Below are 113,543 nucleotides of genomic sequence, written 5' to 3'. Positions count from 1 at the left end.
GGACGCGCCTCCGAAGCCGGTCGCAAGGGCGGTCAGAACAGTCAGGGTGGCCAAAGCGGCCAGGGCGAGCGCAGTTGACCCGAGCCTGACCTCAGTGAGCGGAAGCAGGATGCTTCCGCTTGGTCCGTTACAACCCCCCCCTCAATCCATTCCGCTTTGTTCTTCCTGCGATCCTACATAGCTCGCATCGGTTTGAGTCGTCCGCCACATATGCTGGAAGACGAACGCGTTGGTGATCAACACGAGAAAGCCTGCTGCCACGATGCAGGCGCCCAGGAAGCGGGTCTGATCGCTATCCTTGAGATGCATGAAGACCGGCAGTCCCTTGAACAGGAGAAGGACCGACCACACCGTGGTGATGAAAGCCCCGCCGACGATCAACACGCGATAGGGAAAGGCGCCAGCGAGTCCCCCAATCATCAGTGGTAACGAGACGAAGGTGACGAAGGCCATTGCCCTTGCCAGGGTTGGGCGCCCTGCGGTACGGAAAAGAATCCAACGCACGACCTGCGCCATGACCCCGACACCGAAGACAAATCCGACGTAAACCAGTATGCCGAGCATGATGGCGCTGCTTCGCGTGAGCAACCGGTTGTCTTCGCTGCCAAACATCTCCCATCCGACATGGGCGGTGCCGATATAAATACATATCGCCGGGATCAGCGCGAATACAAGCAATACCGGGAGGAAGCTCCATGGGTGCTGATCAGACTGATCCCGCAGCTGACGCCAGCCGGTCGCGGGGGAGAACAATACGCCGGGCACGTTTTGAATCATTTCAAGCTCCTGGGTCCGTGACGATGTGAATAGGCTCGTCTTATCTCTCTTGACTGGCCCGACGGATGGGAAGTTCATGGAGATGGCCCGACGCGTTGTCGCACGGTAGAGCCTCGATGATCGACGGCTGTGCCCTCGTGATACACTGTGGGCTCATCCCCCTCTATGGTTCGATCAATGTCTCAGATTCCCGAGCGTGTACTCGTACAGGCCCATCTGGCGGCAAAGCAGCCGCCGGTGTTGAGCGAAGCGGAGCAGGCCGATTATCGCGCCCGCATCGCTGCAGCTCTGAAGGAGCGTGACGCCGTACTGGTCGCTCATTACTACACCGACCCCATGATCCAGGCGCTTGCCGAGGAGACCGGCGGTTGCGTGTCGGACTCGCTGGAAATGGCCCGCTTCGGCAAGGAGCATCCTGCATCGACGTTGATCGTCGCGGGGGTGCGCTTCATGGGCGAGACGGCGAAAATCCTCAGTCCCGAGAAGCGGATTCTGATGCCGACGCAGGAAGCAACCTGTTCGCTGGACATCGGTTGTCCTATCGACGAGTTCGCTGCCTTCTGCGATCAACACCCCGACCGCACCGTGGTCGTCTATGCCAATACCTCCGCTGCGGTAAAGGCGCGGGCCGACTGGGTAGTTACGTCGAGCTGCGCGCTGGGCATCGTCGAACATCTGATGGACAAGGGCGAGAAGATCATCTGGGCGCCGGATCAGCATCTGGGCCATTACATCCAGACGCAGACCGGCGCGGACATGCTGCTTTGGGAAGGCTCGTGCATCGTTCACGAGGAGTTCAAGGCCAAGTCGCTCCTGGACCTCAAGGAAATTTATCCGGACGCTGCGGTTCTGGTCCATCCGGAGTCCCCGGCTTCGGTCGTCGAGCTGGCCGACGTAGTAGGCTCCACCAGCCAGCTGATTCGCGCGACCCAGACCTTGCCCAACCCGACTTTCATCGTTGCAACCGACCGCGGCATCTTCTACAAGATGCAGCAGGGCGCGCCGGACCGGCGCTTGATAGAGGCGCCGACGGCCGGAAATGGGGCTACGTGCCGTAGCTGTGCACATTGTCCGTGGATGGCGATGAATACGCTGCCGCGCGTACTGCAGGCGCTGGAGCAGGGTACCGACGAGATCATCGTCCCGGAGCACCTGATCCCGCGAGCGGTCATGCCACTGGAGCGGATGCTGTCCTTCACCCGCAACGCCAACCTGCCGGTTGCGGGTAACGCCTGACGGTCGCCTGCACTACATCTCTTCGAGCAGTTTTCGCAGGCGTGCCAGTTGCTCCTGGCGCGCCTCGATTCGCGAGCTTTCTACGAAGTTGCCTTCGGCACGCCTGGCCGCCAGCTCGAGCTGTTGCGCGGCCTGGTCAAGGTCTCCGGCGAGCATGAAATACTCCGCGCGAGCGGTGTGTACGCCAAGGATATCGCCGGCCAGGCCCCTGATTTCAGCGACCATGTACCAGATGTCGGGGTCGTAAGGCCGCTGACTCGCCAGCTTGTCGTACACCGTGCGGGACTCTTCGTAACGACGGGCGCGTAACAGGGTGTCGGCCTTCGCTTCGAGCAGTGGGTAGTTGGCCGGGTTGACCGCAAGTAACTGATCGATTCGATCCAGCGCGACGTCGTAGCGACCGCGCGCTATGTCGAGTTCGACCCTGGCCAGATTCACCGCTACATCCTCGCTGCGTTCTGCCAGCAGTGGCTTGAGCGCTTTTTCAGCCTCGTCCAGCTGTCCCCCGCGAGTGAGGGCCAGTACCAGGCCGTAACGTGCAGCGGCATGATCGTTGGAGTGCTCGTCGAGTAGTGCCTGGAAGCGACGCGCAGCGAGACCCGGGCTCTGCTCGTAATGCAACTGAACACGGGCTCGTATCATCTGGTATGCCACGCTGTCACGCTTGCCGTCGCCGTTCAGCTGAGCGGCGCGGTTCTTCGAATCGGCGATCCGTGTCTGGCTCACCGGGTGGGTCAGCAGAAATTCTGGTGGGTTCTGGCTGAACTGACTCAGTCTTGAAAGCCGCTCGAACATGGCCGGCATGGCCTGCGGATCGTAGCCGGCCTGGGTCAGGGTCAGCAGGCCGAGGCGGTCGGCTTCCAGCTCGTTCTGCCGGGAAAAGCGGCGCTGCTCCTGAATGGCCGCAGCCTGGGTCGAGGCCATGGCTGCAAAGCCTGCATCGCCCCCGCCGGCCGCGGCAATGATCACACTGGCCAGCATCGCGGTCATCACCGGAATGCGCATGCGTTGCTGCGCCTCGAGGTTTCGGGCGAAATGGCGTTGAGACAGGTGCGCGAGTTCGTGGGCCATGACCGAGGCAAATTCGGCCTCGCTCTGCGCGTGCAGAAACAGGCCACCATTGACGCCGACCACTCCGCCCGGGGCGGCGAACGCATTGAGCTGGGGACTGTCGATGGCTACGAAGGTCAGGCGCTTGTCTGAAAGCTGACTGGTTTCGGCAAGGCCCAGCACGCTTTGCTCGACGAAGTCCTTGAGGATCGGATCGTCGAGCGTCTTCACCGCGCCGCGCAGCATCGACAGCCAGGCGCGGCCGAGCTGGTACTCCTGCTCGCGCGACATGAAAGACGAGCTGGTGTCGCCGAGCGAGGGGAGGTTGGGCTCGGCACTGAAGGTATGTGGCGGCAGAACGATCAATGCCGGCACCAGCAGCAGCTTCAGAGTGGCTGCCAGCACAGCTTTCTTGCCTAGCATGGTGTGAGGACCTGTGCGATATGATTATCCGCCCTTAAGCGGCAGCGTTATACTGATGCACCTTTCAGGAGTCTGCAAATGGTACTTGAAACAGAAAATGCGCAGGTCGACGACTACCTCGATGCGCGCGGGCTGACCTGTCCCATGCCGCTACTCAAGACCAAGCTTGCTCTCAACGCCATGCAGTCCGGACAGGTGTTGAAGGTCAGTGCGACCGATGCCGGTTCGCAACGCGACTTTCAACGTTTTGCGGAGCTTTCCGGGCACGTACTGCTTCGATCGGAACACGCCTCGGGCGAATATCACTACTGGTTGCGTAAAAGCTAAATGCTGCGAATTTTTCAGAACTGGATTCATCGCTATTTTTCCGATGAAGAAGCCGTCGTCCTGGCGGTGCTGCTCCTCCTCGGTTTCGCCATCGTCATCAGCTTCGGCGACCGTATTGCGCCCCTGTTGACGGGGCTGGTCCTCGCCTACCTGCTGCAGGGGCTGGTAACCCGGCTGCGTGATATTCGAGTCCCCCACGGTCTGTCGGTGTGGATAGTCTTCCTGCTGTTTCTCGGTGCCCTGGGTACCTTGATCGGAGTGGTCATTCCGCTGGTCTGGAAGCAGATGTTTACACTGTTCAACGAGCTGCCGCGGATGTTCGTGGAATGGCGGTCGTTGCTCATGCATCTTCCGGAGCGGTACCCGACATTCGTGTCCGAAGATCAGGTTGAGCGGCTGATCCAGACCGCCAGCGGCGAGGTGGGCCAGCTGGGGCAGTGGTTGCTGTCCCAGAGTCTGGCCAGCGTGCCCATGCTGCTCACGATTCTGGTGTACCTGGTACTGGTGCCGATTCTGGTGTTCTTCTTTCTCATGGACAACCAGCAGATCAGCGACTGGTTGAAGGGTCGTCTGCCTCGCGAACGCAGGTTGATGACACGCATCGCCACCGAGATGAACCAGCAGATCGCCAATTATATTCGTGGCAAGGTGGTCGAGATCGTCATCGTTGGGGTAGTCAGCTACATTTGTTTCGTCGTGCTGAAGGTCAATTACGCGGCCCTGCTCGCAGTCATCGTCGGGATATCCGTGCTGGTTCCGTATATTGGCGCGACGGTGGCGACCATTCCGGTGGCGTTGATCGGCCTCTTCCAGTGGGGCCTGGGCAACGAGTTCATGGTGCTGATGGTTGTCTACGCGGTCATTCAGGCTCTGGATGGCAACGTGCTGGTACCGATCCTATTTTCTGAAGCGGTCAACCTGCACCCTGTTGCGATCATCGCAGCGGTGCTGATCTTTGGCGGGTTGTGGGGGTTCTGGGGCGTATTCTTCGCCATCCCGTTGGCCACGCTGTTCAAGGCGGTGCTGTACGCATGGCCGCGCGGGGTGGAAGCCGAGCTGGAGTTGCCGCAGGAAGTCGAGCAGAACTGAGGTTCTGCTCGAGAGTCAGGGGAGGGCGCGTAGGGCCTCCAGAACCTGTTCGACGTGCCCAGGCACCTTCACCTTGCGCCATTCGTGGCGTAGGACGCCCTGGGCATCGATGATGAACGTGCTGCGCTCGATGCCCTCGTATTGCTTGCCGTACATCTGCTTCATGCGGATGACGTCAAACAGGCGGCAGAGGCTTTCGTCAGTGTCGCTGATCAGGTCGAACGGAAACGACTGTTTCTGCCTGAAGTTCTCGTGCGTCCGAAGGCTGTCCTTGGATACCCCGTACACCACTGCGCCGGCTTTTTCGAACTCCGGGTAGAGATCCCGGAAGGCCTGGCCTTCAGTCGTGCAGCCTGGCGTATTGTCCTTTGGATAGAAATACAACACGACCTTGCGCCCGGCCAGCTCCGCAAGGGTCAGGGTGGTGCCGCTGGTGGCCTGCACGGTGAAGTTCGGGACGGGTTTGTTCAGCTCGGCTGTCATCATCTTTCCTTGTCAGTGGAGAGGGCGCCACGGCTCGATGACGGCGTCAAGGTTGAGCTCGTCGCAGAAATCGAGGAACTGTTCACGCAGCCAGCTCAGCTGCATCTTGCCGGGTATGGCAATGGTCAGCGTCAGGTTGAGCATCGGCGTGCCAGTATGCTGCGCCTGATAGGTAAAGCTGAACATCTCCTCGATCTCGATACCCAGTTGCTGAAAGAACAGGCACAGCTCGGCGATCAGTTCCGGACGCTGCGCGGCGGTCACGAATACATTGTAGGGCAGTGCCTCGGGGCGTTCTTCCAGGCTGTGGCTGCGACTCATCGAGAGCGTGAAATGCTCGCGGCGGGCCAGCGCCGGCAGGAGACTTTCCAGCCGCGCCAGTGCATCCCAGTTGCCGCCGATCTGCAGCACGACGGCGGTGCTGGTGCCGTGCCGGCTCATCCGACTGCTGACAATCAGGCAGCGCTGCTCCATGCACAGGCGGGTAAGATGCGTCGCCAGGGCGGTGGTTTCCTGACCCATGGCGGTGATTACCAGGAACTGTTCCTTCTGGCCGGCAGGTTGCGACATGGTCATCCTCGGAAATGGCGTTCGAGAACCCGGCGGAGCAATCGCCTGGCCGGGCTGAAGGCGGCTATTGTCCCTCTTCCCGGCCCAGCGGTTCAACCTCCGCTTGAACGCCCGCATTTTACCGGCTTTGCCGGGTCCACTCCTTGTGCTGCCCGCAGCGCGAAAGTACCATTGCCGATTAACGTTTCAAGTGGAGCAGTTGCATGATTTCAGGCAGCCTGGTGGCGCTGGTTACACCCATGGACTCCCGAGGCGGCCTGGACTGGGTGGCGCTCGAGCGCCTGATCGACTTCCACCTTGAGCAGGGTACGGACGGTATCGTTGCCGTGGGCACGACCGGCGAGTCCGCCACGCTGGACATGAACGAACATAAAGAAGCGATCCGCCGCGTAGTCGAGCAGGTCGCCGGGCGCATTCCGGTCATCGCCGGAACCGGTGCCAACTCGACTCGCGAGGCAGTGGAGCTCACCGAGGCAGCACGCAGTGTGGGCGCTGACGCTTGCCTGCTGGTCACCCCGTACTACAACAAGCCCACCCAGGAAGGCCTGTACCAGCATCATCGCTACATTGCCGAAGCCGTCGCGATTCCCCAGATCCTGTACAACGTACCCGGTCGCACGGCTTGCGACATGCTGCCCGAGACGGTCGACCGCCTCGCCGGCATCCCGAACATCGTAGGTATCAAGGAAGCCACCGGCGATCTGCAACGGGCGCGTGAGCTCATTGAGCGCGTGGCCGACCGCATCGATGTCTATTCCGGTGACGACGCCACAGCGGCCGAGCTGATTCTGCTGGGCGGCAAGGGCAATATCTCGGTTACCGCCAACGTTGCACCCCGACGCATGCATGAGCTGTGTGCCGCCGCGCTGGCGGGCGATGCCGATACCGCGCGACGATTGAACGAGGACCTGATGATCCTGCACAAGATGCTGTTCATCGAATCCAACCCGATCCCCGTCAAATGGGCGCTGCACGAAATGGGGCTGATCGGCGAGGGCCTGCGTCTGCCGCTCACCCAGTTGAGCGCCCGCTGTCACGAGCAGGTTCGCGATGCGCTGCGCCAGTGCGCCCTGCTATGAATGATCTACGCCATGTATCTCGCAAGGAAAACAAGATGAAGGCAGTGTTGGGTCCGCTGGCAGTCTGTGTCGCGACGGTCAGTCTCGGTGGCTGCGGTTACATTTTCGGTGATGACGGGTATTTCCGCGACCGTGGTTCCGACTATCAGCTGGCTGAGGTCGAGCCGCGCATGAAGGTGCCCGAGGGTGTCGAGAGCAAGCAGGTGGGTGATCTGCTGCCAGTGCCTGGGGAGCTGAAGGCCCAGTCCGGCAAGTTTTCCACGCCGCGCCCGCAGCCCATGCAGGCTGGCATTGGCGGTGAGGATTTCTCGGTTCAGCAGGATGGCTCGCGCCGGTGGCTGCAGGCGCAGCGCGCGCCCGCCGAGTCCTGGGCTCTGGTCAAACAGTTTCTCGCCGATTATCAGGTAAGTGCCGCCAGGGAAATGCAGGATCCGGGCGAGATCCAGACTGAATGGCTGGCGTTCGACAAGCAGAGCGACAACCCATTGGTTCGCCGTCTGCTCCCCGCCGTCAGTGAAGGTCGCCGTACCGATGGACAGGAGCAGCGCCTGCGCATCCGCATCGAGCCGGGCGTGCGCTCCGATACCAGTGAAGTACACGTGTTGCAAATGTCGCGCAGCGAAGGCAGCGACCAGTCTGACTGGCCGGAGCGGTCACAGGATTCGAAGGTCGAAAGCGCTGTGTTGGCGGAACTCGAGACCTACCTGAATCAGAGCAGCGAGGAAGATGTTGCATCCCTTGCCGCCACGCGGATCCCTGTGGCGCAGCGCAGCGAACTGGTGCGCGACGGCGCTGGTAACCCCGTATTGCGCATGAATGTCGATTTCAATCGGGCGTGGGCGGCTGTGGGCGGCGCGCTGGAGCGCTCGGAAGTGGTAGTGAGCGATATCAACCGCAGTAGCGGTGTGTACTACGTGGACCTGTCGCAAACTGCGAGCGAGCGTGAGCGCCCCGGCTTCTTCTCCAGACTGTTCAACCGCGATCAACCGGAGGATGAGCAGGCCGAACCTCGTCTCCAGGTTCGACTGACCGAAGTGGGTGGCGAGATTCAGGTGTCCGTCGATCAGGGTATCGAAACAGCGGCTGATGCCGAGGTTGCACGTGACTTGTTGACGCGCGTTCGCGACAACCTGAACTAGGAGGTCGGTCGAGGCGGTGCGGTATTGTTCCCTGGGCAGTGGTAGTCGCGGCAATGCCACGCTGGTTGAATCGGGCCGTACCCGGCTGCTGATCGATTGTGGCTTCAGCTTGCGCACTACCGAGCAGCGCCTCGCCGCTGTTGGCCTGAGCGCCCGGCAGTTGACGGCGATACTGGTTACCCACGAGCACTCCGATCACGTGCAGGGCGTCGAGAAGCTCGTCCGGCGCTACGGACTGCCGGTGTACATGACACCGGGTACCTATCACGGGATGCGTGGCGCTGATATCGCTTTCCAGCCCATCGAGCTGGACCGCGCCTTCCAGCTTGGTGAAGTGGAAGTGACGCCCGTTGCGGTGCCTCACGACGCCCGGGAACCCTGCCAGTTCATCTTCGACAACGGGAAGTGTCGGCTGGGTGTCCTGACCGACACCGGCAGCATCACCCCATGGATCGTCCAGCGCTACGGCGGGCTGGATGCACTTTTTCTGGAAGCGAATTACGACCCGCACATGCTGGCAAACGGGCCTTATCCCCCGCGCCTGCAGGCGAGGGTCGGTGGGTCGCTGGGTCACCTGAGCAATCAGCAGGCCGCCGCGCTGCTCGCCGCGATTGACCGCAGCAGGCTTCGCCACGTGACTATTGCTCATATAAGCGAGAAGAACAACCGGCCTGACCTTGCGCTAGGCGAGCTCGCCGGAACGCTTGAGGGTTGGGATGGCCAGCTGCTGCTGGCCGTGCAGGATCGGGGCTTGCCCTGGCAGGATATCAGCGCATCACCTTCTTACCATTTCGCGGACATCGGGAGCCGATGATGGAAAAACGCACAGAACTTTACCGAGGCAAGGCCAAGTCGGTTTACACCACCGACGACCCGGAGCGCCTGATCCTGCTGTTTCGCAATGACACCTCGGCTTTCGACGGCAAGAAGATCGAACAGCTCGAACGCAAGGGGATGGTCAACAACCGTTTCAATGCGTTCATCATGCAGAAGCTGGAAGAGGCCGGAGTGCCGACGCAGTTCGACGCTCTGCTGTCTGATACCGAGTGTCTGGTCAAGAAGCTGGACATGATTCCGGTCGAATGCGTGGTGCGCAACCATGCAGCAGGTAGTCTGGTTCGTCGGCTGGGTATCGAGGAAGGCCAGACACTGAATCCGCCTACGTTCGAGCTGTTTCTCAAGGATGACGCCAAGGGCGATCCGTTCATCAATGACTCGCACGTGGTCACCTTTGGCTGGGCGACAGCCGAGCAGCTTGCCCGCATGCGGGAGCTGACCCTCAAGGTCAACGGCATCCTCGGTGAGCTGTTCGACCAGGCCGGTCTGATGCTGGTGGACTTCAAGCTGGAGTTCGGGGTGTTCAAGGGTGAGATCGTGCTGGGCGACGAGTTCAGCCCGGACGGGTGCCGTCTGTGGGACAAGGAAACGCGCAAAAAAATGGACAAGGACCGCTTCCGCCAGGGCCTCGGTGGGGTCATCGAAGCCTACGAAGAAGTGGCCCAGCGTCTCGGTGTCGAACTGCCCTGATCAGCAGCACAGCGCGACCCCGAAACTCTTTCGTCGCCATCCGCTTGCTGCTATGATGCGCGCCGACTTGGAGAGATGCCGGAGTGGTCGAACGGGACGGATTCGAAATCCGTTGAACAGGCAACTGTTCCCAGGGTTCGAATCCCTGTCTCTCCGCCAATAAATGAAAAGGCCCAGCGAATGCTGGGCTTTTTCGTTTATCAGGGGTGACCGGGGTGAGGACCCTGGCGGTTCGACCGGAGCCAGCAATGCTGGCGAAGGAACGCTGGAGCGCAGCGACGGCGGCCCCGAAGGGGTGAGGCGCCTCCGGCGCCGAATAATCCCTGTCTCTCCGCCAATAAATGAAAAGGCCCAGCGAATGCTGGGCTTTTTCGTTTGTCAGGGGTGACCGGGGTGAGGACCCTGGCGGTTCGACCGGAGCCAGCAATGCTGGCGAAGGAACGCTGGAGCGCAGCGACGGCGGCCCCGAAGGGGTGAGGCGCCTCCGGCGCCGAATAATCCCTGTCTCTCCGCCAATAAATGAAAAGGCCCAGCGAATGCTGGGCTTTTTCGTTTATCAGGGGTGACCGGGGTGAGGACCCTGGCGGTTCGACCGGAGCCAGCAGCGCTGGCGGCGGAACGTCGGAGCATCGCAACGAGGTGCTCGATCATCCGGACTGGACGGGCGACGACACGGTTCTGCAGGCCTGCTGGGCCTCCCTGATGGCAACGGCCATCGCCCGGCGCAGGTTGTACTCGACCTGCTCCAGGCAGAGTCGGCTGGCGCCTGATTCAATCAGAACTTCAAGCCGCTCGGCTTCGACTATCGGCACCTCGGTTCAAGCGCCGACCGCTCTGTTTCGCGCTCATCAAAACTTCACATAGCTGTTTTCTTTCTGTCATCGACGGTTCCCAAGATGTGCTGGTCCTTAAAAAACACCAGAGGAAAGTCCGGATGTCCGTTGATAACAGCAAAGACCTGATGATGATCGACAATGGGGAAGGCGATGAGCCGTTGACCCAGCGCGCGCTGAACCCGATTTTTGCCAGCGTGCTCGAAGCTCGCCTGGCTCGCCGCCAAGTTTTGAAGGGCAGCATGGGCGCTGCCATGCTCGGTTTTCTGGGCGTAGGCCTGGCTGGTTGCAACAGCGACTCGGACAATGACGATCCGGTCGCCGAGCAGCCGGGCAGCGAACAGCCAGGCACTGAGCAACCTCCGGCTGAGCTGCTGGGCTTCAGCGCCGTAGCGGTCAGCTTCGCCGACGAGATCGTTGTTCCCGAAGGCTACAGCCATCAGGTGATCATTCCCTGGGGCACTCCCATCTCTGGCAGCATGCCGGCGTTCAGCCTGGCGAGCACAGGAGACGATCAGGCCGATCAGGTAGGTAATCACCACGATGGCATGTGGTTCTACCCGATCGACGGCAGCTCCACCGATGGTCTGCTGGTGCTCAACCACGAGTACATCGAACCGCGCTTCATGCATCTGTCGGCTGCTGGTCAGTCGCTCGGAAGCGGTGGTGTTCCGGCGTTCGATCCCCTGATTGGACGCCCGGTCGATGAAGTGCTCAAGGAAATCAATGCCCACGGTGTGACGGTGGTGCGTATTGCCAAGGCGCAGGACAACACCTGGGAGGTCGTGCAGAGCGACTTCAACCGTCGTATCACCGGACTGACTCGCATGGAGCTGACTGGCCCGGTGCGCGGCAGCGAATTCGTCCGCACCCTTTACAGCCCTGCTGGCAATGCCACGCGCGGCACGCTGAACAACTGTGGCAGTGGCCCGACTCCGTGGGGCACCTACATGGCTGCCGAAGAGAACTGGGCAGGCTACTTCCGCAATGGCGCTACCGCCGAGAACCCGGCCCCGCGTGAGCATGCCCGATACGGCGTACCCAGCGCGAACGGTCGCTACGGTTGGGAGCTGGCCGAAGGTGGCGAAGATCGTTTCGTTCGCTTTGATGCCAGTGAGAAGGGCGAGACAGCGCTGGATGATTACCGCAACGAGCCCAACTGCTTCGGATGGATGGTCGAAATCGACCCGTTCGATCCGCAGAGCACGCCGAAGAAGCGTACTGCCCTGGGCCGTTTCGGTCACGAAGGTGTGGTGTTCGCTCCGGCCGTCGAAGGCCAGCCGGTAGTCTGCTACTCGGGCGACGATTCGCGCTTCGAGTACATCTACAAGTTCGTCACCGCTGCCAATTACAACGCTGCCACGGCGGACGGTTCGCTTCTGGATGAAGGAACCCTCTACGTCGCCAAGTTCAACGAAGACGGTACCGGCAGCTGGCTGCCTCTGGTGTATGGCGAAAACGGTCTGCATGAAGAGAACGGTTTCACCAGTCAGGCAGACGTTCTGGTCAACACGCGTCTGGCCGCAGATTTCCTCGGGGCCACTCCCATGGACCGTCCTGAGTGGGGCGCGGTCGATCCGGCCAATGGTGATGTGTATTTCACCCTAACCAACAACTCGCGCCGTACCGAAGAGCAGGTCAACGCAGCCAATCCGCGCTCGGCGAACAGCCATGGTCACATCATTCGCTGGGCCGAAGAAGGCGGTAACCATGCGGCGATGTCCTTCGAGTGGGACATCTTCCTCAAAGGCGGCGACAGCGGCGAGAGCGGTGTGGAAAACAACATCGGCTTCGACCCGAACGGCAACCGCCTGACCGCCGACAACGTGCTGAGCTCCCCGGACGGCCTTTGGATCGACCCGGACAGCCGCGTATGGATTCAGATGGACAGTGGTGCTACCGACCCCTTTGGCCACTGCGCCATGCTCGTGGCGGACCCGAATACCGGAACGGTCAAGCGCTTCCTGACCGGGCCGGTTTCCAACGAAATTACGGGTATCACCATGACGCCTGACCAGCGCACGCTGTTCATCAACGTCCAGCACCCTGGCTCAGGTACGTCGGGCAGCGAGTTTGCCGCGGGCGACTACGCCAGTCGCTGGCCGGACCAGGACGCCACTCTGCCGCCGCGCTCGGCGACGGTGGTCATCTGGAAAAATGATGGTGGCGTAGTAGGTAGCTGAACCGACAGGCCTCTCCCCGGGGAGGCCATTTCCAATGCCGCCACGCTCAAGAGAACGTGGCGGCTTTTTCGCGAGGGTTTGATTATGGGTATTGGCGGAGTAAGCATAGGCTCGCTGTTGATCGTTCTGGTCATCGTGATGCTGCTGTTTGGCACCAAGCGTCTGCGCACCGTGGGCAGCGATCTTGGCGGAGCGCTTAGTGGCTTTCGCAAGGCGGTCAAGGATAGCGAAGAGGCGCGCCACGAACTGACGCTGGACGTGACTGCTACAGAAGCGGGTCGCCGTGCGAACGAGCACACTCACTCCTGAGCAGGCGTCGACGATGTTCGATAACGGGTTGGGCGAATGGGTACTGGTAGTCCTGGTCATGCTGTTCGTGCTGGGGCCACAGAAGGTGCTTGTCGCGATGAGCTTCATCGGCGCTTTGGTCGGGCGCGCTCGCAATATGTTTGCCAGCGTCAGGGCCGAGGTCGAGAAGGATCTGCCGATCGAAGAAGTGCGTGAATTGAGTGAAAAGATCGTGCAGCTACGGCCGAGCAATGTGAAACGGCGTCTTGCCGACGCCGTTTCAGGCAATCAGAAGGAGACCGGTTGATCGGGTCTCCTTCCGGTCTCGGTTACTCCGGAGTGCTGCAGGCGGGCATGAGCGCCCGTACAGTGGTCTGTGGGAAGCCATTCTGGGTGTATTCACAGCCGAAGTCAGCGTCAGACATGGCGACCGGATCAAGCAGGTCGTCGCCGTCCGGCTTCACGCCGTCCTGCTCCCACTGGATCATGGCATCGAACGTGCTGGTCCACTCTGCGATCGAGAAATCGCAGTGGCCGGGTGCACGTACGGCACGCTGAACGAGGTTGTCGCCAAAGCCGTTGCTTTCCATTCGTTCACGGTAAATCTGCTGCATCCTGATTGGCACGAACAGGTCGCCCAGGGTGTGTGCGGTTACCACGGGAATGTCGGCATATAGCTCGCCGTTGACTTTGGGAATCCACCGGAGTCCATCTTCACGTAAACCGTTGGCGCCGGGAACCGCCTGCGCCTGGACAATCGTCGCGTTGAATGCTTGTTCCGCAGCTGATAGAGGCTGACCTCTGACAGTCTGGAATCGGTAAGTGATGTTGGTCGTATCGACGACGCTGTCCTTCAGAATTCCGGTGATCGTGCCATCAGAGCCAGCGAAGCCCTGCAACAGATCCTGGAAGCTGCCGAACGACAATGGGTAGATCGGACGTGGACCGCCGCTGAGATTCTGCAGAATGGCAAAAAACTGGAAACCCAGAGGACTGGTCAATCCATTTGCGTTCTTGTTGCCTGCATAGTTGGTCCAGAGCGCTTCCCGAGCTGCGGCCAGCTTGGCGTCGGAGTCCTGGACAGGGAAAGAGTCGGCGCCCACTCCGGCTACTTCGAAGAGCGAGAGACTGTATGCCGTGAAGTAATCGAACAGCTCGGTATCGCCCATCACGCCACACATCGGGTTGGCCCCGGCGTACGGCACGAAGTTGTTGGCAGTCTGCTCGGTCTCGGCTTCGATCGCTGCACCGGCAACGTGCCCGCCCATCGAGGCGCCGGCGATGTAGTACTTGCTCGGCTGAGCCAGCGTACGGCCGTTGCGCGCGGCAATATCATTGAATGCGAGAGCGAGGGCGTTGGTGTCTTCGACGCCGGCGCGCACATCGTAATAGTTGGTGCTGTAGGTCGAGGCCGCCCAGGCGTAGCCATTGTCCAGCAGGTACTGCCGCATTGGCGGGCTGTCAGCCGTCAACTCCGGGCCTTCGCCGCGGAAGCCGTGTGCCCACATGACGAGTTGGCCGTTCCAGTTTTCCGGCACCTCGACGCGATAGCCGGCTCCATTCAGGACGCCGGTCCAGCGGCTGGTATTGGCGTAGGCGGGAACGTCGGCCGACAGTGCGGTAAACGCAAGCTGCTCTTCATCTACCACGAAATAGCCAGTATCGATGCGCTTCTGCTGCTCTGTGCGTGTGTCGACGTCGTTGCTGCTGTCACCGCCCAGGCAGCCCGACAGCGCCACGGCGCTGATGGTCAGACCGAGCAGGGCGCTCTTCTTCAATGCATTCATTGTTGTTCTCCGTGCGAAACCGTTGTTGTTGTTGGCATACCCGCGGGGCAGGCTTCGCTGCGCTAGAGTAAAGACTCAACGGTGAGACATTTCAAGACATGGTATGGCTTTTCGCTGGTATTTCGTTCCGGTCAATGAACGGGCATAGTTCGCATCGATTGCTGTAACGGTCGCTTCGCCCATATGGGTGATGTCGAGCGATGGCCAGCGCCCGTAGCCTCCATCGACATGTCTGGATAAAGGTGTAACCCGTTCAGGGGGTTGTCGGGGTATGGCAAAATCGTGACAATCACGTTCCGTTGCGGCCTGTTTCAGGCGTATAACAATAATTTTGCAAAGAAAGGTCAGTAGCCTTTGTCGCCTGACTCCGGCCTCGCTTGTACGGGCTGGATTGCCCTGGAGAGCGCATGCCTTTGGTTGCCCGTTTACCGCTTGATCCCATGTTGCGCGTCGTTACGCTAATCCTCATCGGCATTGCTGCTGTGCTGCTGGGTCGCCTTGTCTGGGCGGTCCTTGAACCTTCGAGCGTCCTGCCACCGAGCGACATGACGGCCTATTCCACGCCGCAGGAGACAGTGTCGGGCGAAACAGGCGGCTTTCGGGAGCTGTCAGCGCTGTCCGTGCTGGGCAAGGCGAAAAGCGCCGGCACTGCTGTAGTCGATGCCCCGGATACCAATCTGCGCTGGGAACTCAAGGGCGTCTTCACCAATCCTGATCCTTCGCGCAGTGGCGCGATCCTGGCGCCCCAGGGCCAAACCGAGAAACTATACCGTGTTGGCGCTTCGCTTCCGGGAAATGTTCGACTTGAGCGGGTCATGCAGGACAGGGTCATCCTGGCGCGCGACGGCAAGCTCGAAACGCTGCGTCTCAAGCGGGCTCAGGCCGAGGGCGGCGGCGGCCGTCAGCGCCCCACAGCGAGTCTGCCGCAGGCCGACCCGAGCGCCAGTCTTGCCGCGGACGGCGGTGTGGCACGTATCGACCGGGATGCCTGGCTCGAGGATCCATCCCGTTTCATGGAGGTCATCACCGCCAGCCCTGTTTTGCAGGATGGGCAGATGTACGGGCTGGAAGTGAACCCGTCACGCAATGCCCGTGAGTTCGAGGCCGCCGGTCTGCAACCCGGTGACGTGATCATCGCCGTCGAAGGCACCCCGGTCTCCGAGATCAATGATTACCGCGATATTCTGCAGGAACTGGGCGACGCCAGTTCCGTGGCCGTTTCGCTCGAGCGAAACGGCGAACCGATGAACATAACTATAACGATGGACTAGGACACGATGCCGATCTTGTTTGCTAAAAGCCGCCTCACCTTGTCTGTGGCATTGAGTCTGAGCCTGCTGAGCGGTTCGGTCATGGCTCAGTCGAGCAGTGGGCAGGGTAGCGGAACCCAGCCGCTTGTCGTTCCGGCCGGAGACCCCAACGAAGAACTGGTGCTCAATCTGCGTCAGGCAGATATCAACGGGCTGATCGAAATCGTCAGTGAAGAGACCGGCGTCAACTTCATCGTCGACCCGCGGGTCAGGGGCGAGGTGAATGTCGTGTCCGGGCAGCCGATCCGGCGGGGCGAATTGTATGACCTGTTTCTGGCGGTTCTGAAATCCTACGGCTTTGCCGCGGTGACCGGCAGCGGTGGAGTGGTGCGCATCGTCCCGGAGGTCCAGGCCAAGGAGAACGAGGTGCCCACCCTGAGCTCCGAGAGCCGCGGTGACGAGATGATCACGCATGTGATTCCGGTGCGGCATATCAGTGCCGGTCAGCTGGTGCGTATCCTGCGTCCGCTCGTGCCTAAGGGCGGCCATCTGGCTGCGGCTGCCGAATCCAACTCTCTGGTCATCGCCGATACCGCGTCGAATGTGCGGCGTATTCAAGGTCTGATCGAACGTATCGATCAGGAGTCGATGGATGGTGTTGAAATCGTGCCCCTTGAGCATGCCTCGGCGCTGGAAGTCGTGCGCATCGCCCAGGGGCTCGAAAGCGGCTCGGAAACGGAAGACTTCACCAAGCGTGCACGGATATTCGCCGACGAGCGGACCAACAGCGTGATCCTGCGAGGCGATCCTGAAAGCCGCTCCACGCTGCGCAACATGATCCAGCGCATGGATGTCCCGGGTCAGGGGGGTGACACCCAGGTTCATTACCTGCGCTACGCCAAGGCCGAGCAAGTGGCCGAGGTGCTGCGCGGTATCTCCGAAGGAAGAAACCGGCAGGGTGAGACGGCCTCCACCAGTGACCCGAACTCGGGTATGTCGAGCACCGGTACCGGTGTATCCCAGTCGCAGGTTCGCATCCAGCATCATGAGAGCACCAACTCGGTAGTGGTTCACGGACCAGCAGAGCTCTCGAGGGAGATGGCGTCGATCATCCGCCAGCTCGACATCCGCCGCGCCCAGGTCCTGGTCGAAGCGGTGATCGCCGAAGTCTCGTACGATCGGGCCAAGGAGCTCGGTGTTCAGTGGGGTGTCGGCAACGAGAACGGTGGCGTCGGCATCATCAACTTCAATCGCAACGGTCGCGGCCTGGTGGGCCTGGCCGGGGCCGTACGCGGCTATCTCGATGGCGACATCACTACCCCGCCGTCATTTCCCGATGGTGGCAGCTTCGGTGGTATCGGCAGTATCGGCAGCACGCAGATAGCGTTGCTGGTCAATGCGCTGCAGGGTGACAGCTCAAGCAACATTCTCTCCACACCAAGCCTGCTGACACTCGATAATGAAGAAGCCGAGATCGTCGTCGGTCAGAACGTACCTTTCATTGTCGGTCGCTCGGTGGAGAATTCCGGTCAGGCCTTCGACACCATCCAGCGGGAAGACGTGGGTATCAAGCTGCGCATCCGCCCGCAGATCAACGAAGGCAACGCAGTGCGTCTGGAAATCTCACAGGAGGTTTCACAGATCGCACCGGGTGCCAGCGGCGCAGCAGACATCATTACCAACAAGCGCAGCCTGAATACGCATGTCATGGTAGATGACAATGAGCTCATCGTGCTGGGCGGTCTGATCGATGATCAGATGGTCGAGACGCGTGACAAGGTTCCGGGGCTCGGCGATGTGCCGTTTCTCGGCCGCCTGTTCCGCTACGACACTGCAGATCTGCAAAAGCGCAACCTTATGGTATTCCTGCGCCCGGTGATCGTGCGCGATACCGCGGTGTCGGAGAGCCTTACGCATTCCAAATACTCTTACATTCGCGATCAGCAGGTCCGCGAGCAGCAGCGCGACGGTCGCCTGCTGCCGAGCAATACCATGCCGGTCCTGCCTGACTGGAATTATCTGCTGTCACTGCCGGCACCGTTTGAAAACGCCATCCAGGGCATGGCCCCGGCAGAAACCACGATTCCCACGCCGCCGACAGTCAACTGAGGTTAACGGATGAGCGACAGCGATATCAGCGCCATCATTCCCGAGGCCGGTCCGCAGGCGGATACGGGGTATCGTTTTGCCCGTCGCTTCGGACTGTTGCCGGGCAACCTGCATGGGGACGAGCTCGACGTGTATGTACGCGCCGACTGCGATCCGCAGGCGCTCCTCGAGCTGCGTCGGTTGGCGGGTCACCCTCTGCGTCCGCTGGTGCTCGACGATGACGCTTTCGCTGCCCGGCTCCGCGACCGCTACGAACGCTCGGCCAACGATGCGATGCAGTTCGTCGAAGGGCTGGGTGACGATGCGGATCTCATGTCGGTGGCCCAGTCGCTGGCAGAGCCCGAGGACCTGCTCGAATCGCAGGACGAAGCGCCGATCATTCGTCTGATCAACGCTCTGCTGTCCGAGGCGGTCAAGGAAAACGCCTCTGATATTCACATCGAGCCGTTCGAGAATCGCCTGTCGATCCGCCTGCGCGTCGATGGCGTGCTGCGGGAAATCCTCGAGCCGCCGCGGGCTCTGGCGCCAGTCATCGTCTCGCGAATCAAGGTCATGGCCAAGCTGGATATCGCCGAAAAGCGGCTGCCCCAGGACGGGCGTATCGGCCTGCGACTGGTTGGTCGTGCAGTGGACGTGCGCGTCTCGACCCTGCCGTCCGGTCACGGCGAGCGGGTTGTGCTGCGTCTGTTGGACAAGCAGGCCGGCCGTCTCGAGTTGCGTCAGCTCGGCATGTGTCAGGAACATTACGACGCGATGGAAAGGGTGATCAGCCGGCCGCACGGGATCGTGCTGGTGACCGGGCCGACAGGCTCCGGCAAGACCACCACGCTGTATTCAGCCCTGATGCGGCTGAACGACCGTAGCCGAAACATTCTCACCGTCGAGGATCCGATCGAGTACTACCTCGACGGCATCGGCCAGACGCAGATCAACTCGCGTGTCGACATGACGTTCGCCAGAGGGCTGAGAGCGATCCTGCGTCAGGACCCGGACGTCGTCATGGTCGGTGAGATCCGGGATGTGGAAACCGTTCAGATTGCCATCCAGGCGAGTCTCACCGGCCACCTGGTGTTTTCCACATTGCACACCAATACGGCCGTTGGAGCGATCACCCGTCTACGGGATATGGGCATCGAGCCTTTCCTGTTGTCGTCCACGCTCAATGGTGTGCTCGCGCAGCGGCTGGTGCGTACGCTGTGTTCATACTGCCGCCAGCCGCATACCGCAACAGCCAGCGAATGCCGGCTCATGGGGATCGACCCGCAACAGGCGCCGACTCTTTATAGCGCCGGAACCTGTGAGCAGTGCAACGGCACAGGCTATCGCGGCCGTACCGGCATCTACGAGCTGATCGAGATTGATGAAACGCTGCGCGGGCTGATTCATGACGGTGCCAGTGAGCAGGCGATGGTGCGTCATGCCCGGCTGGCTCAGCTGGGCATCAGGCAGGATGGACTGCGCCGTGTGCTCAACGGCGACACGACCCTTGAAGAAGTCCTCCGCGTTACCCGGGAGGACTGATCATGCCGGCATTCGAGTATGTCGCGCTGGACCAGGCGGGACGCACCAAAAAAGGTGTCGAAGAAGGTGACTCGTCCCGTCAGGTAAGATCGCGCCTGCGCGAGCAGGGATTGATGCCGATGGCGGTCAACCAGATTGCCGAGCGGCAGTCTGCGCTGCGTATGCCCGTCATGCAAAAGCGCATCAAGCCGCTCGAGCTGGCCCTGGCAACGCGTCAGATGGCGACGCTGGCCCGCGCCGGCATGCCGATCGAAGAAGTTCTCGGTACTGTGGCTCGCCAGAGTGAATCGCAGAAAGTCCGCTCCACGCTGTCGGCGGTGCGCACCCGCGTCATGGAAGGCTTGCCGCTGGCCCATGCGCTGGGCGAGTTCCCTTCGGTATTCCCGGCTATCTACCGCACTACCATCGCTGCAGGCGAGCAAGCTGGCCGGCTCGACATCGTGCTCGAGCGTCTGGCAGATAATGTCGAAGCGCAGAATGCGATGCGCCAGAAGATCATGCTGGCAATGTTCTATCCCGCTATCCTGACCGCCGTGGCGATACTCGTGACCGTCGCACTGTTGACCTACGTGGTACCGGAGGTGGTACAGGTGTTTGCCGGCATGAACCAGGAGCTGCCCTGGTTGACGCGGGCGCTCATCGCTACCAGCGACACGCTGCGTAACTGGGGGTTGCTGATGCTGATTGCGCTGATCGCGCTGGTGGCGATTACCAAACAGTTGCTCAAACGTCCCGGGCCGCGGCAGGCATGGGACGACTGGTTGCTGCGCCTGCCGCTGATCGGGCGTCTGATTCGCGGTCTGAACACGGCTCGTTTCGCCCGAACGCTGAACATCCTGGCGGGAAGCGGCGTCCCCTTGCTGGACGCGCTGAACATGAGTGCCAGCGTGGTCTCGAACGTGCCGATGCGAGAGGCGGTGAGTGACGCCGCCAAGCGTGTGCGCGAGGGCGCAGGGGTCGGGCACTCCCTTGAGCGCAGCGGCTACTTCCCGCCCATGACCCTGAGTCTGATAAAGAGCGGGGAAAGTAGCGGAACGCTGGACAAGATGCTCGAGCGTGCGGCCGAAACGCAGGAGCGCGAACTCGAGGCGCGCATCGCCATCGTCATGGGCGTTTTCGAGCCTCTACTCATCCTGGCAATGGGCGGTGTGGTACTCGTCATCGTGCTGGCCATCCTTCTGCCGATTTTTGAACTCAATCAACTGGTTAACTGAATATGACAAAGACATTCAATCGCTCGGCCGCGCTACAGCGCGGTTTCACCCTGATCGAAGTGATGGTCGTCGTGGTCATCCTCGGGATTCTCGCAGCTGTTGTCGTGCCTCGCGTAATGGACCGGCCGGATCAGGCGCGGACCACCAAGGCACAGAACGACATCAGGGCCCTCGAGAGTGCGCTCAACCTGTACCGCCTGGACAATTTCAACTATCCCTCGACCGAGCAGGGTCTGGGCGCACTGGTAACGCGTCCGACGGGCACTGACGCGCCGCGCAACTGGCGTACCGGGGGTTACATCGACCGGTTGCAGCAGGACCCGTGGGGTAACGACTACCAGTATCTGCGACCCGGTCGCGAAGGCCGTGAGTTCGACCTGTACAGCCTGGGAGCGGATGGCCGTCCTGGCGGCGAGGGCTCCAATGCCGATATCGGTAACTGGAACGTCGACCGCGCCGAGGAACGCTGAAATTGACCATGGCGCAGCGTCGCCTACCCCACAGCTTCAAAGGGTTTACCCTTATGGAGTTGCTGGTCGTGCTGGTGCTGGTTGGCGTCGTGGCAAGTCTGGCAACGCTCGCTGTGGGAGATGGCGCCGAGCGTCAGGTACGCAGCGAGGCAGATCGGTTGGCAAACGTGCTTCGTTTGGCGCGCGACGAAACAATGATCACCGGTGAAGCGGAGCGGGCACTGGGGCTGCGCCGGGATGGGTACAGCTTTCTTGAACTGGTTCTGCTGGATGACGCGACGCGTGAATGGCGCACCGTGAGTGATGCACAGCTTGGCCCCCATCCCATTGATCAGCAGCTGGTGGAGCTGGATCTGGTGGTTGAGAACAAGCGTCTGGCGCTGCCGCAGACCAGTGGCTGGGAGCCGCACATCCGCCTGAGCAACACAGGGGAAATGACGCCTGCCTTCATCACGCTGCGCAAGCCCGGCAGCAACATAGAACGGCAGATCGAAATCGGCGCCGATGGCCGCATCGAGGTGGTGGATGCGCAGCCCGAGGAGTGAAGGCGGTTTCACCCTGCTTGAGGTCCTTGTCGCACTGGCCGTGCTTGGTGTGGCGCTGGCCGCGCTGGTCAAGACCGGATCGGAACATGCCCGCAATACCAGCTATCTGCATGAGCGGACGTTGGCGCACTGGGCGGGGCAGAACGTACTCGCGGAATACGAAGCCGGCATGCGGGCCGTGGGCGAAGGGGACCATTCCGGCGAAGTGATCATGGGGCCCTATCGCTACGGTTTTCAGGCGAGCGTCACGGATTTCTCGGCCACTGCGCCGTTTCCGCTGCCGCCGGTCAAGCGAATCGATGTCCGGGTATGGATGGCCGAGCGCGGCGAAGAAGAGCAACGCGCGAACGTCAGCGGGTACGTGTTGCCATGATCAGACGAATGAAACCTATGCGAGGCTTCACGCTGCTGGAGATGCTGGTAGCCATGGCGGTCTTTGCGATCATGAGCATGGTGGCTTATCAAGGTCTCAGGGCGGTACTGGATGCCGACCAGATCACCCGAGAACAGGCCCAGCGGCTGGCTGATTTGCAGGTAACGCTGAGCGTGCTCGAAAGGGACCTTGCTCAGGTAATCGATGTGGGGGTGCGCGACGAGTTCGGCGACCGGCTGCCACCGTTGCGGTTGCGCGCCGGCGGTGAAACCGATCTGCTTGAGTTGGTGCGCGCCGGCGCGGGCGGCGACCAGCGGATCCGGCGGACAGCCTGGCGCATAACCGAGCGCGGCCTAGAGCGCGAGATGTGGCCGGGCGTGGATATCGTCGATGCCGAGGCGATGCGGGTGCGACCGTTTGCCGAGCTGGTCGGTCCCGAGCAGATTCTCGGACTGGATAGTGGCTTTTTCTTCATCGTTCGCACGGAAGAAGGATTGGAGCGTGTCGAATCATGGCCTCCACCGGATGCGAATGAAGAAGATGCTTCGTTGCCGCTGGCTGTCGAGCTGGTACTCGATCTGCCTGGCGTCGGTCCGGTTCGCAGACTCATGTCGGTGGGGCTGTGATGCCGCACCGCCAGAGGGGTATCGCGCTGGTCACGGCGCTGCTGGTCGTCGCGTTGGCGACGGTTGCCGCGGTGGGGATGGCCCTCCGGGGGCAGGCCGACATCCGCCGTACCAGTGCCGTCTTCGAGCGCGATATGTCCAGACATATTGCAGCGGGCGCTGAGGCTATGGTCTTGCAGGTCCTGGAGCAGGCCGGGGGGCCGGATGACCTCCCCTGGGAAACGTGTCTGTCACCGGTGCTGCCCTTCGAGGTGGATGGCATTCGCCTGCAGGCAACGCTGGACAACATGCAGTGCCGGTACAACGTGAACGCCCTGGCCGGAGCAGACGAGGTCGAGCAGGGGTATTTCGCCAGTCTGGTGGACCGCGTCTCCCAGGAGTCCGGCGTCAGCATGCCTTCAGGCGCTCAGCTGGCCCTGGCAGTCACCGACTGGATGAACCCGGAAACGGATGATCCGGTGTATCGGCTCGCCGATCCGCCGAGGGTCTCCGGTAATCGGGCGATGATCGTGGCTTCGGAGCTGGCGGGGATCAGCGGCATGAGTGGCGAGGCCTGGCAGGCCCTGTCGCCTTTTGTGACAGCCTACCCCGGCAATGCAAGTGCCATAGACCTTGAGCGAAGCAATGACATCATCAAGGAGGTATTCGTGGAGCGCCCGGCGCCACAACAGGCGCCTTGGTATGTCCGGCTGCAGATCGTGGCCGAATTCGGCGAACGACGCTACTACCAGTGCACTTTGCTAGATGCACCGAACGGAAAAGTGGTGCTTAGAGAACAAACGGCCTGCGAGCCCTGACAACGGATCTGGAATATGTTGATAGTACTTTTGCCGGAATCGACCAACGTTACCGCCCCCAGCGCCGCGCCGTGGCACTGGTGGCGGCTGGACAAGGACGGCAGCATTCTCGACAGCGGCGCGCATGCACTGCCGGAGTTGCGGTCACGCTTTCCGGCTGAGCGTATCCGGGGTCTGGTGCCATCGTCTGCGGTCACGCTGTATCGTTTGCCGATGCCGGTGAAACGTCAGTCGGCGATCCGCGCAGCGCTGCCATTCGCGCTGGAAGACAGTCTGGGCCAGGAGCTTGACGAGCTGCATTTCGTCGCGGGTTCGCGCCGGGCCGATGGCAAGGTCGCCGCCGCGGTCGTCGAGCACGAAAGCATGCGCATGTGGCTGGGCTGGTTCGACGATGCTGGTTGGCGAGTCGAAGCCTTCATTCCCGTCGCGGCGCTCTACGCCGAGCAACTGCCGGACGCGGGCCTGCGTGCGCAGGCATCACCGTGGCCCAGCAGTGAGGAGCAGATCATCGTCACCTCGGCTGATCGCGAACCGGCCATCGTGGAACGCAGCCTGGCGGGCTTCTGGTTGCAGCGCTCGCTTGCCGAGCGGGATGCCGAAGACCGCCAGGTTGAACTGCTGGGACTGTCGCTGGACCGTTTGGGCATGCAGGACGCCGACACGATTACCGAATCGGCTCAGCGACCGGTCCCGCTAGCGACGCTGCTCGCGCGGTGCGCGAAGCCGCTACCACCGATGAACCTGCTGGTACAGCCCTATTCCGGCGGAGCCGGGGCACCTCCGTGGCGCAAGCTGCGCGGAGTGGCCATTGCTGCCGGGCTGTTGCTGGCCGTGCTGGCTGCCCAGCTGGTTTCCGAGTGGCTGATACTGAGTAATGAACGTGATCGGCTTCGCGCGGACATTGACGCTCTCTTCGATCAGACGCTTCCCAATTCGAGACGTGTGGATCCGGTCGAGCAGTTTCGTCAGGCACTCGATGGGTCTGCCGGGCAGGGTGCCGGGAGCAGTATGGGACCGCTGTTGTATGAGGCGCTCGCCTTGACCAGTTCCGGCGAGCGGGGCCGGGTCACACAGTTCAGGGCTACCCCCGCCGAGGTGGAAATTGAATTGCAGTTGCGCTCATTCGCCGATCTGGAAGCGATACGAGAGAGCCTGGCAGAAAAGCCGGGGTTGCGGGAAAACCTGCAGGGGGCGGACTCCGGCGCAGAGGGTGTAACGGCGCGACTCAAGATCGAGAGAGGTGAATCATGAAGACCTGGTGGGCGGGCCTTGCACCCCGTGAGCGCGCCATCCTTGGCGGCGGGCTGGCGGTGCTCCTGGTATTGATCCTGTGGCTATGGGTGTGGGAGCCGATCGCCAAAGGACGCGCCGATCTGAGAAGCGAGGTTGCTGCACTGCAGGCCGACCTCGGCTGGATGGAGCAGGTTTCGGATCAGGTGCGCCGGCGGGCAGCCCAGAGTAGCCAAGCCGCCGGCGCTTCGGCAGCCGGCGGATCGGTGCTGACTCTGGTTGAAGTGGCCGCCAACGCCTCGGGAATCAAGTCCGATATCGAACGTGTCCAGCCGGAAGGACAGGGGGCCCGGCTGTGGTTCGATGAGGTCGGTTTCGACCGGATGATCGCCTGGCTAGGACAACTGGAACAGCGTCACGGTCTGAAGGTGAGCCAGTTGGCGGTGGACGCTCGGGGCGAGGCGGGTATGGTGTCGGCTCGCGTTCTCGTGGAGCCTCGGTGATGGCCTTCAGGATCAGCAATCGGGTAATCGGTGTAACGGCCGCGCTGTTGTTCGTCGGCTCCCTGATCTGGCATATCCCGGCCAGCATGGCATGGGCGCTGGTCGCGCCGCGGCTGCCCGCCAAGGTCGATCTCAGCGGCCTGACCGGCACGGTCTGGTCTGGACAGGTGCGCAACATGCGCGTGGGCGGCATCGAGCAGGGTGCCTTGCTCTGGTCGTGGCAGCCCCGACAGGCCTTCGTCGGGCGGTTGGGCCTGGACATATCCTGGCTGCCCCGCAATGGACGCATCGATGCTGATCTCAAGGCGGGCATCGGCTCGCTCCGCCTGGAACGGATTACTGGCAGGCTGGATGCCGCGACCATGGCGGCACTTAACAAGGCCCCCTTTGTATTGGGGGGGACCTGGTTGTTCGATGTCCCGGTGTTGCAGCTGAACGATTTCGAACGTGTCGAAGCGGCCGAAGGTCGGGTGGTCTGGCAGGATGCCGCCGGCGGTCTGCCGCAGCCGTTTCCGCTGGGGCATCTGGCGGCGGATCTCGACGCCGAGGATGGTTGGCTGATGTTACGCTTGTCGGACGAGGGCAGCGGCCCGTTGGGGCTCGGCGGCACGGCCCGGTGGCGGCCCGCCCAGCCGATGCATATCGATGCCAGGCTGCGGGCGAGGGCTGATGCGCAACCAGCACTCGCGCAGGGCCTGGGTCTGCTTGGGAGGCCTGATCAGGAAGGGTGGGTGCGATGGCGCGCCCGCCTTCAGTAAAACAATGGGCGACTCAACGGAGGTAAGGCGGTGAAGCGCACAGGATTACTGCTGACGGTACTTGTCGGTTTGAGCGGTTGCGCGGCGACGGGGCAGAACGACGCCCAGCGCTCCGCAGATCTGGCTGATGTACGCGCCAAACTCGGCCTTGGCGGCTGTGACGCCAGGCTGGTGCAGCAAACACTCTCCCTGAAACAGCCTGAGCTGGAGCAGGAGGCGGCGTATGTCTGTCTGCAGCAGGGAGAACTTGATCTGGTGGATCAGCTGCTGTCTGGCTATGAGCAGCGTTACGCCGCGCCTCCTCACCGTGATTACGCGGCATATCTTGCCGCGCTTTCCGAGTTCATGCGCTTCGAAGCCGCTGCACAGGATGCCCAGCAGCGCCTGCAGACCGGACGTACAGCGCACGCGGCATTGGTTGGCTTCGTCAGGGAGTATCCGGATTCTCAGTACCGCAGCGAGGTTGCGCCCCGTCTTCAGCGAATTCTCGAAGGCATGGCCAGAGCAGAGTTCGAACTCGCCCAGCTGGAGGCCGGCACGGGGGATGCAGCAACAGCTGCGGCTCGGATGCGCTATGTCACGCGCCACTACGCACGGACCGAAGCGGCCAAGGATGCGCGGGCCTGGCTGGAGTCATCCCCCAACTGAGAGCGCGACTCCGAGGTCAGCCCGAGAAACATTTTTTGGCGCTTGGGCTTGACATTGTACACAGGACGTCGTCCCGCGCCGGCATGAGAAATTTCGACCTCAGGGACTCTGCTTAACGAGCCTGTCTTCGCTAACTAATTGATTTAAAAGACTTTAAATCTGGTTAAAAATTGATCAAGTTAAGGTAGCGCCCCGTCTATCAAGCATTGGCGAGGAAATTTCAGCGGCTATCCACATACTTGTCCACAGATTCTGTGGATAGCCGATCGGGTTACACGCCCTGTGGAATGTCCTCTCCACCCAATGCAGAGGTCAGGGCGGGAAGCAATTCGGAAAGCGTCCGAGCCATGATGATGAAACTGGCATCCATCTGACTGGCCATATCATCTCCCGCCTGATCGTCCGCTTCGTCGCGGAGCAATTCCTCGAACCGCAGGCGTTTTACGGTGATCTTGTCGTCCAGCGTAAGACTGACCTTTTCCTGCCATGCAAGAGCGAGCTGACTCACCTGCTTGCCTACCGTGAGGTGCTGCTGGATCTCGTCGCTGCCGAGATCCTGACGTTTGCAGCGGATCACCCCGCCGTCCTCATGGGTGTCACGCAGCTCACATTCGTCGCCGATCACCAGGCCTTCGGGGGCGGAACCCTGTTTCACCCAGTCAGTCATGCAGGCGGCAGGAGCCATCTTTACATTAAGAGGTCTGACCGGAAGGCTGCCGGTGCTCTCCCGAAGCATGTTGAGCAGATCTTCGGCGCGCTTGTTGCTCGACGAGTCGACGGCGATCCAGCCTTCCTTCGGTGCAATGCACGCCAGCGTGGTCTGCATGCGTGTGAATGCTCGTGGCAGCAGCGACATGACGATCTCGTCTTTCAGCGTGTCGCGCTCTTTCTTGTACACCTTGCGGGCATCACGGGCTTCTATTTCTTCGACTTTTTCTGCCAGAGCATCCTTGATGACGCTGCCCGGAAGAATTCTCTCTTCCTTGCGCAACGCTACCAACCAATATCCGTCCGCTACCTGCAGGAGATTTTCCGAGTGGCGGCCAAACGGCGTCGTCCAACCCATGGTGTGGGTTTCCTGGCTAGCGCAGGGTCGAGCAGGGCGCTGCTCCAGCGCAGCGAGCAATGCGGCCTCGTCGAAGGGCACGTTCTGGCTGAAGCGATAGAAAAGCAGATTGCGAAACCACATGAGTACCATCCTATGTTGCGAAATCAATATCCCGCCGGCCAGCGGAGTAAGCACGCGCCCGGGGGAGGGTTTGGCATATTGCCTGAGAGCGTCCCTGCCGACCAGTGCATGGAAGCGCAAATAACGTATTGAAAAAGAGTCGGATTTTTTTCAAAAAAGGTATTGCCACGCCGTTCAAAGCTGCCTAGAATGCGCCCCACTTCGAGAGCAAATGGGTGATTAGCTCAGCTGGGAGAGCATCTGCCTTACAAGCAGAGGGTCGGCGGTTCGATCCCGTCATCACCCACCACTCGAGGTAATGCGCAGCGGTAGTTCAGTCGGTTAGAATACCGGCCTGTCACGCCGGGGGTCGCGGGTTCGAGTCCCGTCCGCTGCGCCATTTTTCCCTCCTGTGACACATTCCACACGCATACTCGCCCCGGTTGGCATTCTTTGGCCTATCCGGTAGCGCTCACGCATCCTGCCCTGTTAAGCTTCGGTCTTTATTTTCTGCCCTTGTGGCGTGTTCGATCGAGGTAAGCATGAAGCGAAATCTGCTGGCAGCCAGCGTTGCACTTAGCGCATTGACTCTCGTCGGTTGCGGTGAAAAAGAACCAGAACTTGAAACCTCCATCCAGCAAGCATCCTACGGCATCGGTCTGAACATGGGCGAAAGCCTCTTGCAGGACGGCCTCGATGACATCGACCCGCAAGCCCTTGCGCTGGGTATGCAGGACTCGCTCGAGAAGAAGGAGCCGCGCATTGGTGAGGAAGAACTTCGCCAGGCGTTCACCGAACTGCAAACGCGTGCCGAAGAGCGCGCGGCAGGTCTCGTCAACGAAACCCGCGAAGCCAACGAAAAATATCTGACCGAAAACGCCGAGCGTGAAGGCGTTACTGTCACCGATTCGGGCCTGCAGTACGAGGTAATCGAGTCGGGTGCCGACGGCGCGGCGAAACCGGATGCCGATGATGTCGTGACCGTGCACTACGAAGGCAAGCTGGTGGATGGCACTGTTTTCGACAGCTCCCTGAGCCGTGGTGAGCCGGTTGATCTTCCTGTGAGTGGGGTCATCCCCGGCTGGGTTGAAGCGCTTCAGTTGATGCAGGTGGGTGACAAGTGGAAGGTTACGATCCCTAGCGACCTTGCCTATGGTGAGCGCAGCCCGAGCCCGGTGATCCCGCCGAACTCCGTGCTGGTGTTCGACATGGAGCTATTGGGCATCGAAGGCGGCGACGCGGAAGGCGAAGCGGAAGCAGAGGGCGAATCCCCTGCGGACGAGTAACACTCTGCAGCCAGTCGCGCACCAGTATTAAAGACAGGGTGTTACCGTTATGCACAGCAGACGGTAACACTCAACACATTTCCCCGGTATTTCGTCCCATTTGTCTGATAAACCCAAGTCGCTGATTTTAAAGGTTTTTGTTTTTGAGCAAAAAATGCTCGATTCACCTTTGCACCAGCTTCCATAAGGCTTGGCCCCCGTTTCCCAGAAGTTGTGAACAGACTTATCCACAGAACCTGTGGGTAACCCTATTCCATCGCAACGGCGCTCTCTACGGGGTGCTCTGCGACCCGACATTCGAAGATGCTGAAACCCGAAGATCGCTTTGCCTGCTGCTTGGCGTACGAGGCGAGCTCTGCGACAGCGGCTGGTCCGATCCCGGGAATGGCTTCGCCGGAGAGATGGACGACGCCAATCGACAGTGCCAGCAGGTCATGCCGGCGCCAGTCGCCATGCCGATCAGGCGCCAGGAAGAATCCGGCGCTCGAATGTTCCTCACGGTAGATACCTTTGCAGAAAAGCGCGAATTGGTCGCCAGCCGCTGTCAGTCGCGCTCGCCAGTTCTGGCTCTGCAAGACCAGCATGAAATCGTCTCCGCCGATATGGCCCACGAAGTCACAGCGGGGATCGCATGCTTCTCGCAATATTTGCGCCAGCCCGAGCAGGACTTCATCCCCCTTGCCGTATCCATAAAGATCGTTGAAGGGTTTGAATGAATCGAGGTCGACATAGCAGAGTGTGGCCGCTTGCCGGTTGGCCAGGGTCTTGCCAATACAGTCCTGAATCGGGACATTCCCGGGCAAGAGTGTTAGCGGGTTGGCATGGCGCGCCTGGCGGACTTTCAGCTCGGTGATTTGTCGCAGCACGTCAATCACACGCCCCAGTCCTATATAGTGATCGCGGTCGACGAGTATGAAGTCCTCTTCCAGCCGCTGCCGCGCTCGACTCGTAAGCAGACGGCTGACTCGCTGCAGGCTCTGTTTGACGTCGATCGCCAGATAGTCCCGATCCATGAGCTTTTCAATCGGCTTGCGTGCATACAGCTCGTGGGCGAAAGGCTTCAGCATGGTCTGGCTCAGCTGGTACCCGTGAACTGTGCCGACCGGGCGTCCTGCCTCATCAACCACCGCCAGACTATTCAGGCTAGGCTGCTGCTGGAAGCGCGCCAGCACCTGCGCCACGGTTTCACGCCGGGTGATGGGCGGGATATCCAGTAGCAACCCGTGGAGGGTCTGTTCCTGCCCGGTCCGCGGATCCCTCTGCGCGAGGCGCTCAATGATGTCGCGATCACATTTGGCTGGCTTGGCTTCGGGCCGGCCCAGCCAGTACCCCTGTACCCAGTCCACGCCCATGTCCTCGAGCACACCCAGCTCCTCAGCACACTCTATCCCCTCGGCAATCACATGCGCCTGGGACGCCTTGGCCATGTTGAGAATGCTGCCGACGAACTCACGCTTGACGCTGTCACGATGGATGCCATCAATGAAGTGGCGATCAATCTTGACGAATTCCGGGTGCAGCTGTGACCAGAGACGCAAGCTGGAATAGCCGGCACCCAGGTCGTCCAGCGCGATCGAAAATCCCATGGTCCGATAATGCTGCAGAGCAGTCTGAAGCAGCTCGAAATTATCGATGGGTGATTGCTCGGTCAGTTCGATCACCACGCGGGACGCGGACAGACCCGTTTCCTCCAGCGCCTTCAGCGTCAGCCCGCGCGTGTGCTGATGTTCGAGCAGTGTCTCAGGTGAGACGTTGAGAAACAGCCTGCCGGGAAGGCCCAGCTCAACGAAGCGGCGTATCGCGCGCTTGCGGCACAAAGCTTCGAGCTCGGAGAGCATGCCCCAATGTCTCGCTGCAGCGAACAGCGTAAGGGGAGAGTGCAGCGAGCTATTGGATGGTCCTCGGCTGAGGGCTTCGTACCCGACTATACGCCGCTCGACAGTCGAGGCGATCGGTTGAAACAGAACGGAGGTAGCCTCATCGGCAAGAATTTGCTCTAGGGCGTAGCGCTGCTCGAGGACAGTCATGAATGTACCGGGAACAAGAAGGAATCTGCCCGGTGTGCGTCGCAGCCCGGCTCGCACTCACAGGCATCGTGTCGAGCGAGTGTGAGCCGGTATTATTGCGATCTGATGACTATTTGGTTCAGCTGGCGTTGGCAACCTGTTCTTTCAGCTGCAGCAGATCGATCAGGATATGACCTGTCTCCGCCAGGAACGGATCGTCTTCCTTGTCTTTCTCGTCCACTGGCTCGGCCAGCGGGTTGTTGCCTGCCTCCAGAAACGGGTCTTCCTTCTCGAGCGATTCCAGCGGCTCCTCGCCCTTGGCCTTGCGACGCGTATTTTCTAGAGTCAGGAGCCTCGATTCGAGATCCTTCTGGTCCTCGCGGCGTAGCGTTTCATTGAGCGGCAACACCTTGCGCTCCTTCATGGCCTTGTCCAGCTCGATTCGAGCCAGCGTGTATGTGAAGTCCGGATCGTCCGAGGCACGGCGGCTATGTCGCGCCGTCAGTGGCTCGATCAGCGATTCGAGCTGCGATTCCATCCGGTATGGAACCGGCTTGATGGTATCCCAGGGGAGCGCGCGGGGCAGGCTGCTCTCACCGATATCCGTGGTCTCAAGCAGCGAGGGAAAACCGATGTCCGGCACCACACCGCGGTGCTGGGTGCTCTGGCCGGATACGCGATAGAACTTGGCCAGTGTCAGTTTCAGTTCGCCATGGTTGAGCGGTTGTATCGACTGAACCGTGCCTTTGCCGAACGTTGGCTCGCCAACGATGAGCGCGCGACCGTAATCCTGCATGGCGCCGGCAAAAATCTCGGAAGCCGACGCAGACAGCCGGTTTACCATTACCGCCAGCGGGCCTGTGTACGCCACCCCTGAGTCGGGGTCATCAAGGACCTGGACCTGACCCTGCGCATCGCGCACGAGCACCGTGGGTCCCTGTTCAATGAACAGCCCTGTCAGTTCAGTGGCTTCCTGCAATGAACCACCGCCGTTGTTGCGCAGATCCAGGACGATGGCGTCAACGTTCTCTTCCTGCAGCTCGGAGAGCAGCTTGCGTACATCACGGGTAGTGCTGCGGTAATCCGGATCGCCGCGGCGATAGGCTTTGAAGTCAATATAGAAACCGGGAACCTCGATGACGCCGATGCGGTAATCGCGACCCTGTTCACTGAAATCCAGCACTTCCGATTTGGCTGCCTGATCCTCGAGTTTCACCGACTCGCGTACCAGCTCCACCACGCGGCTGGTCATGTCGGTTTTCGGGTTCGCTGCAGGGATGACTTCCAGTCGCACGCTGGAGCCCTTGGGGCCGCGAATCAGCTTGACTACCTCGTCGAGACGCCAGCCGACCACATCGATCATTTCGCCTTCGTTCTGTGCGACGCCCACGATACGGTCGGCCGGGGCCAGTTGCTGGCTTTTCGCAGCAGGGCCAGCGGGTACCAGGCGGACGATCTTGGTAAATTCATCGTCGCTTTGCAGCACCGCGCCGATCCCTTCAAGGGACAGGCTCATGTTGATGTCGAAGTTTTCCGCACTTTCCGGCGACATGTACTGGGTATGCGGGTCGTAGACCTGAGCCAATGCGTTGATATAGTTCTGGAACACATCTTCGCTGCGGGTCTGTGCCAGACGCGCCTGCTGGTTCTTGTAACGCTTCTCCAACAGTTCGCCGATCGCCTGCTCCTCGCGTCCGGCCAGTTTCAGGCGAAGAATCTCGTCCTGCAGCTGCTGACGCCACAGTTGCTTGAGCGCCTCCTCGTCAGCGACCCATTCGGCTTCCTCGCGATCGATTTCAATGGTCTGCTTGGTATCGAAGTCCAGCGTGTCGATGCCCTGATTCAGGATGCTCAGGATGTAGATCATGCGCTGGTTGACGCGGTCGATCTGCTGCCGATGCATCTGGAAACCGAAGTTCAGGTCGCCTGCGAGCAGCATGTCGTCGAGATTGTGCCGATTCTTCTCGAACTCTGCGATGTCGCGGGCGGTAAACAGGCTGCGCTGCGGATCGAGCTGGCGCAGGTAGGTATCGAACACCTCACTGGAGAGCTCGTCGTCAAGACTCATCTTGTTGTAGTGATGACGGCGCAGGAGCTCGACTGTATTGAGGCTGGCGATGGTCTGTTCACGGGTAGGCTTCAGGCTCTCCACATCGAGAACCGGCAGCTTGTCTGCAGCGACGGAAATGCTGCTGCCCAGAGCGAGCAGAGCCGTCAGGCAAGTCTTGCGCAGGGAGTGGGAGGCTTTCATCAAAGGTATCGTTTCCGGCGAGAGTGGAGGTATTCTGTTAGTTCAACGGAAGGGAGAGCGGGTTCCCTTGCCAAATACATCATGAAAATCACTATGGAGGCACCGTGAGAGGATTGCAAGCCGAGGGCGGGGCGTTGGTCTGGCGCGATCAACCCGCAGAACAGCTGAAGGCCGGGCAGGTCCGGCTTCGGGTCATGGCAGCCGGGCTCAACCGTGCCGATTTGTTACAAAAGGCCGGGATGTATCCACCGCCGCCAGGCGTCACTCAGGTCATCGGCCTGGAATGCGCTGGCGAGGTAGTGGAGGTGTCCGAAGGCGTACGGTGGAAAGTCGGAGACCGAGTCTGCGCCTTGCTGGCGGGCGGCGGGATGGCAGAGGAAGCCGTAGTGGATGGACGTCACCTTCTGCCGGTTCCTGAGGGCATGAACTGGGCTGAGGCCGCGGCGATTCCGGAAGTGTTCAGTACCGCCTGGTTGAACATTTTTGAACTCGGCGCAGCCAAGCCTGGGGAGAAGGTGCTCATCCATGCGGGAGCCAGCGGTGTCGGCACGGCCGCCATTCAGCTGTGCAAGGCGTTCGGCAATCCATGCTGGGTGACGCTGGGTAGCGAAGAAAAGCTTGCCGCCTGCCGGGAACTCGGTGCCGAGGGCGGCGCCTTGCGCCAGAACGGGATTCGCAGCCTGCAGAGCGAAGGTCCGTTTTCGGTCGTGCTTGACCCGGTTGGCGCGCCTTATGCGGCGGACCATCTGGATCTGATGGGAATGGATTCGCGCTGGGTGTTGATCGGCCTGATGGGGGGGCGCGAAGCCACGCTGGATCTGGCCAAGGTTCTCGCCAAGCGCATCCAGCTGACCGGTTCGACGTTGCGTGCACGCAGTGCGGATTTCAAGGCCGAGCTGCTCGCGCGAATGGAAGAGCGGGTGTGGCCCCTGTTTGCCGACGGCAGCCTCAAGCCGCTTGTTGCCAGGACCTACAGCTTCGAACAGGCCGAGGAGGCTTTCGCTGAACTGGCAGGTGATCAGGTTGTCGGCAAGGTCATCATCCAGCGGTGAACCATAACGCGGCGGCCCGGGGCCGCCGCGTCTGTTCAGATCAGAGTCGCGCGGTCACAAAAATGCGTCAGCACCCGGATGAGATAGTCCGGATCCCTGCTGCCTGCCAGCTCCCGAATGGAATGCATGGCAAACGTCGGCGCCCCGATATCGACCGTGCGCACACCCAGTCGGCTGGAGGTGATCGGGCCGATCGTGCTGCCGCAACCCATGTCACTTCTTACCACGAAGCTCTGCACTGGCACGCCGGCCTGTTCGCACAGATCGCGGAACAGTGCCGCCGTTTCGCTGGTGGTAGCGTAGCGCTGATTACTGTTGATCTTTATCACCGGCCCCGCATTCAGCCGCGGGCCATGATTGGCGTCGTGACGGTCAGCGAAATTGGGGTGTACTGCATGGGCATTATCGGCTGATACGAGAATGGAGTGCTGAACGGTTCGACCGCGCGTAGTGCGATCCGGCACGATCCGGTGCAGCACATCTTCCAGGAAGGGGCCGTCGGCGCCGCATAGCGATGTCGAGCCGACTTCTTCATGATCGGTACACACCAGCAGGCAGGCTTCGCGCTGATTGCTAGCAAGTAATGCGGTGAGGCCAGCGAAACAGGACAGCAGGTTGTCCAGCCGCGCTGCAGCGAAAAAGTCTCCATCCAGCCCGATGGTCGCCGGAGGCTGGGTGTCGTAGAAGCTCAGTTCGTAATCCAGCACCTGGGCGGGCTGGCAGTCCGGGTGCTGTTGCGTCAGCTCACTGAGCAATAACGCGCGCAGATCGCGGCTTGGATCCAGTGCCATGGCCAGCACGGGGGGCAGATGAGTCTGCGGGTTGATGCACAGATTGTCGTTCACGCCCCGGTTCAGGTGTATCGCCAGGCTGGGAATCACCGCAATCGGGCGCTTGAAGTCGACCAGCTCGCTGTGCAATGCGCCTTCGGCTGTGCGAAAGGTTACCCTGCCGGCAAGCGACAGGTCGCGGTCGAACCAGGGCGCAAGCAACGCGCCACCGTAGACTTCCACTCCCAGCTGCCACAGGCCCTGCTGATTGATTTCAGGTTGCGGTTTCACCCGCAGACACGGGCTGTCCGTGTGCGCGCCAATCATGCGTATACCGCGCTCCAGCGCGCCCGCATCGCCCATTGTGAACGCTATCAGCGATGAGTTGTTCCGGCTGACGAAGTAACGCCCCCCTGTCTCTAGAGCCCACTCTTCCCGCTCGTCGAGCTGCTCGAAGCCGGCCAGCGCGAGGCGTGCTGCCAGGCTGGCGGTGGCGTGGAAGGGCGTTGGCGAAGACTGTATGAAGTCTGCCAGGTCCTGATTGGTTGCGGTATGTGTCATGCGATTCCTCGAATGGTGACAGCTCAGAACGGAGCAGGGCTGTCGAACGTCAGTCTCTCACCGCTCAACGGGTGCCTGATTCCCAGCCGGGCAGCGTGCAGGGCCAGCCTGGGGCAAGCCTCCAGGGCCGCGCCCTCGGCGTACAGCCGATCTCCCAGTAACGGATGGCCGGTCGAGAGCATATGCACGCGCAGCTGATGGGAACGCCCGGTGATCGGGGTGAGCTCGACACGACTATGGCGCTCGTACCGTTCGGTCACCCGCCAGAAGGTCTGTGCGGCTTTGCCCAGTTCATGGTCGACGATGTGCCGCGGCTTGTTGGGCGGATCATAGCGCAGCGGCAGATCAATGTGACCGGCATCCTCGGCGGGGTGCCCCCAGCACAGGGCGACATAGGTCTTTTCCGTCTCACGGTCATGAAACTGGCGGGACAGCTCGCGGTGCGCGCCGGGGTCGCGGGCAATCACCAGCAGGCCTGAGGTCTCCCAGTCGAGCCGGTGCACGATCCGCGCTTCAGGATAGCCGTTCTCCTGAAGCCGGGTGATCAGACAGTCCTTGTTGTCCTCGGCGCGGCCGGGCACGGAGAGCAACAGGGTGGGCTTGTCGACGATCAGGAAGGTGGGGTCGTGGTGGACGATCCCGATATGAGTCAGCGGCATGGGGTAAGGGTCCGTATGCCGCCCGCGGCGGGCGGCATCGTCTGTACTCTCAGGTACGTTCCGGTAGGGTGATGTTCAGCTCCAGCACCGAACAGTCGTCCTGATTGTCGAGCGCGACATGGACCTGGTCACGGTCGATCTTCACGTATTTGCTGATCACATCGATGATCTCCTGCTGCAACTGCGGCAGGTAGTCGGGTTGCGAACGTTGACCACGCTCGTGCGCGACGATTATCTGCAGACGTTCCTTGGCTATCGACGCAGGAGACGTGGTTTTTTTCCGGTCACGAAAATAGTCGAAGAAGCTCATCAGCGGCCTCCGAACAGGCGTTGCAGCAGACCCTTTTTCTGAGCTTCGAGGAAGCGGTGGGGCTTCTCCTCTCCGAGCAGACGATCGACTGCGTCGCTGTATGCCTGACCGGCGTCGCTCTTGTCGTCCATGATGACCGGGATTCCCTGGTTCGATGCCTTGAGCACGGCCTGCGACTCGGGAATGACGCCCAGCAGCGGAATGGACAGGATGTCTTCCACGTCGCTGACAGACAGCATTTCACCGTTCTCTACGCGCTCGGGGTTGTAACGGGTCAGCAGCAGGTGCTCGTTGATCTTCTCACCGGACTCGGCGCGGCGGGACTTGCTCGCCAGCAAGCCGAGCATGCGATCGGAGTCACGTACGGAGGACACTTCCGGATTGGTGACGACCACAGCCTCGTCGGCAAAATACATCGCCAGGTGCGCACCCTTCTCGATCCCCGCCGGAGAGTCGCAGACGATGTAGTCAAAGGTTTCCTTCAACTCGTTGAGCACGCGCTCCACGCCGTCCTGGGTCAGTGCATCCTTGTCGCGGGTCTGCGAGGCGGGAAGGATGAACAGGTTGTCGGACCGCTTGTCCTTGATCAACGTCTGATTCAGGTTCGAATCGCCATTGATGAGGTTGACGAAGTCGTAAACGACCCGACGCTCGCAACCCATGATCAGATCCAGGTTACGCAGGCCGACGTCAAAGTCGACGATCACGGTTTTGAACCCGCGCAGCGCGAGTCCGGTGCCGATGGCGGCGCTGGTGGTGGTCTTGCCCACGCCGCCCTTGCCTGATGTGACGACTATGACTTTTGCCAAGATGATCTTCCTGTCGGAGTTGTTATTGATGTAAGGACGCGCCGGATTGCAGCGTCGAGCGCGTCACTGCGAACGGGTAGGGAAGGGCCTGGAAAACGGCCATAGGCCACGAACAGCGGGCACCCCCGAATGGCTGCACAGTATCAGTCAAAGGGGCACTATCTTCAAGGTGTCGCCGTCCAGCCCGATCTGTACGGCTGTCTTCCATTGCTGGCGTCGCAGATCCTCGGCGACCTTGTAATGCCCCGCGATCGATACCAGCTCGGCTTCCAGCGACTGGCAGAAAATCCGCGCCTCGGTGTTGCCGCGGACACCCGCCAGGGCGCGTCCCCGCAACGGACCGTAGACATGGATATTGCCGTCTGCGAGAAGTTCCGAACCGGCGCTGACCGGCGCGAGCACGACCAGGTCGCCGCCGCGGGCGTAGACCTGCTGACCGGAGCGAACCGGCTGGGTGATGATGCGACCCGGCAGGCTTTCCGTCGCCGACTGCTGCGGCTCGGCTTCGCGCCTGGCTGCCGGCCTGGGCTCGGGCTCGATCTCCACTGCCTTCTCGCGTCCACGACCTGGAGGCATCAGCACCAGGCCGGATTCCTGAGCCAGCGGGCGGAAGTGTTCCGCACCGCGCAAGGCGACCGGTTGCAGACCGCTTTCGCGACAAATACGCAGGAGATGCGCCAGGGTAGGACCGTCAAGCTGACCGCCGAGCTTGTCGAGACTGATCACTACTGGCGTATCCTGAAAGAAATTCGGTGCCTGTTCGACCTTTTCCGCGAGCTGCCGGGCGAAGCGCTCCGGTTCCTGGCGTACCAGTTCTATAAGCGTCATGGTCAGCATGCCGCCCTTGAGATGGAATACGGGCTCGTTATCGAGCAGGTCAAGATTCGAATCAGCTGTCATGTCACATCCACGGAACACGGTTTGTGGGCACACTTATATAGATTGACCACGCTGATCGCAAGCCGCGTCCGGCTTGGGTAGAATGCGTTTTTTGCCTCGATGGACGGTCGGATGAGTCACCCCGGTTTCAGCGCTGCCATGCTTCACCCGCGGAATTGGCCGATGTGGGCCGGGCTGGGTCTACTCTGGTTGTGCATTCAGTTGCCGTACCCGACGATTCTCGCGGTCGGGCGCCTGCTTGGTCGAGCGATGTACCACGTCATGCCCGAGCGCAGGCACATTGCCGAGACCAATCTGCAGTTGTGTTTTCCGCAATGGTCGAACGAGCGCCGCGCCCAGGTGCTGCGGGAAAATTTTGAGTCCAATGGCATCGCGCTGTTCGAGATGGCCATGGCCTGGTGGTGGCCGCCCAAGCGGTTGGCACGCCTGGCTCATATCGAAGGGCTCGAACATCTGCAGCAGGCTTCTGCCGCCCGGCGCGGAGCGGTGCTGATGTCGATGCATTTCACCACGCTGGAAATCGGCGCAGCCTTGCTGGGTCAGAAGGCGACCATTGACGGAATGTACCGCGAGCACGGCAATGCCGCGTTCGACTTTGTGCAGCGTCGCGGCCGCGAGCGGCACAACGCCGACGCCATTGCTGTGGAAAGAGAGGACGTGCGCAGCATGCTCAAGTCCATGCGATCGGGGCGTGCCATCTGGTATGCGCCCGATCAGGACTACGGCCGCAAGGCCAGCGTGTTCGTGCCGCTGTTCGGGGTGCAGGCCGCCACGGTGACAGCTACCAGTACCTTCGCGCGACTGGGCAAGGCCCTGGTTATTCCCTTCACCCAGACGCGTCTACCGAACGCGCAGGGTTATCAGCTGACCATCCATGCACCGCTGGAGAACTTTCCGTCCGGTGATGAAACGGCTGATGCACTGCGAATCAACCAGTGGGTCGAGCAAGCGATACTGCAGCAGCCGGAACAGTACATGTGGGTCCACCGCCGCTTCAAGACGCGCCCGGAAGGCGAGGCGCGTCCCTATCCGAAGCGGCGGCGCAGGAAGCGCAAGCCGCGCTGAGTCGGATCAGCCCACCACCAGGACCCGCAGGGCGTCGAGGCGTACCTTTGCCTGGCGCAGGGCTTCGCCGCCGCTGTGCTTCTGCGCCTGCAGCGCGGTGATTTCGTCCTCGCGAACCGACGGGTTCACTTCGCGCAGCGCCTTCAGGCGCTCGATCTCCTCATCCAGTTCGGCATGAAAACGCGCGGTCGCGGCGTCCACCAATTCGCGATGCTGAACGTCCGCCAGCGCTTCGGCACGGTCGATAAGCTGCTCCACCGTGTCGCGCTGGCTCTTGGCGATCTTGCTGGCGAGGTGCTTGGGCACCCCCTCGAGCTGGGCCTGCAGCGTGTCGAAACTCACCTTGGCCCCCAGGTCGTTGCCGCTGACATCCAGCAGGCAGCGGATCGGCGTAGGCGGCAGGTACCGTTGCATCTGCAGCACGCGTGGCGCTATGGCTTCACTGACGAAGAGGCATTCGAGCAGTAGCGTACCTGGCTTGAGGGCCTTGTTCTTGAGCAGCGCGACTGAACTGTTGCCCATGCTGCCAGACAGCACCAGGTCCATCCCACCTTGGAGCATGGGGTGCTCCCAGGTAAGAAACTGCATGTCTTCGCGGCTCAGTGCGGTTTGCCGGTCGTAGGTGATGGTAACGCCTTCATCGTCGCCCAGCGGGAATCCGGCGTCGAGCATCCGCTCGCCCGGGCGGAGGATGAGGGCGTTGTCGGAGTGATCCTCGCTGTCGATGCCGAACACGTCGAACAACTTCTCCATATATATGGCCAGTTGCGGATCGTGATCCTGTCGCTCGATGGCCTCGATCATTTCCTGCGCATCGCCGGTCCCACGGGAGTGCAGCTCGAGCAGTCGGTCACGACCGTTGTGCAGGTCCTCTTCCAATGCCTGGCGACGCTGGTCAGCCTGCTCCAGCAGGTCTGCCCAGCCAGCTTCCTGCGGATGGTCGAGCTGGTCGAGAAGGGCGCTGCCAAATTCGTGCTGCAATGTATTGCCGGTTGGCGATGTCGTCAGAAACGCGTTCAGTGCTTCGTGGTACCACTGGAAAAGACGCTCCTGTGCGGTCCCCTCAAGGTATGGTACATGCAGCTGGATGGTCTCGCGCTGGCCTATCCGATCCAGACGCCCGATGCGTTGCTCAAGCAGGTCCGGGTGGGTGGGCAGATCGAACATCACCAGATGATGAGCGAACTGGAAATTGCGACCCTCGCTGCCGATTTCGGAGCAGATCATCACCTGCGCGCCAAACTCTTCGTCCGCAAAGAAGGCGGCGGCGCGATCGCGCTCCACTATGCTCATGCCTTCGTGGAATACGGTAGCTGGTATGCCGGTGCGCACGCGCAGGGCATCTTCCAGATCCAGCGCGGTTTCGGCATGGGCGCAGATCACCAGGATCTTGCTGCGCTTGAGCATCTTCAGCGTGTCGATCAACCAGTCGACGCGCGGATCTTCCTGCCACCAGGCGGTTTCCACCGGCTCGAACTCGTCCTGCAGACCAACCTCGGGGTACAAGGCTGTCCGGCCTTCGACGTCGGCATATATCTCGGGGCAGGGCAGTGGATGGGCGTGGAGCTGCCTTTGCGGAAATCCGGCAATGGCCGCCCGGGTGTTGCGATACAGCACGCGTCCGGTGCCGTGACGGTCCAATAGTTGGCGAATCAGGCTATCTCGCGCCTGCTCTGCATCGATGCCGCCGTCGACGAATCGGTCGAGCTGGGCCGCGGCCTGAGACCCCAGAAACTCGAGGATGACGCCGCGTTGCTCGCTACTCAACCGGTCGGCATCAAGCAGGCTCTGTACCGCATCGGCTACCGGCTGGTAGCGACTGGATTCCCGGCGGAAGGTATCGAGATCGTGGAAGCGGTCCGGGTCGAGCAGGCGCAGGCGGGCGAAATGGCTCGCTTGTCCCAACTGTTCCGGGGTGGCGGTCAGCAGCAGGACTGCAGGGATGCTCGCCGCAAGTTGCTCGACCAGAGCGTATTCGGCGCTCGGAGCGTCTTCGTGCCAGACCAGATGATGGGCTTCGTCCACCACCAGCATGTCCCACTGGCTTTCCAGAAGGTAGCGCCTGGTGGCATCGTCGGCGAGCAACAGGTCTAGCGAGACCAGTGCCAGCTGTTCCTCCTCGAACGGGTTCGACTCGGCGTCGTCGCAGCGCTCCGGGTTGAACAGGGCAAAGCGCAGATTGAAGCGGCGACGCATTTCGACCAGCCACTGATGCTGCAGATTCTCGGGCACCAGAATCAGCACGCGCTTGACGCGCCCTGTCTGCAGCTGGCGGTGTATGACAAGACCCGCCTCGATCGTCTTACCCAATCCGACTTCGTCGGCGAGCAGCACCCGCGGATTTATTCGGTCAGCCACGCTACGGGCGATGTGCAACTGATGGGCTATAGGTTGAGTCCTGACCCCGGCAAGGCCGAGCAACGGTGAACGCTGGATGCGTCCGTAGTGGCGCAGACTTTCATAGCGCAACCCGAACCAGCCCTGCGGATCGATCTGGCTCGCAAACAACCGGTCGCTGGCCAACCGGAACTGAATGAAGTTGTCCAGCATGGTTTCGGCGAAGCTGTCGGGTGTGCCGTCTTCGCGATGCCCGTGGTAAACCAGCAGCCCGCCCTGCTCGGTGACATCATTGACCGTCAGCGACCAACCCTCATGGTGGGCGATATTGTCACCCGGCGTGAAGCGCACGCGAGTCAGTGGGGCGCTGCGGACGGCGTAGTGTCGGGTCTCGCCACTTGCCGGAAACAGGATTACGACCAGGCGGTCATCCTGCGAGAGCACCGTACCCAGACCCAGTTCTGATTCGCTGTCGCTCACCCAGCGTTGCCCCGGGGTAAATACGGTCATGCTCTGCTCCCATGTTCGAAAAGGCCGGTATGGTAAACCGATCGATCAGTGCCGGCCACCGCCACCTTCCGGCCGGAAAACCAGTCTCATCGCGTATTTGTCGACACTTCGTGAAGCAATTCACAGATAGCGGGATAAAAAACGCGGATTTACAGTCGATACAGTCTAGACGATTGACTGAATTCTGAGCTGCCCGAGAGCGGGCTAGCGAGGCCAACCATGCTGATACCGGGGCTACCGCCCGTTGGTGCACAAAACGACACGATCAAACGGTCGCGCGAAGTGCAGCCGACCGTGCGCAGTGAAGTAGTACACGAGGCAGCTGCCGAGCCCGTGGAAAGGCGCCGTCGAGACCGTGGACGCTTTCCTGACCGACGCCGGCGGCGACGCGCCAGTCGCTTGCTGGTAGGGCCTGATACTCCAGTTGAGACGATTACCGATATGCCGGCCAAGGGGCTGCTGGTTGACATCGAGGTTTAAGCCGGTGATAGGCTTGTAGCGTGAGCCTGGAGAGCGCCTCGATGTCTGATCAGACCCAACCCCCCGCAATTATTGATCTTCAGCATGAGCGCCGGACGCGTCAGCACGAGCTGAATGAAGCGCGCCTCGCCAGGGTGCGCTCGGCGTTCGAGAAGGCCCTGCCGCTTTCCAGTTCCAAACCCGCAAAAAAGCACCGCAGCAAAAAGAAAAAGCCCAAACGCTGATTCACGGCATTATTGATCCTGATCAATAACCCGCCCGGCTGGTGAAGATACTCTTGAATCGTGGACGAATTCAGGAGGTCCCCCGACATGTTCATCGACGAAACAGTTATCGCAGGCGTTCTCACCGTAGGGTTGATGATCGCATTCCTCGGCGGTGTAGCGCTGTTCATCTGGCGCGACAGCCGCAAGCCCGCACGGGCTGCCAAGCGCCCCTGACCCGCCGAGTACTTTCCCGCTTTTCAACGTGCATGGCTCGCAAGGCCTTTAGCGATCTCCCGAAAGGAAGATCGCTTTTTTTTTGCCCGACGGGCGGGGTAGCAGATTGGCGTCCAGCCATATACTGTATATCCAGACAGTATATGTTTCGGAGAACTGATGTCCATCGCCGGCCCCATTCGCGGTCGCGGCACGTCGCAGAATGTGCCCAATCGTTTCGCCCCGACCCTGTCCCTTGCCGAAGCCGACGGCTGGTTTCAGGAAGCGCCTGAATCACGCGTCGTCACCGAGATAAGGGAGGAGCGCGCCAAAACCATCATCGCCCGCAATACGTCCCCCGATATCGGTTTCGATCGCTCCATCAATCCCTATCGAGGATGTGAACATGGCTGTATCTATTGCTATGCGAGACCTAGTCACGCCTATTGGGACATGTCCCCGGGGCTGGACTTCGAGACGCGGCTGATTGCCAAGACCAATGCGGTGATGCTACTGGAGCAGGAGTTGCAAAAGCCGGGCTATCAGTGCGCGCCGATCCACATGGGAGGCAATACCGACATCTATCAGCCCATCGAGCGGGAGCGACGGATTACCCGGGGGTGTCTCGAGGTGCTGCTGCGTTATCGTCACCCGGTTACGCTAGTGACCAAGAGCGCTATGGTACTGCGCGATCTGGATCTGCTCTCGGAATTGGCGCGGCGCCAATTGGTCAGGGTAATGGTGAGCGTCACGACGCTGGATAACGAACTCAAGCGTACCCTCGAACCGCGCACAGCCAGCCCGGCCGCTCGACTGAAGGTGATACGTACGCTGAGCGAGCATGGGGTTCCGGTGGGTGTAATGTGTGCGCCAATGATTCCAATGGTCAACGATGCGGAGCTGGAGTCGATACTTGAAGCGGCTACCCAGGCTGGAGCGACCAGCGCCTCCTACATTCTTTTGCGTCTGCCAAACGAAGTCGCCCCGCTCTTCGAAGACTGGCTGCATACCCATATGCCACAACGCGCAGCGCATGTGCTCAGTCTGGTGCGTCAGTGCCGAGGCGGGGAGCTGTACGATTCGACATTCGGTAAGCGGTTTCGTGGAGAAGGCCCGTTTGCTGCGTTGCTCGCGCGCCGCTTCAGTCTGGCGATCAAGCGACTCGGGTTGAATGAGCGGGAAGGGAGGGAGCCCCTGGATTGTTCGCAGTTCTCGCCACCAGGACAGCAGATGGCGTTGTTGTAGTAGCTGGCACGCGTGCGTCGTCGCAGTTAGGATGCGCTTTTTACCGCCGGTGCCGAAGATGCTCGAAGGTCATTCAGCCAAACGCTGCGGGCGGTGCGCGCGGCCGCTGGCGCGATGCTTGTGCGCAAGCATCCCACAGGTCGTCTGCGCGACCAGCCTGGTGATCATCCAGCACCCCAGCGAGCGGCATCACGCTTTGAATACTGCCAGGTTGCTTGCTGCAGGATTGGTCAACGCGGAACTGCATGTGGTGGAGCGGATCTGCGAGGACTCACCGCTGCACACGCGACTGATAGACAGCGCCCGCTGCACGCGGCTGCTGTTCCCCGGACCGTCTGCCTCCGCCCTGATCCAGGTCGATGACCCGCGGCCTCATCAGTTGGTGCTGCTCGACGGCACCTGGCGCAAGGCTCGCAAGCTGCTGCATCTAAATCCTGTGTTGCGCGCGCTACAGCAGGTGGCCCTTCCCACTGGTGTGGCCAGCCGATATCGGCTGCGCAAGGCGCCGGTTCCCGGTGCGCTATCAACGATCGAAGCCGGTGTCGCAGCGCTGGAAGTGCTTGAGCCGGAGGGGCATTTCCAGCCGCTTCTTCGACCGTTCGATCTTCTGATAGAAGAGCAGATACAGGCGATGGGAGAAGATCGGTATCGTCGAAACTATCTTGAACGCCTGCCCAGCGAGAGTGGAGGATGCCCCGAGGAGGGCGTCGACCCCTGAGAGCAGCGACGCTGGTTACTCAACGCCATTCGCGGCACTTATTATTGCGCTTCGTCTCGGTAGCACCGAGTCCTAGTCGTTAGACTGGTCTGGCATTGCATCGACCAACAATAATTCTGTGGCGTGGGCCAGCCGCGTCGCTAAGGGGCAACCATGCATAACAGCGGCCAGAGAGTAGTGATCACCGGGGCGGGCAGCGGGCTTGGACGCGAGCTGGCATTGCGCTACGCCAAAGCAGGCGCGCGCCTGGCGCTGGCAGACATGAATACCGAAGGGTTGAAGGAGACCCTGGCGATGGCAGAGGCGCTCGGCGCCTGGGGGTTCACAGCACGATGTGATGTTCGCGACTTCAGCCAATTAGCGGCCCTGGCTCAGACCTGCCAGGAACGCATGAGCGGTGTCGATGTACTGATCAATAATGCGGGCGTCTCCAGCGGAGGTTTTTTCTGGGACCTCACCCTCGAAGACTGGGAATGGCAGATCAGTATCAACCTGATGGGCGTCGTCAAGGGCTGCAAGGCGTTCATGCCCATGTTGATGGAGCAGCGCAGCGGTCGGATCATCAACATCGCATCCATGGCAGCGCTGATGCAGGCCCCGGGGATGAGCAACTACAACGTGGCGAAGGCCGGAGTCGTTGCCTTGTCTGAAAGCCTCATGGTCGAGCTGCAACCGCTTGGCGTAAAGGTCAACGTGGTGTGCCCCTCCTTTTTCCAGACCAATCTGCTCGACTCCTATCGCGGGCCGGACAGTCCATCGAAGGAGCAGGTAGCCCAGCTGCTGAAGAACTCGCCCATAACGGCGGCGGACATCGCCAACATCATTCTCGAAGAGAGTGAAGCCGATCGGTTCATGATCCTGCCCCATGAAAGTGGACGTCAGGCCTGGGCTGCGAAACAGACCAATCCGCAGGTCATCTACGATGAGATGGTCAAGTTGGCTGTCAAGAAAATGGAAACAGCCGGTCTCTGAGGCGCGCTGGCCGCGCCAGTCAGGGTGCGGTTTTTGCGAATTGCGGCCGATGCCACTGTCGCCGGCTTGTGGCACAATGCGCCTTCATCCTGATTCAGGTTAATCGGAGCGTATTCGTGTCCACCAGCTTGCGCGGAGCTATGGATGGCCTCTGAGCTGCGAAACATCGCATTCGTGCTATGGCCCGGCACGCACCCCGGTACCATCATGCCCGGGCTGTCCGTCCTGCGCTCAGCCAACCGCATGGCCGGATACGACTGCTACGCGGTGCGCTGCTACACCCTCGATGAGCAACCGATCATCTCCGAAGAAGGCTGGCATCTGCCGGCTTCTTCCTGGAGCGCTTTCAGCGGCCCGCTTTCCCGGCTGTGGCTTGCTGCGGATGCGCAACAACTTCCCGATTCGGTCTCGTCTCCGCTGCAACAGCAATGGCGGGGCCTGGTTCGGGATGGGGTTGGCCTGGGTGCGCTGGAGGGCGGCGTCGTACCGTTGGCGATGAGCGGCCTGCTTGATGAACATCGCTGCGCCGTGCATTGGCGGCTTATCGATGATTTCAAGGAACGCTTCCCCGCTGTAACGGCGACCAGCCAGCTGTTCGAACAGGATCGCGGACGCTTGAGCAGCAGCGGCGCTCAGGCGACGGTCGATCTGTTCCTGGCATTGCTCGCTGAAGACCATGGCCAGGACCTTGCCGCGCTGGTAGCCGAAGATCTGATCGTCGAGCGCATCCGTGATGGCAGCGAGCGTCAACGCGTGCCGCTGCGCAATCGGCTGGGCAGTACCCATCCCAAACTGACCCAGGCCGTGATCCTGATGGAATCGAACATCGAGGAGCCACTGACAACGGACGAAATTGCACGCCACGTATGTGTGTCCCGCCGTCAGCTCGAGCGCATCTTCAAGCAGTATCTGAACAGCGTGCCGTCCCAGTACTACCTCGAGCTGCGGCTCAACCGTGCGCGTCAGATGCTGATGCAGACCAGCAAGTCGATCATTCAGATCGGGCTGTCCTGTGGTTTTTCCTCGGGCCCGCACTTCTCCAGTGCGTACCGCAACTGTTTTGGTATTACCCCGCGTGAGGATCGCAACCAGCGTCGTGCGCAGCAGGCGATGGATCCGGCAGCGCGGGAACTATGACTCATTCGACAGCCCGGCCCGCGCCGGGTGACAGGAGATAGCGATGCATTCGAAGCAGGTCACCCGGTCCGATTTCGACCGGCTCATGGTCCCCAACTACGCGCCTGTAGACATGATTCCGGTGCGCGGCGAGGGATCACGGGTGTGGGACCAGCAGGGCAGGGAGTATATCGATCTGGCGGGCGGCATTGCGGTCAACGCGCTGGGGCACGCCCATCCTGACCTCATTGACGCTCTGACCGAGCAGGCCGGCAAGCTCTGGCATGTCTCCAACGTACTGACCAACGAGCCGGCGCTGCGCCTGGCCGCCAAGCTGGTCGATGCCACCTTCGCTGATCGCGTGTTCTTCGCCAATTCGGGAGCCGAAGCCAACGAGGCCGCTTTCAAGCTTGCCCGCCGTTGGGCGCACGAGACCGCGGGACCGCAGAAGAACCAGATCATTGCCTGCACCAACAGTTTTCACGGGCGGACGCTGTTTACCGTCAGCGTCGGTGGCCAGCCCAAGTACTCGCAAGGCTTCGGCCCGGCGCTGGAGGGCATCAGTCATGTTCCCTATAACGACATCGCCGCGCTGGAGCAGGCAATATCGGCCGATACCTGTGCGGTGGTCATCGAGCCCATTCAGGGTGAGGGTGGTGTCATCCCGGCGGCGCAGGGGTATCTTGCCTCCGTGCGCAAGCTCTGCGACCAGCACAATGCGCTGCTGATCTTCGATGAAGTGCAGAGCGGAATGGGGCGTACCGGTAAGCTCTTCGCCTATATGCACAGCGAGGTCGAGCCGGACATTCTCACCAGCGCAAAAAGTCTCGGTGGTGGATTCCCGATCTCGGCGATGCTTACCCGTGACGCCATCGCGGCGCATTTCGGGGTAGGTACCCACGGAAGCACCTACGGGGGCAATCCTCTGGGTTGCGCGGTCGCCGAGCGGGTACTCGACATCGTCAACACGGACGAGGTGCTCAGCGGCGTGCAGCATCGCTATCGGTTGATTGCCGACGGCTTGATGGGGATCTCTGCCGACTTGCCGGTCTTTCACTCGGTGCGTGGCCAGGGGTTGCTGATTGGCGCCGTGCTGGCCGAGCAATGGCGAGGTCAGGCGCGGCAGATTCAGGAGGCAGCCCAGAGAGAGGGGCTTCTGGTTCTGCAGGCCGGCCCTGACGTTATGCGTCTGGCGCCGAGCCTGATCATTCCGGAAACGGACATAGCCGAGGCCCTGCAGCGTCTGCGCAAGGCTCTTGTGTCGCTGGCCGGCTGACGTGCGGAGCTTCTGATGCTGATCCAGCGCCTGTGCACGATGGATGACCTGGCCGAAATCGAGCGGCTGGCCGCAGCGAGCCCGGTCGGGGTTACGTCGCTTCCGACTGAGCGGGAGCGACTGGTGACCATTATCGAGGCATCCCTCGCATCGATGGCCGCGGACGTGGCCTTCAGTGGGGAGGAGCGCTATTTCTTCGTGATAGAGGACAGCCAGAGCAGGAACCTGGTGGGATGCAGCAGCATCATCGCCTCGGCCGGCTTCAGTCAGCCGTTCTATACCTTCCGCAACGAAATGTTCGTTCACGCCTCCCGCGAGCTGGGGCTGCATAACCGCATTCACGTGCTGTCATTGTGTCACGACCTGACCGGACACAGCCTGCTGGCTGGCTTTCATCTGGATCCTGCGATCCAGAGAGATGCGCGGGTCCGCGCGCTCAACGTTCGCGGTCGTCTGCTGTTCATGGCCAATCATCCGCAGCGTTTCGCCGAAGCCACCGCGGTGGAGGTGGTTGGCGTCAGCGATGTAGAAGGCAACGCGCCGTTCTGGGATGCGGTCGGTCGACACTTCTTCGCTGTCAGCTATCTCGAGGCCGAGCAACTGGGCAGTAGCCGTGGTCGTCATTTTCTAGCCGAACTGATGCCCGGTTATCCGATTTATGTTCCGATGCTCTCCGACTCCGCGCAGGAAGCTATCGGTCAGGCGCACGCCAGCGCACAGGACGTTTTCGAAATTCTTCTCGAGGAAGGATTCGAGACGGATGACTACGTCGATATCTTCGATGGCGGGCCGGTGGTGCAGGCCAAAACCGCAGCGCTGCGTACGGTGCAGAGCGGTCAGTCCGCCTCGGTGCGCATTGTTGAGAAGGCAGGTGGTAGCGACTCCTGGCTGGTGGCCAACCAACAGGTGGCCGGCTTCCGCGCTACGGTACTCGATCTTGCCTGGTCTCCAGGCGACGATGTTTCACTCGACAGCGAGCAGGCCGCAGCGCTCGGAGTGGTAGAAGGTGACAGGGTCAGCCTGGTGCAGGAGACATGACAATGCTGGTACGAGCAGCACGTCCAGACGATCTGGCCAGTCTACTGCGATTGGCCGGCGACGCGGGCTCCGGGTTGACCAGCCTGCCTGCGAGCGAGGAGCGGCTTGCCCGTCGTCTGGACACGGTTCAGGCCAGCTTTGCCGGCGGCGTGGCGCCAGCCGATGCGGATTATCTGTTCGTCCTCGAGGATGAGGCGGGGCAGGCGGTCGGCACGAGCGGCATGCTTGCCGCTGCGGGCCTGCGAGAGCCCTGGTACAGCTACCGCATGGGGCTGACAGTCACTGCCAGTCGCGAGCTGGACGTCTACCGGCAGCATCCGACCCTGTTTCTGGTCAACGACCTCACCGGCGCGACAGCCTTGTGTTCGTTTTATTTGCCTCCGCAGCAGCGAAACGTCGGCAATGGTCGGCTCTTGTCCAAGGCCCGTTTTCTGTTCATGGCCGAGTTCATTGCCGATTTCTCCAGCCGCGTGATCGTGGAAATGCGCGGGCTGTCCGACGAACAGGGGCGGTCGCCGTTCTGGGACAGCCTGGGCAAACATTTCTTCCGCATGGAGTTCGCGCGCGCTGACTACCTGACGGGCATCGGCAGCAAGGCGTTCATTGCCGAGATGATGCCCAAATTTCCGCTGTATGCCTGCTTTCTGAGCCAGGCGGCGAGGGAGGCTATCGGTCAGGTACATCCGGACTCGGAGCTTGGCCTGGCCATGCTGCGGGAGGAGGGGCTGACGGATCAGGGGTACATCGACATCTTCGACGGCGGCCCCACTCTGGAGGCGCCCATCGGACAGGTTCGCGCAATCGGCGAGAGCCGGGTGCTGGTGCTTGCCACCGGTACGCCGGGTGAAGATGCCGATACCTTCCTCATTCACAATCGGGCCCGGCAGAACTGTCGGATCATCGCGGCACCGGCCCGCATGGCTGCCGGCACGCTGGTTGTGTCGATGGACTCCGCCGAGCGTCTTGGGCTGCGACCGGGAGCACCGGTCCGGGCCGTTTCGCTTGTCGGCAGGCAATCCGTTTCAAGCTTCGTCTGAAACCCGCCTTTCTGGCATCCGCACGGCGCCGTGGCTATGGTAACCATAGCCATTATCAAGCGGCCGGCTGATGCAAGTGCGACCGTGATGCTTATATAATGCCGCTCTTTGCCGGACCCACGTCCGGCCGATCCGCACCGTGGTAAGGGATATATGAAAAGCGCAGAGATCCGTGAAGCCTTCCTCCGCTTCTTTGAAGAGAAAGGTCATACCCGCGTCGCCTCCAGTTCGCTGATTCCGGCAAACGATCCGACGCTGCTGTTCACCAATGCCGGCATGAACCAGTTCAAGGACTGTTTCCTGGGGCTGGAGAAGCGCGCCTATACCCGTGCCACCAGTAGCCAGAAGTGCGTCCGTGCTGGCGGGAAGCACAATGACCTTGAAAACGTCGGCTATACCGCTCGCCACCATACGTTTTTCGAGATGCTGGGAAATTTCAGCTTCGGTGATTACTTCAAGCGCGATGCCATTTGCTACGCCTGGGAATTCCTGACGTCCAGCGACTGGCTGGGGCTTCCTGCGGAAAAACTCTGGGTCACCGTGTACGCCAGTGACGACGAAGCCTACGATATCTGGACCCGCGAGATCGGGGTGCCTGCAGAACGTATGGTGCGTATTGGCGACAACAAGGGCGCCCCCTATGCGTCCGATAATTTCTGGGCGATGGGCGACACCGGCCCATGTGGCCCCTGCACCGAGATTTTCTTCGATCACGGTCCGGAGATATGGGGTGGCCCTCCAGGCAGCCCGGAGGAGGACGGCGACCGCTATATCGAGATCTGGAACAACGTGTTCATGCAGTTCAATCGCACGGCAGACGGCCAGATGCAGCCGCTGCCCGCACCTAGCGTAGACACCGGCATGGGGCTGGAGCGTATCAGCGCGGTATTGCAGCACGTCAACTCGAACTACGAGATCGACCTGTTTCAGAGCCTTCTCGCCGCAGCTGCGCGTGCTATCGGCCGCGAGAAGGATGATGAAGCGTCCTTGAAAGTGGTCGCCGATCATATCCGCTCGTGCAGTTTCCTCATCGCCGACGGCGTTCTGCCCTCCAACGAGGGACGTGGTTATGTGCTGCGCCGGATCATTCGCCGGGCCTGCCGTCATGGCAACAAGCTGGGCGCACAGGGCGCGTTCTTCTACAAGATCGTTGATGCACTCGTCGCCGAGATGGGCGACGCCTTTCCTGAACTCAAAGCCCAGCAGGCGCATATCGAGCGTGTGCTGAAGTCAGAAGAAGAGCAGTTCGCCAAGACGCTTGAGCAGGGGCTGCGAATACTCGAGCAGGATCTGGCTGGTCTGTCCGGCAATGAAATACCCGGCGACATCATATTCAAGCTGTACGATACCTATGGATTCCCGATGGATCTGACCGGGGACATCGCCCGCGAGCGTGGGTTGACGCTGGACGAAGCGGGCTTCGAGAAGGCCATGGAGGCGCAGCGTGAGCGCGCGCGGTCGGCCAGCCAGTTCAGCGTCGACTACAACGCGCTGCTGAAGGTCGACGCCGAAACCCGCTTCCAGGGTTACGAGGGGACCGCTGGTTCCGGTCGGATCGTCGCGCTGTTCTGCGAAGGTCAGGCCGCCGACCGTCTCGAGGAAGGGCAAGCTGGCGTCGTCATTCTGGACGAGACGCCGTTTTATGCAGAGTCCGGCGGACAGGTAGGCGACACCGGCTACCTGGAAGGTGCTGGTGTGCGCTTTGACGTACGGGATACCACCAAGGGCGGCAACGCTCACCTGCATCATGGGGTGGTTGCCAGCGGGAGCCTGAGCGTGGGCGCTACGATCCGCGCGGTCGTGGATGATAGCGTTCGTCAGGCGACCAAGCTCAACCACTCCGCCACTCACCTGTTGCACGCTGCGCTGCGTGAGACTCTCGGCGAGCATGTGCAGCAGAAAGGATCGCTGGTCGATAGTCTGCGTTTGCGTTTCGATTTCAGTCACTTCGAGGCGATCAGTTCCGAACAGCTTCGTCGTATTGAAGACATGGTCAACGAACATATTCGTCTGAATACCGAAGTGGCTATCGAGGTGACCGATATCGAAACCGCCAAGCGCAAGGGCGCCATGGCGTTGTTCGGTGAAAAGTACGGCGACCGGGTCCGCGTCTTGACGATGGGCAATGGCTTTTCCGTCGAGCTGTGCGGCGGCACACATGTCAGCCGCACCGGCGACATCGGACTGTTCAAGATCACCAGCGAAGCAGGCGTCGCCGCAGGCGTTCGCCGTATCGAAGCGGTAACCGGCCAGCCGGCCTTCGATTATCTGGTGTCACTGGAAGAGCAGTTGCGCCAGGTCGCGCAGATGGTCAGAGGTTCGCGGGATAACGCCCTGGAAAAGGTCTCCGGGCTGGTCGAGCGCAACCGGCAGATGGAGAAGGAAATCGAGCAGCTGAAGGCCAAGGCCGCCAGCGCGGTTGGAAGTGATCTGGCCGGCGCTGCGCAGTCTGTCGCGGGCATGCAGGTTCTCGTGCAGCGAGTTGACGGCGCCGACGGCAAGGCCTTGCTGGCTCTGGTCGATCAACTGAAGAACAAGCTGGGCTCCGCTGTCGTGATGCTGGGAGGCGAGCTCGACGGAAAAGTGGTGCTGGTGGCGGGTGTCACCAAGGATCTGACCGGTAGGGTAAAAGCCGGCGACCTTATCCGGCATGCCGCTTCGGCAGTGGGTGGCAAGGGTGGTGGCCGGCCGGACATGGCCCAGGGCGGCGGTACCGAGCCGGCCAAGCTGGACAGCGCCATGTCTCAGGCGCTCGACTGGATAGCCCAGCAGTAACAGACAGTTTCAAACAGGGCAGAGGACAAGAGCTTCTGCGCAACGGTCGGGGAACCGACGGCCAGTGGGGGTTGGTGCAAGAGATGGCGCTTATTGTCCAGAAGTTTGGTGGTACGTCGGTCGGAAGTGTAGAGCGGATTCGTCAGGTTGCCGAAAAGGTCAAAGGCTTCCGCCAGCAGGGCGATGATCTCGTCGTCGTGGTCTCCGCCATGAGTGGTGAAACCAATCGTCTCATTGATCTGGCGCGGCAGATTCAGGCTGAGCCCGATGCGCGTGAACTGGACGTGATTGTGTCCACAGGGGAACAGGTCACGATTGGCCTGCTCGCCATGGCGCTCAAGGCAATCGATGTGCCCGCCGTGTCCTATACCGGTGCGCAGGTTCGCATTGTTACCGATAGCGCCTTCAACAAGGCGCGCATCCAGAAGATCGATGATGAAGCGATTCGGGCCGACCTGTCAGCCGGACGGGTAGTGATCGTCGCGGGCTTTCAGGGCGTGGACGAGCAGGGCAATATCACCACGCTCGGACGTGGCGGCTCGGATACCACCGGCGTTGCGCTTGCGGCTGCGCTCAAGGCCGATGAGTGTCAGATCTATACCGATGTAGATGGCGTCTATACCACCGATCCGCGGGTTGTTGAGAGCGCAAGGCGTCTCGACAAGATTACCTTCGAAGAGATGCTGGAGATGGCCAGCCTCGGTTCCAAGGTGCTGCAGATTCGCTCGGTGGAGTTCGCCGGCAAGTACAACGTGCCGCTGCGCGTGCTGCACAGCTTCAAAGAAGGTCCCGGTACCCTGATCACTCTCGAGGATAATGCATCGATGGAACAACCCGTCATCTCCGGTATCGCGTTCAACCGCGATGAAGCCAAGCTGACCATCCGTGGTGTGCCGGATACCCCCGGCGTAGCGTTCAAGATTCTCGGCCCGGTCAGTGCCGCGAATATCGAAGTCGACATGATCGTGCAGAACGTGTCCCACGATAACACCACCGACTTCACATTCACCGTCCATCGCAATGACCTGCGCAAGACAGAGGAAATTCTGCGCGCGGTCGCCAGTGAGATCGGTGCGCGCGAAGTCGGTGGTGACAATCGCATCGCCAAGGTATCGATCGTCGGAGTCGGCATGCGCTCTCACGCGGGTGTGGCGAGCAAGATGTTCGAGGCGCTTTCTCACGAGGGGATCAATATCCAGATGATCTCGACATCGGAGATCAAGATTTCTGTCGTCATCGACGAGAAGTATCTCGAGCTGGCCGTTCGCGCACTTCATTCGGCTTTCGATCTGGACGCCGAGAGCAGCGCTTCGGATCACCTTTGAGCGCGCTTTTTTGAACTGAGGACCTCGCTTCGTGTCCTTGTCTGGGTGCGGTTCAAGGCGGCTGCACCCGCTGTCGGCAAGGATGGCATGACCGCTTCGCCGCTGCATCGAACCGACTGGGGGATGTGTGGTCAACTAGTCAAGCCAGCAAAGGCCGCCGACAGGCAACTAGCCGGTTTTTTGCAGACTGCAGTGTCCTGATCAAGCAAGGAGAAAGGAATGCTTATTTTGACTCGACGGGTTGGTGAGACCCTGATGGTGGGTGACGAAGTGACGGTAACCGTCTTGGGTGTCAAGGGCAACCAGGTTCGAATCGGCGTGAATGCACCCAAGGAAGTAGCGGTTCATCGCGAGGAAATCTACCAGCGCATCCAGAAAGAAAAGGATGAGGAACCAAATAGCTAATTTTATTGGGGATTTTCATTGCATTGAGTAATACGCGCAGGTAATATGCAGCGCGTGTTACGGAGAGGTGGCCGAGTGGCCGAAGGCGCTCCCCTGCTAAGGGAGTATACCTCAAAAGGGTATCGCGGGTTCGAATCCCGCCCTCTCCGCCACTTCGCGAATCGTAAGTGTCAAGCGTTAGTTTCTGATTACAAAGGAAAAAAATGTTTGACAGAGCCAATCAAGGCTCTATAATTCGCACCCACAACGCACTCGTAGCTCAGCTGGATAGAGTACTCGGCTACGAACCGAGCGGTCGGAGGTTCGAATCCTCCCGAGTGCGCCATACGAAGAAACCCATCGGTTGATAGCCGGTGGGTTTTTTTTTGCCCCCATCGCACGGGCTCGCTCCTGAGCTGCAGCCAAAACCTGCTAGGCTTGGGCTCTGAATTGCCGAGGCCGGCTCCTCGCCGCCCGGGTCGTCGTATTGCCGGGCTCCGGCCCGCCAGGGAAGTGCTGCCCATGTCAGAGCTGAACAGAAAGTCTCCCGAGAGCCTTCAGGACCGTCTCGAACAGGTAATGTCCCTGCTCGAGCGCGAGACGCTCGACGGAACTGCGTCTGTTCAGGGCGACCGACTCGGCGAACTGCAGACCAGGCTCGAAGAGCTGCATCCAGCCGACATTGCCTACATTCTCGAATCGCTGCCACTTGAGGAGCGGCTGACGGTCTGGCAGCTGGTCAAATCCGACCGGGATGGCGAGATCCTTTTGGAAGTCTCGGACGCCGTTCGCGAAACGCTTATCGCGGACATGGACAGTCACGAGATCATCGCCGCGGCGAACACCCTGGATGCCGATGAGCTTGCCGACCTTGCGCCGGATCTGCCACGTGATGTCGTACGTGAGCTCATGGACACGCTCGATGCGCAGCAGCGCGACCGTCTGAAGTCTGCATTGTCCTACGACGATGATCAGGTAGGCTCACTGATGGACTTCGATATGGTGACGATTCGCGATGACGTGACACTCGAAGTTGTCAGCCGCTATCTGCGCCGCTTCGACTTGCTGCCCGATCACACCGACAAGCTTTTCGTGGTCGACACCGAAGGCGTCCTGAGAGGTGTACTGCCGGTAAAGAAGCTGCTGGTGAGCTCGCCCGACGAGCTGGTGGTGGATGTCATGTCCGACGACCCGGTGGTGTTCAACCCGCTGGACGACGCCGGGGAGGCTGCCCAGGCGTTCGAGCGTTATGACCTGATCTCGGCCCCGGTGGTGGATGCGCAGGGCAAATTATTCGGCCGCCTGACCATCGATGAAATGGTCGACTACATCCGTGAAGAAAGCGAAGCGGAGGTTTTGAACGCAGCAGGTCTTCGCGAGGAAGAAGATATATTTGCCTCGGTATGGAAGTCGGTACGGAACCGTTGGGCATGGTTGGCGATCAATCTCTGCACCGCGCTGATTGCATCGCGGGTCATCGGGCTCTTTGAAGGCGCGATCGAGCAGCTGGTGGCGCTCGCGGCGCTGATGCCGATCGTTGCGGGAATCGGCGGCAACTCCGGCAATCAGACCATCACCATGATCGTCCGTGGTCTTGCTACGGGCCAGGTGCAGGCGGCACATGGAAGGCGGCTGATTCGCAAGGAGACCGGCGTTGCGTTGATCAACGGACTGTTCTGGGGGCTGGTGCTGGCCTTGATCGCCTACCTGCTCTATGGCAACGCCGCGCTGTCCCTGGTCCTGCTGTCGGCAATGACGCTGAACATGCTCCTGGCAGCAGTCATGGGGGTATGGATACCGCTGTTGCGGGTTCGGATGGGTGGAGATCCGGCTTTGGGTTCGAGCGTAATGATCACGGCCATCACCGACAGTGGCGGTTTTTTCATCTTCCTCGGGCTTGCGACGCTCTTTCTGCTGTAGGCCCTGTCCCACGCAGGCAGCAGAATGTCGCGTGGTTTGCCATAAATGTCACATCAGGATACATTAGACCGGTTTTGCGCTTCAGTAGGGTCGTTTTGCGCCGCCTTTTTGCGGTGCGGCCCTTCTGGTTACTTGAACAGCCCCTGGGCGTACTGGCACAGGAGTGCCGCAGGATAGCGGAGATAAGATGAACTCATCCGACTTGCTCATAGAAGGCGTGGAGCTGATGCTCCTGGGAATGGGGTCGGTATTTACCTTCCTCATCATTCTGGTTTTCGTCACCAGCATCATGTCCCGGCTGATCGACCGATACGTTCCCGTCCCGGCTCCGGTCACCAAGCCGGCTCGCAAGGCTCCCTCGACGGACTCGGTAGATCCAGAACTCTTGGCCGTGATCGGTGCTGCAGTCAAGCAGCATCGCGCCCGTCGCCGTTCCTGAACACCTTGCGCAGCATTATTATTAAAATCACAAAGGCCATAAGACTATGACCGATACCAAAAAGCCCTTGGGCATCACGGACGTCATCCTGCGCGATGCGCACCAATCGATCCTGGCGACGCGTATGCGTCTTGACGATATGCTGCCGATCGCAGGCAAGCTTGATCAGGTCGGGTTCTGGTCGGTTGAATCCTGGGGCGGCGCAACGTTCGACGCCTGTATCCGTTATCTGGGCGAGGATCCCTGGGAGCGTATTCGCGAACTCAAGCGCGCGATGCCCAATACGCGTCAGCAGATGCTTCTGCGCGGTCAGAACCTGCTCGGCTATCGCCATTACGCCGATGATGTAGTGGAAAAATTTGTTGAGCGCGCCGCAGTCAATGGCGTTGATGTTTTCCGCGTATTCGACGCGATGAATGACCCGCGCAACCTGGAAACGGCGCTCAAGGCCGTGAAGAAGCAAGGCAAGCATGCCCAGGGCACCATTTCCTACACCACCAGCCCGGTGCATACCGTTCAGATGTGGGTGGATCTGGCCAAGACCATCGAGGATCAGGGCGCCGATTCCATTGCGATCAAGGACATGGCCGGTATTCTCACGCCGTACACCGCGTTCGATCTGGTCAGTCGGCTCAAGGCTACTCTGAGCATTCCGGTACACATGCAGTGTCACGCGACGGCAGGGCTCTCCACCGCCGCGATTCTCAAGGCGGCCGAAGCGGGCATCGACAATGTCGACACCGCAATTTCCTCTCTGTCCATGACCTACGGCCATTCGCCGACCGAATCGGTGGTTGCGATATTCCAGAACACCGAGCGCGACACAGGATTGAACCTCGAACTGCTGGAAGAGTGCGCCGCCTATTTCCGGGAAGTGCGGAAGAAGTACGCAAAGTTCGAAGGCAATCTGAAGGGTGTCGACTCACGCATTCTGGTTGCCCAGGTGCCCGGCGGCATGCTCACGAATATGGAAGGGCAGTTGAAGGAGCAGGGCGCCGGTGACAAGTTCGACGAGGTGCTCGCAGAGATTCCGCGCGTGCGCGAAGACCTTGGGTTCATCCCCCTGGTCACTCCGACGTCGCAGATCGTTGGCACGCAGGCCGTGATAAACGTGCTCACTGGTGAGCGCTACAAGTCGATCACCAAGGAGACTGCCGGCATCCTCAAGGGCGAGTACGGCGCGGCACCGGCGGCGTTCAATCGCGAGCTGCAGGCCCGGGTACTGGACGGCGCCGAGGCCATCACCTGCCGTCCAGCCGACCTCCTTGAGCCCGAGATGGACAAGCTGACCGCGGAACTCAAGGGCCTGGCCCAGGAAAAGAACATCAAGCTCGCTACCGACGAGATCGATGATGTGCTGACCTACGCATTGTTCCCGCAAATCGGACTCAAGTTCCTCGAAAACCGCGGTAATCCTGACGCGTTCGAGCCGGTCCCGACCGGGAAGGAAACCGCGCCGGCGGCCAAGCCGGGCGAGCCCGAGGTCTACACCGTCAACGTCAACGGCAAGGAATACGTTGTCCAGGTCGCGGATGGCGGCGACATCACCGGTATCAAATCGGTCGGTGCAGGTAGTGCAAGCACCGCTTCGGCGGCCGCGCCGGCGCCTGCAGGCGAAGGTACGCCACAGGCGGCGCCACTTGCCGGCAATATCTTCAAGGTCCTGGTGCAACCGGGCGACGCTGTCGACGAGGGTGAGGTGGTCATGATCCTCGAAGCGATGAAAATGGAAACCGAGGTGCGGGCTGTCAAGGCTGGTACGGTCGGTACCGTCAACGTGAAGGTCGGCGACGCAGTGCAGGTCGGTGACACTCTGCTGACGATCGGCTAAGGGAGACAGTCATGGAGAAGCTTCTCCAGTTGTGGCATACGACAGGCCTTTATCACATCGAGCCAGGCCAGGTTGTGATGATCGTCGTGTGTTTTGCGCTGATTTATTTGGCGATCCGCAAGGGCTTCGAACCGTTGTTGCTGATTCCGATCGGCTTTGGTGGCGTGCTGGCAAACCTGCCCGTAGCCAATATGGCGGAAGGGACGGGTATTCTTCACCTCATTTACGAGGTGGGCTTGCCGACGAGCGTGTTCCCGCTGTTCATATTCATGGGCGTCGGCGCGATGACCGATTTCGGTCCGATGCTGGCCAATCCGCGCACCCTGTTGCTCGGTGCGGCGGCTCAGTTTGGTATCTTCGGAACCCTTCTGGGTGCTATTGCGCTCACGGCGTACAGCATTCCGGGCTTTGAGTTCACGCTCAAGGAAGCGGCTTCGATTGCCATCATTGGCGGCGCTGATGGTCCCACGTCGATCTTCGTCACTTCCAAGCTGGCGCCCGATCTGTTGGGTCCGATTGCCGTGGCAGCATATTCGTACATGGCTCTGGTTCCGTTACTGCAGCCACCGATCATGCGCGCGCTGACCAATGAGAAGGAACGTGCGATCGTCATGACTCAGCTACGGGTGGTGAGCAAGACCGAAAAGATCATGTTCCCGCTGGTACTGCTGATGCTGGTTGGTCTGCTGCTACCGGATGCCGCGCCTCTGGTCGGTTTCCTGTGCTTCGGTAACCTGATGCGTGAGTGCGGCGTCGTCGAGCGCCTGGCGGACACCACCCGCAATGCGCTGATCAATATCGTCACGATTCTTCTGGGTCTGGCGGTCGGATCGAAGCTTTCGTCCGAGGCGTTCCTGCAGCTCAAGACGCTGGGCATCCTCGTTCTCGGCATGGTCGCATTCTGCGCGGGCACGGCGGCTGGGGTTCTCATGGCGAAGCTGATGAACGCTGTCAGCAAGCAGGCGATCAATCCGCTCATCGGCTCGGCCGGCGTGTCGGCGGTTCCAATGGCTGCGCGGGTGTCCAACAAGGTAGGTCTGGAAGCCAACCCGCAGAACTTCCTGTTGATGCACGCGATGGGGCCGAACGTGGCCGGGGTCATCGGCTCGGCCGTGGCCGCCGGTGTGCTGCTTAATTTCGTAGGCTGATACTGGCCGGCGATGCGAATCGCCGGCACAAAAAAACCGCTCTCAGGAGCGGTTTTTTTGTGCTTCGTATCAGCTGGCTTCGGCCGCTAACAAAGCCAGAAGCGCGTTCTGTTGCCTGCGGCTCATTTCACGGAAGCGCACCAGCAGCTCTCGCTCCGGGTGGCTGAGCGCGTCCAGTTGCTGATCATTCAGCGATTGCCTGGAAGGTTGCTCGGGAAGGGTGGGCAGGTCCAGCAGGCTATGCTCGAGCCGGGCGATGATTTCCGAATTCATGCTGCGGTGGTGCGTTTTGGCCACCTCGGCGATCTTGTCGCGCATGCCTTGCGGTAGTCGAACCACGAATTTATCGGCGGTTCTGCTCGTGTAGTGTTGGATTGCTGTTTTCATAGGGCAACGAAATCGCTCTAAATTGTGTAATCGATGCTGGCTGGTAAGTCGCTTATGGCTTCCTGCCACCAGTACGTCCGCTATTGGTAGGAACGGTTTCCTTATCATGCTGACAACACATTCAGCCCAATTACTTCTCTTTATACCTTTTTTTTTAGATATTTGAAGGGCGCGACAGAAAAATGTCTGGGTTTTGTGACGGGATTCAGACGGATGGCATTTTAGCAGTATTCTGCTGGCAAGTTCACTCCTCTGGCGACTCATGCAAGCCTAAGGTAAGATGCGCGACTCGCAACGACGCAGTGCGCTTGTAGCTCAGCTGGATAGAGCAACCGCCTCCTAAGCGGTAGGTCCCCGGTTCGAATCCGGGCTCGCGCACCACACTCGCGACGCTCCGCCGTCGGCCGGTGCGTCTGTTCTGTCCGGAACTCGTCTTCCCGGTCTCAGTCGAACGACTGCTTTTCCCGCTGGCCAATCGGTTCGGCGATGCGATCTATTGCCGGCCTCGCACCGCCGGTTGCGCTTGTCAGGAGTCCAGATGTCCAGCACCTTCGCCGCGTTCTCTTCACTATATTTCGCGACTCTCCTGATGTTGACCGGGAGCGGTCTCCTCAGTACCTACATTGGGCTGCGTCTAGCCGGGGAGGGGGTGAGCGAGGTCTGGATCGGTATCCTGATGACAGGCTATTACGTCGGCCTGGTGCTGGGCGGCTGGGTCGGGCACCGGTTGATCGCAAGAGTTGGCCACATCCGTGCGTTCGTAGCCAGTGCAGGAGTGGTTACGGCTTCGGTGATCGGTCACGCTTTGAGTGACAGTGTATCGGTCTGGCTTGGACTGCGTTTTCTGGTTGGCATGGCCATGATGTGTCAGTACATGGTGCTCGAAAGCTGGTTGAACGAGCAGGCAGAGTCGCACCAGCGGGGACGGGTGTTCGCTGCGTACATGGTGGTGACGTTCCTTGGGCTGGCGTTTGGTCAGGTGCTGCTGGCCGTGATGCCCGAACTGGATCTTCGCCATATTCTGTTAGTGGCAATGTGCTTTTCGTTGTGCCTCGTTCCTGTTGCGGTGACCAATCGTATCCACCCGGCGCCCCTTCATCCTGCTCCCCTCAAGGTGCGATTTTTCATTGAACGCGTGCCGCTCGCACTGAGCACCATCTTCGTCTCAGGCATCCTTCTCGGCGCTTTCTATGGTCTCGCTCCTGTTTTCGCGAGCACGGTCGGCCTGGCAACCTCCGACGTCGGCATCTTTATGGCGGTGACGATCGGGGCCGGCTTGCTGGCTCAATGGCCCGTCGGCTGGCTCTCGGATCGTCTGGATCGCAGCCGAATGATTCAGATCAACGCGATTGTGTTGACCGGGGTGGTCCTGCTCATTGCAGTCGCCGTGCTCCCGCGCGCGGGCCTCATGCTGATGACCGCGTTGTTCGGCGTGTTGGCCTTTACGCTGTACCCGCTAGCCGTGGCGCTGGCCAATGACCACGTCGAGCAGGAACATCGCGTGCTGTTGTCGGCAATGCTGTTGGTCACGTTTGGTCTGGGGGCCAGCGTCGGACCACTGCTCGGCTCGACCGTAATGAAATTCTGGGGGCCTCAGGCACTGTATCTGTTCATGGGGATCTGCACATTGCTACTGTCGCTGCAGGTGCGCCCCGGCAGAGTTACTGGCGAACACCTGGTCGAAGAAGCGCCCATTCATTACATGCCTGCGGCCGGTAATCTGGTCAGTTCTCCTCTGGCTGCGGCTATCGACCCCCGGGTAGACGAGCAGATCGTGGCTGAGCAGATGCTGGATGACGCGGACGGCTATAGCGGGCGGCGGCACGACGACGAAGATCATCGGGCCGCCTGAAGATCAGAACAGGTCGTCCTTTTCCAGCCGCCTGGCTTCGCGCTGCAAGGTATTCACATAGCGGTCGATCTGTCTTTGCACGGCTGGCGGTGGTTGGCGAAAGCGCAGACCGACGTGACTTTCATCCACGCTTTCATCGTGCACCACATGCCGTACCTCCAGCGCGATCCTGAGACGACCTGCTTCGGGCAATTCGAGAAAACTCTGTTCCAACAGCTCTCCGGGCGTGAGCTGCTTGCTCAGATCTCCCGCAAACCGAGCCTTGCAGCCCGTGGCAGAAATATCGACCAGTGTTCCGGTGATTTGCTGCTGGCGCTGCTGCTTGATCAGCCCGATACCGGTTTCCAGTGCGCGATGCACCGTGGCACGAAAGGCCCCGCGTTTCTGATGATAAATCATGTCTTCAGGCAGGGGGGCGGTATAGGCCGGCGCGTCTTCGAAATTGACCTTCTCCGCCGCCGGGCAGCTCCAGCGAATATGCACGCCTTCGTGCCAGGCATCGATACGAAAAGCCTCGCCCTGTTCGACGAAGCGATCCCCGTCACGAGGAATCAGTTCATCGAGCCAAAGGTAGCCGGTGGCGGAATCAACATTGACGATGAAGCTCTGAAACTTTTGCGTCCGTTCGGAGAAAGTGACCATGAGCGGGTCACGCGACTGCTGGAGCGTTTTTAACAGCGAGGTGATTTCGATCCTGGAGCGAACTTCCCGGGGTGGCTGAGGACCCACTTCTTGTTCAAATAGCATGGTGCTGCTGGCTCTCGACATCCGTTGTGATAGTCCCGCCACTATACAGCAAGGCAGTCAGCATAACGGCTCTCCGATACCGGAAAAAATCAGACCTTGGTGAGCGGGCGCTGCGAACTCGAGCGGCTTGTCAGACCCTGCCGGTCGTAAACACTCTGGCTCGACTCGCCTTGATTGCGCAGAAGATCGATCAGATGCCCCGTCGCGTACTGACTATGCCTGACGAGCCGAGCGTTACGCTGATTGGCAGACTGGCAGCGTTCCAGGACTTCGCGGAAAGCGTCGTAGCCTTCCACCAGTTGCGGTTGCCCGAGCGACGCGATGAAATGTTCAAGGCTCTGTTCCGGCCGCTTGCCTGTCTGTTGGCACCAGCCGGCTATGGCCTGATCGTGCAGTGAAAGCGCCTTGATCAGCGGAGACTTCAGGTCGAGCAGCCGCTCGAGTTCGGGCATGTCATGTCGACCCAGCGCGTCCTGTTCCTGATCGAGTAGATCGAGGAACTGCTGACAATCCTGGATGGCCTGGTCAAATATCGTTTGCAGATCGATCATCTGTCATCTCCACGAACCGGGGCCATCACCAGTCTTCAGGCTTAGCGACTCTCCAGCGCCAGAAGCTTGTCAGCGATACGGCTGCTGTCCGGCTTGTAGCTGCCATCTGCCACGGCCTGACGGATCTGCGCAACGCGTTCGCTGTCCACTTCCGGAAGCTGGCGGAGACGTTCTTCTATAGCGTTCAATTGTTGTGCCTGCTCGCTGAGCTTGACCGACGACTCGCCAGCCGGCTGCTTCTGCTCAGGCGCCTTGTCAGCACCGCGGGCGCTGTCTGCACCGGGCTCGCGCTTGACGGATGCGGCACCAGCCTGGCCGGTTCGGCTGCTATTGCCTGCGCCGTTGGGGGCATTGAAGTCAATAACCATTCTACAGGTCCTCAGAACTTTGAATGTTTTACTAACATCAGTAACGGCCGATGCAGGAAAAACTTTAGGAAAAATCTATGTGACTCGATTCACAGTCTAGGCTTCTGCAGCCGCTGAGGAATCAGACAGCAGTATAGCGGAAACGGTTCGGCGGTCACATCGCCACTTCTACCTGTCCGGGTCCAATGATTCGGGCGGTAACGACCCGCCCGGAGCGCGTGTTGCGTACGCGTATCTGACTGCCGACGGTGCCTGCCTGAAGCGCTTCGCCTGGCATGCGTACCGAGATCTGCGAGTTTGCCGCGCTGATCACCACCTTGTCGCCGCGTTTGACGATCTCATCATTCTCCAGATGATTGGCGCCGATCACCATATCCGCAGAGAGCTGTCGCTTTGCGCGCTTGCCTAGCGCAAGTCCAGGATCGGTCAGGTATTGGTCACCAAGCAGACCGACGTCTCTCTCCATTAAGGCAATATCAGCCGGCTGTACTACCTCGTGACGGGACAGAGGGCGCCGGGTGACCAGGACCTGCTCGAACAGGCTTACCCTGGCTGGGACGAACAGACGCCAGCGTACCGTGTCGCTCTCGCAACTGACACGCACGGTGGCCCGACCGACCGGCACCGCCGGGCTTTCCAGCGTCGTTACCAGGCTGTCTGCCGGGCACAGAGGCAGGCGAAGCCGTGGATCGAGGCGGCCGACTTCGACTTCGTAGCGCGCGTCGCGGGTGCTTGCCGAGATGTGCTGCTCGGCTTGTTCCTCAAGAAAAGCTTCGGTGGTGCCGATAAGCTGTTCAATCAGAGGATTCGCGGACAAAGCGGAGGAAAAAAAAACCGCCAGCGCCGCGCAGTACCTGATAAAACGCATACAATTAGCCTTGATGACAAAACGGGTGGCGCCAAGTTACTGTCGCTTTCCTGTAGTGGAAGCAAGAAACGTACCGCTACACGTATAACGAGGAGGCGCCCATGGCTGGCGTTATGGACTCGGTCAACCAGCGAACGCAGCTGGTCGGACAGAATAGACTTGAATTGCTGCTCTTTCGGCTGGCCGGCAATCAGCTGTACGGAATCAACGTATTCAAGGTCAAGGAGGTGCTTCAATGCCCCAAGCTGACCTTGCTGCCCAAGCTGAACCCGGTGGTGCGCGGCGTGGCGCACATCCGTGGCGGCACGCTCCCGATCATCGATCTCAACAAGGCTACCGGGGGCGCGGGGCTGAGTGACCTGAGCACGGCGTTCGTCATCATCACCGAATACAACTACAGGGTGCAGGGTTTCCTCGTGCGCTCTGTTGAACGCATCGTCAACATGAACTGGTCAGAGATCCATCCCCCGCCACGTGGGACTGGCCGCGATCATTATCTGACCGCTGTCACGCGGGTTGACGAGAAGACCGTGGAAATCATCGACGTCGAGAAGATTCTTGCCGAGGTGGTCCCGACAGTCGAGACGATCTCTTCTGGGGTGATTGACGAGCGTACGCAGGCCGAGGCGGTTTCCCGCAAGGTTCTGATCGTCGACGACTCGAGCGTTGCACGCAAGCAGGTCGCCCGTTGTCTGCAGGAGGTCGGCGTGGAAATCGTCGCGCTCAACGACGGCAGGCAGGCACTGGATTGGCTCAAGGAAATTGCCGATCGAGGCGAGGACGTATCGAAACATCTGCTGATGATGGTGTCGGATATTGAAATGCCGGAGATGGATGGATACACGCTCACGGCCGAAGTGCGCAATGACCCCCGCATGAACAAGTTGCATATCATGCTGCATACCTCGCTGTCGGGGGTATTCAATCAGGCGATGGTGAAAAAGGTCGGCGCGGACGAATTCCTGGCCAAGTTCAAACCGGATGAACTGGCGAAACGGGTGATCGACCGGCTGCACGCCCTTCGCGACGCGACGGGTGCATGACGCCGGCACATAGACGAGATAGGGCGGTTGAGTGACCTCTGCAAACGATTTTCAGCAGTTCCGGGATTTCCTTGAAAAAGCCTGTGGCATCGTTCTGGGGGAAAACAAGCAGTATCTCGTATCCAGCCGGTTGAACAGGCTGCTCGAACAGGAGCGCATCAAGTCGCTGGGTGAACTCGTCTCGCGGATTCAGGCGAATCCGCGCGGTGGGCTGCGCGAGTCCGTCATCGACGCGATGACAACGAACGAGACCTTATGGTTTCGTGACGTGTATCCGTTCGAGGTGCTCAAGAACAAGCTTATTCCCGAGTTCGTTCAGAGCAGTCCCGGCCAACGCCTGCGCATCTGGTCGGCAGCCTGCTCGTCAGGTCAGGAACCGTATTCGCTGAGCATGTCGATCGACGAGTACGAGCGAACCAACCTGGGCCAACTGCGCGCGGGCGCGCAGATTGTTGCGACGGATCTGTCCGGAAGCATCCTCAGCGCAGCAAAAACCGCCGAATATGACAGTCTGGCTGTGGCGCGGGGGCTGTCCCAGGAACGTCTGGCACGGTATTTCGACGCCGCTGGCGCGGGACGTTGGTCGGTGAAGCAGCCGGTACGATCGCGTGTCGAGTTCCGAGCGCTGAACCTGCTGGACAGCTATGCCGGGCTGGGCAAGTTCGACATCGTGTTCTGTCGCAACGTACTCATCTACTTTTCGGCGGATCTCAAGAAGGACATCCTCAAGCGCATCCACGCTACGCTCAAGCCCGGTGGCTATCTCATGCTTGGTGCGTCAGAAGCCCTCAATGGATTGCCCGAGCTCTACCAGATGGTCCAGTGCAGCCCGGGCATCGTCTACAAGGCACGTTGATCGTCCGTGTCAGCTTGCCTGATGACACATCCTGAGCGCGTCCGACTATTGACGCGTTCTTGCCGCTACGCCGGGGCCAGCCCGGCTTCAGTGACGAATCTGCGGTAATAATTTGCCGCAGACGTTCGGCCATCCCTATTAAGTCTATGATATTGCTGAATATTCATTATTTGGCATAGCCCTTGCTTTGACACTTCCGTAAATGTCTTGCCGAGCACGCAAGCGGAGGAATGTCATGAGTTTGAGTTTCGATCGAGCGTTGGGCCTGCATGAAAAGGCGCTGTCCTTTCGTGCCGACCGCGCGGAAGTCATCGCCAACAATATCGCCAACGCCGATACGCCCAACTACAAGGCGCGAGACCTCGACTTCGCTAGCGTGCTCGAGGCCCAGCAAGCCGGAGGCGCAGAGCCGTTCAAGGCCCAGCGCACCCATGGCGGACATATCGCGATGGAAGGTTTCATCGACCAGGCTGCCGGTCTGCGTTACCGCACCGCTTCGCAGCCCTCGATTGACGGCAATAGCGTGGACACCCAGGTGGAACAGGCCAGGTACGCACAGAACGCCATCGACTTCCAGGCCAGCTTTACCTTCCTCAATAGCAAGTTCAAGGGCCTGATGACGGCCATAAGAGGAGACTGATCATGTCCCTGACCCAGGTTTTCAACATCGCCGGATCCGGCATGAGTGCCCAGTCCCTGCGGTTGAACACGGTGGCCAGCAACATTGCCAACGCCGAAACGGTGTCGAGCAGCATCGATGAAACCTATCGCGCTCGCAATCCGGTATTTGCCACCGTCCTCAGCGAGCAGCAAGGGCTTGGCGGCTCGCTGTTCCAGTCCGAAGGCGAGGCCGGTCAGGGCGTGCAGGTGCTCGGTGTCGTCGAATCGGACGCCGAATTGCAGGCGCGCTACGAACCTGACCACCCCATGGCGAACGAGGAAGGCTATGTGTTCTATCCGAACGTCAACGTCGTCGAGGAGATGGCCAACATGATGTCAGCCTCGCGCGCCTACCAGACCAACGTTGAAATCATGAACACCGCCAAGACCATGCTGCAGCGCGTGCTGACGCTGGGCCAGTAAAGGAGACCTTCTGATGAGCGTCAGTAATAACCTCAGCGTTGGCGAAAGCCTGCTGGACAACTACAAGGTCGACCAGGATCGCTTCGCCAAGGGTGACGAGCTGGGCAAGGATGCGTTTCTGCAGTTGCTGGTCACGCAGATGAACAATCAGGATCCGCTGTCGCCGCAGGAAAACGGTGAGTTCATCGCTCAGTTGGCACAGTTCAGCACCGTCGAAGGCATCGGTAACCTGAATACGTCGATGGACTCGTTGCTCAGTGGTTATCAGTCATCTCAGGCGCTGCAGGCCTCTTCGCTGGTGGGGCGTTCGGTGATCGTGCCAACGTCCAATGCCATGGTCGATACCCAACAGGGTATTCAAGGCCAGATGGCGATTACCCAGTCGAGCAGCAATGTGCTGGTCAACGTTTACAACAGCGCCGGCAAACTGGTTTCCGCCATGAACATGGGGGCGCAGGAGCCAGGCATGCTCGACTTCAACTGGAACGGCCAGGATGCCAGCGGCAATATCCTGCCGCCGGGCAAATACAAGTTCGAAGCCATCGCCAGCCAGGGCGGTGAACAGAAACAAGTGGCCACTCTGCTGCCTGCCAACGTCGACAGCGTATCGCTGGGTGTTGGCAAAGGGGGAGAGATGGTTCTGAATCTTGCAGGCCTGGGCAGCATCGGGCTGTCCGAAGTCCTGTCCATTAGCAAGTAAGTCGTCCGCAGCATCATTGAGGAGTTAGAACATGTCTTTCAACATCGGTCTCAGTGGTATTCGGGCGGCAGCATCCGATCTGAATATCACCGGTAACAACATAGCGAACGCCGGCACGGTCGGTTTCAAGTTGTCGCGCGCGGAGTTCTCCGACGTCTACGCGGCTTCCGTGCTGGGCTCGGGCAGCAATGCGCAGGGTAGCGGCGTTCTGATGGGTGACGTGTCGCAGATGTTCACGCAGGGCAACATCAACTTTACCGAGAACAGCCTGGATCTGGCGGTGAACGGTAACGGGTTCTTCGTCACCAGCAACAACGGTGCGTTGAGTTACACCCGAGCCGGCTACTTTGGCACCGACCGGCAGGGCAATATCGTCAACAACTTCGGCGAGCGGCTGCAGGGCTTCGGTGTGAACGGCGTCACCGGGCAGATCAACCAGGGTATTCAGACCGACTTGCGAGTGGATACGCGCTCGGCTGATCCGCAGCAGTCGACAGTCATCGATTCAACGTTGAACCTGAACTCCACCAACGTTCGTCCGGCTATATGGCAGCAGGCCTATGACGGCGCTTATGCCGGGTCCATCGCTGGGGCAGTAGATCCCGCTGCGCCAACTGCTGCTGAAGTGGCGGCTGCACAAACTGCTGGCCTGAATGCGGGGCGGGCGACCTTCGATCCGACGAACTCGGCAACCTACAACAGCTCCACGTCGGTGAACATTTACGATAGCCTGGGCAACCCCCACGTCATGACGAAGTATTTCGTCAAGAACGATGCAAACCGCTGGGACATGTTCGTGCTGGTGGACGGCCGTGATGTGCAGACCGGTACGCTCGCTTCCGACCCGGCGTTTGACCCGACTTCCACCACGCGCTTCGATCTGCAGTTCAACGAAGCCGGTGATCTCACAACGCCCCAGCCGTACACGCTGAGCGGCTGGGCACCGCTTGATAGCACCGGCCAGCCGACGGGAGCCGCCTCGCCGGTGAACAACCTGGCGATCAATCTGCGCGGGACTACCCAATACGCGTCCAGCTTCGCGGTGACCTCGGTGGTGCAGGATGGCTTCACGACCGGTGAACTTGCGGGTCTGGAGATCGATGACACCGGCTTGCTGGTGGCCCGGTACACCAACGGTCAGACCCGGACGCAGGGCCAGGTCGTTCTGGCGACCTTTGCCAACGCGCAAGGCCTGACGCCGCAGGGCAAGACATCGTGGACCCAGTCGTTCGCCTCGGGCGAACCGGTCGTCGGTGCGCCGACCTCGGGTACGCTGGGCACCATCCAGTCGGGTGCGCTGGAGTCGTCCAACGTGGACCTCTCCGAGCAGTTGATCAACCTGATCGTGGCCCAGCGTAACTACCAGGCCAACGCCAAGACCATCCAGACCGAAGATGCCGTCACCCAGACCATCATCAACCTGCGATAACTGAAGCAGCGCCTCTCGGGCGCTGTCAGGCGTCCGGGAAGGGCGGCAATTTTCTGCGGAGAATTGCCGCCCTTCTTCTTTCAGGGCATGTCTAAAGTACTGAAACATATAGACAATCCTCCGTATTATGTTCTTGGCACGCTATGTGCTTTATTTCCTCCAAGACTCTTCAAGCGGCAATTTCCTGTCGCACTGGTCGAAGCGGGAGTAGCGCATGGACAAGTCCTTATACATTTCCATGACTGGCGCCAGCCAGAACATGAAAGCCCAGGCTGCACACGCCAACAATCTGGCGAACGTGAGCACCACGGGATTCCGTCGTGATTTCGAGCAGGCACGGTCGATGCCGGTATTTGGCGAAACCTTCCCGAGCCGTGTCTACGCGATGACCGAGCGCCCCGGCAGTGACTTCTCCCAGGGGTCGCTGATCGAGACCGGTCGCGATCTTGACGTCGCCGTGCAGGGGGAGGGCTGGATTGCCGTGCAGGCCCCGGACGGCAGCGAAGCCTACACCCGCGCCGGCAGCCTGAATGTTGACGCCTTCGGCATGTTGCGCACCAGTTCCGGCTTACCGGTACTGGGCAACGGTGGACCGATCGCCGTGCCGCCAGCAGAGAAGATCGAAATTGGCTCGGACGGCACTATCAGCATCCGCGCACTTGGCGAGGCGCCGAGCGTCATGGCAGAGGTAGACCGCATCAAGCTGGTCAAACCTGACAACGCACTGGTGCGCAAGGGCGAGGACGGACTCATGCGCGTGGAAGGGCAGGTCGAACAGCCCGCTGACGCGGCCGTCAGCGTGACGACGGGCTTCCTCGAAGGCAGCAACGTGAATGCTGTCTCGGAGATGACCTCGATGCTCACGCTGGCCCGCCAGTTCGAACTGCACGTGAAGATGATGCGTACAGCAGAAGAAAACGCTACCTCCACCAACCGAATTCTGCAGATCAGTTGATCGCGATGATGCCGCGCCGCTAAACGGCGAGGAAGGAGAAGACCATGCATTCAGCTCTTTGGATTAGCAAGACCGGCCTGTCCGCCCAGGACACCATGTTGACCACGATCTCCAACAACCTGGCGAACGTGGGCACCACGGGTTTCAAGCGTGACCGCCCGGAATTCGAAGATCTGCTCTATCAGGTCAAGCGCCAGCCCGGCGGACAGACCACTCAGGACACTCAGCTGCCCTCGGGACTGCAGACCGGTACCGGCGTGCGCGTGGCGGGCACGCAGAAGATCTTCACCATGGGCTCGCTGCAGACCACCGAGCAACCGCTGGATATGGCCGTGAACGGCCGCGGCTTCTTTCAGATCCTGATGCCCGATGGCAACGTCGGCTATACCCGCGACGGCAGTTTCCATCTGGATTCGAACGGTCAGATCGTAACCTCCAGTGGCTTTCCGCTGGAACCGGGTATCGCTTTGCCTGACGACGTGCAGTCGTTCACCGTGGGTGAAGACGGCACTGTCAGCATCACGGTCTTCGGCGATCCTGCGGTTCAGCAGATCGGCAACATTCAGACCGCCGACTTCATCAACCCGGCAGGTCTGCAATCGATCGGCAACAACCTGTTCCTTGAGTCTGCGTCCAGTGGCGCGCCGCAGGTCGGCAATCCCGGCCAGAACGGGCTGGGGACCGTGCTGCAGAACACATTGGAGAACTCCAACGTTAGCGTTGTGGAGGAGCTGGTCAACATGATCACTACCCAGCGCGCGTACGAGATGAATTCCAAGGTGATCTCCACCGCGGACCAGATGCTGCAATACGTCAGCCAGAATCTGTGATGACCGGAGCGAACTGAGATGATCACCCTCCGCTTATCCCTGCTGGCAGTCCTGGTCGCTTCGCTGAGCGCGTGCGTCCAGGTGCCGCCGCGTCCGGACGATCCGGCCTACGCGCCTGTCCTGCCCAGGACGCCGATGCCGCAGGAGCTGAACAACGGAGCCATCTACCAGCCCGGGTTCGAAATGACGCTGTATGACGATCGCAAGGCGCATCGCGTCGGCGACATCATCACCATTACGCTGACCGAGCGGACCGCAGCACGCAAGAGTGCCGAAAGCGAGATGAGCAAGAACAGCTCGGTCGCGCTCGCCAACCCCACGCTGCTCGGCAACGTCGTCGGTGCCAAGGGGCTTGATCTGGGCGTGAGCATGTCCGGCAACCGCTCGGCCAACGGCGAGTCGGAGGCCAATCAGAGCAACAGCCTGACCGGCTCCATCACGGTCACGGTTGCGGAAGTGCTGCCCAACGGCATTCTTGCGGTGCGCGGCGAGAAGTGGATCACGCTCAATACCGGCGATGAGCTGGTGCGTATTTCAGGCTTGGTGCGCTCGGACGACATCGGGCAGGACAACACTGTGCTGTCCACCCGCGTGGCCGACGCGCGGATAACCTATTCGGGGACCGGTGCCTTTGCCAACGCCAGTCAGCCCGGCTGGCTGAGCCAGTTTTTCCTTAGCCCGTTGTGGCCCTTCTGAGGAGCGATGCGATGCGCGCTTTCATAGTCATGCTCTGCCTGCTCCTCGCCGCCCCGCTGGTGCAGGCCGAGCGTTTGAAGGATATCGCCAGTATCGCCGGGGTGCGTAGCAACCAGCTGATCGGCTATGGCCTGGTAGTGGGTCTGGATGGCTCGGGGGACCAGACCAGCCAGACGCCGTTCACTGCGCAAACCTTCAATAACATGCTCACGCAGTTCGGCATCACTGTGCCCCCGGGTACGCGTATCCAGACCAAGAACGTGGCAGCAGTGGCGATCCATGCCGACCTGCCGCCGTTCGCACGCCCGGGCCAGACCATCGACATCACCGTGTCATCGCTGGGCAACGCCAAGAGCCTTCGCGGCGGCAGCCTGCTGATGTCGCCGCTCAAGGGTATCGACGGTCAGGTGTATGCCATTGCCCAGGGCAACCTGGTGGTTGGCGGCTTCGGTGCTGAAGGTGCCGACGGCTCGCGCATCACCGTGAACGTCCCCAGCGTAGGGCGGATTCCCGGCGGAGCAACGGTCGAGCGCGCCGTGACCAGCCCCTTCGCCTCCGGAGACAGCCTCACCTTCAACCTGAACCGCCCGGACTTCACCACGGCCAAGCGCGTCGTCGATCAGATCAACGATACCTTCGGTCCTGGCGTTGCCCAGGCGCTCGACGGCGGCTCGATTCGTGTTCGCGCGCCGCTCGACCCCAATCAGCGTGTCGATTACCTGTCGATGGTCGAGAACCTGCAGATCGAGCAGGGCAACGCGGCGGCGAAGGTCATCATCAATTCGCGAACCGGCACCATCGTGATCGGGCAGGATGTGCGCGTGAAGCCGGCTGCAGTGACTCACGGCGGCCTGACGGTGACCATCACCGAGAACCCGCAGGTCAGCCAGCCCAATGCGTTTTCTGCAGGCCAGACCGTCGTCACGCCGAGCTCGCAGATCAACATCGAGGAAGGCGATAGCCGCATGTTCGTGTTCAACCCGGGCGTGTCGCTGGATGAAATCGTGCGTGCCGTGAATCAGGTCGGAGCGGCGCCCGGTGACCTGATGGCGATCCTGGAAGCACTCAAGCAGGCCGGCGCATTGAATGCCGACCTGGTCATTATCTGACGGGTAACTGACCATGGACATGAACAGCAACAGCCTCAGCTACACCGATCTGAACGCCATGAGCCAGATGGGCGTCGGCAGCAAGGCCAACAGCCAGGAGAACCTGCAACGCGTCGCGAAACAGTTCGAGTCGCTGTTCATGAACATGATGGTCAAAAGCATGCGCCAGGCGAACGCCGGCTTCGCAGAAGGCAATCCCCTTAATACGCAGCAGACCAAGTTCTATCAGGACATGTACGACAACCAGCTCACCGTGCACCTGGCTGAAAAGCAGGGCGTGGGTCTGGCCGATGTGATGATGCGGCAGCTGTCGCCAAACAAGGCCTCTCCGGCGCCGGTGGCTGCGGACGTCCAGGCCCAGGGGGGGCAGGGCGACCAGTCTGCGCTTCTGGCACGTCGTCGTCTGGCCATCTCCACCAGCTATCGCGCTGTTGCCGAGCAAACCGCTGCGACACCTGCTCCTGCGGCGGCGCAGGCGAGGGCGGAAACGCCTGCGCAGTGGCAGCCGATGCGTGCATTGGCGGGCGCATCGCGTCCAGTGGTGAGCACGGAGCAGGCGATAGCCCAGGGCGCGCCCAGCACCGCTGCAGCGGCACCGGCGCGCTTCGGTAGTGCACAGGAGTTCGCCGAGGCAATGCTGCCCATGGCGCGCAAGGCGGCCGCCCGACTGGGTGTGGACCCCCACTATCTGGTAGCTCAGGCCGCGCTTGAAACCGGCTGGGGCAAATCCGTTATTCGCGAATCCGATGGCAGCAGCAGCCACAACCTGTTCGGTATCAAGACGCATAACAGCTGGAACGGCGATTCGGCCAGCGTCATGACCACTGAATATCGTGACGGCGTCAAGGGACAGGAGCGCGCCAGCTTCCGCAGCTACGAGTCATACGAACAGAGCTTCGACGACTATGTGAGCTTTCTCGAGACCAATGGCCGCTACAAGCAGGCGCTGGGCAGCACAGCCAACCCGGACCAGTTCTTCCGTGAGCTGCAGCGTGCCGGCTACGCCACCGACCCGCAGTACGCCAGCAAGGTTTCGCAGATCGCCCGCAAGCTCATGGACGATCCCCGTCTGGCCACCACCGCCGGTACTACCGACACCCAGGGAAAGGCATAAGCCATGGCTGATCTGTTCAATATTGGCCTCAGTGGCCTGAAGGCGTCGCAAACGCAGCTGTCGGTAACCGGGCAGAATATCTCGAACATCAATACCCCCGGTTACTCGCGTCAATCCGCGTTGCAGGAGGCTCGCCAGCCCAGCTTCAGTGGGTCGGGTTACATCGGCAATGGCACGAGCATTGTCGACGTACAGCGGATTCATAACCAGTTTCTGACCAATCAGGTGCGTGCCAGCACGGCTCTGAACTCGGAAGCGACCGCGTTCCAGAGTCAGCTCGAGGAGCTGAACGTCCTGCTTTCCGGCACTGCCACGGGCATCACCCCGGGCCTGCAGAACTATTTCAATGCGCTGCAGACCGCTATCGAAGACCCGGGCAATCTGCCTGCTCGGCAGCTGTTCCTGTCCGAAGCGGAAGGTCTGGCGTCACGTTTCAACACCGTGCAGGAGCGGTTGACCGTCCAGAACCAGTTCATTGGCGAGCAGGTCGGCACGCTTTCCGAACAGGTCAGCCGGCTGGCCAGCTCCATCGCGTCCTACAACGATTCGATTGGCAAGGCTGCGGCCAATGGCAAGCAACCCAACGATCTGCTCGACTCGCGTGATGAGGCCATCCGCGAGTTGAGCGAGCTGGTCGGCGTGACCATCGTTCCGCAGGATAACAACGGCATAAACGTGTTCATCGGGTCCGGCCAGCCGCTGGTCGTCGGCAACCAGGCATCGAGCATGATGGCTGTACCGGGACGCTCCGATCCGAGCCGTACCGATCTCCTGCTGGTCAGCGGCGGCTCGGAACAGGACGTGACCAACCTCATTTCCGGCGGAGAGCTTGGCGGACTGGTGCGCTACCGCAACGAGGTCCTCGATCCGGCGCTGAACGCGGTGGGCCGACTGGCGATTTCCATTGCGGACGAGTTCAATACGCAGCTCGGCCAGGGTCTGGATCTGAACGGCCGTGTGGGTACCGATCTGTTCAAGGACATCAACAGCGACGATCAGGTCGCCCTGCGCAGCCGTGCCCGAGCCAATAACAGTGATCCCAATGCGCGGCTGGACGTTCGCATCAGTGATGCGGCCAGCCTGACGACCTCGGACTATGAGGTCATGTTTTCCAGCGCGACCGATTTCAGCGTGCGTCGGGTGTCGGACAACAAGGTCTCCGGTCCCTTTAACCTGTCCGCCACGCCGCCGCCCGAGCTCGACGGTTTCACCATCGAGCTCAACAGCGGCGGGATCGGCGCGGGTGATCGCTTTCTTCTGACGCCGACCCGGTTCGGAGCCGGCGCAATGAATGTCACGATGAAACAGCCGGAGGAGCTCGGCTTTGCCGCCCCGGTGGCTGCCCAGGCCAGCCTGGACAACCGCGGCACGGCGAAGATCACCCAGCCGGAAATCGTTGGCGGACCGCAACCGATCGACAAGTCCGTGCTCGCCACTCTGCTACCGGCGACATTCACCTTCGATCAGGCGACTGGGCAGCTCAACCTGAGTACCGGCGGCGGAGCTACATCGCCTGATCCGCTGGTCATCACTCCCGGCCAGACCAATACGGTGGAGTGGAGCAACGGCGGCTATACCTTCCGCATGAGCCTGACCGGTACACCGCTCAATGGTGACAGCTTTGCTGCGTCGGTAAATAACGGGGTGTCTGACAACCGCAACGCGCTCAAGCTTTCCGCGCTGCAGACCAGCCCGGTGCTTGGCAAGACCTCTCCGGATGCGAAGGGTTTCTCGTTTGTGGACGGTTATGGCGATCTGGTACAGCGCGTTGCGACGTTCACCTCCCAGGCTCGCTCTGAAAGCGAGTCGAGTGCCGCTGTACTGAAACAGGCGACCAATAACCGTGACTCGGTTTCGGCGGTGAATCTGGACGAGGAGGCGACCAACCTGATCATCTTCGAGCAGTACTACAATGCATCCGCTCAGGTGATCCAGATTGCTCGGTCGGTGTTCGACACGTTGATCAACAGTATTCGTTGAAGGGGTAGGCGGGGATGCGCATTTCGACCATTCAGCAGTTCAATCACGGCGTAAAGGGCATCACTGACAACTATGCCAACGTGACCCGGACCCAGGAGCAGGTCAGCTCCGGTACACGAATCCTGACCCCGGCTGACGATCCCGTTGCCTCCGTTCGGCTCCTGCAGCTGGATCAGGAGTCCAACAAGCTCGAGCAGTACAAGGCCAACCTGAGCGCGGCGACCAACAGCCTGACCTCGGAGGAAGCGTCGCTCAATTCGGTGAACAACATCCTTCAGCGCATTCGCGAAATCGCAGTCTCCAGTGGCAACGGAGCGATGAGCAAGCAGGATCGGCAGGCGCTCGCAGCCGAGCTATCGGAGCGCGAGGATGAACTCTACAACGTATTCAACAGCCGCAACGCTCGCGGCGAGTATCTGTTCGGCGGCTTCCAGGGTAATGCACAGCCCTTTGTACGGAATCCGGACGGCACCTACACCTATCAGGGTGACGAGGGTCAGCGCTCCATTCAGATCGCCAGCTCCAAGCTGATGGCCATCAATGACAGCGGCAAGAATCTGTTCGTCGACATCGACAACGTCAATCGCGTAGCCACGGCCGCGGACTCCGGCAACACCGGGGACGCGCGGATATCGCTGGGCGTGGTCGAAAACAAGACAGCCTACGACAACACGTTCTTCCCGCAGGAACGCGTCAGTATCGTGATCGGTGCCGATGCCCAGAGCTATGAAATAGTCGATGCGAACGGCGATGCGCTTGTCCCCGCAGTGACCGGTGCGCTGACTGCCAATGACAGGAACAGCTACGAGATTCGCTATGCCGGCGTGGCGGTCAAGCTGGACGGAACCGTGCAGGCGGGCGACAGTTTCACCATCGAGCGGGGTGATGTGAGCGCTGAGCAGGGCAAGCGGGAAACCCGCAGCATACTGGAGAGCGTTGCCTTCCTGCGGCAGAATCTGGAGTCCGGTGGCGACACCACCGAAGACAAGCTGCAGCGCCGCGACGTCATTGCCATCAGCCTGGAGAATCTCGACAACGCAATGAACAAGGTGCTCGGTGTGCAGACCACTATCGGCGCCCGCATGAACGTCATCGAGTCGACCGAAAACGAGAACGCCGAGGTCAGCCAGATCAACCAGTCGGTGCAATCGAGTCTCAAGGATCTCGACTACGCCGAAGCGCTCAGTCGTCTGAGCCTGCAGACAGTGGTTCTGCAAGCGGCACAACAAAGCTTCGTCAAGGTCAGCGGCCTGAGCCTGTTCAACCTCATTCGTTAACGGGTTGGTCCTCAGCCAGGCGGGCAAGTATAGGGCAGTTCGGGCGATGGTCGCCGCGGCAGCAGGTCGCCAGCTCGGCCAGCGTATCGCGCATGCCCTGCAGCCCGGCTATCTTCTCGTCGAGGTCTTGCAGGTGCCTGTCGGCAAGCGCTTTCACCTCGGCGCTGCTCCGCTCGCGGTCCTGCCATAAAGCGAGTAGCTGGCCAACCTCTTCCATGCTGAACCCCAGGCTGCGCGCTCGCTGGATGAAACGCAGGGTGTGCAGATCACGCTCATTGAATCGGCGATAACCCGCCGGACTGCGGTCTGCCAAGGGCAGCAGTCCTATCTTTTCATAATGACGAATCATCCGCGGCGTCAAGCCGCTGACGTTTGCTGCCTGACTAATGTTCATGGCGACTCCGGTTTCCAGCGGCGCAGCAGCAGTGCATTGGCGACCACGCTGACGCTACTGGCGGCCATCATCGCGCCGGCCATCATCGGGCTCAGCAGACCCACAGCCGCCAGCGGAATGCCCAGGCTGTTGTACACAAACGCCCAGAACAGATTCTGGCGAATCTTGCGCCAGGTATGCCGCGATATATCCAGCGCGGCCGGCACCAGCGTAGGGTCGCCGCGCATAAGCGTGATGCCAGCGCTATGCATGGCCACATCGGTACCGGTGGCCATTGCCATGCCGACGTCGGCAGCTGCCAGTGCAGGCGCGTCGTTTATGCCATCGCCGATCATTGCTACCACCCGACCCTGCTTGCGCAGGGTGGCGACGTGTCTGGCCTTGTCCTCGGGGAGCACCTGGGCCTCTACGTGGCGGATGCCGAGCTCTTCGCCGACCGCTGCGGCAGCGGCCTCGCTGTCGCCGCTGATCAGCCAGCTGTCGATACCCAAGGTCGCCAGCTGGCTGACGGTGCGGGCTGCACCGGCCTTGAGTTTGTCGGCAAAGGCCATCATGGCCACCGCCCGGACCTCACCGTCGTCCACGGCGAGCCAGGACAGGGTGCGGCCACGGGCTTCATGGCTGGCGGCCAGATCCTCCCATTCCTCCAGCGAAACGCCTTGCTCACGCATCAACGTACGATTGCCGAGCCATAGCTGGAAACCGTCGACGCGGCCACCGGCCCCCCGGCCGGAGAGCACACGAAAGTCGTTCGCCGGACGCGGGTCTATCTGCTGTGCTTCGGCGTGCCGGAGCAGCGCAGCGGCAAGCGGATGCTCGGCGTGTTTCTGAATCGCAGCGGCCCACGTGAGCGCCTGTCCGGCGTCGGTGCCGGGCAAGGTGTCGAAGGCCAGCAGTTCGGGTTTGCCCACGGTCAGGGTGCCGGTCTTGTCGAAAATAACCGTATCTACCCGGTGGGCCAGTTCCAGCGCCTGGGCGTCCCGGATAAGGATGCCGTTACGCGCGGCAATGCCGGTGCCGACCATGATTGCCGTCGGCGTGGCGAGGCCCAGTGCGCAGGGGCAGGCGATCACCAGCACCGCGATGGCATTGAGCAGCGCCTGCTCGCCGCCGATCACGACGCTGCCGATCAGCCAGGTCAGCAGGGCGATACCCAGTACGATGGGCACGAATACCGCACTTACCCGGTCGACCAGACGCTGAATCGGCGCTTTGGAGGCCTGGGCCCCTTCAACCATGCGCACGATGCGCGAGAGCATCGTGTCGTGACCCACCGCGAGCGTGCGGATGATCAGCACGCCGTCCTGGTTCATCGAGCCGGCACTGACGGTATCGCCGGGTTGGCGACTTGCCGGCAGGCTCTCGCCGGTCAGCATGGACTCGTCGACGTGACCTCCACCTTCCATCACCTGGGCATCGACCGGGATGCGCTCGCCGGGCTGGACGACCAGCACGTCATCCGGGCGGATCTGTTCCAGCGGCACCAGGCGGTCTCCCTCCGGCGAGCGCAATCTGGCGGTGTCAGGACGCAAGGCAGTTAGGGCCCGAATGGCCTCGAGCGTCTGACCCTTGGCGCGACTCTCAAGATATTTGCCCAGCAGCACAAAGGTAATGATGACTGCCGAGGCTTCGTAGTACAGCGCTGGCATGTCGCCCGCCGCGGCGTTGAGCAGGTGCCATGTGCTGAGTGTCCACCCGGCTGTGGTCCCGATAGCGACGAGCAGGTCCATGTTGCCGGACAGGTTGCGAACAGCGTGCCAGGCGGCGCGATAGAATCGCGCGCCGAAGTAGAACTGAACAACCGATGCCAGCAACAGCTGAACGATGGGCGGAGCCATCCAGCCGTGGACACCGACGAGCTCGGGAATCATGCCCAGGGCGAGCGGAGCGCTGAGAATCGCGGCCCCGACGAGATGCCGCCGCTCCCGAACGAGCCGCCCCTGAGCGGGGTCCTCGACGCCAGCCCGGCTCTCGTCCAGCCAGCGCCCGGAATAGCCAGCCCGCTCGGTTGCCTGCAGCAGGGCTTGATGGTCGGTGTCGGGGAGCATGGTCACCCTGGCTTGTTCGCTCGCCAGGTTGACCTCTGCATGAATCACACCGGCGACGCTCAGCAAGGCCTTTTCCGCGCGGCTCACACAGCTGGCGCAGGTCATCCCCTGCAGTTGCAGCTGGCGTTCTGTCATGGTGACCGGATAGCCCGCCTTGCCAAGCGCTGCAGCGGCAGGCGCCAGGTCTGTGGGGTGTTCCAGTTCGACCCGGGCGGTTTCCGCTGCGAGGTTGACCTCTGCAGAGCGCACCCCGGGCGAAGCGCCGAGCGCTTTCTCGACACGACGTACGCAGCTGGCGCAGGTCATGCCGCCTACATTGAGAGTAACTGTGCTCATGCTCATGTTCCTGTGAGAGGCAGTAACAGCATGATCAAGGTTGACGTCATGTCAATGTCAACAGGGTGATTCAGAATCCGAACGGTGGTGTGCCCGAGCCCGCGCCGAGCTTGAGGCCAACTTTCAGAATCCAGTCATTGTCCATCGCGGCGACCACCCACGTATGACCTTCCCACTCCACGCTGTCGCCGACCACCGGATGCCCACCGAACTGGCGGCCAAAGAAGTCCGCGAGCGTCAGATCAGCCAGCTCCGCCGGCACGTCGAAGCCGTAGAAACGGCCGACTTCGCCCAGCCGGGCTTCCCCCTCGAGTATGAAATCGCCAAAGAACTTGCGGTTCTCCAGGTAACGCGGCGCCTGCGCGCGACTGAACAGTTTCGACAGCGCCGGCAGGTCGCGCGAGCGACCGACAACACACAGCACGTCGTTGAGTGCCAGTTGTGTACTGCCGGTCGGGTGCAGCAGACTGCTGCCTCGAAACAATGCGGCAATCCGCGTATCGCTGGGCATCTTCAGGTCGCGCAGGTGACTGCCTACACACCAGTTGGCGTTATCGAGCTGGTAGATCATCAGCTCGAACTCGCCTTCCACTGCGACGTCCAGACTGGTGCGCTGAAGCGGCGCCGGTTGCGGCGGGATCTCCACGCGGCACCAGCGGGCCATCAATGGCAATGACGAGCCCTGCAACAGCAGCGATACGAGTACGACCACGAAGGCTATGTTGAACAGCAACTGTGCCTGATCGAGGCCAGCCATCAACGGGAATATGGCGAGAATGATCGGCACTGCGCCACGCAGCCCCACCCAGGCAATGAACACGCGCTCGCGCCAGGAAAACACGAAGGGGACAAGGCAAATCATCACGGCGATCGGCCGCGCGACGAAAATCAGGAACAGCGCGATCGCGATTGCCGGTAGCGCCAGCGGCAGCATCGCGCTGGGCGTCACCAGCAGGCCCAGCATGAGGAACATGCCAATCTGGCTCAGCCAGGCCATGCCATCCTGAACGTGAAGAATGTTCTGAAGATTGCGAACCCGTCGGTTGCCCAGCACCAGACCGGTCAGGTAGATCGCCAGGAAACCGCTACCGCCGATGGCATTGGTTGCGGCGAATACCAGGATCGCACCGCTGGTGATGAGTAGTGGGTAAAGCCCTGTTGCCAACTTGACCCGGTTGACCAGCCAGCCGAGAAGGACACCTCCGCCGATCCCGCAGAGTCCGCCGATCCCGAACTGCTGAATCAACACCAGGAGGAAGTTCCAGCTGAAGCTCTGCTGCCCCGCCGCAAGCATCTCCACCAGAGTCACCGTGAGAAAGATGGCCATCGGATCGTTCGAACCGGATTCGATCTCAAGCGTGGCTCCGACCCGCTGTTTCAGGTTCAGCCCCTTGCCCTGCAGTAGCGAAAACACGGCGGCGGCGTCGGTCGAGCCGACAATCGCACCAAGCAGAAGCCCCTGCAGCCAGTGCAGGTCGAGCAGCCAGGCGGTGAGCAGTCCGGTCAGGACGGCGCTGATCAGAACACCCATGCTGGCCAGCGACATGGCTGGCCACAGACCCACGCGGAAATTTTCAACGCGGGTGCGCATGCCCCCATCCAGAAGGATGATGGCGAGCGCGAGACTGCCAATGGTGTAAGCCATGCTCGCGTCGTGGAAAACGATGCCGCCGGGGCCATCTTCGCCGGCGACCATGCCGATGATCAGGAACACCAGCAGTAACGGAATGCCCAGCTTCGATGAAAGCGAGCTGGCCAGGATGCTCGCACTGAGCAGGACAGCGCCTATGAGAAACAAGGTGTTGATGTAATCCATCCCGGAGCTTCCGTCGTCGAGCTGCGAAGCTGCCCACTATAACGCGGCAGTCGCCCCCATGCGTGAATGCGGAAAAAAAGCTGTATAGTCAGGCTATTGCGATATCGGAGCGATCACTGCAATGGCTGCTGCCCTGGCCCTGCTCAGCAAACTCTTGCCGCTTTATCTCACCGTGGGTCTGGGCTGGCTCGCTGGGCGCTATCTTCAGGCCAGCGGCAAGCACATAGCCGGGATCATGTTGTACATGGTCACCCCGGCGGTGATTTTCGCCGGCGTCATGAGCGCACCGCTGACCCCGCGTGTAGTGCTCCTTCCTCTCTTGGTCTACACCTTCTGTTCTATCATCGCCCTGGTTCATCTATGGCTCGCCCGTCGCTGGCTAAGCGAGGCGGCGAACATGATTCCGCTTACGGTGGGTACGGGCAATACCGGCTATTTCGGCATCCCGGTTGCGCTGCTGCTGTTTGGTGAGGAGGGGCTTGGGCTGTACATCGTGTGCATGCTGGGCACCACGCTGTTCGAAAACTCGCTCGGATTCTACCTTGCCGCCAGAGGCCGCTTCGGTGTGCGCGACTGCTTGCTCAAGGTGGTCCGGCTGCCGTCGCTGTATGCTTTTTTCCTTGGCGTCGCGCTGAACTTCTCCGATGTCGGTATCCCGACGCTGCTGCAGCCGTTGTTCGACAACCTGCGCGGAACCTACAGCATTCTGGGGATGATGATCATCGGCATGAGCATCCTCAATCTTCAGGGGCTGGCAGGGGAGATGCGCTTCACTCTGCTGGCATTTTTCGGCAAGTTCGTTGCCTGGCCGGTACTGGCACTCGCCTTCTGGTGGTTGGACAGCGCAGTTCTGGGCATTTACGACGAGGCGGTCCACCGTTCCCTGCTGCTCGTTTCCATCACCCCCGTGGCCGCTAACACGGTTGTCATCGCTACGCTGCTGGATACCTCGCCCCGCCAGGTCGCTGGCACCGCTTTGCTGAGTACCGTTTTCGCGCTGTTGTACATCCCGCTGATGGTGTCGCTGTTCGTCAGCTGAAGAGCCTGTCAGAGAGGCAGGGCGAGGTAGAACTGCGCGCCCTGGTCCGGTCGCGAATGCACGCCGATATGTCCGCCATGCAGCTGCACGATCTCCTTGCACAGCGCCAGACCGAGGCCGGCCCCGCCTTTCTTGCGGCCGATCTGCACGAAGGGCTCGAACACCCTGGCCTGCTGGCTATACGGAATGCCCTCGCCATTGTCCTTGACGCTGATGATCACCCGTTCGCCCTGGCGCCAGGCCTGGAGGCGGATGTGACAGGCTTCGGCACAGTGGCGCAAGGCGTTGCCGATGAGGTTGTCCAGCACGCGCTCGATCTGCAACCGGTCCAGCGAAACGATCGGAAGCTCTTCATGCAACTCGACCTCAAGTGCGATGCCTTTCTCCTCGGCCTGTGCGGCAAACCGCTGCTGGGTGTGGATGAGCAGCTCTCGCACGTCGCAGGGACTCACGTCGATTTTCTGCAAGCCGTTCTGATACCGCGAGAAATTGAGCAGATCATTGATCAGCTTCACCAGCCTACGCATTTCCTCGTCCACCGTGCGCAGGAGATCCTGCTGGCGCGGGCCGAGTGAGGCGAGTTGTTCCTGAAGCAGACTGAAAGCCATGTGCATGCCGGTTACCGGCGTGCGCAGCTCATGTGATGCGCGCAGAACGAATTCACTGCGTACCCGCTCGAACGCGCGGTCTTCGGTCACGTCACGCACCACCATCACCGCCCCAACGATGCGATCCTGATCGCTGCTCACCGGTGTCAGGCTATAGGTCAGCAGCCTGCTTTCCCCATTCGCCTCGATCTCAAGATCTTCAACAGCCTGGCGCAGGGACCCGTGAACCAGCACCTGGGTGAGTTGCTCATCGAGTTCGGCCCGGTCGAGCACTTCGCCAGGGCGCAGGCCGATGGCGCCTTCATCCCAGCCGAGCTGGCGTTGCGCGACCGGGTTGAAATGTTCCAGGCAACCTTCGCGATCGAAGATCAACAGGCCATCGTTGATGCTGTCCAGAACCGCCTGCAGGCGCCGTTGCTCGGCCTGCAACGCCTCGATATCACTGTTCTTGAACTCTCTCAACGCTTCGGCCATCAGACCGAAACGCCGGCTGAGTGCCGAGAGCTCTGCGACGGGGGAGAGCGGCAGAATGACCTTGAAGTCGCCACGCCCAATCTGATCGGCGGCGCGGGCGAGGGCTTCTATGGGGCGCCCGAAGCGCTGAGCGATACTGTGTGCAGTGATAAAGCCGATCAGCAGTACCGCAATGCCGATCAGGCCCAGCAGCGCCGCCATCAGCCAGGCCCTTTCGCGGGCTTCTGCGTCGGCTGCCTGCACTTCGGCCAGATAGTGCATCTGCACATCATTAATGCGGTTGCGCATGGTGGTGAGCGCCTGACCGAGCTCGTTGGTGTGCAGGAGTTGCCGGCGCACGTCGTAGGGTCGGCTGAGGACGTCGCTGAATACCGCGTAAGCCCGCTCGATGTCATCCAGCGTGTGCAGATCGTCTTCAGTCATCGCTGCTTCCCTGGCGCGAAGCAGCCAGCGGCGGAAGGTATCGTCCGAAGCTTTGAGGGCTTCGCGATCAAGGCGCTCACCTATGATCAGCACGAACTGTGTGCCGATTTCCTTGTTCATGCCCATGGTTGCATCGATCAGGTTGATGTTGCGCGACATCACCTGACTCTGGGTCTTGGTCAGCTGGAGCACGCTGAAAATGCCCAGCAACAAGCCCAGAAGGGCTACCGTCAGCAGGGCGCTGCTGCTGACGAATAACCGGTTTCTAAGATTCATAGTCCGAGCTGCTTGCGTTTTCGATAGAGCGTCGATGCGTCGATTCCGAGCGTCCTGGCGGCCTGATCCAGCGTCTCACTGTTGGCAAGAACCGCTGCTATGTGAGCTTTTTCCAGTTCCAGCAGGCTCATTTCTGCGCCAATTTTCGGGGAATTGCTCGCCGCAGCCTCACCGAACCCCAGATGAGCAACCTGGACGCTGTCCATCGGACAAATGATGCTGGCCCGTTCGATGACGTTACGCAGTTCCCGGATGTTGCCCGGCCAATGGTACTTGAGCATCGCATCCCGTGCTTCACTGGCAAAGGCTCGGGCGGGACGACCATATTCGCGCACGAAATGAGCGAGGAACCGTTCGGCCAGATCCAGGATGTCTTCCGTCCGCTCGCGCAGTGGAGGGAGCGTCACGGTGATGACGTTCAGACGGTAGAACAGATCTTCGCGAAACTGCCCGGCCCGGACCATTTCCGCCAGATCCAGATTAGTCGCGGCGAGAATGCGTACATTGGCCCGTCGGGTAACCGGATCACCGATGCGTTCGTATTCCTTGTCTTGAATGAAGCGCAGCAGCTTTGGTTGTAAGGACAGCGGAAAGTCGCCGATCTCGTCGAGAAACAGCGTGCCGCCGTCGGCCTGGCTCACGCGCCCCAGGGTGCTCTCGTTAGCGCCGGTGAACGCGCCGCGGGTGTGACCGAACAGCTCACTCTCCATCAGTTCGCCGGTCAGTGATGGGCAATTGATGGTGACGCATTCCTTTTTGGATCGTTTGCTCCAGCGATGAATCGCTCTCGCCAGTTCGCCCTTGCCAGTGCCCGATTCGCCAAGGATCAGAACGTTCGCATCAGTACCGGCGACCTGGCGAGCCGTCTCCAGGACACCCATCATCGATGGGCTGCGCGAATCAAGGCCGTCATGTGGTTTGCGGACCTCGCCTTCCAGTGCTTCGAGGCGCGCGGCGAGGCGGCGCACTTCGAGCTGCTTGGATGCCGCCAGGCGCAATTGGTCAGGCGTACAGGGCTTGACCAGATAGTCCATGGCGCCAGCCTGCATGGCATCGACGGCCGTATCGACAGCCGAGTGCGCGGTGACGATTACCACGCGCATCCATGGCGCCTGAACGCGCATCTGCGCCAGCACGTCGAGTCCGTTGTCGTCACCAAGACGCAGATCCAGGAAGCACAGATCGAACACCTGCTGTTGCAGAACGGCCTCGGCCTGCGCAGCACTATTGGCTGTTGCGACCTCATAGCCTTCATCTTCGAGGCAATATCGGAAGGTGCGCAGGATGGCTGACTCGTCATCGACCAGCAGAATTCGTCCGTTCTTGGTACCCGCTTCGTCCATCGACCCCTCTCCAGCGAAAAAGTTGTCCCCGTTAGTCAGCGCAGGTCCGTGCAAGTTGCACGGTCGTAAGCGACGTATCTTGCAATCTGCATGCTGGCTGGCATGAAAGTCGCCCGCAAGTGACTGATTTAAAACATTAATTAATTGATTGGGACCTGGCACGGGTGTTGCGAGTATAGGACTAAAGAAGCGGCGGGCCTAGTGCTTCGCAGCTTTAAAGGCGTCCGCCACCCTGGCGGGCGCATTGAACAGGATACAGCGTTACACGGATGTAACGTTCTGGCGGCAAGGCCGGACTCAAGGGCTCAAAAGGCTCGCACGGCGAACGGATCGTACAACCTACGTACTACACAATTACGCTGTCGGCCGCACACCGGCCGGCAACTAAGGAGCTTCAGGATGAATCACCGTTTGTTTGGAATCGCGATGATGGGCAAAGGTCTGTTCGCTGGCGCCGCGCTGGCGGTCGTGCTCCAAGGGGGCGGGCTTCCGGAGGCAGCAGGCGTAGACCAGAAAGACCGCGCAACGGTGAAGATCGAACGAATTCAGTCCCTCGAGCAGCGTTCGGCCGGATTGTCAGCCTCAAACTCCCACGGTACCCTGATTTCCAGCCAGGTGGCCACACGCCACCAGCCAAGGTGGGTGTTCTGACCGGCTCGGCACGATGGGTCGGTTTTTGCCGGTTCGGCCATGCCTGGATGACAGTTAGGTGAGAGAAATTGAGGACGTTGCGATGCTGAGCTGGGCCATTACCTTTCTAGTCATTGCCATTGTAGCCGCGGTACTCGGATTCGGCGGGATAATTGGCGCCGGTGCGGGCGTGGCAAAAACGCTTTTCGTAGTATTTCTCGTCCTGTTCGCCGTCTCATACGTGGTAGGGCGTCGCCCACAGTTGTGATGATCAGGCCGGACGGATGCCCACGTCCGCGGCAATCATTGCTGTATGCCAGGCGATCCGCCAGGGCAGATATTTATCGGTTGTAAGTTCATCTCAAGCCGCTACAATAGCGCGGCCTGTTCGTCAGGCACGCTATGGTGGTCCTGTCGGTCCCCTCGCAACGATCCGCCGTGAACCCGGTCAGGCCCGGAAGGGAGCAGCCGCAGCGGCTTTGTCGTGTGCCGGGGTGTGGCTGGCAGGGCCGCCACCCAATTCTTCGGTCCGCCCCTCGTTCCATCCGCGACACCTCTCCGTTTTATGCCATGGTCGCTTACCTCACGTCCAGACTCCAGATTGCCCGCTGCTTGCCGTCGAACTCCGATTCTCCTGCTTCCAGACGCTATCCTTGCAGTTGGCTCGACCGTTCATGCTTTGTACCGGTCCCGGCGCCGAACAAACCAATGTCCGGGTGGTCAGAACATTGAGCCAACTGGTTCATATCAAGTTGCCATTGCACGCAGAAGGTCCACCTGACATGGTTGTAACTCCACCGTAGCGCATCGCGAAATCTCGACGAACGAATTGGCGAACAGGAATGCGTGTTCGCTGAACAGGTTGTCCTGTGGGAGATTTTCAGATGCGCTTTCGCGGAGATATCAATGGCTTGCGGGCTATTGCAGTCATGGCGGTCGTGCTTTTTCATTTTGGCATCGCTGGCGCCCAGGGTGGGTTTGTCGGGGTGGACGTGTTCTTCGTCATATCAGGCTTCCTGATGACGGGGATCATTTACAGCCGGTTGGAAAAGAACACCTTCTCGACGCTCGAATTTTACAAGGACCGCGCTCGCCGCATCATTCCGGCTCTGGCGTTTCTCTGCCTGATACTGTTGGTCGTAGGTTGGGTTCTGCTGCTCCCCAGAGACTATACCGAACTGGCCGAGCACTCCCTCGGCAGTCTCGGCTTCGTGTCCAATCTGATGTATTGGAAGGATGCCGGGTACTTTGAGCAGGCTTCTCACGACAACTGGCTCCTGCACACCTGGTCGCTTTCGGTGGAATGGCAGTTCTATCTGGCTTACCCGCTACTGATCCTGGTCCTGAAGCGCTGCATCGCGCTGCGTCACACACGATGGGTTCTCGGTGCAATTGCGCTTGGATCGCTCGCGCTGTCGGTATATGCCTCGACCCGCTGGCCGACGTCGGCTTTTTTCCTTCTGCCTACACGCATGTGGGAAATGCTCGCCGGCGGCCTGGCCTTCCTTTTTCCGCTGGCGGCCAGCCGGGAAAACAGTCGTTGGCTCGAGTGGGGCGGCATCGCCCTGATCGCGCTGTCGGTGCTGGCGTTTACCGGAGAGACCCTCTGGCCAGGCTGGTCGGCACTGATTCCGGTAGTGGGAACCATGATGGTCATCTATTCGTCCAGGCAGCAGTCCTGGATCACCGGAAACCGGGCTTCGCAGTTCCTGGGCAGGATTTCCTACTCGGTCTATCTGTGGCACTGGCCCTTCGCAGTGTGGCTTTATTATTTCGGCGTCGAGCGCGAGGTAAGCTGGATCATCGCAGCTATGACCGCCTCGGTGGTGTGCGGCTGGCTGTCCTATGTCTGCATAGAGAATCTTGCGCGGGCGGAAAAGCCGGCCGTTCGCTCGCGGCTGGCGTCGGGATCGCTGGTACGCGTGGGCGGCTCATTGCTGGCGGTCGGTACTCTCGCGAGCTTTACCATGGCTTCGCAGGGCTACCCTAGCCGCATTACCGAGGAATTTCGGAACGCCACTGCGGATCTGCAGCTTCCGCGAAAATCCAACGGCTGGTGTTTTCATAATGTTGCCGAAGGATCAAACAACGAGGTGGGCGAGGATGGCCTGGCCTGTCATCTCGGCGAGCGCGAGGGCGCGGTGGATGCACTGCTTTTCGGGGATTCCTTCGCCGGGCATTACGGCCCGTTCTGGGACAGCCTCGGTCGGGAAAACAACCTGCGAATCAATGCTGTCTCGAGCAACTGGTGCTACCCGAGCGTGGACGAAGCCTTCACCGGCCATACCACCGGGCCGGAGTACGAGCAGTGTCTGATCAATCGCGATTTTCTCGAAAGGGAGATCGGCCGTTATGCGCTGGTCATCTACGCCGGTCAGTGGGGCGCGGTGCGCGACAAGGAGCAGATGGAGGGTGTGGAACGCGCCATCGAGCTGGCCGCGGAGCGCTCGGGTCTGGTGGTGCTGATGGCGGCGCCAACCAACTTTGATATCAGCGTGAAGGATATGTACGAGCGCAGCCTGATGTTCGGCCGCCGCTTTGATATCAGCCGATTCGAGAAAACTCGGGATGAGCAGGTTCGCGCTGCCAATGAGCAACTGCGGTCCTTCGCCGAACGCTTCGCCAATGTCATGTATTTCGATCGCGCATCGATGTTTCAGGTCGATGGTGTACCATCCGACGTCACCGCCGAAAATGTTCCGTTCGGACTCGATCAGTCGGGCCATATCAGCATTTACGGGTCACGCAAGGCGGCCGATGCTTTCCGCCAGACCGGGCTGTACCGGGAGTTCGTGCAACGCACCCGAAGTCCGGAACTGGTGGCTCGCAGCAGGGACGAGTGAGCGCCGCTCCCATCTCGCATTGTCGGTCGGCTTTGGTTACAGTACCCGCTCGCCCCAAAGCCGACCGGAATGCAGAAATCGCCGATGAGTTATCAGGTATTAGCCCGCAAATGGCGTCCCCGTCTGTTCCGCGAAATGGTCGGGCAGACCCATGTTCTGCAGGCACTCATCAATGCGCTGGACAATAACCGGCTGCACCATGCTTACCTCTTCACCGGTACCCGCGGAGTTGGCAAGACGACCATCGCGCGCATCCTGGCGAAATGCCTGAATTGCGAGGTCGGTGTCAGCTCCGAGCCATGCGGCATCTGTTCGGCGTGCCGCGAAATCGATGAGGGGCGTTTCGTCGACCTTATCGAAGTCGACGCTGCCAGTCGGACCAAGGTCGAGGACACCCGCGAACTGCTCGACAACGTGCAGTACGCTCCCTCGCGTGGGCGTTTCAAGGTGTACCTGATCGACGAAGTGCACATGCTCTCCAGTCACAGTTTCAATGCCCTGTTGAAGACGCTGGAGGAGCCGCCGGAGCATGTGAAGTTCCTGCTCGCAACCACCGATCCGCAGAAGTTGCCGGTCACCATTTTGTCCCGCTGCCTCCAGTTTTCGCTGAAAAACATGCCGCCGGAACGCGTCGTCGAACATCTTCGCCACGTGCTGGGTGAGGAATCGATCGGTTTTGACGAGGAGTCGCTCTGGCTGCTGGGTCGTGCGGCGGATGGCTCCATGCGTGACGGGCTCAGCCTGACCGACCAGGCCATCGCCTTCGGAAACGGAACGTTGCAGGCGAGCCAGGTCAGAAGCATGCTCGGCACCATCGATCATGGGCAGGTGTTCGGACTGCTCGAAGCGCTTGCTGCACATGATGCAAGAGCGCTTCTCGGCGCGGTCGCCGAACTGGCCGAACAGGGTGCCGACTTCGCCGGGGTACTGAGTGAATTGATTTCTACCCTGCAGCGTCTGGCCATCGCCCAGGTACTGCCGGACGGTGTCGACAACAGCCAGGGCGATCGTGAGCGCGTCGTGGAGCTGGCTGGACGCATGAGCGCAGAAGATGTACAGCTGTTCTATCAGCTTGCGCTACATGGGCGTCGCGATCTGCCGTTGTCACCGGATCCGCGCGGCGGCTTCGAAATGGCCGTGCTGCGAATGCTGGCGTTTCGCCCGGTAGCGATGGAATCGGCGACCGCGCCACCGCCCGGTCCGACGGATCCTGGCTCGGGAAAGTCGGTGGGGCTCAGCCAGGCCAGGGCTGAACCCCAGGATACCGGTCCAGCGGCCAGTCCTGCCTCGATGTCTACGGCACCAGTGATTGCTGCTGGTCCCGTGGCGTCCCCACGCCGCGACGAAGCCATGGCACAGCTGCGCTCCGGTCTGGGCCAGACCGCTGGGGCGCGTAGCGTTGAATCAGCCAGACCGCTTTCTGCGACACCACCGCCGGAGCCGTCTGCTACCGCGCCTGTGGCGCCCCCGGCGGCAGCATCCGTAGACCAGGTTGACGAGCGCGCACTCACTCCGCCCGAGGTGGCGACAGCATCCAGGCCGGCTCCCAGCCGCCCGTTGAACGTGAGCACGCCGGTCAAGCCGCCGGTCAACGAACCCCCCCAGGAATGGCTGGAGGCCGCGCCCGACGAGGCGCCTGAAGCGCAGGACGAGGATGACGAGGAACCGCTTGACGTCAGCGGCTATCTCAACGAATGGGATGTGGCCGACGCGGTGGAGATCGACGTGCCTGTCATCGACCCGGGTGACGAGGTCAGCGAGCTGCCGGTTGCTACCGGCCTGGCTGCGCAATGGCTGGAACAATTCCCTCGCCTGGCCCTCAGCGGTCTCACGCAAAGCATTGCGGCGCACTGTCAGTTGATGAGTGATGAGGGAGGGGAGTGGCAATTGCGGCTGGACCCGGGCCACAGCGCGCTGTACAACGAGAATCACCGCCAGCGGATCGAGCGTGCACTGTGCGATCTGCTTGAGCGGGAGGTGCGCTTGTCCGTCGAGGTCAGGACGCCCGATCAGGAAACCCCTGCGGTGGCCGCGGCGCGTCGACGGGTTGCCCGGCAGCGCGAGGCAGAAGCGAGCATTCAGGCCGATCCGCTGGTACAGCGGCTGCTGAGTGAGTTTGCCGCACAGATTTGTGACGACAGCATCCGTCCGCTGGATGCTTCTACAACTTGAATGAGGACACGATCATGATGAAAGGTGGCATGTCAGGCCTGATGAAGCAGGCCCAGCAGATGCAGGAAAAAATGCAGAAGATGCAGGAAGAGCTGGCCAACGCCGAGGTCACCGGGCAGTCGGGTGCCGGCCTGGTGTCTGTTCTGATGACCGGGCGCCACGACGTGCGCCGAGTGTCGATCGACGACAGCCTGATGCAGGAAGACAAGGAAGTGCTGGAAGATCTCATCGCTGCGGCCATCAATGATGCGGTTCGCAAGATCGAAAACAACAGCAAGGAAAAGATGTCCGGCCTGACCGCGGGCATGAATCTGCCCGACGGCTTCAAGATGCCGTTCTGAGCGATTCTCCATGAGCTTCAGTCCGCTGATTCGACAGCTGATCGATGGGCTACGGGGGCTTCCCGGCGTCGGTCCCAAGACTGCGCAGCGGATGGCGCTCAACCTGCTCGAACGTGACCGCGATGTGGCGCGCCACCTGGCAAAGGTGCTCGAGGCGGCAATGGACGGCGTCGGCTACTGCCAGCAATGCCGCACCCTGAGCGAAACGGACATCTGCAGCATCTGCTCCGACCCGCGCCGAGATGATCATGTCATCTGCATCCTCCAGAGCCCGGCGGATGTCTGGGCGGTAGAGCAGGCCGGCGGTTTCCGTGGTCGTTACTTCGTGCTCAAGGGGCACCTGTCACCGATCGATGGTCAGGGACCGGAAGAGATCGGCGTACCTGCATTGCTGCAAAGCCTCGAAGGCCGCGAGGTGAATGAAGTGATTCTGGCAACCAACCCGACGGTGGAGGGAGAGGCGACTGCGCACTACATCGCGAACCTCCTCAAGCCGAAGGGCATCAAGGTGTCGCGAATCGCCCATGGCGTTCCGTTGGGAGGAGAGCTCGAATTCATCGATGGCGGCACCCTGGCCCATGCATTGGCCGGGCGCACGCCGATTCTCTGATCAGGCGCCGAAATTACCGTCGCGGTAGTCCTTCAGCGCCTGTTCGATCTCCTCGCGTCGGTTCATCACGAAGGGGCCGTACTGGACGATCGGCTCGCGCAGGGGTTTGCCGGCGATCAACAACAGTTTCGCACCGTCACGTCCGCTCAGCATCTCCACCCGGTCGCCTTCCCCGAGCCGGGCTAGTTGACCTTTGTGAATATCGACCGCTGCGTGCTCCCCTTCAATGCGAGCGCTGCCTTCGTACAAGTACAACAGGGCATTGAGCTCGGCAGCGACCGGTAACTCTACCGTTTGGTCCGCCTGCAAATGCAGATCAAGATACAGCGGCCGGGTGCTTCGGTCTGTAATGGCGCCGACGAGAACCTGACCATCCACGTTGAGCTCGCCGGCGATCAATTTGATACTCGCGCCGCTGGCCAGGCTGAAAGAGGGTACGTCGTCGGGTCGCAGGTCACGGTAGGCGGCAGGCTGCATCTTTTCCGCGGCAGGGAGATTCAGCCAGAGCTGGAAGCCACGCATCCTGCCTGAATCCTGTTGCGGCATTTCCGAGTGGATGATGCCACGCCCGGCAGTCATCCACTGCACGCCGCCCGGCTCGAGCAGACCACGGTTGCCCAGATGGTCTTGATGCAGCATCCGTCCGTCGAGCATGTAGGTGACGGTTTCAAAACCACGGTGCGGATGCGACGGGAACCCGCCGACGTAGTCGGCAGCTTCATCAGAGCCGAACTCATCGAGCATCAGGAACGGATCGAACAGCTCTGCCTGAGCGCCGCCGAAAACGCGCGTCAGCTTGACACCGTCTCCGTCGGAGGAGGGGCGGCCAGTGAGGGTCTGAACAACGTTACGCTTGAGAGTGGAAGACATGGTGCGCATCTCCAGATGAGTCTGCGCACAGTGTATAAGCGGATTTTAAGATTGAATAACGCAAAAAGCCTGTCTAACGCATCGAGCGATTCGATTGAATCAGCTGGCGCTGGGCTCGCTATGCTGTTTCTTCAGTTCCTCGATGACCCGATCGTAGGCTTCACAGGCAGTGTGTCGATCGTTGGTAGGATCGCGTGCCTGGAGTCGCAGAAGCTCTTCATGCATTTCAAGAGCCGTTTCCGGATCACCGTCGGCCAGCCGGTGAATGGTTGCAGCAGTTTCTTCGGCTTTGGCCAGGGCATCTTCCGGCGTACAAGCCAGAGCCGGCATCGAAGCCAGACCCAGCGCGCATGCCAGTGCCAGGTTGTAACGCTTTCTCATGTTGCTACCTCATCTTCCCGACAGGGGTACTCGTAGGACTCCATGTTATCCCCTGTGGTTCGATCGCGATAGCAGTCCGGCACCGCTGCGCAGGGGCTAATCGTCGCAGGCCGCCCTCCGCGTTCCGGGACGCCGACTCCCCTTGGAGCGGGCAGTGGATGGAAGTGCCGACAAGCTGATCTGCGCGGCGATGAGCGCCCGGCTGCACCGCTCTGGCGCGGCTGATAGCGCCGGGCCGTGATCTCGCCATCAAAAACCTTGATCCCAGGCAGGAACAAAGCAGGCCGAGCCGAACCTAATGGCATGGCCGGACTTACTCAGCACACGCCCATTGGACGGGCTTCCACCCAGGGCACGTTCAACAATGCGATTCAGTTTCGGCGGGATGCCGATGTTGTTCTATTGCTGCGCACTTTTGCTTTCGCAGCCAATCCATGCACAAACCACCAGCGAACAGGCGGACGCCGATGCGCGCTCGGAGACCCCCCGCACGACCTGGCGCAATCTGTCGGATGTCGGGCATGGCCAGGGGCTGCACCCGCTGCATTCCGAAGACACAGTCGATTTCCGGTTACCGCTCCCGCTAGATGTCGACTACGCCAACCCGCGTATCGACCTGCGCTATGCCGTCCCGGTCCAGGCCGAGGCGAGCGCTACGCTGCAGATCACGGTCAACGGCACCCCTCGCGAACTCATCGCCCTCGCCAGCCTGCGCCTGCCCGGGGAAGAACCGGAGAGCGGTAGCACGTTGCGCCGGGCAGACATTACGGTCCCGCTGACCGAGGCCGACCTCGATCAGCCCTTTGTCGAAGTCAGCGTAAGTGCCAACTGGTATTCCGAGGCCGACGCCTGCAGCGCGCCGGGTCGGCAGCGATTCTTTCGCGTATTGCCCGAGACCGCGGTGGTCTATGAGCTGGATGACCAGCCGCGCACCAGCATACGAGGCTATCTCACCACGCTGTCCGATGACGTGAAGATCGCCCTCGACCCCTGGCTCGGCGCCGAAGCCATTCGTGCCGCCTGGCTGTTGACGCGGGAATTGAAGGCGCGGGGGCACTCGGTGAGCTTCGCGGTGCCTGGAGAGCCCGCCGACGTGCTCATTTCTACTCGCGAATCGCTGGCGGCGGAGGGTGTCGAGCTCGACCCTGACCATGACGTCGAGTTGCTCGAGGCGGGCGTAGCCGATGCCAGGCAGCAACTGGCGATCGTCGAGCCTTACCATGTCGATTCCATCGCCGAGCCCTGGGCTTCGCTACTGGCTGCATCGGGTTACGGAGAAAGCCTCGGCGCTGCGCTGCAGGGGACGGCATCCGACCGCGTTGCACTGCAGCGCCTGGGTGCGGACGTCAACGCACGCATTTTCCGCGATCCAACCGAGTGGACATTCCGTACGGACATTCTTCCAACCGGGCGTGCTCCCTCCGCCCTCCGGCTGGATATGGTTGTTCCTCCGAGCGACGAAGAAGCGCCCCTGGTGGTGTATATCCTGCAGAACAACATAGTACGAGGGTTGCAGACCCTGCCAAGCGAGGGCGGGCAACATTCGCTGACGCTGCCGCTCAACGAGGCCGGGTTGTACGCCAAGGATCCGGTGCGCGTGGTACTCAAGGGCCAGAGCAGCCAGGCCTGTGAAACCGTCACAGGCTCAGGATACGCGCAGCTTCTGGACACCTCGGCGCTGGAAACCGTGGAGTCCCGGCGAACGCCGGAAACGCTGGCCGAATTCGCCCGCGGGGTGGGTGGCGCCTTCTCGGTACACCTCCCGGGCGACGCGTTGGGTGATCCGGCGGCCTGGGTCGAGGTCCTCGCCAATATCGGCAGCCGGCTCGGCGTCGATCCGCGGGCCGCCGAGTTCAGCAGCGTGACGCTGCCCCCGGTGCCCGATCGTCCCTTCATATGGCTTGGCCCACAGCCTCCCGAAGGCTTCAGTGCGCCAATCATGTTTGATCGCGGCCGCATCCAGGTGCGGGATCGCTACGGCTCGGTGCTGCTCGATTCGGAGGAGTTGCCGGGCATTCACACCGCCAGCCTGGTGCGCAAGGGCGACCAGCGCGGACTCTGGTTGCGCACCTTCGAGCAGGGCGTGCCCGACTTCCCGCCCGGTGCGGAAAGTGCCACAGGTGACCTGGTCTTCGGTGACCCACGCGGCGTACTGGTTGCCATCGATACGCGAAACGACGCCGTTGCAAGCGTCGCCTATCCTGAACGAACCACCTGGATGGACACGCTGGAGAGCTATCGCGGCTGGATCTTTGCCGCGGCGTGGCTGCTTCTGACCATTGTTGTCGTCCTGGTGGCCCGTAAAATGAGGAAGAACTCACTATGACAATGCCCACTTCGCAACACGCTTTTGCGCGCACTCTTGCATCGCCGGCTACGTGGATCTTCACGGCGGCTTCAGCACTCTCATTCGGCTTCGCCTTGCCCGCTTCGGCTGGTGCGTGGGTGCAGGAGGAGGGCAGCACGCTGACGATCCTGAAGCTTAGTCACACCGACGACACCGATGTCTTCGACGACGGGGGAAAACGTACCGACTTCAATGACGGCGGTCGTAGTCGACAGGATCAGATAAACCTGTACGTCGAACACGGCCTCACTCCGGATCTGACGCTGGTCGGAAACTTCTATTTCAAGGAAGTGCGTTACCGCAGCGACGACTTACCAGACGATTTTGATGACACCACCCGCGGATTCGGCGACCAGGAATTCGGCGTGCGCTATCGCCTGAATCCCGGGTTCGGAGAGGAATGGGTCGGCGCCGTTCAAGCTCTGGTCAGCGTGCCTACTTATAGTAGAGATGCTGATGTAGCGTTGGGAGAAGGTGGCTACCACTTCGAGCTGCGCTACAGCGTTGGTCGTGGATTCATGCTTGGCGAGCGCTCCGGATACATTGACGCTGGCATCGCAGGGCGCAAGCGTACCGGTAATCCAGCCGATGAGATCCGCGCGGACCTGACAACTGGCCTCGCTCTGACTCGCAACCTGATGCTGATCGGCGAGCTGAATCACATTGAGGGGCTCGGTAACGAGAGTGGCAATACTGCTCCACGGCCGATGGAGGGAGTCGAGCCCGGTTCGGATACGGCGGAGAACCTCGTCTATATCAACAGTACCGACTACGACCTGACGAAACTGTCGCTATCCGGGCTCTACACGCTGCCAAACGACATGCAGTTGCAGGCCGGCTATATGCAACCGGTAGATGGTCGCAATACCGGCGCAGCCGGAGGCCCGTTTGTAGCAGCCTGGTGGCGCTTCTGATATGCCCGGCGGTGGTATGACGGTCGACGCGCGTGCGCTGGGCCGGCAGCCCAATCCGCTCGCCGACCGCGAACGTCTCGGTGAGATGCTGGTCGATCGTGGCCTGCTGCGTCCGGAGCATCTGGAGACGGCGCTGTCGCTGCAGAAACGCTGGCGCTCGCGACTGGGCGAGATCGTGCTGGCGCATCGCTGGATGTCTGCCGTGCGCCTGTATCGGGCACTGTCCGATCATTTCGGGCTGGATTTCGTCGATCTGGTCGAGCATCCACCCGAGGTTGCACTTGACCCCAAGCGCTTCAGCGACTGTGCCGAGCGGCAGGTCATCCCCTGGCGTCATGAAGGCAATCGCCTGGTTCTGGCCGTGGCCGATCCTGGCGCGGATACCTTCAACTGGGCGCGGCGCACTTTCGGATCCGACGTATTGTTCGTTGGCACGTCCAAGTTCGACATCCTCTGGAGCCTGCAGCTCGACTCGGATTTCCGCCTGACCCACGACGCCCTGACGCTGCTCGCCGACCGGGCGCCCGAGCATTCCGCACGGGAGGTGATTACCCGGCCGCAACTGCTTATCGGCTATAGCTTGCTCACGCTGCTGCTGGTGGCGCTGGCGTGGTCTCCGGTGGCGACGCTGATCGGTCTCAACGTGCTGATCACGCTGGGCTTCCTCGCTACCTTTGTGCTGAAACTGATCCTCGTGTGGTACGGCTCGCGGCGACGTATCGACGTCAAGGTCACCGACGACGATGTCGCCAGCCTGCGTGAGGAGGATCTGCCGGTCTACACGGTGCTGGTACCCATGTATCGGGAGCCGGAGATACTGCCGGTGCTGGCCAACGCACTGCGCAAGCTGGATTACCCGGCCTCGAAGCTGGATATCAAGCTGGTTCTCGAATCGGACGATCGTGAGACGATTGAAGCGGCGAAGCGTCTGGGACTGGAGGCGATCTTCGAGATCATCCGCGTGCCGCCGTCGTCGCCGCGGACCAAGCCCAAGGCCTGCAACTATGCGTTGCGCTTTGCCAGAGGACAGTTTGTCACCATCTTCGATGCCGAAGACAAGCCCGAACCGGAGCAGCTCAAACGTGTGGTGGCCGCCTTTGCCAAGTCCGCGCCGGAGGTGGTCTGCGTGCAGGCGCGGCTGAATTACTACAACGCCAACGAGAACTGGCTGACGCGCATGTTCACGCTGGAGTACACGCTCTGGTTCGACTTCTATCTTCCGGCGCTCGAATACCTGCGCATCCCGATTCCGCTGGGTGGGACGTCCAACCACTTTCGGATCGAAGCCCTGCGCAGCGTGTATGCCTGGGATCCGTACAACGTGACCGAAGACGCCGACCTCGGCGTGCGCCTGGTTCAGCAAGGCTACCGGGTCAGCGTGGTCAATTCGACCACCTTCGAAGAAGCGAATGTCAGCGTTCCCAACTGGATCCGGCAGCGCTCGCGCTGGTTCAAGGGCTATATGCAGACCTGGCTGGTGCACATGCGCGATCCGGTGCACCTGTATCAGTCAACCGGGTTCCGGGGCTTCTGGGGCTTTCAGTTCTTCATTGGTGGTGGCGTGCTCACGGCATTGGCCGCACCCCTGTTATGGCTCATCTATGGGCTCTGGCTGGCCGCAGGCACGCGGGCGTTCGACTTTCTGTTCCCGCCGGCGCTGGTGTACCTCAGCCTGCTCAACCTGCTATTGGCCAACGGGTTTTTCATCTACATGACCATGGTCGCCGGCTTCAAGCGCAACTACTTCAATCTCGCACCGTACGCGCTCACCGTACCGCTGTACTGGTTGCTGCAATCCTTCGCTGCCTACAAGGGCCTGTGGCAGCTGATCAGCAAACCGTTCTACTGGGAAAAGACCAATCATGGCATTAGCAAGTACGCACCGGCAGAGCGCAAGGCCGCGCTCCGCGAGTAGATCCAGACGCAGGCGCCGTGCGCGCAGCGCTCCGGTACTCGTGCTGGTGCTGCTGGCGCTGGGTGTGCTCTGCTACCACCTGCTCATCAATGGCTACATGAGTAGCGATGCCCTGGCGCGCTATGCCAAGCTGCTGGTCATGCGCGATGCTGCGGGCCTGCGCCTGGAGTTTGCAGGCTTTCTTTCCACGCAGGCTTCGGTGTACCTCGGCCTGCTGTTCAGCTGGGTGCCCGGCGTGCCGGGTGTGCTGGTGCCGTACCTGCTTGATATCGCCGCCATGGGCTTGCTGGCCTCGCTTACCTGGCGCGACATGGCCCGCGACCATGGCGCGGTCTGGGCCTGGATATGGACGCTGTTGCTAGTCTGTCATCCGTTCTTCCTGTGGGTATCCACGTCCGGACACAACCTGGGCCTTGGCACGTTGGCAGTCTACGGCCTGTTTCGCACGCTACGCAGCTTTGGTGGCGATCCTGAACCGCGGGTCTATCTGCGCTTCGCCGGGTGGTTGTGTCTGCTGTTCTTCATCGATGAGCGGGCGGCGTTCATTGCTCTGGCGATGCTGCCGTGGCTGGCGCTGGTCGCGCCGCAGGGTATCCTCCAGCGCGCCCCGCTGGCCTTCTACCTGATCTGCTACTTGCCGTTTGTGTTCGCACTGCTCGGCTGGATGTACATGAACTGGCTGTTCTTCGGGGACAGCCTGATGTTCATCACGCGGGCCGATTCGGCGTTCCGTGGTGGTTACGCCGATGCGCCTTATCTGCCCTGGCTGCTCGAATTCGGGGGGCAATGGTTTCAACCCCTGCTGTGGCTGGTGGTGACCGGTGCGCTGGCCTTTCCTTCCCTGTTGCTGGCGTTCTGGAGCCTCAAGCGCGGATGGGCGGGTACCCTGGCAGTCGCCGGCACGCTGGTGTGCGCCGGAGCCATGGCGACGCTGGTCTGGTTCGCTACGCAGGCGCTGGATTTCCTTGCGCTGCTGCTGGTGCCCGCTGCTCTGGGGCTGCGGGCACTGCTGCCCTGGCAGCGCATCCCTGCGGCAGTGCTTTTGCTGCTTGCCATACCGCTCGGTTGGCTCGTGCTGCTGAGAGAGCCGCTTCCGGAAGTCCAGCAATGGGCCACTGCATTCCGCGAGCCGATCGTGCAGCGCTCAGACGAAGACATTCGCCTTGGATCCTGGCTCGCAGAAGCTCGACTACCCACACTGATCGACGATCAGGCGGCATACCGGGTCATTGCAGCACGGCGTGATGCACAGCAGTTGATTCTGCCATTCGACGATCGTTTCAAGCTCGCACTGACGACCCGCGGCGGGATGCCGGCGCAGGTGGTGGTGGCGCGGCCGGGGTCGCTGGAAGGCGCTCAGGACAGCATTTCGCAACGGTTCCCGCAGCTATGGGAAAGCGGCATGCCGGGTTATCAATTGGAGTTCGAAGGAGAGGTATGGCGGGTATGGCAAAGAGAACCTTGATGTTGTTGGCCCTGTTGTTGTTGCCCCTTGCGGGTTGCACACAGGAGCCGGATTTCTGGATCGGTGCCAATGTGAAAATTTCAGGCGACGCCGGTTGGGGCAGCGAGAAAACCCAGCGTTCGTTGCAGCAGCTCGCTGACAGCGGGGCCGATCGGGCGCTGCTGGTGGCATTCGCCTGGCAAGCCGAGCCGGAGTCCAATGATCCGGTCAATGGCAGCGACAGCACGCCCGAGATGGTTCAGGCGGGTCTGAAACAGATGAAACAGGTTGGATTGGTGCCGGTGCTGAAGGTGCATCTGTGGATACCCGAGCATTGGGCCGGTGACGCTGAGCCCTCCGACCCTGATGCCTGGTTTCAGGCCTATCGCGAAGCGGTACTGCCGCTGGCACGGGTAGCCGAACAGGAGAAGGTGCCGGCGATGGTGTTGGGCACGGAGCTGCGCAATCTGGAGCAATCGGAGCACTGGCCGGCGCTGGTCGCTGCGGTGCGCGAAGTGTATACAGGCAAGGTTCTCTACGTTGCCGACAGTCTGCAGCGCGCTGAAGAATTCCAGCACTGGGGCTTGTTCGACGTCATCGGCAGCAGCCTGTATCCATCGCTCCCCTCCGAGCCGATGCAGCGCGATACGCAGATGCGCGAGTCGGTGGATCGCCTGTTGTTGCTCGGCGAGCGTCATCAGAAGCCGGTCTGGGTCGCCGAGGTGGGTCTGCGTTCAGCCGACGACGTACTCTCTGCGCCCTGGAAGAGTCCTGAAGAGCAGGAGCTGCCGGTGGATCTGCAGCTGCAGCAGACCATCCTGACCAAGTGGAAGAGCGTGCTCAACCGTCCCGGCATCGAAGGAATGGGCATATGGTGCTGGTATACCGATCCGGACGCCGGCGGCGAGAACGATACCGACTTCACCGTGCAGAACAAGCCTGCCGAATCAATCTTCCGCGACGAACCAGCCAATCCCTGACCGGACGGCAGGGGATGCGATCAGGAGGGGCTGGCCTGTCCGTCAGCCTGATTCAGCCGCGGACCGCTGCGCAGCAGTTCGAGTAATGTGCGAGCGTCGACCGGTTTGGTCAGATGTTTGTCGAAGCCGGCGTTCAGCGCGTTCTGCTTGTCGGCAGGCTGGCCCCAGCCAGTCATTGCAATGAGCAACGGTAGCCCGCCATCGTCACGCGCTCGGATCGCCCTGGCGACGTCGTCGCCACGCATGCCAGGCATACCGATGTCGAGTACAGCGGCGTCCGGGATGTGTTCTTCGTAGGCCGCCAGCGCAGCGCTACCGTCATGCGCCATGATCACCTCATGACCTTCCAGCCTGAGAATGTCCGCGACCGTGGCGGCAATGTCGGGGTTGTCGTCGGCCACCAGTACCCGACGCGGTCTGAGGGCTGTTGTGGCCTCCGGCCGGTCCGGCTGCCGGGACACCTCCAGCGCCGCCCCGCACGGTAATCTGACCACGAACTCCGAACCACGCTGCAGTCCTTCACTGTGCGCTTCGACTTCACCGCCATGCAATCGGGCAAGCTCGCGTGCAAGCGCCAACCCGATGCCCAGTCCCGCGCTCACGCCACCCTGGGTAGCGACCTGGGCGAACTTCTCGAAGATTGCCGGAATCTGTTCGGCAGCCAGGCCCAGGCCGTTGTCGGACACGCTGACAAACGCATGTTGCTGGTCGGTGTACACGCGCAGGGCAACGCGACCACCTTCGGGCGTGAACTTGGCGGCGTTGGTCAGCAGGTTGGTGATCACCTGTTCCAGCCGCATGGGGTCGGCCTCGACCGGTATCGGCTGGTTCGGCACATCCAGCGCCACGTCATGGCGACGGAGCTCGAGTTTGGGCCTGGAGGTTTCCAGCGCCGCTCGGGCCACGTCTCGAAGGTCCACCGGTCGCACGCGCAGGGCCAGTTTGCCGAGGGTGATGCGCGAGATGTCGAACAGATCATCGAGCAGCAGCGCCATGTGCGCCACTTGCCGTTCGATTATCTGCTGGCTGCGCTGTTTCTGCGAATCGGTAGCGCGCTGTGAACCGAACAGGCTCGCTGCCATGCGAATCGGAGCCAGGGGGTTGCGCAGCTCATGGGCGAGGGTGGCGAGGAATTCGTCCTTGCGCCGGTCTGCCTGACGCATCAGCGCTTCCTGCTTTTTCCGCTCGGTGATGTCGGCGAACCAGACCGCTACCCGCCCTTCAAAGGGGGTCGCAATGATGTGAACCCAGCGCTCGGCACGATCCGCCGCAGCGGACAGCTCCACATCCCTCGACTCGCCGTGATCGACCACACGGAGCAGCTCGGCAAAGGTTTGACGGTTCTGCCAGCCGGTCAGCACCTCACCCAGCGGAGCGCCGATCAGTTCCTCGACAGAGCGTTGCAGCACGCGTGCGCCCCGGGGGTTGATGAACTCCCAACGGAAATCCTGTACGGCTCCACCTTCGTCCCGCTCCGGGGCGAGCACGCAGAAGGGTACCGATGAGGACTCCAGGGCCACCTGCAGTGTGCGTTGCGATTCACCCGCCCGCGCCTGCATGCGTGCGCGGTCGATCAGAACGGCAGCCAGGCCGGCACAGAGATCGGCCAGGTGTCGGTCCAGCGCCCCCTGTTTCTGCGGCTCGGTATGGAGCAGCACGATGGCGCCAGAGACCGAGCCATCGCTGCTCTTGAACGGGGTGCTGTGCAGCGAATGGAATCCGTCCAGCGCGCAGGGTGTCTCGGAGGCGATGATTTCCCCTCCTTCCAGCAGCTGTACGCCGAGTTCACCCTGAAGCGAGCTCGAGGCATTCAGCTTCGCCAGGTTCTCCTGCGTGAACCCGTGCGAGGCCACCACCAGGGGTCTTCCCTTGAGCTGGCGTGACAGGATCAGCGCGTGCCGGGTGTTCTGCAGGTCACAGAGCAGGTCGATGATCGCGGCAAGCTGTGAGGAGAGGTCGGGCAGTTCGATGAGGCGGTTGCTCAGCCCGTGCAGACGCTCGAGCCCCGTTACCTGACGGGTCAGAGCCTGCTGCGCCTCCTTGAGGCGAATCATGGTGCGGCCGCGCTCGGCTTCACTCTCCAGCCGCGCCCGACCGGACGCCTCCAGGGCGCGGCCGACATCGCTGATTTCCTCGATGTCGGTGCTCGGTGCCGTCGGCATCTCTCCGGCACCGATGGCCACCGCCGCCTGCCGCAGCTGGTCCATCGGCTCGCTGATGCGACGGCTGGCAATCAGCGCTGCGACGATGGCCAGCAACAGGGACAGGGTAAGCCCGCCCCCGTACAGACTGAAAGCGCGCGCTGCGGAGTTCTCTACCACCGAGGTCGGCATTCCCGTTGCCACGATCCAGCCGGCTTCGCTCTGCAAGCGCACGAAGGAAGTGTACGACGGGACGCCCTCTACCGTGACCGAGCGCCCCGTACCCTCCGGCTCCGGCCGCTCTCTAAGCATCTCGACCAGAGTTGAGGAGGCGGGCTCGCCCAGCGTCTCCTCGTGCCGCCGAGTGCGCGCGATGCGGTTGCCGCTACGGTCAAGCACCGTCATCACCGAACCTTCCGGGAGGGCACGCGTATTGAGTACCGCGAGGACCCCTGAGGGCTTGAGCACTCCGGTCAGCACATAGTGGATCTTTCCGTCACGCATCACCGGAACGCGTAGCGGGATGCCCCAGGTGCCCCTCGGGCCTTTTGAAATACTTCCGGCCTGACGTATTCCCGTGCTCAGCACGGAGTTGAAGCTGTCCCAGTCTGCGATGGCCCCGTCAGGCTGGATCGCAGTGGTCGAAACGCGGCGAATGACCTTGCCCTGCGGGTCGACGATCAGAAGGGAGTGCCAGTTGGGGACCAGCGGGAGTACCCGCTGGACAAGTCTGCTGAAGTCGTCGAGATCGTCCTGAAGCAGCAGGGGCGAGAGCGATAGGGCCTCGAGCACATCCAGCGACCGTCCGACCTCTGTCTCGAGGGCCGTTGCTGCCAGTCGAGTGACGTCGAGCGTACGCAGCTGGACCTGATCTTCCTCATGCTCTACCAGCTGCCAGAGACCCACGCCTGCGATGCCGGCCAGCGGAACGATACCCGCGAGCGCAATGGCGAGCAGGCGCCTGCGCAGCGGTACTTCCCGTCGCGTACCGGATGATGTGCTCACATCGACCTGCCCGGAAGTGGCCGCACGGCCGCCGCTGGGGACGGAGCTGGGCGTGGCGGCCAGTGGAGGGGCTGGCCGAGCTGGTACTGCCGCATGGCAGTGGTTCCTTGTTTTGCTCGGGTGCCATCATATTACCCAAATGCCGGCGCAAAGCACCTGTGCATTTCAGCCCGCGTCGTATTTGTTCGAGGCAGGGGGAAACAGGACATCCTTGCCGCTGGTATCCAGCTGAACGATCGACTCCGGTCGGCCTTCAAGGTCCAGGCAAACCAGCCCGATACCGCTTCCGTTCCAGAGGCGTTCGCCCGCGCTGGCCTGGTCCGGATCACGCGGGGTCACGTGCATGGCGCGGCGCTTGGTCAACCAGTTCAAAGGTGAACGCGGCGAGTACAGCCAGCGGTTCAGCCGGTCGAACCAGTCCAGCAGGCCGCGTGGAAAACTGTTTTTCAGTCCGCTGCTGGTGATCTGCCAGATTCGTGGCCCGTTGACGCGCTGGCGAATGCGTATGTCGTAGACGAACGAATAATGCACGTCCCCCGAAAGAATGACGTAGTTCCCGGGGGTGCGTGTGTGGCGGAAGATATTGAGCATCACCTGAGCCGCGCCCCGGTGGGCCATCCAGTTCTCCGCGTCCACCAGCAGGGGATTGCCTGAAAGGGTGAACAGGCGTTGTATCGCCTCGATCAGCTTGACGCCGAACATTGGTGCGGGAGAAACGATTACCACACTCTTGTGATCCAGCAGCCTTTGCTGCATCTCGGTGAGTGACTCCCAATCCATCAGACCAGATGGCCGCGATGGATGGTCCTCGCTGCGCCATCGCCGCGTGCGTGTGTCCAGGACCACCAGACCGGGGTCGCCAGGGATATTGAAGCTCCAGCGATGGAAGGCGAGCGCCTGGTTGATGCAATCGTCCTGGCGGCCGGCGTCGAGCCTGGCCCCCGTGGCGGACGCCGTGACGGCAAGCAAGTCCTCCAGTGCCTTCAATGGCTCTGCGACGGCGTCGGGCGCGTTGCCCCACCCCTGGCATAGCAGATAGGCCAGCAGTGCGTTGCCGATGATCCGCCGCGAGAAGGGGTTGCCATAGGCGGTGCGCTCCCATTCGGCAGTCAGGTTCCAGTCGTCGGTGATGTCGTGGTCATCGAAGATCATCAGGGTTGGCAGATGGCATACCAGTCGGGCGACCTGGGGCAGCCCGGCGACGAAATCCTTAAGGATGCGTTGCTCGCGCCGATACACCTCCTGCCAATCCGTATCCACTGGCGGTGGCGTGTCATCGACCAGCTTCCAGCACTCCGGCGACCAGACCAGCAGGTACATGGCGATCACCTCGGCGAAGGTGATGAGGTGGTTATGCGCGTGGGCGGTAGTGAAAACCGGCTTTTTCACGCCACCGAAGAACCGCTCGCGCAGTACCGCGTTGGAGCGCACGTCCGGCAGCAGCTCCTCGCGGCGGTAATAGGTCTTGTCCGAGCGGTAAAGCGCTTCGCTATCGGCCACCGTTGCGCCACCAAGCGTCTCGCCGAACAGGCCGAGGCGCTCGATCAGCCGGTGGATCGCCACCAGCATGGGGCCGCCCACGTCGTCAGCGTAGATCTGGTCACCGCTCATGATTAACCATGACGGTCGCTGCGCGGCGTCATCGTGATGCGTCTGGAGCCAGCTGTCCGCGCGAACCAGCCCGTCCGGCGCATCGAAATGCGGTTTGCGGCAGGAGCCATGCAGCAGCCTGCGGTTGTGCGAGGCGATGACGAAGTCTGGTCGTGTTCGGCCATCGTGGCAGAGGTAGGGCAGCGCTTCGGTCAGGCTGCGCTGGGTGCCATGTTCGACCCAGGTCAGGTCATACTCGATCAGCGTGTCGACGGGTAATCGGGACGCGGGGGTTATGTCCAGCAACTGCACGAACGCCGACTGGCCCACTGCAAGGCTGCGACAGCTCTTGCCGGTACAGGAAATGGACTGAGCCGCTTCGCCGGCGGGCTGCAACCAGAGCGTCAGCTCCAGGGGCCGGGAGCTGACCAGCCAGATCAGCAGGCGGTCCGGCGCCAGGCGGCGTAGTAGGGGGCCGCTCAGCAGCGTGGGCAACGGCCGGTGGGTGAAACTCTGCGTCAAGGGTTGTCTCGCTTTGCTCGTGTTGCAGCGGATTGCTGCTGTGACCGCACAGGCGAGCAGACGTCACCGCTTGACGCAGGATGCCGCTCCCTGTTCAGTCAGACAAGCCTCGCGCGGGGTTGATCAGATACTTCTCCCCGGTGGCGCGCCGTGTATAGGCGCGCAAGGTATTTTCGCGCAGCGCTTCGGCAAGACTGATCTCGGCGGTGTAATGGCTTTTGAAGGTCGTCTGCAGCTCGGCTGCGATACGCTGCTTCATTCTCTGCGCAGCCTCGCCACCGGCGCGCTGCAGGAAGCTGGTCAGCAGCCAGCCGCCGACACCCCAGGCCATGCCGAAGGTACGGTTCAATACGGTAGGGCTGGTGTCCAGGTTGCCATACAGGTAGACCTGCTTGTGCGTAGCCGAGCCATAGCGGCTGTAGGCGGTAGCGCTACGGTTGGCGGCGACCTCCATGGCGGCAAGAATCTGCGACGGCAGCTCGCCACCGCCGATCGCATCGAATCCCAGCGTGGCACCGGTTGCGTGAACGGCGTCGGCGAGTTCAGCCTCGAACCCGGGGCTAGTGCTGTCGCAAATGTGCTGGGCGCCAATCTCGCGCAGGATGGCGGCCTGTTCCTGGCTGCGAACAATGTTCACCAGCCCGATGCCGTCGGCAAGACAGATACGGTTGAGCATCTGACCGAGGTTGGAGGCCGCAGCGGTATGCACCAGCGCCGTATGCCCATCCAGCCGCATGTTCTCGACCATGCTCAGCGCGGTCATCGGGTTGACGAAGCAGGACGCGCCGTCGGCCGGAGCGGTCCCCTCGGGCAATTCCAGGCACTCGGATGCGCGGATGACCCGGTACTGCGCATACATGGATCCGCCGAGTACGGCTACGGTCTTGCCCAGCATGTGCTGTGCGTTGTCACCCGCTGCGATCACCACGCCTGCACCTTCGTTGCCGACCGGCATCGACTGGTCGATCCGTGCCTGGAGGCCGGCCAGCCTGTCCTTTGGTACCTCTGCCGTCACCGTCGGCCTTGCTTCGGAGCCGCCGAATTGCGCGGTGGAGAGGTCTGCCGGGCCGGTGAGCAGGCCAAGGTCGGAGGGGTTGATGGGGGTCGCCTGGATTTCGATAACCACCTGATCAGGGCGCGGCGCAGGGACGTCGACCTCGGTCAGCGACAGTTCCAATTGTCCCTGCGAGGTGATCAGGGAGCGCAGTTCCAGTCCCTGTCGGGTTTGCATGTCGTTCATGGGTAGTCCTCTTCTGAATGGCGTGGCAAGTGCTGATTACGTTGGCACGCTGTGCGCCGGGCAACAATCGCCATTTACCGGATGAATGTCGATGGGGATGACTTCCACGGAACCGCGGAACGCTGTGGCAGTCGCAGCATTAATGGCCTGGCTCGGGTCGCCAGGTGTCAACGCAGCAGGGAACGCTTGGCTCGGAGACTGCTCATGAGACGGTTCAGCGTTTTCCACAGGCCGATCTGGCTGCTCGCACTGATGCTGTCCGGCGCCTGCGCGGTGGCGCAGGACAGTGCCGCGCTCCAACACCCCAGCGACTATCTGCGTGTCACCAATTACCCCGGGGGATTCGTCGGCGCGGATCGGGAAAGCTGGCGCGAAGCGGTGGAGGAGGTCGAGGATATCGAAATCCCGTCATCCGCAGACGGGGCCCACCAGAAGGCGCTGTTCTACGACTCCGGCTCCGATCGCGACAAGCCGCTGCTGCTGGTACTTCACAGCTGGAGTACCGGCTATCTGCAGAACATCGACATTCCGCTGGCCGAGTTCGCCCGTGCCAACGACTGGGTATTCATGCATCCGGACTTTCGCGGCGCAAACACCGGTGATCCTGACACGACGGCGTCAGAAATGGTCCTCTCGGACATGCATGACGCGCTGCAGTATGCACGGGACAACGCCAATGTAGATCCCTCGCGTATCTATCTGCTGGGGTACTCCGGTGGTGCGATGAATGCGCTTCATCTGGCCAGAATGAATCCGGACGTGTTCGCCGGTACCGCGATCTGGGTGCCGGTCTACGATCTGGTTGACTGGTACGAATGGAACGCCAGTCGCGGTGAAAAGTATGCCGGCGAGATCGAAGGCGCGTGCGGCGGAAACCCCCTCGAGAACGATACGGCGCGTCAGGAGTGCCGGAAGCGTAGCCCCAGCACCTACATGTCCGAGGTGGCGGGCAAGCTGCCGATCCTCATCGCCCACGGCATCGACGACGAGACCGTGCCACCGGACTATGCCCTGCGCGCATTCAACGATCTGGCGAAGCAGGGCGAGGGCGTCGATGCCGCGGCTTACGAACAGTTGCGCTCCACGCGTGAGGTACCCGACGCCCTGCGCTCGCGTCATGTCAACGACGGCGACCTGGTCGGGTTTGAATCGGCTGAAGCCGATGTGTTGTTGCATATGAAATCCGGCCCGGTCGAGCTGGTCCTGTTCGAGGGCGAGCACGACATGCTCTACCGACCGGGGCTGGAATGGCTGGCGCGTCAGCGCCGCGACTAACGAGGAGATCCATCGTGCGATACCGAGTGAACCCGATTCGAGCCGCCCTGGCGGTACTCTCGCTATGTACGCTGGCGCTACTGCTGATGGCCTGGCCGCAGCGGGCTCCTGCTGACCAGGACTGGTCGAGCGTGCCAGGACCTCTGCCGGGCGAGCCGCAGATCATCGGCCATCATGGCGGCGCCTGTCTGATCGGAGCCATGGAGCTTCCGTCTGAAGGGCCAGGCTATCAGGCCGTGGATCTGGAGCGGCGCCGTCACTTTGGCCATCCGGAGCTGTTGGACTACGTACAGACCCTGGGAGAGCGCTTCGATGCGGCAGGGCTGGGCATCATGCTCATCGGCGACATGGCACAGCCCCGCGGGGGACCGATGTCCTACGGGCACGTCAGCCATCAAAGCGGTCTCGATGTCGACGTGTGGTTTCGGCTGGATCTCCCGCAACTCGACCGCAGTGAACGCGAGAACCTGGAACAGCCGATCGTGGTCGACGCCGAGACGGGCGAAATCGACCGCCAGTTGTGGACCGATACCCACGCCCAGATGATCAGAATGGCGGCCGACGATGCGCGCGTTTCGCGCATCTTCGTCGATGCAGCAATCAAGCGAGATCTTTGCGAACGGGACTGGGAGGACCGCGCCTGGCTGCGGCGGATCCGACCCTGGGCCGCGCATGACGAGCATCTGCACGTGCGTCTCAAGTGTCCGCCGGGCTCCCACGCCTGTGTCGATCAGCCAGAGCCTCCTCCGGGCGAGGGCTGCGACAACCTGGCGCCCACTCCGCGTACCGCACTTGAACCCAGTCCGAATCGCACGCTTCCTCAAGCCTGTGCAGCTGTTCTCGAGGCTCCGTAACATGTGAAATTGGCGTGGCAGCGCGTGACCTGCTGCGCCATCATCAATTGTGAGTATGCGCAACTTCCTGGTCCGGTAGCCGGTGTCGAAAGTCCGGTTTCTGGCGCAATTCCCCTATCCGCTTTGCAACGTATTGCTTTTCAACAACTTAATGCTGCATTTGAAAATCCTGTATGGCGCTGCATATACCTTTCGTCGGGAAGCGCGCGCCCTGATGAAGGCGTGACTTTATTTTGTCAGCTTTCGTGGCTAGCTTGATTTTCATCCGGAATATTGACGCTTCCGGTCTAGGGAATGAATCCGACTACAGGGATCTGTCATGTCGAATAATAATTCGGCCAGCTCGCAGCTGGTTACACCTGCGCTAGTTCTGATCTCCACCAACAGCGATATATCCGTAACGTTTCTGCAACATCAGATTCCGGACGACGCGTCGTTGAGGTTAGTTCGGTGCGCGAGCGTCGCAAGTGTCGACGCTTCCTTCAAACTGCTGCTGATCGATGCCGGTAGTTTGTCCGAACTGGCGTGTTTCGACCTTTTGAAAAGCACGCCAAACAGGCCCGTCGCACTTTTCAATGCCACTCCCGAATTGGCGTTGAGTGCACTGCAAAACTTTCCATGGATCAAAGGCGTGTTCTACAAGAATACGTCGCGTGAGAACTTTCGCTCGGGCATACAGATACTGTTGGCCGACGGGGACTGGCTGCCGCGTGCATTGATGGAAAAATTGATCGCACGTTATCGATTGTTTGCTTGTGCAAGCGACAAGCTTTCATCGCTGACCCAACGGGAGAAGCAGATTCTCCGGCTGGCTGGCAACGGTCTCTCGAATGTAGACATTGCCGACCAGATAAACCTGAGCATCCATACGGTCAAGAGTCACGTTCACAACGCGCTGTACAAACTGGGTGCGACAAACCGCGCTCAGGCGGCCTCGATGGTTCTGCGTCACGTCGACGGTACGGAAGCATGAGGCGCTGGGTCCTGCTCTGGTTCCTGCTCGCGCCTGCGGCCTGGGCGGACGAAGCAGAGATCAACGGGCTGGTGATCAACCACACGATTACCCGCTCCGGAAACGACTTCTATCGCAAATTCAGCGAGCGGCTCAACGAGCTGGTGCCGCTGGAAACCAATCTGGTGGTCAAGGAGCGCCCGTCGGCACGCTGGGGCGTATTGCTGTGGGTTGAGCTGGAAGGGCAGCCGGTCTATCGCGAGTTCCTGTCACCCAATTCCTCGCAGCTGGACGAGACGGCGTATCGCGCGGCCGACCTGGTCCTGCAGGAGATCAATCGGCGCAAGATCGAAGCGCTGTTCGAAGACAACATCGACCTGGACAAGGATGAGCTATGAAAAGCCGAGTTAGCTGTATGTGCTCAATGGCAGTGGGTGCGCTGTTCAGCGGCGCCCTTGCCGCGACCGAGCTGGTGTATACCCCGGTCAATCCGTCGTTTGGCGGCAGCCCGCTCAATGGTGCCTGGCTTCTGGGCAGCGCGCAGGCGCAGAACGATACCAAGGACCCGGACGCCATCGACCGTTCGGCCCTCACGGGGCAGTCGGCGCTGGATCGCTTCACTTCTCAGCTCGAAGCCCGGCTGCTGTCCGATCTGCTTGGCGACCTGGGGGAAACCAACACCGGCTCGCTCACAACCGATGATTTCATCGTCAATATCGTCAACGACTCGGGGAATCTGACCATCGAAATCACCGACAGGCTGACCGGTGAAGTTTCGGAAATAAGCGTCACCGGATACGGCGCAATCAACTGAGCACAGGATGCTGAACATGAACAAGATGATGATTGCCCTGGGTCTGGTCGCGCTGCTTCAGGGCTGCGCCGTCCGCGAACCCATGCCGGCCGAGCAGAAAGGCCCGACCCTGACACCGCGTGCTTCGACGTACCAGGACCTGCTGGACCTGCCGCGTCCAAAGGGCAAGCTGGTGGCCGCAGTCTACGGCTTTCGTGACCAGACCGGGCAGTACAAACCCAACCCTGCAAGCTCCTTCTCCACGGCGGTCACGCAGGGCGCAGGCAGCATGCTGGTCGATGCGCTCCAGGCCAGCGGCTGGTTCGTGGTGCTGGAACGGGAGGGCCTGCAGAACGTTCTGACCGAACGGAAGATCATTCGCGCATCGCAGAACAAGCCGGATGTGGCGCCCAACATTCAGGAAGATCTACCCTCGCTGCTGGCGGCGAACATCATCCTCGAAGGTGCCATCGTCGCGTA

The 113,543-nt window shown here is 61.1% G+C and carries 105 protein-coding genes, 6 tRNA genes and 1 other RNA gene (2 of these 112 cut by a window edge); 82 read left to right on the top strand and 30 right to left on the bottom strand.

Annotated features, from left to right (window positions below; translation table 11 throughout):
* Nucleotides 1-78: the 3' portion of a con-10 family general stress protein gene (locus tag KEM63_RS11940; protein ID WP_223651913.1), read on the top strand. The gene continues 111 nt to the left of window position 1, outside the view; 78 of the gene's 189 nt are visible here — the last part of the coding sequence; its start codon lies beyond the left edge, outside the window; it ends in the stop codon at nt 76-78.
* A 63-nt stretch (nt 79-141) separates the two neighbouring features.
* On the opposite strand, the gene KEM63_RS11935 is transcribed toward KEM63_RS11940, so the two are convergent.
* On the bottom strand, nt 142-855 hold the full coding sequence (locus KEM63_RS11935; RefSeq protein ID WP_223651910.1) for a Yip1 family protein: 714 nt from the start codon (nt 853-855) through the stop codon (nt 142-144).
* Between the two features lie 99 nt (nt 856-954).
* Here KEM63_RS11935 and nadA point away from each other — a divergent pair, with 99 nt between their 5' ends.
* A complete protein-coding gene (gene nadA, locus KEM63_RS11930) occupies nt 955-2,013 on the top strand; it encodes a quinolinate synthase NadA (RefSeq protein ID WP_223651909.1) in 1,059 nt (352 codons plus the stop codon).
* Nucleotides 2,014-2,025: 12 nt separating this feature from the next.
* Here the strand turns inward: nadA and KEM63_RS11925 are convergent, their stop codons facing one another.
* The gene (locus KEM63_RS11925; RefSeq protein WP_423747798.1) at nt 2,026-3,486 is read right to left on the bottom strand and encodes a M48 family metalloprotease; all 1,461 of its coding nucleotides are present in this window, start codon (nt 3,484-3,486) and stop codon (nt 2,026-2,028) included.
* Between the two features lie 78 nt (nt 3,487-3,564).
* Between KEM63_RS11925 and KEM63_RS11920 the strand changes: the two genes are divergently transcribed.
* Complete coding sequence (locus KEM63_RS11920; RefSeq protein WP_223651907.1) at nt 3,565-3,813, top strand: sulfurtransferase TusA family protein; 249 nt, start codon at nt 3,565-3,567, stop codon at nt 3,811-3,813.
* Nucleotides 3,814-4,902, top strand: coding sequence for an AI-2E family transporter (locus KEM63_RS11915; protein WP_223651904.1), 1,089 nt, complete (start codon nt 3,814-3,816; stop codon nt 4,900-4,902).
* 15 nt (nt 4,903-4,917) lie between these two features.
* On the opposite strand, the gene KEM63_RS11910 is transcribed toward KEM63_RS11915, so the two are convergent.
* Entirely contained in the window at nt 4,918-5,385 is a 468-nt protein-coding gene (locus tag KEM63_RS11910) for a peroxiredoxin (protein ID WP_223651902.1), read from the bottom strand.
* A gap of 12 nt (nt 5,386-5,397) precedes the next feature.
* Nucleotides 5,398-5,961, bottom strand: a complete 564-nt coding sequence (locus KEM63_RS11905) for a glycine cleavage system transcriptional repressor (RefSeq protein ID WP_223651900.1) — start codon at nt 5,959-5,961, stop codon at nt 5,398-5,400.
* Between the two features lie 197 nt (nt 5,962-6,158).
* Between KEM63_RS11905 and dapA the strand changes: the two genes are divergently transcribed.
* The 5 genes from dapA to KEM63_RS11880 all read left to right on the top strand — a co-directional run bounded on the left by dapA (nt 6,159) and on the right by KEM63_RS11880 (nt 9,859).
* Nucleotides 6,159-7,034, top strand: a complete 876-nt coding sequence (dapA, locus tag KEM63_RS11900) for a 4-hydroxy-tetrahydrodipicolinate synthase (protein ID WP_223651898.1) — start codon at nt 6,159-6,161, stop codon at nt 7,032-7,034.
* A gap of 35 nt (nt 7,035-7,069) precedes the next feature.
* Nucleotides 7,070-8,173: an outer membrane protein assembly factor BamC gene (gene bamC, locus KEM63_RS11895; RefSeq protein WP_223651896.1), complete on the top strand. Its 1,104-nt coding sequence runs from the start codon at nt 7,070-7,072 to the stop codon at nt 8,171-8,173.
* Between the two features lie 16 nt (nt 8,174-8,189).
* Entirely contained in the window at nt 8,190-8,987 is a 798-nt protein-coding gene (locus KEM63_RS11890) for an MBL fold metallo-hydrolase (RefSeq protein WP_223651894.1), read from the top strand.
* Complete coding sequence (gene purC / locus KEM63_RS11885) at nt 8,987-9,700, top strand: phosphoribosylaminoimidazolesuccinocarboxamide synthase (protein ID WP_223651892.1); 714 nt, start codon at nt 8,987-8,989, stop codon at nt 9,698-9,700. The genes KEM63_RS11890 and purC overlap by 1 nt, the downstream gene beginning before the upstream one ends.
* Nucleotides 9,701-9,769: 69 nt before the next feature.
* Nucleotides 9,770-9,859 (top strand) — tRNA-Ser (locus KEM63_RS11880).
* A 488-nt stretch (nt 9,860-10,347) separates the two neighbouring features.
* Here KEM63_RS11880 and KEM63_RS11875 read toward each other — a convergent pair.
* On the bottom strand, nt 10,348-10,512 hold the full coding sequence (locus KEM63_RS11875; protein ID WP_223651890.1) for a hypothetical protein: 165 nt from the start codon (nt 10,510-10,512) through the stop codon (nt 10,348-10,350).
* A gap of 122 nt (nt 10,513-10,634) precedes the next feature.
* Between KEM63_RS11875 and KEM63_RS11870 the strand changes: the two genes are divergently transcribed.
* From KEM63_RS11870 to KEM63_RS11860, 3 genes are all read left to right on the top strand, one after another.
* A complete protein-coding gene (locus tag KEM63_RS11870; RefSeq protein ID WP_223651888.1) occupies nt 10,635-12,716 on the top strand; it encodes a PhoX family protein in 2,082 nt (693 codons plus the stop codon).
* 84 nt (nt 12,717-12,800) lie between these two features.
* Complete coding sequence (gene tatA / locus KEM63_RS11865) at nt 12,801-13,025, top strand: twin-arginine translocase TatA/TatE family subunit (RefSeq protein WP_223651886.1); 225 nt, start codon at nt 12,801-12,803, stop codon at nt 13,023-13,025.
* Between the two features lie 13 nt (nt 13,026-13,038).
* Nucleotides 13,039-13,311, top strand: a complete 273-nt coding sequence (locus tag KEM63_RS11860) for a twin-arginine translocase TatA/TatE family subunit (protein WP_223651884.1) — start codon at nt 13,039-13,041, stop codon at nt 13,309-13,311.
* Nucleotides 13,312-13,333: 22 nt separating this feature from the next.
* Here the strand turns inward: KEM63_RS11860 and KEM63_RS11855 are convergent, their stop codons facing one another.
* Nucleotides 13,334-14,791, bottom strand: coding sequence for an alpha/beta hydrolase family protein (locus KEM63_RS11855; RefSeq protein ID WP_223651882.1), 1,458 nt, complete (start codon nt 14,789-14,791; stop codon nt 13,334-13,336).
* 407 nt (nt 14,792-15,198) lie between these two features.
* On the opposite strand from KEM63_RS11855, the gene gspC reads away from it, so the two are divergent.
* Genes gspC through bamD form a run of 13 tightly spaced genes read left to right on the top strand, consistent with a single transcriptional unit; the run spans nt 15,199 to nt 26,835 of the window.
* Nucleotides 15,199-16,062, top strand: coding sequence for a type II secretion system protein GspC (gene gspC, locus KEM63_RS11850; protein WP_223651880.1), 864 nt, complete (start codon nt 15,199-15,201; stop codon nt 16,060-16,062).
* A gap of 6 nt (nt 16,063-16,068) precedes the next feature.
* Nucleotides 16,069-18,150 carry a type II secretion system secretin GspD gene (gspD, locus tag KEM63_RS11845; RefSeq protein ID WP_223651878.1) on the top strand — a complete coding sequence of 694 codons (2,082 nt, stop codon included), beginning with the start codon at nt 16,069-16,071 and terminating at the stop codon, nt 18,148-18,150.
* A gap of 9 nt (nt 18,151-18,159) precedes the next feature.
* Nucleotides 18,160-19,671 (top strand): type II secretion system ATPase GspE, encoded by a 1,512-nt coding sequence (gene gspE / locus KEM63_RS11840; RefSeq protein WP_223651877.1) that lies wholly within the window; start codon nt 18,160-18,162, stop codon nt 19,669-19,671.
* Nucleotides 19,672-19,673: 2 nt separating this feature from the next.
* Nucleotides 19,674-20,885 carry a type II secretion system inner membrane protein GspF gene (gspF, locus tag KEM63_RS11835; RefSeq protein WP_223651875.1) on the top strand — a complete coding sequence of 404 codons (1,212 nt, stop codon included), beginning with the start codon at nt 19,674-19,676 and terminating at the stop codon, nt 20,883-20,885.
* Nucleotides 20,886-20,887: 2 nt separating this feature from the next.
* Nucleotides 20,888-21,355 (top strand): type II secretion system major pseudopilin GspG, encoded by a 468-nt coding sequence (gene gspG, locus KEM63_RS11830; RefSeq protein ID WP_223651874.1) that lies wholly within the window; start codon nt 20,888-20,890, stop codon nt 21,353-21,355.
* A gap of 8 nt (nt 21,356-21,363) precedes the next feature.
* On the top strand, nt 21,364-21,900 hold the full coding sequence (gspH, locus tag KEM63_RS11825; RefSeq protein ID WP_223651872.1) for a type II secretion system minor pseudopilin GspH: 537 nt from the start codon (nt 21,364-21,366) through the stop codon (nt 21,898-21,900).
* A complete protein-coding gene (gspI, locus tag KEM63_RS11820) occupies nt 21,881-22,273 on the top strand; it encodes a type II secretion system minor pseudopilin GspI (protein WP_223651870.1) in 393 nt (130 codons plus the stop codon). Before gspH ends, gspI begins: the two co-directional genes overlap by 20 nt.
* An 8-nt stretch (nt 22,274-22,281) precedes the next feature.
* The gene (gene gspJ, locus KEM63_RS11815; RefSeq protein WP_223651868.1) at nt 22,282-22,899 is read left to right on the top strand and encodes a type II secretion system minor pseudopilin GspJ; all 618 of its coding nucleotides are present in this window, start codon (nt 22,282-22,284) and stop codon (nt 22,897-22,899) included.
* On the top strand, nt 22,899-23,696 hold the full coding sequence (locus KEM63_RS11810) for a type II secretion system protein GspK (protein ID WP_223651866.1): 798 nt from the start codon (nt 22,899-22,901) through the stop codon (nt 23,694-23,696). The genes gspJ and KEM63_RS11810 overlap by 1 nt, the downstream gene beginning before the upstream one ends.
* Before the next feature lie 15 nt (nt 23,697-23,711).
* Nucleotides 23,712-24,947, top strand: a complete 1,236-nt coding sequence (gspL, locus tag KEM63_RS11805; protein WP_223651864.1) for a type II secretion system protein GspL — start codon at nt 23,712-23,714, stop codon at nt 24,945-24,947.
* Nucleotides 24,944-25,429, top strand: coding sequence for a type II secretion system protein GspM (gene gspM, locus KEM63_RS11800; protein WP_223651862.1), 486 nt, complete (start codon nt 24,944-24,946; stop codon nt 25,427-25,429). Before gspL ends, gspM begins: the two co-directional genes overlap by 4 nt.
* Complete coding sequence (locus KEM63_RS11795; protein ID WP_223651860.1) at nt 25,429-26,187, top strand: type II secretion system protein N; 759 nt, start codon at nt 25,429-25,431, stop codon at nt 26,185-26,187. Before gspM ends, KEM63_RS11795 begins: the two co-directional genes overlap by 1 nt.
* A 30-nt stretch (nt 26,188-26,217) precedes the next feature.
* Entirely contained in the window at nt 26,218-26,835 is a 618-nt protein-coding gene (gene bamD / locus KEM63_RS11790) for an outer membrane protein assembly factor BamD (protein ID WP_223651858.1), read from the top strand.
* A gap of 271 nt (nt 26,836-27,106) precedes the next feature.
* On the opposite strand, the gene rdgC is transcribed toward bamD, so the two are convergent.
* On the bottom strand, nt 27,107-28,024 hold the full coding sequence (rdgC, locus tag KEM63_RS11785; protein ID WP_223651856.1) for a recombination-associated protein RdgC: 918 nt from the start codon (nt 28,022-28,024) through the stop codon (nt 27,107-27,109).
* Nucleotides 28,025-28,237: 213 nt separating this feature from the next.
* On the opposite strand from rdgC, the gene KEM63_RS11780 reads away from it, so the two are divergent.
* The 3 genes from KEM63_RS11780 (at nt 28,238) to bamJ (ending at nt 29,289) form a co-directional block, all read left to right on the top strand.
* Nucleotides 28,238-28,313, top strand: a tRNA-Val gene (locus KEM63_RS11780).
* A gap of 13 nt (nt 28,314-28,326) precedes the next feature.
* Nucleotides 28,327-28,403 (top strand) — tRNA-Asp (locus KEM63_RS11775).
* A 142-nt stretch (nt 28,404-28,545) separates the two neighbouring features.
* Nucleotides 28,546-29,289, top strand: a complete 744-nt coding sequence (gene bamJ / locus KEM63_RS11770) for a BamJ family beta-barrel-assembly machinery protein (protein WP_223651855.1) — start codon at nt 28,546-28,548, stop codon at nt 29,287-29,289.
* Nucleotides 29,290-29,537: 248 nt separating this feature from the next.
* On the opposite strand, the gene KEM63_RS11765 is transcribed toward bamJ, so the two are convergent.
* Entirely contained in the window at nt 29,538-31,316 is a 1,779-nt protein-coding gene (locus KEM63_RS11765) for a GGDEF domain-containing protein (RefSeq protein ID WP_223651854.1), read from the bottom strand.
* Between the two features lie 118 nt (nt 31,317-31,434).
* Nucleotides 31,435-33,546, bottom strand: coding sequence for a carboxy terminal-processing peptidase (locus tag KEM63_RS11760; RefSeq protein ID WP_223651853.1), 2,112 nt, complete (start codon nt 33,544-33,546; stop codon nt 31,435-31,437).
* 104 nt (nt 33,547-33,650) lie between these two features.
* On the opposite strand from KEM63_RS11760, the gene KEM63_RS11755 reads away from it, so the two are divergent.
* The gene (locus KEM63_RS11755) at nt 33,651-34,598 is read left to right on the top strand and encodes an NAD(P)H-quinone oxidoreductase (RefSeq protein WP_223651852.1); all 948 of its coding nucleotides are present in this window, start codon (nt 33,651-33,653) and stop codon (nt 34,596-34,598) included.
* 35 nt (nt 34,599-34,633) lie between these two features.
* On the opposite strand, the gene KEM63_RS11750 is transcribed toward KEM63_RS11755, so the two are convergent.
* The 5 genes from KEM63_RS11750 to minC all read right to left on the bottom strand — a co-directional run bounded on the left by KEM63_RS11750 (nt 34,634) and on the right by minC (nt 38,607).
* A complete protein-coding gene (locus KEM63_RS11750) occupies nt 34,634-35,929 on the bottom strand; it encodes a M18 family aminopeptidase (RefSeq protein WP_223651851.1) in 1,296 nt (431 codons plus the stop codon).
* A 23-nt stretch (nt 35,930-35,952) separates the two neighbouring features.
* Entirely contained in the window at nt 35,953-36,588 is a 636-nt protein-coding gene (locus tag KEM63_RS11745) for an RluA family pseudouridine synthase (RefSeq protein WP_223651850.1), read from the bottom strand.
* Between the two features lie 49 nt (nt 36,589-36,637).
* Complete coding sequence (gene minE / locus KEM63_RS11740; protein ID WP_223651849.1) at nt 36,638-36,898, bottom strand: cell division topological specificity factor MinE; 261 nt, start codon at nt 36,896-36,898, stop codon at nt 36,638-36,640.
* Nucleotides 36,898-37,707 carry a septum site-determining protein MinD gene (minD, locus tag KEM63_RS11735; protein WP_223651846.1) on the bottom strand — a complete coding sequence of 270 codons (810 nt, stop codon included), beginning with the start codon at nt 37,705-37,707 and terminating at the stop codon, nt 36,898-36,900. Before minD ends, minE begins: the two co-directional genes overlap by 1 nt.
* Nucleotides 37,708-37,854: 147 nt before the next feature.
* On the bottom strand, nt 37,855-38,607 hold the full coding sequence (minC, locus tag KEM63_RS11730; RefSeq protein ID WP_223651844.1) for a septum site-determining protein MinC: 753 nt from the start codon (nt 38,605-38,607) through the stop codon (nt 37,855-37,857).
* A 111-nt stretch (nt 38,608-38,718) separates the two neighbouring features.
* On the opposite strand from minC, the gene KEM63_RS11725 reads away from it, so the two are divergent.
* Nucleotides 38,719-39,672 carry a lipid A biosynthesis lauroyl acyltransferase gene (locus tag KEM63_RS11725; protein WP_223651843.1) on the top strand — a complete coding sequence of 318 codons (954 nt, stop codon included), beginning with the start codon at nt 38,719-38,721 and terminating at the stop codon, nt 39,670-39,672.
* Between the two features lie 6 nt (nt 39,673-39,678).
* Here KEM63_RS11725 and rapA read toward each other — a convergent pair whose 3' ends face one another.
* A complete protein-coding gene (rapA, locus tag KEM63_RS11720; protein WP_223651842.1) occupies nt 39,679-42,519 on the bottom strand; it encodes an RNA polymerase-associated protein RapA in 2,841 nt (946 codons plus the stop codon).
* Between the two features lie 521 nt (nt 42,520-43,040).
* Here rapA and KEM63_RS11715 point away from each other — a divergent pair.
* The 18 genes from KEM63_RS11715 to KEM63_RS11635 all read left to right on the top strand — a co-directional run bounded on the left by KEM63_RS11715 (nt 43,041) and on the right by KEM63_RS11635 (nt 60,642).
* Entirely contained in the window at nt 43,041-43,223 is a 183-nt protein-coding gene (locus KEM63_RS11715; RefSeq protein ID WP_223651841.1) for a hypothetical protein, read from the top strand.
* Between the two features lie 87 nt (nt 43,224-43,310).
* Nucleotides 43,311-43,439, top strand: coding sequence for a cytochrome c oxidase subunit CcoM (gene ccoM / locus KEM63_RS16950; RefSeq protein ID WP_267461145.1), 129 nt, complete (start codon nt 43,311-43,313; stop codon nt 43,437-43,439).
* Nucleotides 43,440-43,598: 159 nt separating this feature from the next.
* Nucleotides 43,599-44,663, top strand: coding sequence for a PA0069 family radical SAM protein (locus KEM63_RS11710; protein ID WP_223651840.1), 1,065 nt, complete (start codon nt 43,599-43,601; stop codon nt 44,661-44,663).
* 58 nt (nt 44,664-44,721) lie between these two features.
* Nucleotides 44,722-45,381, top strand: coding sequence for a tRNA-uridine aminocarboxypropyltransferase (locus KEM63_RS11705; protein ID WP_223651839.1), 660 nt, complete (start codon nt 44,722-44,724; stop codon nt 45,379-45,381).
* Nucleotides 45,382-45,534: 153 nt separating this feature from the next.
* Nucleotides 45,535-46,353, top strand: a complete 819-nt coding sequence (locus KEM63_RS11700) for an SDR family oxidoreductase (protein ID WP_223651838.1) — start codon at nt 45,535-45,537, stop codon at nt 46,351-46,353.
* Between the two features lie 144 nt (nt 46,354-46,497).
* Nucleotides 46,498-47,490, top strand: coding sequence for a GlxA family transcriptional regulator (locus KEM63_RS11695; RefSeq protein WP_223651836.1), 993 nt, complete (start codon nt 46,498-46,500; stop codon nt 47,488-47,490).
* A gap of 37 nt (nt 47,491-47,527) precedes the next feature.
* Nucleotides 47,528-48,745: an aspartate aminotransferase family protein gene (locus KEM63_RS11690; protein ID WP_423747862.1), complete on the top strand. Its 1,218-nt coding sequence runs from the start codon at nt 47,528-47,530 to the stop codon at nt 48,743-48,745.
* Nucleotides 48,746-48,760: 15 nt separating this feature from the next.
* Nucleotides 48,761-49,783 carry an arginine N-succinyltransferase gene (locus tag KEM63_RS11685; RefSeq protein WP_223651832.1) on the top strand — a complete coding sequence of 341 codons (1,023 nt, stop codon included), beginning with the start codon at nt 48,761-48,763 and terminating at the stop codon, nt 49,781-49,783.
* A gap of 2 nt (nt 49,784-49,785) precedes the next feature.
* A complete protein-coding gene (astA, locus tag KEM63_RS11680) occupies nt 49,786-50,820 on the top strand; it encodes an arginine N-succinyltransferase (protein ID WP_223651830.1) in 1,035 nt (344 codons plus the stop codon).
* A 153-nt stretch (nt 50,821-50,973) separates the two neighbouring features.
* Nucleotides 50,974-53,595 (top strand): alanine--tRNA ligase, encoded by a 2,622-nt coding sequence (alaS, locus tag KEM63_RS11675; protein WP_223651828.1) that lies wholly within the window; start codon nt 50,974-50,976, stop codon nt 53,593-53,595.
* 83 nt (nt 53,596-53,678) lie between these two features.
* Nucleotides 53,679-54,920, top strand: a complete 1,242-nt coding sequence (locus KEM63_RS11670; protein WP_223651826.1) for an aspartate kinase — start codon at nt 53,679-53,681, stop codon at nt 54,918-54,920.
* A gap of 219 nt (nt 54,921-55,139) precedes the next feature.
* Nucleotides 55,140-55,325, top strand: a complete 186-nt coding sequence (gene csrA, locus KEM63_RS11665; RefSeq protein ID WP_022963267.1) for a carbon storage regulator CsrA — start codon at nt 55,140-55,142, stop codon at nt 55,323-55,325.
* Nucleotides 55,326-55,386: 61 nt separating this feature from the next.
* Nucleotides 55,387-55,477: transfer RNA gene (locus KEM63_RS11660), tRNA-Ser, on the top strand.
* A gap of 96 nt (nt 55,478-55,573) precedes the next feature.
* Nucleotides 55,574-55,650 (top strand) — tRNA-Arg (locus tag KEM63_RS11655).
* A gap of 233 nt (nt 55,651-55,883) precedes the next feature.
* Nucleotides 55,884-57,224, top strand: a complete 1,341-nt coding sequence (mgtE, locus tag KEM63_RS11650; RefSeq protein WP_423747861.1) for a magnesium transporter — start codon at nt 55,884-55,886, stop codon at nt 57,222-57,224.
* A 187-nt stretch (nt 57,225-57,411) separates the two neighbouring features.
* Nucleotides 57,412-57,663 (top strand): OadG family protein, encoded by a 252-nt coding sequence (locus tag KEM63_RS11645; RefSeq protein ID WP_223651823.1) that lies wholly within the window; start codon nt 57,412-57,414, stop codon nt 57,661-57,663.
* A 46-nt stretch (nt 57,664-57,709) separates the two neighbouring features.
* The gene (gene oadA, locus KEM63_RS11640; RefSeq protein ID WP_223651821.1) at nt 57,710-59,494 is read left to right on the top strand and encodes a sodium-extruding oxaloacetate decarboxylase subunit alpha; all 1,785 of its coding nucleotides are present in this window, start codon (nt 57,710-57,712) and stop codon (nt 59,492-59,494) included.
* A gap of 11 nt (nt 59,495-59,505) precedes the next feature.
* A complete protein-coding gene (locus KEM63_RS11635) occupies nt 59,506-60,642 on the top strand; it encodes a sodium ion-translocating decarboxylase subunit beta (protein ID WP_223651819.1) in 1,137 nt (378 codons plus the stop codon).
* 69 nt (nt 60,643-60,711) lie between these two features.
* On the opposite strand, the gene KEM63_RS11630 is transcribed toward KEM63_RS11635, so the two are convergent.
* Nucleotides 60,712-61,029 (bottom strand): Arc family DNA-binding protein, encoded by a 318-nt coding sequence (locus KEM63_RS11630; RefSeq protein ID WP_223655871.1) that lies wholly within the window; start codon nt 61,027-61,029, stop codon nt 60,712-60,714.
* A 304-nt stretch (nt 61,030-61,333) separates the two neighbouring features.
* Here KEM63_RS11630 and KEM63_RS11625 point away from each other — a divergent pair.
* Nucleotides 61,334-61,410 (top strand) — tRNA-Arg (locus tag KEM63_RS11625).
* A gap of 157 nt (nt 61,411-61,567) precedes the next feature.
* Nucleotides 61,568-62,881, top strand: coding sequence for an MFS transporter (locus tag KEM63_RS11620; RefSeq protein WP_223651817.1), 1,314 nt, complete (start codon nt 61,568-61,570; stop codon nt 62,879-62,881).
* Nucleotides 62,882-62,884: 3 nt separating this feature from the next.
* On the opposite strand, the gene KEM63_RS11615 is transcribed toward KEM63_RS11620, so the two are convergent.
* The 4 genes from KEM63_RS11615 to flgA all read right to left on the bottom strand — a co-directional run bounded on the left by KEM63_RS11615 (nt 62,885) and on the right by flgA (nt 65,415).
* A complete protein-coding gene (locus KEM63_RS11615) occupies nt 62,885-63,628 on the bottom strand; it encodes a flagellar brake protein (RefSeq protein WP_223651815.1) in 744 nt (247 codons plus the stop codon).
* An 89-nt stretch (nt 63,629-63,717) separates the two neighbouring features.
* Nucleotides 63,718-64,179: a flagella synthesis protein FlgN gene (locus tag KEM63_RS11610; RefSeq protein WP_223651813.1), complete on the bottom strand. Its 462-nt coding sequence runs from the start codon at nt 64,177-64,179 to the stop codon at nt 63,718-63,720.
* 41 nt (nt 64,180-64,220) lie between these two features.
* Complete coding sequence (gene flgM, locus KEM63_RS11605) at nt 64,221-64,547, bottom strand: flagellar biosynthesis anti-sigma factor FlgM (protein WP_223651811.1); 327 nt, start codon at nt 64,545-64,547, stop codon at nt 64,221-64,223.
* A 154-nt stretch (nt 64,548-64,701) separates the two neighbouring features.
* Nucleotides 64,702-65,415: a flagellar basal body P-ring formation chaperone FlgA gene (gene flgA, locus KEM63_RS11600; RefSeq protein WP_223651809.1), complete on the bottom strand. Its 714-nt coding sequence runs from the start codon at nt 65,413-65,415 to the stop codon at nt 64,702-64,704.
* A 101-nt stretch (nt 65,416-65,516) separates the two neighbouring features.
* On the opposite strand from flgA, the gene KEM63_RS11595 reads away from it, so the two are divergent.
* From KEM63_RS11595 to flgL, 13 genes are all read left to right on the top strand, one after another.
* On the top strand, nt 65,517-66,458 hold the full coding sequence (locus KEM63_RS11595) for a chemotaxis protein CheV (protein ID WP_223651807.1): 942 nt from the start codon (nt 65,517-65,519) through the stop codon (nt 66,456-66,458).
* Nucleotides 66,459-66,489: 31 nt separating this feature from the next.
* On the top strand, nt 66,490-67,314 hold the full coding sequence (locus KEM63_RS11590) for a CheR family methyltransferase (RefSeq protein ID WP_223651805.1): 825 nt from the start codon (nt 66,490-66,492) through the stop codon (nt 67,312-67,314).
* Between the two features lie 235 nt (nt 67,315-67,549).
* Nucleotides 67,550-67,954: a flagellar basal body rod protein FlgB gene (flgB, locus tag KEM63_RS11585; RefSeq protein WP_223651803.1), complete on the top strand. Its 405-nt coding sequence runs from the start codon at nt 67,550-67,552 to the stop codon at nt 67,952-67,954.
* A 2-nt stretch (nt 67,955-67,956) separates the two neighbouring features.
* Nucleotides 67,957-68,397, top strand: a complete 441-nt coding sequence (flgC, locus tag KEM63_RS11580) for a flagellar basal body rod protein FlgC (RefSeq protein WP_223651801.1) — start codon at nt 67,957-67,959, stop codon at nt 68,395-68,397.
* Nucleotides 68,398-68,410: 13 nt separating this feature from the next.
* Nucleotides 68,411-69,097, top strand: a complete 687-nt coding sequence (gene flgD / locus KEM63_RS11575; RefSeq protein WP_223651799.1) for a flagellar hook assembly protein FlgD — start codon at nt 68,411-68,413, stop codon at nt 69,095-69,097.
* A 31-nt stretch (nt 69,098-69,128) separates the two neighbouring features.
* Nucleotides 69,129-70,526, top strand: a complete 1,398-nt coding sequence (locus KEM63_RS11570) for a flagellar hook protein FlgE (RefSeq protein ID WP_223651798.1) — start codon at nt 69,129-69,131, stop codon at nt 70,524-70,526.
* Nucleotides 70,527-70,740: 214 nt separating this feature from the next.
* The gene (gene flgF, locus KEM63_RS11565) at nt 70,741-71,481 is read left to right on the top strand and encodes a flagellar basal-body rod protein FlgF (protein ID WP_223651797.1); all 741 of its coding nucleotides are present in this window, start codon (nt 70,741-70,743) and stop codon (nt 71,479-71,481) included.
* A gap of 44 nt (nt 71,482-71,525) precedes the next feature.
* Complete coding sequence (flgG, locus tag KEM63_RS11560; RefSeq protein ID WP_093393870.1) at nt 71,526-72,311, top strand: flagellar basal-body rod protein FlgG; 786 nt, start codon at nt 71,526-71,528, stop codon at nt 72,309-72,311.
* A gap of 18 nt (nt 72,312-72,329) precedes the next feature.
* Nucleotides 72,330-73,007, top strand: a complete 678-nt coding sequence (flgH, locus tag KEM63_RS11555; RefSeq protein ID WP_423747796.1) for a flagellar basal body L-ring protein FlgH — start codon at nt 72,330-72,332, stop codon at nt 73,005-73,007.
* A gap of 11 nt (nt 73,008-73,018) precedes the next feature.
* Entirely contained in the window at nt 73,019-74,116 is a 1,098-nt protein-coding gene (locus tag KEM63_RS11550; protein ID WP_223651796.1) for a flagellar basal body P-ring protein FlgI, read from the top strand.
* Between the two features lie 19 nt (nt 74,117-74,135).
* Nucleotides 74,136-75,230: a flagellar assembly peptidoglycan hydrolase FlgJ gene (gene flgJ, locus KEM63_RS11545; RefSeq protein WP_223651795.1), complete on the top strand. Its 1,095-nt coding sequence runs from the start codon at nt 74,136-74,138 to the stop codon at nt 75,228-75,230.
* A gap of 3 nt (nt 75,231-75,233) precedes the next feature.
* Entirely contained in the window at nt 75,234-77,210 is a 1,977-nt protein-coding gene (flgK, locus tag KEM63_RS11540) for a flagellar hook-associated protein FlgK (protein ID WP_223651794.1), read from the top strand.
* 14 nt (nt 77,211-77,224) lie between these two features.
* Nucleotides 77,225-78,487, top strand: a complete 1,263-nt coding sequence (gene flgL, locus KEM63_RS11535; protein ID WP_223651793.1) for a flagellar hook-associated protein FlgL — start codon at nt 77,225-77,227, stop codon at nt 78,485-78,487.
* Here the strand turns inward: flgL and cueR are convergent.
* The 3 genes from cueR to KEM63_RS11520 form a co-directional block, all read right to left on the bottom strand.
* Nucleotides 78,477-78,881: a Cu(I)-responsive transcriptional regulator gene (cueR, locus tag KEM63_RS11530; RefSeq protein WP_223651792.1), complete on the bottom strand. Its 405-nt coding sequence runs from the start codon at nt 78,879-78,881 to the stop codon at nt 78,477-78,479. The two genes, flgL and cueR, sit on opposite strands and share 11 nt — an antisense overlap.
* Nucleotides 78,878-81,271 carry a heavy metal translocating P-type ATPase gene (locus tag KEM63_RS11525; protein WP_223651791.1) on the bottom strand — a complete coding sequence of 798 codons (2,394 nt, stop codon included), beginning with the start codon at nt 81,269-81,271 and terminating at the stop codon, nt 78,878-78,880. Before KEM63_RS11525 ends, cueR begins: the two co-directional genes overlap by 4 nt.
* Nucleotides 81,272-81,335: 64 nt before the next feature.
* Nucleotides 81,336-83,081, bottom strand: a complete 1,746-nt coding sequence (locus KEM63_RS11520; protein WP_223651789.1) for a potassium/proton antiporter — start codon at nt 83,079-83,081, stop codon at nt 81,336-81,338.
* Nucleotides 83,082-83,202: 121 nt separating this feature from the next.
* Here KEM63_RS11520 and KEM63_RS11515 point away from each other — a divergent pair, with 121 nt between their 5' ends.
* Nucleotides 83,203-84,120 carry an AEC family transporter gene (locus KEM63_RS11515; protein WP_223651787.1) on the top strand — a complete coding sequence of 306 codons (918 nt, stop codon included), beginning with the start codon at nt 83,203-83,205 and terminating at the stop codon, nt 84,118-84,120.
* A gap of 8 nt (nt 84,121-84,128) precedes the next feature.
* On the opposite strand, the gene KEM63_RS11510 is transcribed toward KEM63_RS11515, so the two are convergent.
* On the bottom strand, nt 84,129-85,901 hold the full coding sequence (locus tag KEM63_RS11510) for an ATP-binding protein (protein WP_223651785.1): 1,773 nt from the start codon (nt 85,899-85,901) through the stop codon (nt 84,129-84,131).
* On the bottom strand, nt 85,898-87,244 hold the full coding sequence (gene algB / locus KEM63_RS11505; RefSeq protein WP_223651783.1) for a sigma-54-dependent response regulator transcription factor AlgB: 1,347 nt from the start codon (nt 87,242-87,244) through the stop codon (nt 85,898-85,900). Before algB ends, KEM63_RS11510 begins: the two co-directional genes overlap by 4 nt.
* Before the next feature lie 399 nt (nt 87,245-87,643).
* On the opposite strand from algB, the gene KEM63_RS11500 reads away from it, so the two are divergent.
* The 7 genes from KEM63_RS11500 to recR all read left to right on the top strand — a co-directional run bounded on the left by KEM63_RS11500 (nt 87,644) and on the right by recR (nt 93,840).
* Nucleotides 87,644-87,895 carry a hypothetical protein gene (locus KEM63_RS11500; RefSeq protein ID WP_223651781.1) on the top strand — a complete coding sequence of 84 codons (252 nt, stop codon included), beginning with the start codon at nt 87,644-87,646 and terminating at the stop codon, nt 87,893-87,895.
* Between the two features lie 82 nt (nt 87,896-87,977).
* The gene (locus tag KEM63_RS11495; protein ID WP_223655869.1) at nt 87,978-88,142 is read left to right on the top strand and encodes a DUF1328 domain-containing protein; all 165 of its coding nucleotides are present in this window, start codon (nt 87,978-87,980) and stop codon (nt 88,140-88,142) included.
* Nucleotides 88,143-88,286: 144 nt separating this feature from the next.
* Nucleotides 88,287-88,383, top strand: an RNA gene (ffs, locus tag KEM63_RS11490) — signal recognition particle sRNA small type.
* Between the two features lie 375 nt (nt 88,384-88,758).
* Nucleotides 88,759-90,717: an acyltransferase family protein gene (locus tag KEM63_RS11485; RefSeq protein ID WP_223651779.1), complete on the top strand. Its 1,959-nt coding sequence runs from the start codon at nt 88,759-88,761 to the stop codon at nt 90,715-90,717.
* A gap of 84 nt (nt 90,718-90,801) precedes the next feature.
* Nucleotides 90,802-92,889, top strand: coding sequence for a DNA polymerase III subunit gamma/tau (dnaX, locus tag KEM63_RS11480; RefSeq protein ID WP_223655868.1), 2,088 nt, complete (start codon nt 90,802-90,804; stop codon nt 92,887-92,889).
* A gap of 14 nt (nt 92,890-92,903) precedes the next feature.
* Nucleotides 92,904-93,230: a YbaB/EbfC family nucleoid-associated protein gene (locus KEM63_RS11475; RefSeq protein ID WP_223651777.1), complete on the top strand. Its 327-nt coding sequence runs from the start codon at nt 92,904-92,906 to the stop codon at nt 93,228-93,230.
* 10 nt (nt 93,231-93,240) lie between these two features.
* A complete protein-coding gene (gene recR / locus KEM63_RS11470) occupies nt 93,241-93,840 on the top strand; it encodes a recombination mediator RecR (protein ID WP_223651775.1) in 600 nt (199 codons plus the stop codon).
* Here recR and KEM63_RS11465 read toward each other — a convergent pair whose 3' ends face one another.
* Together KEM63_RS11465 and KEM63_RS11460 are read right to left on the bottom strand one after the other, a co-directional pair.
* Complete coding sequence (locus KEM63_RS11465; protein WP_223651773.1) at nt 93,841-94,710, bottom strand: pirin family protein; 870 nt, start codon at nt 94,708-94,710, stop codon at nt 93,841-93,843. It abuts the gene before it with no gap.
* Nucleotides 94,711-94,809: 99 nt separating this feature from the next.
* The gene (locus tag KEM63_RS11460) at nt 94,810-95,091 is read right to left on the bottom strand and encodes a hypothetical protein (protein ID WP_223651771.1); all 282 of its coding nucleotides are present in this window, start codon (nt 95,089-95,091) and stop codon (nt 94,810-94,812) included.
* A gap of 364 nt (nt 95,092-95,455) precedes the next feature.
* Here KEM63_RS11460 and KEM63_RS11455 point away from each other — a divergent pair, with 364 nt between their 5' ends.
* The 5 genes from KEM63_RS11455 to KEM63_RS11435 are packed head-to-tail and all read left to right on the top strand — an operon-like array spanning nt 95,456 to nt 102,691.
* Complete coding sequence (locus KEM63_RS11455) at nt 95,456-97,417, top strand: type 2 periplasmic-binding domain-containing protein (RefSeq protein WP_223651769.1); 1,962 nt, start codon at nt 95,456-95,458, stop codon at nt 97,415-97,417.
* Nucleotides 97,414-98,352: a hypothetical protein gene (locus tag KEM63_RS11450; RefSeq protein ID WP_223651767.1), complete on the top strand. Its 939-nt coding sequence runs from the start codon at nt 97,414-97,416 to the stop codon at nt 98,350-98,352. The genes KEM63_RS11455 and KEM63_RS11450 overlap by 4 nt, the downstream gene beginning before the upstream one ends.
* Nucleotides 98,353-98,368: 16 nt before the next feature.
* Nucleotides 98,369-100,267 carry a glycosyltransferase family 2 protein gene (locus KEM63_RS11445; protein ID WP_223651765.1) on the top strand — a complete coding sequence of 633 codons (1,899 nt, stop codon included), beginning with the start codon at nt 98,369-98,371 and terminating at the stop codon, nt 100,265-100,267.
* Nucleotides 100,215-101,732: a hypothetical protein gene (locus tag KEM63_RS11440; protein WP_223651763.1), complete on the top strand. Its 1,518-nt coding sequence runs from the start codon at nt 100,215-100,217 to the stop codon at nt 101,730-101,732. The genes KEM63_RS11445 and KEM63_RS11440 overlap by 53 nt, the downstream gene beginning before the upstream one ends.
* On the top strand, nt 101,714-102,691 hold the full coding sequence (locus KEM63_RS11435; protein ID WP_223651761.1) for a glycoside hydrolase family 113: 978 nt from the start codon (nt 101,714-101,716) through the stop codon (nt 102,689-102,691). Before KEM63_RS11440 ends, KEM63_RS11435 begins: the two co-directional genes overlap by 19 nt.
* Nucleotides 102,692-102,711: 20 nt before the next feature.
* Here the strand turns inward: KEM63_RS11435 and KEM63_RS11430 are convergent, their stop codons facing one another.
* From KEM63_RS11430 to KEM63_RS11420, 3 genes are all read right to left on the bottom strand, one after another.
* Complete coding sequence (locus tag KEM63_RS11430) at nt 102,712-105,837, bottom strand: hybrid sensor histidine kinase/response regulator (protein WP_223651759.1); 3,126 nt, start codon at nt 105,835-105,837, stop codon at nt 102,712-102,714.
* Nucleotides 105,838-106,002: 165 nt separating this feature from the next.
* Nucleotides 106,003-107,949, bottom strand: a complete 1,947-nt coding sequence (locus KEM63_RS11425) for a metallophosphoesterase family protein (RefSeq protein WP_223651757.1) — start codon at nt 107,947-107,949, stop codon at nt 106,003-106,005.
* A gap of 94 nt (nt 107,950-108,043) precedes the next feature.
* Nucleotides 108,044-109,189: a zinc-binding dehydrogenase gene (locus tag KEM63_RS11420; protein ID WP_223651756.1), complete on the bottom strand. Its 1,146-nt coding sequence runs from the start codon at nt 109,187-109,189 to the stop codon at nt 108,044-108,046.
* Between the two features lie 204 nt (nt 109,190-109,393).
* Between KEM63_RS11420 and KEM63_RS11415 the strand changes: the two genes are divergently transcribed.
* The 6 genes from KEM63_RS11415 to KEM63_RS11390 all read left to right on the top strand — a co-directional run.
* Nucleotides 109,394-110,464: an alpha/beta hydrolase family protein gene (locus KEM63_RS11415; RefSeq protein ID WP_223651754.1), complete on the top strand. Its 1,071-nt coding sequence runs from the start codon at nt 109,394-109,396 to the stop codon at nt 110,462-110,464.
* Nucleotides 110,465-110,478: 14 nt separating this feature from the next.
* Nucleotides 110,479-111,318 (top strand): penicillin-insensitive murein endopeptidase, encoded by an 840-nt coding sequence (gene mepA / locus KEM63_RS11410; RefSeq protein WP_223651752.1) that lies wholly within the window; start codon nt 110,479-110,481, stop codon nt 111,316-111,318.
* 319 nt (nt 111,319-111,637) lie between these two features.
* Nucleotides 111,638-112,291, top strand: a complete 654-nt coding sequence (locus KEM63_RS11405) for a helix-turn-helix transcriptional regulator (RefSeq protein WP_223651743.1) — start codon at nt 111,638-111,640, stop codon at nt 112,289-112,291.
* Complete coding sequence (locus KEM63_RS11400) at nt 112,288-112,668, top strand: CsgE family curli-type amyloid fiber assembly protein (RefSeq protein ID WP_223651741.1); 381 nt, start codon at nt 112,288-112,290, stop codon at nt 112,666-112,668. Before KEM63_RS11405 ends, KEM63_RS11400 begins: the two co-directional genes overlap by 4 nt.
* Nucleotides 112,665-113,084 carry a curli assembly protein CsgF gene (locus KEM63_RS11395; protein WP_423747795.1) on the top strand — a complete coding sequence of 140 codons (420 nt, stop codon included), beginning with the start codon at nt 112,665-112,667 and terminating at the stop codon, nt 113,082-113,084. The genes KEM63_RS11400 and KEM63_RS11395 overlap by 4 nt, the downstream gene beginning before the upstream one ends.
* Before the next feature lie 16 nt (nt 113,085-113,100).
* Nucleotides 113,101-113,543, top strand: the 5' portion of a protein-coding gene (locus KEM63_RS11390) for a CsgG/HfaB family protein (RefSeq protein ID WP_223651739.1). 343 nt of this gene lie beyond the right edge of the window; the window shows 443 of its 786 coding nt (coding positions 1-443); it begins with the start codon at nt 113,101-113,103; its stop codon lies beyond the right edge, outside the window.

Origin of the sequence: Halopseudomonas nanhaiensis, assembly GCF_020025155.1 — a bacterium.
GTDB classification, from domain to species: Bacteria; Pseudomonadota; Gammaproteobacteria; order Pseudomonadales; family Pseudomonadaceae; genus Halopseudomonas; species Halopseudomonas nanhaiensis.
The sequence above is the reverse complement of the archived record's forward strand: the minus strand, read 5'-3'. Positions and strand labels throughout refer to the sequence as shown.

Bases quoted from the DNA above. Each gene is read 5' to 3' on its own strand.
- KEM63_RS11445 (WP_223651765.1), top strand. From the start codon at position 98,369: ATGACGGTCGACGCGCGTGCGCTGGGCCGGCAGCCCAATCCGCTCGCC.
- KEM63_RS11460 (WP_223651771.1), bottom strand. From the start codon at position 95,091: ATGAGAAAGCGTTACAACCTGGCACTGGCATGCGCGCTGGGTCTGGCT.
- KEM63_RS11860 (WP_223651884.1), top strand. From the start codon at position 13,039: ATGTTCGATAACGGGTTGGGCGAATGGGTACTGGTAGTCCTGGTCATG.
- flgL (WP_223651793.1), top strand. From the start codon at position 77,225: ATGCGCATTTCGACCATTCAGCAGTTCAATCACGGCGTAAAGGGCATC.
- KEM63_RS11550 (WP_223651796.1), top strand. From the start codon at position 73,019: ATGCGCGCTTTCATAGTCATGCTCTGCCTGCTCCTCGCCGCCCCGCTG.
- KEM63_RS11920 (WP_223651907.1), top strand. From the start codon at position 3,565: ATGGTACTTGAAACAGAAAATGCGCAGGTCGACGACTACCTCGATGCG.
- KEM63_RS11765 (WP_223651854.1), bottom strand. From the start codon at position 31,316: ATGACTGTCCTCGAGCAGCGCTACGCCCTAGAGCAAATTCTTGCCGAT.
- KEM63_RS11435 (WP_223651761.1), top strand. From the start codon at position 101,714: ATGGCAAAGAGAACCTTGATGTTGTTGGCCCTGTTGTTGTTGCCCCTT.
- minE (WP_223651849.1), bottom strand. From the start codon at position 36,898: ATGAGCTTCTTCGACTATTTTCGTGACCGGAAAAAAACCACGTCTCCT.
- KEM63_RS11500 (WP_223651781.1), top strand. From the start codon at position 87,644: ATGAATCACCGTTTGTTTGGAATCGCGATGATGGGCAAAGGTCTGTTC.
- KEM63_RS11645 (WP_223651823.1), top strand. From the start codon at position 57,412: ATGAACTCATCCGACTTGCTCATAGAAGGCGTGGAGCTGATGCTCCTG.
- KEM63_RS11710 (WP_223651840.1), top strand. From the start codon at position 43,599: ATGTCCATCGCCGGCCCCATTCGCGGTCGCGGCACGTCGCAGAATGTG.
- KEM63_RS11670 (WP_223651826.1), top strand. From the start codon at position 53,679: ATGGCGCTTATTGTCCAGAAGTTTGGTGGTACGTCGGTCGGAAGTGTA.
- KEM63_RS11465 (WP_223651773.1), bottom strand. From the start codon at position 94,710: ATGTCTTCCACTCTCAAGCGTAACGTTGTTCAGACCCTCACTGGCCGC.
- flgH (WP_423747796.1), top strand. From the start codon at position 72,330: ATGATCACCCTCCGCTTATCCCTGCTGGCAGTCCTGGTCGCTTCGCTG.
- KEM63_RS11415 (WP_223651754.1), top strand. From the start codon at position 109,394: ATGAGACGGTTCAGCGTTTTCCACAGGCCGATCTGGCTGCTCGCACTG.
- KEM63_RS11570 (WP_223651798.1), top strand. From the start codon at position 69,129: ATGTCTTTCAACATCGGTCTCAGTGGTATTCGGGCGGCAGCATCCGAT.
- gspM (WP_223651862.1), top strand. From the start codon at position 24,944: ATGAAGACCTGGTGGGCGGGCCTTGCACCCCGTGAGCGCGCCATCCTT.
- KEM63_RS11515 (WP_223651787.1), top strand. From the start codon at position 83,203: ATGGCTGCTGCCCTGGCCCTGCTCAGCAAACTCTTGCCGCTTTATCTC.
- flgK (WP_223651794.1), top strand. From the start codon at position 75,234: ATGGCTGATCTGTTCAATATTGGCCTCAGTGGCCTGAAGGCGTCGCAA.
- tatA (WP_223651886.1), top strand. From the start codon at position 12,801: ATGGGTATTGGCGGAGTAAGCATAGGCTCGCTGTTGATCGTTCTGGTC.
- KEM63_RS11510 (WP_223651785.1), bottom strand. From the start codon at position 85,901: ATGAATCTTAGAAACCGGTTATTCGTCAGCAGCAGCGCCCTGCTGACG.
- dapA (WP_223651898.1), top strand. From the start codon at position 6,159: ATGATTTCAGGCAGCCTGGTGGCGCTGGTTACACCCATGGACTCCCGA.
- KEM63_RS11450 (WP_223651767.1), top strand. From the start codon at position 97,414: ATGACAATGCCCACTTCGCAACACGCTTTTGCGCGCACTCTTGCATCG.
- flgC (WP_223651801.1), top strand. From the start codon at position 67,957: ATGTCCCTGACCCAGGTTTTCAACATCGCCGGATCCGGCATGAGTGCC.
- nadA (WP_223651909.1), top strand. From the start codon at position 955: ATGTCTCAGATTCCCGAGCGTGTACTCGTACAGGCCCATCTGGCGGCA.
- gspE (WP_223651877.1), top strand. From the start codon at position 18,160: ATGAGCGACAGCGATATCAGCGCCATCATTCCCGAGGCCGGTCCGCAG.
- oadA (WP_223651821.1), top strand. From the start codon at position 57,710: ATGACCGATACCAAAAAGCCCTTGGGCATCACGGACGTCATCCTGCGC.
- KEM63_RS11420 (WP_223651756.1), bottom strand. From the start codon at position 109,189: ATGAACGACATGCAAACCCGACAGGGACTGGAACTGCGCTCCCTGATC.
- gspL (WP_223651864.1), top strand. From the start codon at position 23,712: ATGTTGATAGTACTTTTGCCGGAATCGACCAACGTTACCGCCCCCAGC.
- KEM63_RS11705 (WP_223651839.1), top strand. From the start codon at position 44,722: ATGCTCGAAGGTCATTCAGCCAAACGCTGCGGGCGGTGCGCGCGGCCG.
- KEM63_RS11405 (WP_223651743.1), top strand. From the start codon at position 111,638: ATGTCGAATAATAATTCGGCCAGCTCGCAGCTGGTTACACCTGCGCTA.
- KEM63_RS11810 (WP_223651866.1), top strand. From the start codon at position 22,899: ATGCCGCACCGCCAGAGGGGTATCGCGCTGGTCACGGCGCTGCTGGTC.
- KEM63_RS11750 (WP_223651851.1), bottom strand. From the start codon at position 35,929: ATGACACATACCGCAACCAATCAGGACCTGGCAGACTTCATACAGTCT.
- csrA (WP_022963267.1), top strand. From the start codon at position 55,140: ATGCTTATTTTGACTCGACGGGTTGGTGAGACCCTGATGGTGGGTGAC.
- minC (WP_223651844.1), bottom strand. From the start codon at position 38,607: ATGACAGCTGATTCGAATCTTGACCTGCTCGATAACGAGCCCGTATTC.
- KEM63_RS11725 (WP_223651843.1), top strand. From the start codon at position 38,719: ATGAGTCACCCCGGTTTCAGCGCTGCCATGCTTCACCCGCGGAATTGG.
- bamC (WP_223651896.1), top strand. From the start codon at position 7,070: ATGAAGGCAGTGTTGGGTCCGCTGGCAGTCTGTGTCGCGACGGTCAGT.
- KEM63_RS11760 (WP_223651853.1), bottom strand. From the start codon at position 33,546: ATGAAAGCCTCCCACTCCCTGCGCAAGACTTGCCTGACGGCTCTGCTC.
- KEM63_RS11440 (WP_223651763.1), top strand. From the start codon at position 100,215: ATGGCATTAGCAAGTACGCACCGGCAGAGCGCAAGGCCGCGCTCCGCG.
- rapA (WP_223651842.1), bottom strand. From the start codon at position 42,519: ATGACCGTATTTACCCCGGGGCAACGCTGGGTGAGCGACAGCGAATCA.
- KEM63_RS11935 (WP_223651910.1), bottom strand. From the start codon at position 855: ATGAACTTCCCATCCGTCGGGCCAGTCAAGAGAGATAAGACGAGCCTA.
- flgJ (WP_223651795.1), top strand. From the start codon at position 74,136: ATGAACAGCAACAGCCTCAGCTACACCGATCTGAACGCCATGAGCCAG.
- KEM63_RS11695 (WP_223651836.1), top strand. From the start codon at position 46,498: ATGGCCTCTGAGCTGCGAAACATCGCATTCGTGCTATGGCCCGGCACG.
- dnaX (WP_223655868.1), top strand. From the start codon at position 90,802: ATGAGTTATCAGGTATTAGCCCGCAAATGGCGTCCCCGTCTGTTCCGC.
- KEM63_RS11700 (WP_223651838.1), top strand. From the start codon at position 45,535: ATGCATAACAGCGGCCAGAGAGTAGTGATCACCGGGGCGGGCAGCGGG.
- KEM63_RS11400 (WP_223651741.1), top strand. From the start codon at position 112,288: ATGAGGCGCTGGGTCCTGCTCTGGTTCCTGCTCGCGCCTGCGGCCTGG.
- purC (WP_223651892.1), top strand. From the start codon at position 8,987: ATGGAAAAACGCACAGAACTTTACCGAGGCAAGGCCAAGTCGGTTTAC.
- rdgC (WP_223651856.1), bottom strand. From the start codon at position 28,024: ATGTGGTTTCGCAATCTGCTTTTCTATCGCTTCAGCCAGAACGTGCCC.
- astA (WP_223651830.1), top strand. From the start codon at position 49,786: ATGCTGGTACGAGCAGCACGTCCAGACGATCTGGCCAGTCTACTGCGA.
- KEM63_RS11910 (WP_223651902.1), bottom strand. From the start codon at position 5,385: ATGACAGCCGAGCTGAACAAACCCGTCCCGAACTTCACCGTGCAGGCC.
- KEM63_RS11925 (WP_423747798.1), bottom strand. From the start codon at position 3,486: ATGCTAGGCAAGAAAGCTGTGCTGGCAGCCACTCTGAAGCTGCTGCTG.
- algB (WP_223651783.1), bottom strand. From the start codon at position 87,244: ATGGACGAAGCGGGTACCAAGAACGGACGAATTCTGCTGGTCGATGAC.
- KEM63_RS11915 (WP_223651904.1), top strand. From the start codon at position 3,814: ATGCTGCGAATTTTTCAGAACTGGATTCATCGCTATTTTTCCGATGAA.
- KEM63_RS11475 (WP_223651777.1), top strand. From the start codon at position 92,904: ATGATGAAAGGTGGCATGTCAGGCCTGATGAAGCAGGCCCAGCAGATG.
- KEM63_RS11610 (WP_223651813.1), bottom strand. From the start codon at position 64,179: ATGATCGATCTGCAAACGATATTTGACCAGGCCATCCAGGATTGTCAG.
- gspD (WP_223651878.1), top strand. From the start codon at position 16,069: ATGCCGATCTTGTTTGCTAAAAGCCGCCTCACCTTGTCTGTGGCATTG.
- gspF (WP_223651875.1), top strand. From the start codon at position 19,674: ATGCCGGCATTCGAGTATGTCGCGCTGGACCAGGCGGGACGCACCAAA.
- KEM63_RS11635 (WP_223651819.1), top strand. From the start codon at position 59,506: ATGGAGAAGCTTCTCCAGTTGTGGCATACGACAGGCCTTTATCACATC.
- KEM63_RS11525 (WP_223651791.1), bottom strand. From the start codon at position 81,271: ATGAGCATGAGCACAGTTACTCTCAATGTAGGCGGCATGACCTGCGCC.
- cueR (WP_223651792.1), bottom strand. From the start codon at position 78,881: ATGAACATTAGTCAGGCAGCAAACGTCAGCGGCTTGACGCCGCGGATG.
- gspC (WP_223651880.1), top strand. From the start codon at position 15,199: ATGCCTTTGGTTGCCCGTTTACCGCTTGATCCCATGTTGCGCGTCGTT.
- recR (WP_223651775.1), top strand. From the start codon at position 93,241: ATGAGCTTCAGTCCGCTGATTCGACAGCTGATCGATGGGCTACGGGGG.
- KEM63_RS11745 (WP_223651850.1), bottom strand. From the start codon at position 36,588: ATGCCGCTGACTCATATCGGGATCGTCCACCACGACCCCACCTTCCTG.
- KEM63_RS11595 (WP_223651807.1), top strand. From the start codon at position 65,517: ATGGCTGGCGTTATGGACTCGGTCAACCAGCGAACGCAGCTGGTCGGA.
- KEM63_RS11495 (WP_223655869.1), top strand. From the start codon at position 87,978: ATGCTGAGCTGGGCCATTACCTTTCTAGTCATTGCCATTGTAGCCGCG.
- KEM63_RS11795 (WP_223651860.1), top strand. From the start codon at position 25,429: ATGGCCTTCAGGATCAGCAATCGGGTAATCGGTGTAACGGCCGCGCTG.
- KEM63_RS11520 (WP_223651789.1), bottom strand. From the start codon at position 83,081: ATGGATTACATCAACACCTTGTTTCTCATAGGCGCTGTCCTGCTCAGT.
- flgD (WP_223651799.1), top strand. From the start codon at position 68,411: ATGAGCGTCAGTAATAACCTCAGCGTTGGCGAAAGCCTGCTGGACAAC.
- KEM63_RS11715 (WP_223651841.1), top strand. From the start codon at position 43,041: ATGTCTGATCAGACCCAACCCCCCGCAATTATTGATCTTCAGCATGAG.
- flgA (WP_223651809.1), bottom strand. From the start codon at position 65,415: ATGCGTTTTATCAGGTACTGCGCGGCGCTGGCGGTTTTTTTTTCCTCC.
- ccoM (WP_267461145.1), top strand. From the start codon at position 43,311: ATGTTCATCGACGAAACAGTTATCGCAGGCGTTCTCACCGTAGGGTTG.
- alaS (WP_223651828.1), top strand. From the start codon at position 50,974: ATGAAAAGCGCAGAGATCCGTGAAGCCTTCCTCCGCTTCTTTGAAGAG.
- KEM63_RS11855 (WP_223651882.1), bottom strand. From the start codon at position 14,791: ATGAATGCATTGAAGAAGAGCGCCCTGCTCGGTCTGACCATCAGCGCC.
- flgF (WP_223651797.1), top strand. From the start codon at position 70,741: ATGGACAAGTCCTTATACATTTCCATGACTGGCGCCAGCCAGAACATG.
- KEM63_RS11615 (WP_223651815.1), bottom strand. From the start codon at position 63,628: ATGCTATTTGAACAAGAAGTGGGTCCTCAGCCACCCCGGGAAGTTCGC.
- KEM63_RS11455 (WP_223651769.1), top strand. From the start codon at position 95,456: ATGCGATTCAGTTTCGGCGGGATGCCGATGTTGTTCTATTGCTGCGCA.
- flgB (WP_223651803.1), top strand. From the start codon at position 67,550: ATGAGTTTGAGTTTCGATCGAGCGTTGGGCCTGCATGAAAAGGCGCTG.
- KEM63_RS11870 (WP_223651888.1), top strand. From the start codon at position 10,635: ATGTCCGTTGATAACAGCAAAGACCTGATGATGATCGACAATGGGGAA.
- KEM63_RS11905 (WP_223651900.1), bottom strand. From the start codon at position 5,961: ATGACCATGTCGCAACCTGCCGGCCAGAAGGAACAGTTCCTGGTAATC.
- gspI (WP_223651870.1), top strand. From the start codon at position 21,881: ATGCGCAGCCCGAGGAGTGAAGGCGGTTTCACCCTGCTTGAGGTCCTT.
- KEM63_RS11395 (WP_423747795.1), top strand. From the start codon at position 112,665: ATGAAAAGCCGAGTTAGCTGTATGTGCTCAATGGCAGTGGGTGCGCTG.
- gspG (WP_223651874.1), top strand. From the start codon at position 20,888: ATGACAAAGACATTCAATCGCTCGGCCGCGCTACAGCGCGGTTTCACC.
- flgG (WP_093393870.1), top strand. From the start codon at position 71,526: ATGCATTCAGCTCTTTGGATTAGCAAGACCGGCCTGTCCGCCCAGGAC.
- flgM (WP_223651811.1), bottom strand. From the start codon at position 64,547: ATGGTTATTGACTTCAATGCCCCCAACGGCGCAGGCAATAGCAGCCGA.
- KEM63_RS11630 (WP_223655871.1), bottom strand. From the start codon at position 61,029: ATGAAAACAGCAATCCAACACTACACGAGCAGAACCGCCGATAAATTC.
- KEM63_RS11485 (WP_223651779.1), top strand. From the start codon at position 88,759: ATGCGCTTTCGCGGAGATATCAATGGCTTGCGGGCTATTGCAGTCATG.
- gspJ (WP_223651868.1), top strand. From the start codon at position 22,282: ATGAAACCTATGCGAGGCTTCACGCTGCTGGAGATGCTGGTAGCCATG.
- bamJ (WP_223651855.1), top strand. From the start codon at position 28,546: ATGAAGCGAAATCTGCTGGCAGCCAGCGTTGCACTTAGCGCATTGACT.
- mgtE (WP_423747861.1), top strand. From the start codon at position 55,884: ATGTCCCTGCTCGAGCGCGAGACGCTCGACGGAACTGCGTCTGTTCAG.
- KEM63_RS11620 (WP_223651817.1), top strand. From the start codon at position 61,568: ATGTCCAGCACCTTCGCCGCGTTCTCTTCACTATATTTCGCGACTCTC.
- gspH (WP_223651872.1), top strand. From the start codon at position 21,364: ATGGCGCAGCGTCGCCTACCCCACAGCTTCAAAGGGTTTACCCTTATG.
- KEM63_RS11685 (WP_223651832.1), top strand. From the start codon at position 48,761: ATGCTGATCCAGCGCCTGTGCACGATGGATGACCTGGCCGAAATCGAG.